This is a genomic window from Microbulbifer echini, from assembly GCF_041447225.1.
GTDB classification, from domain to species: Bacteria; Pseudomonadota; Gammaproteobacteria; order Pseudomonadales; family Cellvibrionaceae; genus Microbulbifer; species Microbulbifer echini.
Map to the genome: position 1 here is coordinate 57,672 of NZ_JBGMEL010000004.1, position 115,343 is coordinate 173,014.

Sequence of the window (115,343 nt, forward strand, 5' to 3'; positions counted from 1 at the left end):
TATTGTGCTCTTAGCGGATTTTTGAATTTCTGGTACCGGTTTTTCTTATGTTATTTCCAAATAATAGGGTTATTACTTGATCGCTGTAGTAAGCACAAAGTGATCGATTGAAATTATCGCCTCGCCAGTCGGATTAAAGAATTTATTTGGCCTCTTGGGATAAATGTCTCATCCTAATTAACTCATTTAGTATTTTCCTCTCGATGGATATCGTAATCACGCACTACTTGAGCTATGCGAATGCGGTAATGCTCAAATAAGCTGTCTCTGCCCAGTTGCTGGGCCTCTCGATGTTGCATCTGATTTTTCCAGGTTTGCACTGCTTGCTCATCTCGCCAGAACGACAGAGAGAGAACGGTGTTGGGTCTGGAGAGACTTTGAAACCTTTCCACCGAAATAAACCCATCAATATACTGAAGCCAGCGCTTTAGCTCTTGGGCCTTGGAAAAGTAGGATTCTCTGCCTGTCTCTTTAGGTGTTACCTCAAAAATAACGGCGATCATCTTTATTTTCCATATCCTTGGTTTATGGCTAGATAAGTACATGGCACCGGCTGAAGGAATGAACGTTTCTCCTTGTTGATAAACTTCTTGTTCATAGCAACGCGGAAATTGGCAGCGCCCAATTCGGAGGTTTTAAGCCGTTTTCTATATTGCTCGTAACTCACCAGACTATCGAAACTGATCAGGCCAAAGGCACGGTTATTTGTGCCTTCATAGGGTAGAAAGTAACCTAAGAGTTCGCCTCCGCATTCAGGGATAATTTTTCCCCAGTTCTCTGCATACTCTCTGAATTCTTCCAATTGATGGGGGTTTATACAATACTCGATAAAGCAGGTAATCGTCATAAGCTTTGCCTCTGTTTGGGATACGTTGCATTCTATGGCTCAATAGTTTTTATGCTTCGATCTACAACGAACTATTTGGTGTGCTTATGGAGCCTGATATATCTCTGGTGGCGGGTCTGATTGGTGATAAGACTCGCTCAAAAATGTTAATGGCACTGATGAGTGGTAAAGCCCTGACGGCAACCGAATTGGCCTGTGAGGCGGATATCAGTGCTCAGACAGCGAGTACGCATTTATCCAAACTTACCGAGGGCAGTTTGCTGGTGGTGCGCAAACAAGGGCGCCATAAATATTTTCAGTTGCGCGATCATGAGGTGGCGGAAATATTGGAGAAGCTGCTCAATATAAGTAGTACGCAGGCGCGCAGAAGTATTGATACTGGCCCGGCAAATCCTGACCTGAGAAAAGCTCGAATTTGTTACGATCATCTGGCTGGGAGTTTCGGAGTTGCTCTATATGACTCTCTAATGGCAGAAGGTATCATCATCGAAGAGTTTCAGAGTGCGGAACTGACTGAAAAAGGGAAGAAATTTTTCTCTAAACTAGGTGTTGATATTGAGGAGTTGAGAAAGACTCGGCGTCCATTGTGCAAGTCTTGTTTAGACTGGAGTGAGAGACGTAATCATCTGGCAGGCAGTCTGGGTCAATGGATATTAGAGGATGCGTTTAGCAAAAAGTGGGCGCAGAGAAGATTGGATTCTCGCGTGATTGACTTCTCAAACTCTGGCCTTAAGAAATTCCTACATAACTATCGGGTATCGATTGAAATTTGAAATTTGGTGGCGGTCGGTAAATGGGTGTATTACCCGCCTATTCAAATAGGAGTTCTATACTGTTTGAATAACTGTTTTTTTAGTTTGTGTTTCATAAATTGTTGGAACCATATTTTTCTTGGTAGTAACTTGTAGCGAACATAAAAGCCCATTTAACCTGTAGGTTATTCCTATGTCTAGAAGAGTTCCCAAAAAGATCGCCTTTATTGGTTCAAGCTCCATCTATGGACGAGGTGATACCGAGCTGGGAGGCTTCGTTCAAAGGTTTCGTTTCCGTTACGAACCTTTGAATCCCAAAAACTTAGTCTATGCATTGGGAATATTTGGTGAAAGTGTTGTATCGCTTACTCAGCGGGTTTCAGCGGAACTCTCTGTGAGAAGGCCCCATTTAATAGGGCTCTACCCTGGTTATAATGATATTTGCCGCATTGGCGGGGAAGCGGCAAAGAATACGATGGCTTTGGATTTTTTTCGCCAGGCGATGTTAGAGCTACTGCAAGCATCCAGTGAGATCGCCCCCAGCTTTGTAATGACCGGCATCCCCTTTGATGAGCGGAGAACGACGCCTTATCGCGATAGCGATAGCTATTTCTTTCGAAAAGATGCACAGCTTTATAGCCAAGTGGTGAGAGAAGTAGCCTTGAGTGAAGGAATCCCAGTGCTGGATTTTGAAAGTTTATGGTGCGCATTGGCGATTATGCCACTGCTTTCTGAAGATGGGCTCCATGCAAACCCCGTTGGGCATCAATTACTTTGTGAACAGACCTGGAATTTTATTTCGAGAAATTATTTTTGATTCTGTTGCGAAAATTTCCTTGCCGTCTAAAAATTTTGATAAAGGGAAGTGTGAGGCGAATAAATGAAAAAGAATAAAATGACCAGTAATTTGAAATCTTTAAAGGCTCTGTCTGAGGCAAGTCGATGTGCTGAGGAATATATATCCAAAATTCGCGAGCGAAGAGTCAGTCCATCACCTTTAGATTTGAGTGAGCTGGAAAGATTAAACTCCTCCCTGCCTCACAAAGGGCAAGAGGCGCAACAGGTGATTGCAGAGCTCCATCATTACGCCTCTCCCGCTACTGTGGCGAGTACCGGTGGTCGCTTCTTCGGTTTGGTGGTCGGGGGCTCTACCCCGGCAGCAATGGGGGCCTCTATTTTAAATGCGGCCTGGGACCAAGTGGCGGTACTGGAATCATCGGCACCCTCGGCAGTTTACTTGGAGCGCATTGCCGCTCAGTGGCTACTGCAATTGCTGGAGTTACCGGAAGAAAGTAGTGTTGGATTTACCACTGGCTCCTCTATGGCGAACATGGTTTGTTTGGCTGCAGCACGCAACCATCAATATGAGAAACTGGGTATTGATCTGGCGAAAAAGGGGCTAGCCGGAGCACCCCCGCTGAGGATTATTGTATCTGAAGAATCCCATGTCACAGTGCATAAAGCTTTGTCGATTCTTGGAATTGGTACAGACCAATTGGTGAAAGCTCCCTGCGACAATCAGGGCCGAGTGCTTGTAGGTTCTTTCCCCGAGTTGGATGAAACCACCATCGTGTGTTTGCAGGCAGGCAATGTAAATTCCGGTCATTTTGATCCTTTTGAAGAAATCATCCCGAGGGCCAAGGCGGCTGGAGCCTGGGTACATGTGGATGGCGCCTTTGGCTTGTGGGCGGCGGCTTCACCTAGGCAGCGATACCTAACTGCGGGAGTGGCGTTAGCGGACTCCTGGACGGTTGATGGGCACAAATGGCTGAATACACCCTACGATTGTGGTGTTGCTATCTGTCGCGAGGCCCGGGCGGTGCACCGTGTTATGACTACACAGGCGCCTTATTTACTGTCTGGAGTCCAGGTGCCACCGAAGGATATGGTTCCTGAGTTTTCCCGCCGCGCCCGGGGCGTTGAGGTTTGGGCGGCGATTCAGGAAATGGGCTGTGAAGGCGTGGCTAATTTGGTGGAGCGGTGCTGCGATTTTGCCCGTCAGTTTGCCGACGGCCTAGCCAATTTAGGCTTTGAGATTCTCAATGAAGTGGTGCTGAATCAAGTGGTCGCGAGCATCAATGACGAATCCGCGTTGCAGCAGATTGTAGGTATTGTGCAGGAGGAAGGCGTGTGCTGGTTCGGTACGACCGTGTGGCGGGATAGAATGGCTTTACGTCTCAGTGTCTCATCTTGGGCTACCACGGCGGAGGATATTACTTTGTCATTGGACTCTATCCGCCGGGCGATGGAACAGGTGCTTGAGTTTAAGGAATAAATTCGGCTTATAACTGGGTAGTTCGTGTGTACAAGGCCTGGCACTGTCGCATTACACGCGGGCAATACTTACTAAGCCTCGCTTAAGCTGCTTATCTGATGGATTTAGAACCCCATTGCTGAATGCAATCTATTCTTCTGGTTGGCCCACAGGTTTTTAAAATGGGCAGAACTGGGTAAATGGATACAGGGAGTAAATGAGCGATTATCCTCGGGCCTTGGAAATTACCTTCGACTCAGTGCGTAATGTTGGCTTGGCGGCAGCCTTGCTGGGGGCAGCCGCGGTGATGATTCAGGTTCCCTCCCTTGCTTTTAATCTCACCTGGCTGGCCTATACCGAAGCGGTGCTGTTGGCGGGCTTATCTGCTGTATTACAGCTGTTAAATCTTGGCGCCTGGTTCCTATCCATGCGTCACCTGGGGTACAACCGGTTTTGGCTAATTCTGGTCGGTGGTCTCTTTATGATTTTATTGATGCACTTTTATGTGGCTGTAGCCTCGACCAGTCTCAAAGGGCTGACATTTCTTCGATAAACTAATAATTTTTGGGTCACGCTGTCTTCTTAAACAACCAGCGCGGGCTAGGGAGGCCCTGTCGTGATTATGGCATTCTGGATTGTCCTTATACTTCTGCTGATTTTTATCTGGTTACTGGGAATCGCGTTTTTCAGCCCTAGTTTGAGCCGCAACGAATTGTCCCGTTTTTCCTACAACCAGTTAGCTTTTGCCGATGGTTTTTCGGTGAACTATCGGGAAGTAGGCAGGGAGGGGCGCCCACTGCTTTTGTGTTTTCATGGTGGTGGGGACTCCTTGGGGGGCTGGGGGGAGTGGGCAAAAGTGTTGGCTAGGGATTACCACTTGATATTGGTGGATCTTCCAGGCCACGGTCTGACAGATCCCTTGCCGGGGGGAACCTATACCCCTAAGCACCTGGCGGATTTTATCGCGCGGTTTATTGAGGCAATGGGGTTGCAGAGGTTTGTTCTTGTTGGTCACTCCTTTGGAGGCAATGCGGTACTGCGCTACTTGATTGAACATCCCGATACTGCTGAGGCCGCAATCTTGATTGCACCGGGCGGTTATCAATGTGACAAGGGGCTGAAAATGCCTGCCTCTATGGCGCGTTTCGCACTCAGTCACTGGGGGCGACGCTTTGTTTCTCATTTGGGTAGCCGTGGGCTGTTTAGAAAACTGTTAAAAGCCCGGTTTTTCTATAATCCAAATGCTGTACCGGAAAAAATGGTGGACCGTATTTACCTACTCTCGCGTTATAAGAAAAGTCGTGGCACGGCTATTAATCTTGTCGCTAATGCTACAGTCAATTTCCAACCGCTTTTAGGGCTTGAGCATATACAAACTCCTGTTTTGTTTCTCTGGGGATCAGAAGATCAAATTATTCCGCTAGAGGTAGGTGAGTATTTTTCTCATGAAATACCGAATAGTAAGTTGATTGCCTACGAAAAAGTCGGGCATATGACCCATGTGGAGCACGCGAAGGGAAGTGTTCGCGATGCAAAGCAATTTCTTAAAAAATTGCAACTGCAATAAAAAAGGCCGCAGAGCGGCCAGGCTTTGGGGGATAAAATTAAGACCGGTTGGCACTAATACTATTTGACCAGATCATAGTCGCCCAGCTCGGGTACGGCTTGATGTAATTGTGTTTCCAGTTGGTCAATGGACTGCAGAGAGGCACAAAGTTGCTCGGCAGTTTGCTCAATCTGTTCTGCGCGATGTTCCAGTAACTGTTCCGCCTGTTCGGTAGCGCGCTCCTCAATACTCTGTCCTCCGGTGAACGCGGCCTTGAGAGCGTGCCAGGCAATAGTACCCGCGGCATCCTTGGCCAGGCGTTCGATACGGGGCTCAAATTCTTTGGAGATTGTCTCGTCAATAAAGTTGCCAATCTCAGTATCACCGAGATAGTAGACTTCCCCTTCGCGATTGAGGCGATCCTCGGTGCGCTGAATTAAATCCACAGAGAATTGTTTCAGCTCCTGATTCTCCGGGTGATCCGGGCCCGCCAGGGCGCTGATAGCGATAGACAATCCGTCCATGGCGATATCTACGGCTTCCAGTGTCACCAAAAGGGTGTCACGGCCGGCGAGGTGCAGTTTTTGGCGATACTCCTGCAACAGTTGTTGTTGTTGGGTATCCAGAGTTACCGGGCTTCCATTTACCTGCAGCTGTGCCGGTGAGTGGAAGTACACCAATTGTTGCTTATCACTATCCTCGTGTACTTCGAAGAAGTCGGGTCCCACTTTCACTGTGTAGTCGAGCGTTGACTCACAGTTGTCGGTATCGATATGAATGGATTCGTGTGCCATGACCTGGCCTGCTCCGCCCAAACCAATCAGTGTTGAAATCGCAAGTGGTTTCCACATAGTTCAATCTCTGTTTTTCTGCCTTTCCCTTTCAGACGAGATTGAAGGTGCAAATGGATGCAGCGTATAAGAAAACTTTTCAGTCTGTTTTTTGTGCAGATTGGGGTTACTCTAAGTGCTACTCTTGGCCACAATCCAGATGTGGTCAGGGCACCGCAGAGTATTGGCTTTTAATAATTAAAAATTGGGGGACGGCAAATGTCATTCAGCAGGCATTTGATGGCGCTGTGCTTGGTGCTGTTAAGCACAGTGGCTCGAGCCGAGAATATCGTCGAGTACACGACGGATATGCGTAAATACAGTGGGTATCACAATTTCTACTGGGACGAGGGCAGCGGCCGAGTACTATTGCAGATCGATATGTTTGAGCGTGAGCTGCTACTCCTCACCGGTCTGGCTCAGGGGTTGGGGTCTAACCCCGTGGGCTTGGACCGCAACCAGGTGGGTGAGAGCCGTTTGGTGAAGTTCCAGCGTGTGGGTAATAAGGTACTGTTGCACCAGGTAAACGCTCACTATCGTGCTGAGTCTGAAAACCTGGCAGAGCGCCGCGCAGTGGAAGAGGCTTTTGCCTCTTCAGTACTCTGGGGATTTGAAGTTTTAGCACAAAATGATGGTTCTACATTGGTGGACTTCACCCCCTTCTTGCTGAGCGATCAGCACGGTATTGGGGCCCGCCTAAAGCAGGCGGAGCAGGGCAGTTATTCTGTGGATAAATCGAAGTCCGCGATCTTTTTGCCGCGCACTAATAGTTTTCCCAAGAACAGCGAGTTTGAGGCTCAGCTGACCTTTTCCGGTAACAAGCCGGGTAAATATTTGCGCGAGGTGGTACCAACCCCGACTCTGGTTTCCCTACGCCAGCATATCTCCTTGATTGAACTTCCTGATCGAGAGTACCAGCCGCGGGTGTTCCACAGTCGCAGTGGCTACTTCCCCTTTATGTATCGCGATTACGCAACCGCAATCGACCAGCCTCTGGATCAGCGCTTTATCTACCGTCACCGGCTCGAGAAAAAATCGGGTAGCAATGAGGTGGTTGAACCTATCGTTTACTATGTGGACTCCGGTGTTCCGGAGCCAGTCCGCAGCGCACTGGTAGAAGGTGCCAGCTGGTGGAGCCAGGCTTTCAGCGCTGCCGGTTATAAAAATGCTTTCCGGGTGGAGATTCTCCCGGAAGATGTGGACCCATTGGATGTGCGCTACAACGTGATCAACTGGGTGCACCGCGCGACCCGCGGTTGGTCTTATGGCTATTCTGTGTTTGATCCGCGTACCGGTGAAATCCTGAAGGGAAACGTCACCCTGGGTTCCCTGCGAGTGCGCCAAGATTTCCTAATCGCCCAGGGACTTTTGCAGCCTTATACGGATGAAGCAGTAGATACCGCGGCCTTGCAGGCTATGGCGCTGGCGCGTATTCGCCAACTGTCCGCCCATGAAGTGGGCCACACCTTGGGGCTGGCCCACAATTTTGCTGCCAGCGCCGAGGAGCGTGCCTCGGTGATGGATTACCCGGCACCATTGGTTTCCCTGCTGGGGTCAGAATTGGATTTGTCCAACGCGTACGCATCCGGAATAGGTGCATGGGATAAGTTGGCAATCCGCTATGGCTACGGTAGTGGCGATGAGGAGCAGTCTTATTTAACGAAGGTCATTGCCGAAGCCGGTGAACAGGGATTGCGTTTTATCTCTGACCCGGATTCCCGCGCAATCAACAACGCCCATGCCACATCCCACTTATGGGATAACGGAGTAGAGCCACTGGCGGAATTTAATCGTTTGATTGAGCTGCGTCGATATGCCCTGGAAAACTTCTCGGGTGCGGCAAATCCCACTTCCGCGCCACGATCAGATCTGGAGGAGACACTGGTACCTGTTTACTACGGGCACCGCTACCAGGCCGAAGCTGTGGGTAAGTTGATTGGTGGTCTGGATTACGATTATCTGTATAACGGCGCTGAGCAAAACAGTTACACCCTGGTACCGGCGGAGCGCCAACAGCAGGCGATAGAGACGTTAGTGGCTACCCTGTCACCAGAGTTCCTGGTGCTGCCGGAACAGGTTCTGCAATTAATTCCGCCCAAATCTTATGGCTATGAACGCACAAGGGAGAGCTTTCCCTCTCATACCGGTGTGGCTTTCGATGCGGTGGCCCTCGCCGAGGCAGCGGTGGGCCACACCTTGTCTATCTTGATGGACCCGCAGCGGGCAGCGCGTATGAATCAACAGAGTGCTCGCAGCAGTGAGATTCCCGCGTTCGATACCCTGTTGGAGCGACTGACCGCGCTATCCCTGAATAGTGCACAGTACAGTGGACTTCAGGCGGCCGTTCATCAGCGCACCAATCATGTCTATATCCAGTATCTGATGTTACTCGCCAGTAACCGCAACGCTGCGGAGTCGGTGCGCGCCAAGGCACAGTTACAACTCGCTAAATTTCAGCTGGCGCTGGGGAAGAGAAAATTATTTGGTGAGGATGCTGAAGGGTATAGCGCGCACTATTATTTCCAGGCTAAGCGTATTGAATCTTTTATGCGTGGAGAGCTGGAAGTAAAAGCCGGGGATATCAAAGCGATGCCGCCGGGTTCGCCGATTTAAGCTGTCTCCAGCAACGGGGCTGCAGGGCCTGAGTTTAGAATAAACGCACCCGGAAATAACACACCGGGTGGATCCTCCCAGGGTCAAATCAACTGCGAATAAACTGGGATTTTTTAATCCAGTGGCGACCGCGATACTTTCGCGTGGGCGTGGAATTGTGTTTCGCCCAGAAAAAGTTGCGATTGAACTGAAATTCCACCTCATAGCCCTCGGTCAGGGCGGCTAGGGGCATTGCTTGCCAGCTGGCTTCGCGGCGCTTGCTGGTGGCTTCCAGCAGATATTCTTGGCCATCCACAATAGCCACCACCCAGGCGTGCCCCTGCCCCCGGTGAGTACCCAGCGCCACCCGCGCATCCACTCCCAGTTCAATCAGCCAGTCGGCTAGTAAAATGGCGTGGTCTTCGCAATCGCCGCGTTTTTGATAATAAGCCTGGCGCGAAGTCTGCCAGATATCGGACAGGCCGGCGTATTGCAGGTGGTCGTACTGATATTCCTTCTGCATGGCCAGTGTGTAGAGTGGCACCCAGAGTTGCCGGGTTTGGAAAGGTTTGAAACCCACCAGATAACTATTGGCAAAATGGTGTTTGTTATCCAGGCCTCGCGCTGAAGCGGTTACCGCCTCGAAACCCTGCCAATTCCAAATTGAAACGTAGGCGCTCTCTTCCAGAGTGCGTTTGGCCACCACCTGCTGGACAGTTTCCTCCGGCAGGGGATTACTGGTACCGACGACTCTCACGATACCGTATTGACGATCCTGAGCCGCTGTGGCGGTTGAATCATAAATTCTATGTGCGGAACTGAGGGATTCCTCTGCAGAGAAGCTTTCCGTCGGCCTGTGTATTGTTTTACGGAGAATTTCCGGCAGCATTAGCAGCGCAGAGAACACTAATAACGGGGCGACCCATCTGCGCACGGCTCTATCCTTTCAGTCCGAAGGAAATAATGATGGCGACAAAGATCAGGATTGTGGAGGCGAAGATGGAAACTGCAATATTGCCATTTTTCAGTTCGCCCTCGATATCGACTGTGCGCAGTAGTTTTTTATCGATAGTGATCAGTGCGATGATTCCAATAAAAAGTGCCAGCATTGTGTAGAGCAGGTTAATGCCGAGATTAAAAAGGGTTGCGGTGACAAATTCCAATTGCATATCTTTATTTCAAACAGTTAATAGGAATATGAGCTTGGGCTCATTTGTTTGGCGTCGATTGTAGCATCTTTCAGCGGATTACTCTTTCTTGTCGTCGTTGAACAATTGCCATATCGTATTTCCTTTCATTGATTGGTGTTTATGATGCGTTTTGTAGTGGTTTTCGGTTTGTTGGCCTCCTTTCTATTACTTTCTGCTTGTGGTGAACGGGTGGAAGTGCCGCCGGCCCATGTGGGCAAAATATTGACCAAGAATGGATATAAGCCCGAAGTGGTACCACCTTCCAAGTTTCGTCTGGATATGTGCATATTCTATTGCGATAAGCTGGTCACGATGACGATTGCGGATTTTGGGCATTTGGAAAAATTTAAAGTCTTTATGCCGAAAGATCAGTTGAATATGAGCTTTGATGTGCGTATGACCGGTGCGATCAGTAACGATGTTATTGATCATGTATTTGATCGTATTCCGCCGGTGAACAATAATATTTCTGTTAATCATGTCTACGGAACTTATGCCCAGCCCGTAATACGGGATGTGGTGCGCCGTGTCGTGGCTAAGTATTCCATAAATGAAATTGCCTCAAGCCGGGAATCCCTGAGTCATGAGTTGTTTGGTGAGGTATCCAAGGCTTTGAAAGGAACCCCCATTGAAATTAAACGCCTGGGCCTGGCGGATATACAATTCCCCAAGGTGATTACACAGGCTAAGGAGCGTGCCGCTGAGCGCCGCGAGTTAATAGAGCAGGAAAAGGCGCAGTTTGAAATTCAAAAAATTCAAATGGAGCGGGATCTGGAGCGGGAAAAGATGAATCGTGCTATTGCCCGTGAGAAAGCGATTGGACAAAAGGAGGTCAATGATCTTCTGGCAAAATCGGTAACCGATAAATACTTAGCCTATCGCACCCTGGAAGTGCTGGATAAAATGGCTGAATCGAATAACAAGGTCTTTCTACCGGTAGAAGCTTTAGGCACCATTGGTATGCAGCATGCCGTTTTGAATGATCAGGTCAAGCAGGTCGCGGGAAAATAAAGAGATGAATAATAGAGCCGAAAGTGATTTTGGCTCTATTGTTTAAGTCTGCGTTTTGAGCGGATATCTATCCGACTATCTGTTGTTTTTTATTTGTAGTTTAAAGGAATAATATTCTGAGCCCTTTTAAGAATACCTCTTAGGGCTTGGAGTGGAAAATCTTACAAGTTGTGATGTTTAGGGTTTGGTAGCATTAATAATATCTGCATGAAACACAAACCAACAGAGTTGCCCTTTTTCTGTTCGTCAATACTTCGGACAGTTTTAAGGGGCGAAATAGGTAGGAGCCACGGCCAGATACTGAGAAAATAAGGTTCTCACATCACATCAAAATAATACCTGCCCATGGAAGATGTAGTAAAAACTGTTTTCGCTCAAATATCCAATATTAAAAGATCGCAAAGAAAACTCATGCTTACACCTTTTCCGCCCTGATGGTATTTTAGGGAAAAGCAGCCTATCTAAACATGGGGCGATACAGTTCTGCCAGTGAGAGACGCTTTTGTCGCTGGTCTCGTAGATATTTTGATTTCGTCCAGTTCAATAAAAACTATTTACACAAGAATTTCCTCACATCCAGGAGCGTGTAGCTGCCATAGATAAAAACTTTGTTAGTAAGTCAGGCTATAAAACAGAAGGGTTAGGGTGGTATTACAACGGCAGTGCCGAAGAATTTCAGCGTGGTCTCGAAATTTCCTTGAACAGTATCACTGATCTGAAATCGAATACTGCCTATACCTTGGATAGTCTGCAGACAATAGATGAAGGGGACCGGTCTCGAATTGAGCTCTATGCCGATCATGCCGTCAAAGTTGCAGTAGCAATTCTTGCGCTTGGTATGAAATATCTAGCTGCAGATGCCTATTATAGCAAGGTGAAGTTTGTTTCAGCCATCATTCCAACGGGGTTGAACATTGTGGGAAGTTTACAGTGGTTGTACGAAGGGGCGTACAAAGGCTCGGGTCGTTCTAAGAAATATGATGGCAAGGTTGATTTTGATATGGACGTACATCGTTTTGACTAGGTTGGTGCTCTAAATAAAAGAACTGAAGTATATACGAAAACTGTTTATGCCAATTTTTAAAACGAACCATTCGTGTTGTGATGTTTCAATTCATAAAGGACGGCAGAGATGTAAAACAGCACACTGGTCTGGCTCATTGTCAGTCAATCCGAAAAGAGGCGATCAACATGCATGTCAATGCATCATTGGCGACTCTGAATTTGCTGAAAATCGAAGATAGAAACGCGAAACAAACGGGTGAGATTGTGGTCATTTCAATTGCTATCTGGAAGCGTCCCAAGTTCAATCAGCACCTTATGGATAGAATTTTTGATGAGTTAGATTTAGACCAAAGTCGTGACAAAGTTGCCCGTATTTACGAGCGGTATGGTGACTACAGGACTATGGCGGCATGAAACTGTCCGAAGTGTTGTAGTTATTCAAGAAATTGTGAATCACATTCTTTCATAAAAATGTACCCTCAAATTCGGACATATATCTAACCACTTTAAGACTTTACGTTCGGTTTTTTTGAAACCACTGTTCTAATTTATGGGACAAAACTCTCTTTATCTAAAAAAGTTTGCTCTATCAAGTGAATCTTGTAGGCTTTTTGAAAATATCAGTACATCAAGGTACGTATTTGATTTTAGGTAGCTTATAAAATCTCAGCTGCGATATGAGCGGTTTGTGGTTTATAAATTAAAGCCAAAATTTATGTTTATAAGCGCTACTATGAATCCTGTTGGGTTTTGTATTAGCTTGGCACTTTATCTGGTATGCGGAGTAAATAGCTAAAGTCAAATAATGAAAAGTATAAAATATGAGGGTTAAAGAGAAATTTATCCTACGTTTAGAGTTTTTACTTCCGGCTGGTGAAGTTAGTAGGATATATATAAATGCCTGCTCGACAGAGTATTTCCTTTCAATATTCTTTCATGCCGATCGTTTCAGTGTTGAAATCCTTGCGGGTTGTTGCGAGTTCAGCAAGTGAGCCCCTTAACCTTAAACTTTTATCAATTATGCATCCCAGGCCTTTAACCTTCTCAAGGCCCTGAAAAGAAATCAAATTTTGGTGTATGAAAGGGATGCTTATTTATGGATCAAGTCGACCGTTATTTTGATTTTATTTTCCGTATTACTTTTTGTTGGAGAAATTTTAGTGCTAAGAATGATGCTAGAGAGAATTCGCATTGTCTGTATGAAAGGTAAAAATTTTATCTGCTCCAGCGCAAAGAGTGAGAAAGTTTTGAAAAACAATACGATGACCTATAAGGAAAACATAGGATGAGATTTAATATCAACGTAGCAATCTTGATATTTAGTGCATCGCTTTCAGGGTGCAATGGATCTTCGAATGGGGGAGATGGTACAGATACTGGCACTGGGCTTAAAGCCGCTATCATTGAGGCCCACTATGAGCAACCCAAAACGCTAACCTTTCGCTGGAGTGATGTTTCTGGGGCAACTTATTATCAGCTATTTGAAAATTCTGATGGTCACTCTGGGTTTGAACCTGTTGGAAATCCTATTACGCCAAAAACAGAATACACTGAATTAGTGGTACCTTTATTCAAAAGGCTTAACGCCCAATACTTATTACAAACTTGTGATGATCAGAGATGTATCGATTCTGAAACAGTAGCGATTGATCAGGAAGTGATAGGTAGTATCGGTTATTTTAAACCTAGTAATACGGATGCTGGTGATCAGTTTGGTTGGGATCTAGCAATTAGCGATGATGGCAATCTGCTTGCAGTAAGTGCCCCTTCCGAAGATAGCGGTGGTGATCAAGAGGATAACCTGACATCTGATTCAGGTGCAGTTTATGTTTTTTCTCGGGAAGATGGTGAATGGGCACAGCAAGCCTATCTTAAGGCTCCTGATCCTCAAGGAGCTGCACAGTTTGGAACCGCGTTGAGCCTTAGCGATGATGGTTATACGCTTGCAATAGGGGCGTTCAAGGAGAACGGGGAAAAGGATAATTTTGCTGCGGGTGCTGTTCATATTTTTTCCCGAAGTAATGAAGGTTGGGCCCACAGCACCCGACTTCAAGCTGACAATCAAGGAAATGATGATCTATTTGGTCATGCCCTTAGCCTAAGTGGAGATGGTTCTACTTTAGCTGTAACCGCACCTAATGAAGACGGTGGTATTGATGGCGAATCTGGCGATGATATTGAAGATTCTGGAGCGGTATATATGTTCCGTAATGAGGAGGGAGTCTGGTCACAGTATGCCTACATTAAGGCTACTGATAGTTCTGCGGGATTAGGTTTTGGTGCTTCGATAAGCCTGGATGATGCTGGGGCTTCACTCGCAGTTGGAGCTTATGCTGATAATGCGGGTGCAGGTTCCGTTTATCTATACCAGTTGGATGGTGATTCCTGGGTGGAAGATAGCAAGATATCGGCTAGTAATGCATTTGCTGGTGATAGATTTGGTTTTTCGCTCAATTTAAGTGGTAATGGAAAAACTCTAGCCGTTGGCGCCCCATTACAAGATGGATCTAATGAAAATCACGATGATCAAAATGGATATGACAATGGCGCTGTATACATTTTTTCGCGAAATGAAAACTCCTGGCAGCAAACTGCCTATTTGAAAGCTGCCAATACTGATGCAAATGATATGTTTGGAGAGGTACTAAAGCTGAGTGATGATGGCAGCCTTATAGCTGTGGGGGCAATGCGGGAGGATAGCTCTAGCCAAGGATTGTTTGGAGATAATACAGACAGATCTTCAATTCGATCAGGAGCAGTTTATACCTATATATTTAATGGTATAGACTGGTCTAGCGAAGCTTATATTAAGGCGAGCAACACAGACTCGGGAGACTATTTTGGTGCATCTATTGCGCTAAGTGGAGATGGCGCTAGTTTAGCAGTAGGGGCGACCGGTGAAGAAGGTGCCGATAGTGGTTTGCTCGCAAGTCCTGAGAGCAATGAGGCGGATTTTGCAGGAGCGGTCTATATGTATTGATTAGACTGGAAGTAACTATTCTTGATTGAGTTCTGAATGCGATTTATTTATATTATGAATTTTATTGTTTGATAATTCATAGAGTTGTAATCCTCAATATAAATTATAGGTAGCTTATATAAATCAAACTATTTTGCTGGAGCAGCAACATATCTAGATTTGTAGCGAAAATTTAGCTGGATAGTGAAAGAAAAGAATGTCTTGAAAATCTATAGCTCTCTTGAAGCCTGACCTTGCAATCAAATTTTGATAATAGGGTATCTACAAGGGAGCTATTTTTCTCAGCCGCTTCACGAAATTTTTAGTTTCTATCGAAGCTTATTTCTGGCTTGACGGCAGAGAAAATGAAAAATAAGAAAAGAAAAACAACGCTTACTAGCATTAGCTTAACAATACTCCGGACTGTTTTAGCCCAGTAATTTCGAGGGCTGCAGATCAAAGGGTAGTTATTGGCAGATCAGGGCTACCTTCGACTTGCGATAAAACAGCCCTCCGGGGCTCAAGCCTTATAGATTCAGGGGCTCAAGCCCCCTAAAACTGTCCGAAGTATTGGTTCGTAAAAGTCGGTAGAAAGTAAATTTTCATTGAGTTTTTTAAAGACTATGGAGACCCATGGGTATCATTGTCTGATTGGTAGATGCCCATTTGGCGGAATAAACTGTAGATTGTTTTTATTTTTTAAAGTGATGGTGATGCGACCCATACGCGTTGGTCATATAGACCTCAGTTTTCACGATGCTAGTGCCAGAGAGGTTGAAAAAATCCTAGAGGATTTTGGACATCGAGTGCAGCGGTATACCGCCTCACATGAAGTGATGTTTTCAATGTTGGGTAGTGACCAAGAGGACATGCTGGTGTCGGCCTGGCTCCCCGCTAGCCATCAAAAGTATCTCACCCCGATGGAGCATGTTGTTCGAAAATTAACCGTGTTGTATAAGCCTTTTTGTATTTGGGGAGTTCCAGAGCATATCCCGGCAGAGGAGGTTCGTGCCGTCGGTGATCTTTTAAAACCAGAAGTGTTAGAGAAAATGAGCCGGCGTATTCAGGGCATCAACCCGGGCGCGGGTATTAGCCGTTTTTCTGTCAAAATGATCGATGCCTACCGACTAGGGGATGCTGGATATTATTTCCGACCAGGGACTGAGACTGAATGCTTTGGGCGTTTCGAGGAGGCGGTTAATTCTGGAGAGTGGATCGTGATCCCCCTTTGGCATCCGCAGTTTTTACATCACCGCTTTCAGATACGGGCGCTTGAGGAGCCCGAGGGCCTGTTGGGCGGTACTGATAAGGCAACTCTGCTGACCCGCAAGAGTTCTGAGATGTTTATTGGGGAAAAGGCATTAAAAGCCTTGAAGCAGCTATATCTGGGCAATGAGCGGGTGAGCGAGCTGGATGATTTGCTGCAGTCAAAGGATTCTTCGTAATCCGTCTTATCCTTACGCCAGATATTTCAATGGTTAGGGCTTTTTACTGTTTTTCAGATTGATAAAGCCGGGTATTCCCGGCTTTTGGTAGAGATCAGGCTTAGTTCTCTATTTCGCTCATTTCATTGAGAGTAAACACATCAACGGCTCCATCGGTTGCGCGCATGTATTCTTTTAGATGGGTGTTGTTCATATGGGTTTGCCAAAGATCGCGGCTCTCCCAATTCTCAAAAAAGAGGAAATGTGCTGGGTTATCATTGTCCTGGTGCAGGTTATAGCTGATGCAACCGTCTTCCGCACGCGTGGTGTCGATCAGTTTAAGAAGTTCTGACTTCACCAGATCGACCTTATCGGCCTTGGCTTTGATATTTGCCACAATAGTCAGTTTGCTCATCCTCGATTCCTCTTATGTCCTGTTGGTTGGGGCTATATGTAGGTTATCCAAACGAGTCGGAGTAAGCCGAACAGCAGCCATCGGGGCATTTCACCTTTGCCTGTCTCTTGGATAGAGTGCAGTCATTTTAGACGTAGATTACCAATTCAAAAACGTTACAATCTTTGATTCTTTATCAAAAAATAATTGATAATATGCAGATCGAAGATCTCAATGTGATCCTTAAAGTAGCCGAATTTCGCAGTATCACCGCCGCTGCGGCTAGTTTGGATATGCGCACTGCGACAGCGAGTGCGGCCATCAAGCGTGTCGAGCGTGCTCTGGGGGCAGACCTATTTATTCGCACGACCCGGCAGTTACGTCTTTCAGCGGCAGGCGAGCGCTTTATTCCAAAATGTGAGGAAGCGTTGCTCACCCTGGTTTTGGCGAAGCAGGATTTGAAGGCGGACACCACAGAGCTCGCCGGAGAGCTGCGTATAGGCTTGTCTTCGGACCTGGGGCGCAACCTTGTGGTTCCCTGGCTGGATGCCTTTCAGGATCTGTATCCGGGAATCTATTTGAAAGTCAATATCAGTGATAGCCAAGTGGATTTTTATCGGGACCCGGTGGATGTGGCCCTGCGCTATGGTCCCCCTGGAGATAGTAATCTCTATGGTTTCAAAATATGTGATATACCGCGATTACTCTGTGCCGCGCCCGATTATCTTGCGCGCCATGGAACTCCCAAGCACCCCGATGATTTGGCAAGGCATAACGGCCTTTTTTATCAGTTACACGATATTGTGCACAATAATTGGGAGTTCACCGCCAGAGAGCAGCTATTTCGAGTTCGTATGCATGGGGATCGCACTTCCAACGATGGGGATCTAGTGCGGCGCTGGTGTGTCGCTGGACGTGGGCTGGCTGTTAAGTCGAGCCTGGATATGGCGACAGATTTACTGAAAAACACCGTTGTGGCGGTGATGGGGGAGTATCAAGCGGAGCGTACGGAGCTCTGGTTAGTCTGTCCCGGCAGGCAGTCGATTACACCCACTGTGCGCCTGATCAGGGATACCCTCCGGGAGAAGTGCGGCGGTGTGCTGGAGCAGCTGGTGAGCAAGAACATTTTGCCGGAAAACAGTTTTTCAGTAGGTTGAGGGGGGACGAGAGAGTTTGCCACGCGTACCGGGCGCAATTGCCCGGTACGCGACGGGTAGTGAGCGCTGGCTCTCTACCCGCGGATGACAGTGCTGTTAAATGGAGCCGGTGCAACCGTTGGCAGCCAGATAGTCAAAAGCTGCTTTGGCTTGAACCAGCCCATGACCATAGGCATTGTCGCGGCCTGTTTCTCCAAGATCTTCTGCCGTAGCCTTTAAGGCTGCGCGGACCTCAGAGTTACTGCAGTTGGGGAAGTGGCTCCATACCAGGGCGGCCGCGCCGGCAACATGGGGTGTCGCCATGGAGGTACCATTAAAGTAGGCATAATCCATCGCCTCTGTCTCAATGGTGGCACTGGCGCCCAGTTGCGACAGTAGGGCATTGCCACCGGTATCGGAGATGCCTACGGAGGGAATATGTGTTGCCACACTTCCGTGAGTACCGAACAGTAGTCCGGGTTCGTTGTTGTAGATAATCGCGCCAATGCCGCCCCCGGCCTCACAGTTCAGCACTTTTTCCGCAAAGCTGATGTTCCCGCGTTGAATTAGGCAGATTTTACCGGCCGCGCTCACGCATGCAGATTCGGCGGTGTCACAGTTCTCCAGCGCTCCACTGATCGCTGCGATGGGAGTACCTGTTATGGCCGCCGCTTCGACCTCAGCGCCGGCTACTTCTAAGGTAGCAGCCTGGCCACTGCCAGTAGGAATGGAGGAGAGTACCTGAACCCCTGGTCCGGCCAGCTCAACTTGATTTGTTTTTTGAGAGAAGCCAGCGACTTTTTTGTCACTGTCGATGGCGGCTACGGAGACAACGGAATTGTAAGAGGCGGGGTAATTATGGCGAGTATTACCATCGTTACCCGCTGCGGCAATTGAGAGAATGCCGCGTTGATTGAGATTGTCGAAGCCGCGTCTCTCGAAGAAGTTGGCCCGATCGCCCCCCAGGCTCATATTGATTACATTGGCGCCATTGGCCGCACACTCTTCCGCAGCGGCGATTAGCGAAGAGGAATAAGCCCAGCCATCAGCGCCAAAGACTTTGACGATATGCAGGTTAATATTACTGCTGGGCATTACCCCTACAACACCTGCGTCGTTATTCATTGCGGCGATGGTGCCGGCCACATGGGTGCCGTGACCATTTTGATCCTCGTACCAGTTACCGGCACCATCGGGATCGCTACTACCGGTAACCGCATTACCGGAGAGGTCCTCGTGGGCCAAATCGTAACCGGAGTCAATAATACATACGGTGCGGTTACCTGCCTGAAGGTCACTGAGTTGGTCTGCTTGTACCATGGGAATACCGTACGGCATTTCCTGGGATAGGGGGTAGCGTTTCAAATCTTCTTCGATAAAAGCAACATTTGGATTCCTGCGCATTGCCATTAGCGCCTTTGCCGGCAGGTGGGCGGCCATGGCATTGTGGTTGCGAATTTCAAGGGCTTTGCGCCCTCCATTTTGTTGCAGCAGAGATCCGACCATCTCCCCCTTGCCTTCCTTAAAGGTGACAATATAGCGTTTGTCTTCGGCAGTGGCCGTGGCTGCAAGGCTAAAAGCCAGGGCGCTGCTGGCAAAGATTGAAAGGACCTTTTTCATACGTTACTCCTTAACAGATGTTATTTTATTTTTTTGAGGAGGATAAAATCCCTTCAGGAAGTAAATCCCGCCCCTCCCCGTTGGGGAAAATAACAATGTTTTAGTTTTAGAGAAATAAAAAACACTGTTTTTATTTAAGAAATTACAGAATTACATCTTTATAAAAAATTGGCGGTTTTTTCATTGAGAGGTTGTGGCGCGCAATCGTTTCTGTATGGCGGGCGTTCAATTTAGAAGGGAAAATATATAAAGTCTTACTTGGGGGTAATCTATTGGGTATTAGACAAACCCCAGACGTTTGGTGAAACGCCTGGGTTTGTTTAATAGTGTTTAATTAATGCTTGTTTTTTCGATGGGCTGCCCAGCGTGGTTGAGTTCAATGATTGGGCCAATATTAAGTGCGCTAATTCCCGCCTCAATTTTTCGTTTGTCGCCCACAATTACCCAGGTAAATTGTTCGGGTTTTATCGTATTTAGGGCCATTTTGTGAATGGTGGGTAGGTCTATATTGTGGATTGTATTTGCATAGCTATCCATGTAGTCCAGAGGGCGGTCGTAAGTAATCATGCCTGAGATTGCGCTGGATACCGCTTTAATCGTTTCGAAACTGCCTGGTAATTCATTAATTCGTTTCTCTTTGATTTTTTGCAGCTCACTTTCCTGCGCAGGTTTGGTACTGATATAGGCGCGTAACTCGGTGTATAGCTCGACCAGGGATTCACTGGTTTTGTCGGTCTGTACTGGGGCATAAATCATCAACGGTTGCTGCCCCTTGGCGCCCGTCATAAAGGAATAGGCGCCATAAGCCCAGTGTTTATCTTCGCGTAGGTTCATATTGAGGCGCGCGGTAAAAGTTCCGCCGAAGATATCATTCATCATATGCAGCGCATCGCGCTCGACGATTTTCTCTGAGGGCGCCAGCAGTCCGCCAATAATGATACTTTGTTCGGCTCCGGGTTTATCGATCAGGTAGATATTGGCTTGCTGGGGGTGGGCTACCTCGGTGAGTTTTTTCTGGAGAAGTGGATGCTCAGGTGCTGCCCAGTCGGCAAAGTGCTTTTCCAGTTTTTGTGTTAACGCTTCCAAGGTGATGTCACCGACGGCAATCAGAGTGGCATTGTCAGGGCGCAGCCAAGTTTGGTGGTAACCCACGAGATCATCGCGGTTGAGGGATTGTATCGAGGCTTCGGTCCCGGACCCGGTGAATGGCACACTGTAAGCGTGGCCCTCACCATAGAGCAGTGGGGGCAAGCTGCGCAGCGCCATTTGCACTGGGCGGGTTTTTTCTTGCTGAATATCTGCGATCCAGCGCGTTCGCTTGCGCTCTATTTCATCCTCAGAAAAGGCTGGGTGCATAACGATGTCGGCGAATAGCGCTACGGAATCGTCGAGATTGTTTTTTAGTGTATTGAGGCTAACCGTAGAGGTATCGATATCCGCACTTGCGCTGATACGCGCTCCCAGCATTTCCTCTCTAGCGCTAATCTCCAGCGCATCCCATTTATTCGTGCCCTCTTTAAGCATGGACATGGCGTAGCTGGAGGTGCCCAGTTTGTTACCCTGGTCGGCCGCATAACCGGCATCAAACTGTAGCTGAATATCCACAATCGGAACCGCGTGGCGTTCCGCCAGCACCACTCTCAGTCCATTGGATAGCTTTGTGGTTTGTAGCTTGGGGAAAGGCACGCTAGGGAAAGTGCCTGTTTCAGGGAGTTTGGAGCGGTCAGCTCCACTTTTCGCGACGCTGTATTCGGGGAAGGGGAGCACCTCGAGGTTGTAATCACCGCTGGATAGCCATTTCCGTGCAGCCGCTCGCACTTGCTCGGCGGTGATTTTTTGCTTATCACCCAAGGCATCCAAATAGGCATTGGGGTTATTCAGGTAGAGCTCACCGCGGGCGAGTAGGACCCCTTTGCCGCTCCAGCCGCCCACCTGCTCAAGGTTGCGCACGAGAGCAGCGTATTCATTCATATTAACGCGGGCTAATTCATCCGCAGAAGGGCCCTCTTTGAGGAAGCGTTGTAATTCCTCTTTAATTGCTGCTTCAACCTCGGCAAGTTTCACTCCCGGCTTGGCGTCGGCAGTAATGGGGAATATGGAGGAGAGTTCGAACTCATGCAGCCCAACGCTGACGTTGGTGGCTATTTGATCCCTATAAACAAGGCGCTCATAGAGGCGTGAATTCTTGCCATCGCCGAGTATTGAGGCAGCCAGAGCAATCGCTTTGGCATCTTTGTGGGCAAGGTTGGGGGTATTCCAGACTTTATAAAGGCGGGGTTGGGCAACACGGTCAAACATCTGTTCGCGGGTGGATTGCTCCCGCTTGGCAATCCAGGCTTTTTTCTTGATTAAGGGTGGCCCGGCGGGGATGTCTCCAAAGTAATGGTTTACCTTATCTTTGGCAGTTTCTACATCGATATCACCAGCCAGTACCAGCACGGTATTGGCGGCGCCATAGTACTGTTTAAACCATTCATGCACGTCCTCAATAGTTGCGGCATTGAGGTCTTCCATAGACCCTATAGTGGTCCAGGAGTAGGGGTGGCCTGCGGGAAATATCGCTTTTTGCATGCGCTCCCAGACCTTGCCGTAGGGCTGATTTTGTCCCTGGCGTTTTTCGTTTTGTACAACGCCGCGTTGCACATCGAGTTTTTCCCGGGTGATAACTCCGAGCAAGTGCCCCATTCGATCGGATTCCATCCACAGGGCCATATCGAGGGCGTTTTTTGGTACGGTTTCGAAATAGTTTGTGCGGTCCAGCCAAGTGGTGCCATTCATTCCGGTTGCACCAGCTCGCTCAAAAGGTTTGAAATATTCGTCGTTGTAATTTTCCGATCCGTTAAACATCAAGTGCTCAAATAAATGGGCAAAGCCGGTGCGCCCTGGCTTTTCATCTTTGGAGCCCACGTGATACCAAACACCGACAGAAACAATCGGGGCCTTGTGATCCTCATGAACGATAACGCGAAGACCATTTGGCAAAGTGAACTTTTCGTAATCAATAGAAAGTGGGGCTTTGGTATTGGCCGTTGAGATTAAAGTGGAATCGGTTTCATTTTGTGAGCGTTTTCGATCTAACGGCGCTTCACCGCAGGCGGATATCGCCAGAGACAGTGCTAGAAGCAAGCTGTACTTTCGTACTGGTTTCATAGGAGGTCCTTGTCAATTAATCCATAGTTCTGGCGTTCGATCAGGCTCTATCCAGAGAGAACCAGCAATGTGAACTGCCCGTTATGAATGTCCGTAAAGACATTCGCCTTTTGCGAGTTGCCATTCCTTTTCGAGCATTACCTGGGACCATAATTCCAAGTTATATCTCATAGGTTTAATTTGGCTGTACTGAAAAGGTTTTATATAGATTGAAGGAGCACATGGCAAACACATGGGTTTGTGCGCGTCAGGCTCCCTCTAATGTTTGGCAGGATGCTCAGTAGGCCTGACGAATGATATCAATGCCGGGGGTAATGGCACGGTTCCAGGCGGCCTCGACTTCCGGGGAAAATTGGCTGTCGTGCTGTCGCAGAGTGGCCATCAGGGCATCCAGCCACAGGCGGTACCACTCCGGTCGGATATTGTAGCCCGTGCGGTCGTGGCTCTTGCCCAGAGCGCGTAGTTTGGTATCGGACATACCGCGGGCGTAAAGCACCAGTTGCATAATGCCATTGCGCAGTAGGTGGCGCTGGGCTTTCATATCCGTATTGGCGAACAGTTCGCGGATATCAGCGGAGCTACCCATAAACCGATCGTAAAAATCCTTAAAAAAATCCTCGCTGTTACAGCAGCGCCCGTAACTTTGAAAAACAATATCGCTATCCGATGGTTCCATACGTAAGAGACCTCCTTAGTCAATCCGTCGGTGCCGTGGCACTTTTCCGGTCTTGTCGAGTTGTGCTTTTGGGGAAGGGGCCGCGATTCTAGCGGTGTGGTATTTATGCGAAAAGAACTTTTGTATCAATGAGTTATACAAGGAGAGGGTGTGGCCGGGCTGTTGCTCACCAAGCAGTCACGCTCGAGGGGGAATAACCAAGTGGCACATAAGTCTCTAAGGCCCGACTGGATAACGATGCTGCACAGCATGCCGTCGGTTTATGCGGGTAGTAGGGGTTGAAGTTGGCATTTGGTGTCCGCGGCCGTACTCGATGAACTACAGCGATCTGAACGCCCAGCTTTCTCAGTTTTTATCGCTGAGTCTGCCAAGTTTTTCCTTGTTTCCTGTCGGCAGCAGTGCAGCGCAGTTGATATACTCCGCGCCCATATTTTCAGTTAATCGAAGTAGAAGAGGATTGGTGAATGGCGGTCAAATTGATGACAGATCTGGAGCTTGCGGGTAAGCGCCTACTAATTCGCGAGGACCTGAATGTACCGGTAAAAGACGGCCGGGTAACCTCTGACGCCCGTATCCGTGCGGCACTTCCCACTATCCAGGCCGCCATTGATGCAGGTGCGAAAGTGCTATTGATGTCCCACCTGGGGCGTCCCACCGAAGGTGAATATGCCGAGGAATTCTCCCTGGCTCCCGTAGCGGCCCACCTGGGGCAACTGCTCGGTCGCGAAGTGGCTCTGATCAGGGAGTGGCGCGATGGGGTAGCGCTTGCGGATGGCGCGGTAGCTCTGCTTGAAAACGTGCGTTTCAATGAGGGCGAGAAGAAAGATAGCGAAGACCTGGCGAAGGCCTATGCGGCACTGTGCGATGTGTTCGTGATGGATGCCTTCGGTACCGCCCACCGGGCCCAGGCCTCTACGCACGGTGTGGCCAAGTTCGCACCGCAGGCTTGCGCCGGCCCCCTGCTTGCCACCGAGCTGGATGCCTTGAAAAAAGCTCTGGCAGAGCCGGCGCGTCCACTGGTTGCGATTGTCGGCGGCTCCAAGGTTTCCACCAAGCTCACCGTTCTTGAGAGCCTGGCAGACAAAGTGGATCAGTTGATCGTGGGCGGCGGTATTGCCAATACTTTCCTCGCCGCCAGCGGCAAACCGGTGGGTAAGTCCCTGTGTGAGCACGATTTGCTCGACACCGCCAAGAGCCTGATGCAGAAGTGCGATATTCCGGTGCCTGTTGATGTGGTGACGGGTAAGGAATTTAGCGAGACCGCTGCAGCCGAAACCAAGTCGGCTGATGCGGTGACCGAAGACGATATGATTTTTGATATCGGCCCTCAATCTTCCGAGAAATTGGCAGAAATTCTGAAAGACGCCAAAACCATTATCTGGAATGGCCCGGTGGGGGTGTTCGAGTTCGACCAGTTTGGTGCGGGCACTGAGCATCTGTCCAAGGCCATCGCCGGCAGCGATGCTTTCTCCATCGCCGGTGGCGGTGACACCCTTGCCGCTGTGGATAAATATGGCATCGCCGATAAGGTGTCCTATATTTCCACTGGCGGCGGCGCCTTCCTGGAATATGTTGAGGGCAAGAAACTACCGGCCGTTGCGATTCTTGAGTCCCGCGCCGACGATTAAATATCGAATAATGCTCTCCGCTAACCGCGGAGAGTGATAAAAGCAAAAAATACAAATACGACGAGTAGACGAGAAAGGAATTTATTATGGCTCTTATCAGCCTGCGCCAATTGCTGGACCACGCCGCCGAGTATGGCTACGGTGTGCCGGCATTTAACGTGAACAACCTGGAGCAGATGCGCGCGATTATGGAGGCGGCCAAAGAGACCGACTCGCCAGTAATCGTGCAGGCTTCCGCCGGTGCGCGTAAATACGCCGGTGCGCCTTTTCTGCGCCACCTGATCCTCGCCGCAATCGAGGAGTTTCCGGAGATTCCGGTGGTGATGCACCAGGACCACGGTACCAGCCCCGCCGTGTGCCAGCGCTCAATCCAGCTGGGTTTCAGTTCGGTAATGATGGACGGTTCCTTGAAAGATGACGGCAAGACGCCGGCTTCCTACGAGTACAACGTTGAGGTTACCCAGCGCGCAGTGGACATGGCCCACGCCTGTGGTGTTTCCGTTGAGGGTGAACTGGGCTGTCTGGGTTCCCTGGAAACCGGTATGGCCGGAGAAGAAGACGGTGTTGGCGCCGAAGGTAAGCTGTCCCATGATCAGCTGCTGACCGATCCGGAAGAAGCTGCGGACTTCGTACAAAAAACCAAAGTGGATGCTCTAGCAATCGCCTGTGGTACCAGCCACGGTGCTTACAAATTCACCCGCCCACCAACCGGTGATATTCTCGCTATTGATCGCATCAAGGAGATTCACGCTCGTATCCCAGGCACCCACCTGGTGATGCACGGGTCCTCCTCTGTACCTCAGGAGTGGTTGGCGGTAATCAATGAGTTCGGTGGTGAAATCCCCGAAACTTACGGTGTACCGGTAGAGCAAATTTGTGAAGGCATCAAATACGGTGTGCGCAAGGTCAATATCGATACCGATCTGCGCCTCGCCTCAACCGGTGCAACCCGTCGCTTCCTGGCCGAGAATCCGTCCGAATTCGATCCGCGCAAGTTTTATAAAGCCGCCCAGATGGCAATGAAGGATATCTGTGTAGCGCGCTATGAAGCCTTTGGTACTGCGGGTCAAGCGAGCAAGATTCGTCCTCTTAGCCTTGACGCTATGAGTCAGCGGTATGCTGCGGGGGAGCTGGAGCCGCAAATTAAGTAAGTGGTTACTGTCTTTTAGCCGTATGAAAGGCGGGCCTGGGGCCCGCCTTTTTGTATTTTAAAGTACCTTTGCCTCACCCTGTCCCTTCCCCCTCGGCAAAAATGCAGTACCATTGGTTCAATGGAAACTTTGCAAGACATTAGCACTTACGAAAACAGCCCGGTGATTCAGCGCCCGGACTACTCGGCCCTGCGCCAGAAATTGCCGCAACTCGACTTTGCCAACGATGCGGCACCGCTGTTGACCGAGATGCAAGATTATCGAAATTTTTACGACTTGCACTTCCCCCTTTCCTATAAAACCGGGGTCGGCACTTTTAATGCAGCGGGCTTTGAGCTGGTATCTCAATATTGGTTAGTGGAAAACCCTCGCGGCACCTTGTTTATTTGTCACGGCTATTTCGATCATACCGGTATTTATGGTCCGGCGATCCGCTTTGGGCTAGAGCGCAATCTCAATGTGGTGATTTTTGACTTCCCCGGCCATGGCCTTTCCAGTGGAGAGCGGGTCGCCATCCAGACTTTCCTGCAATACCGTCAGGTATTTGACCGGCTTTTGTCTGTAGCTGAAGGCAAGTTACCCAAGCCCTGGCACGCCTTGGGACAGAGCACTGGTGGCGCAGCTTTACTGGCGCACCTGCAGTTCAGTCGCCGGCAACCACTGGATAAGGTTTTTCTACTGGCTCCATTGGTGCGCCCGGCCAACTGGCATCTGGTTAAGTGGAAGTATTATCTGGGGCGCCTGTTTATTAGCGAACCCAGTCGCGAATTCACCATCAATACGCACGATGCCGAGTTTTCCCGGCGGCAGGCCCTACGTGATCCTCTGCAGTCCAGGGTGATTTCCATGTGCTGGCTCGGTGCTATGGTGGACTGGATCAAGACCTTTCCCAAGACCGCGCGCAATCCCCGAAAAATATTGGTGGTGCAAGGTACTGGTGATGGTACGGTCGATTGGCGTTACGACATGCGGGCTATCCGCGACCGCTTTCCGCACTGTCATAGAGTTTTGATTCGCGGTGCCCGTCACCAGATGATCAATGAAACCCAGCCCTATCGGCATCAGATACTGGCTGCTTTGGATGACTGGTTGAATAAGTAGGTTGTTAGAGTCTCTTATTTTCCCTCGTTACGCGATACTTCTTATCGTCGATATTCTTATACAATAAAATCAAAAAGTCTTATTTTTTCTCAAAGGTGAGCATGTTTGCCATTGGCAAGTTTCTCTCTTATGGGGGAGCAATGAGTATTATTGGCTCATAGTTCTTTATCAAAAGTTCGCTCAATGATCCGGGCTAAATTGGCGCTCGATAAATGCGCTTGTAGCCCTGATTTCAATCAATTTATTGTGTTTCTATTTAAATGGAAGCTGTCTAGGTGGCCCTATATACAAGATTGCTGCAAACGATCCTGTGATGGTGATTTCGGTGATCAATCAAAGGCTTGCAAATATTGTATTCTTGCTATATCGATGACTACCTTCTTTTATCAAAAGTAAAATGCTAAGAAAGTCAGAGGAATTAGAAATATAGCAAAAGTTAGCAAGGATATAAAAGGTCCGATTAGCATCCTTGGATCAAAGCCCATTGATAGCTGGTTAATCAATGCCCAGACATTCAGTTCGATACGGAAAAACCAAGCAGCACTCATAACCAGCCTAAGGCCCCGGCATTTATCTCGAGAAAAAATTTCCTAAGATGGCACTGCGTAGGGTCAATGCAGGAAATGCCAGAATGAGTTAAGATGCTGAAATAAAATAAATCCCCTGGAAAGATTATTTATGGGGAATCTTTGGCTTAGGTATAAATCTGTGGTTCTCATTAATAGCGCGGATGCCGGATAGATTTGCCCGCTTCAATGATAAATTCATGGAAGGCGTTTGCGAACGTCTGATGAAAATTTTATGTTTGCACAAATTACTCTGGCCCCCACAAACTATAAGTGAGCGAGAGGGGCTAGATTTCGAACAGTGTCGCCTTTGATTGACCCTATAGACAACTGATCCCATCGTGACCAGTTATCTTAAAAAATCGGATGTGGGTGAAGAATTTCTCGCATTATTTTGATCGGGGCTCTTCATGTAAAGATCGTATTTAATGATTGATTAATTTGATTTTATCAATAATTTACTGATTTTGAAATCTATGCGAATGAGGTAAGTCACTCTATAGGGATAGTGATAAAGTGCAAGAAGGTGGTTACGAATGGCGGTATGCGCGGATGAAATACTCTTTGGTCCTAGTAATATTAGGTTCTTTGGTAGAGGCATCTACTAGAGAATGTTGTTGCAGAAGATAATTAAAGCTGTGACTATGTGCTTGGCTGGATTGTCGCCGAGAAACTGACAAAATTGGAGGGTGAAATGTTTAGTCATATTATGGTTGGTACTAATGATATTCAGCGGTCCAAAGCGTTTTACGATGCTGTTTTAGGTGTTCTGGGTTATGAGCCTAGTGTTATGGATGAGAAGGGCCGCTGTTTTTACTTTTCTCAATCCGGTGTTTTTGCTATCTCGAAGCCTATCGATGGTGAATTGGCTACTCACGCCAATGGTGGCACTATTGGTTTTAGTGCGAAGAGTATTGAAGAAGCAGATGCCTGGCACCAAGCGGGCATTGACAATGGAGGTGTGGCCTGTGAAGACCCTCCGGGAATTCGTGAGGGGGTTGCTGGTAGAATGTATATAGCTTATCTGCGCGATCCTGCAGGCAATAAAATCTGTGCCCTCCACAGAGTTAAGTAAGTAATCTGATGGATCTAGTATCCACAGCCAGTCTTGTTGGGCCGGCTGTGGAGTATTTTTATTGTTTATTGTAATTTCTCGTCTGGATTTTTGAATATGGTGGTTGGCTCTCCCTCGGGGCCAGAATAAAAAAGAACAATAATCACCGGGTCCTTGCCGTCATTGCGCCCATAATGCCATTTGTTTGTGACCTCAATAAAAGCCTTTCCCTCTCCCAGGGTGAGTGTTTCTTTTTGTCCTGGGAGTACGATGGTAAGTGTGCCTTTTTCGATGTACACACCGTTTAAAACTGGGTGTTTATGTACTGGCATTTGTTTGCCGGGAGGGATCGTTACCCGAACGATAGTCAACTCCTGCTGGCCGGGCCTCATTTCGGGAAGCTTATGTCCCTCCCAATCCTTACTGGAAGCCACCAGTGTTTCGAATTTTACCGCACCTATATCAGTTTGACTTTCCGCATTGTAAGTGAAGGTTAAAAATAGGGTAAAGAATATAAAATTGTTTGAAATACGCATAATCATCCTTTCCTGTATCTAATCTGATGTTGACCAATTAATAGGGGCTAATTGTCCTCAACTCTTTTTGGACGGTTTTTCTGATCTGTCCTTGCTTTGCATCACAAACCAAGACGCATTAATCACCATTGCCTGGTCTTCAAAATGATCGGAATGTCAGTGGTTAATAAATATTGGATTCACTTGCGCCAAGTTAAGGCCCAGCTGGCCGATGCGTGCTGTCGCACCTTCTCCTGCATCAACAAGGAATAATTTTCCACTACTGCGTATTACTACACAGGCGGGGTGGCGCAGCCATTGATAGGCAGGGTCGGGAGTGCCAGTGCTGCAAAAATAGATATGCAGCTTTCCATCATCTTTCACGTATGGCGGATAGTGCTTGAGAGATTCAGGTTGTTCCGCTCTGATCAGGGTACTAGTCAATAAGGAAAATAGTGTGACAAGGAACCCTTTGGCGAATAATGAGGACATATTTATCGGCCGGCAAGGATAGAACGTCTCTAAAGCCTATGACTGGATTCTGGAAAATTCCACATTAATTTGGATGAATAACGCACCCTCCGCTGTTGATTAAAATCAAAGAAACCCATGACACGTATTGAAAAAATCAGGTTGGTTTAAGAATGGAAAAAAGCAAAATTTAGTGTTTGGGGGGTAAGGGTGTGGAAGGAGTAAAGCCAGGATTTAGACATAAATGGTTGTCTGTAAAGTGGAGCCTGATATTGGGGTTTTCATTTTTAGGAGAGTTACTTGTTAAAATTCTAGAGTGCAAAGGCAGTCTCCATAGGTCGCATGTAAGGATAGGGGAATGGATAGGGCCATCTCGATAACCTAAAGGTCCCAGAGGGACAGGGATTTCGGTAACTTTCTGGGCCAGCGTTTCAACAGACAATAAAATAAGAGCGCCACTTATCCAGCTGAATCTGGGCAGGAGTGTTCAGAGCAGAGTGGCGACCGATACTGTGAATAATTTCTGCCTGTTTGGGAACGGCAAGATAGAGATAGAGTGGGATAAACACTGGTCGATGGCGGTATTTATTCCTTGTTGTAACCGCCATCTTTGCAACGTTGAGAAGAGGAGACTGCTTGCAGATTAACGCATTAGAGTGTGGCCTTGCCCTGCAGGTGCAGTTTGCGTTTTTGTGCCAGGGCATCTATGGAGTAGAGCGCCAAGCCCAACCATACAAACATAAAGGTGGTGAGTTTGCCCTCGCTGAATGGTTCTCCCAATGCCTGGGTGGCCACTACCAGCATGAGTGATGGACCTATGTATTGTAGGAACCCCAAACTGGATAGGTTGAGTCTGCGTGCGGCGATAGTAAACAGCAGCAGCGGGATTAGGGTGATTGGACCGGCCAGAACCAGCAGGCCGTTTAGTTCCCAGCTATTGCTTAACAGGTTGCTGGTAGGACTGTCGCTCCAAACGAGGTAAATCAGGGCCACTGGCAGCATATACAGGATTTCGATGGTGAGGCCGGTCAGGCTATCTACAGGTGCGCGCTTGCGTACCAGCCCATAGAGGGCAAAAGTACCGGCAACGAATAGGGCGATTACGGGCACACGGCCAAATTGCCAAAGCTCGTAGGCGATTCCTATTGATGCCAAAGCGACGGCCAGCCATTGCAGACGCCGCAATTTCTCGCCAAGGAATAGTACGCCTAAGATAATGTTGATCAGTGGATTAATGTAGTAGCCGAGGCTTCCATCTAGCAGGTGGCCATTGTTAATAGCCCAGATAAAGACCAACCAATTGCTTCCAATTAGCGCTGTCGTAAGAGCGAGCATACGCATCTTCTTACCATCTTGCAGAGTAGCGATAAGGTCGGGTAGCTTGCGTATAAAAAGTAGGATGATCAGTGCTAGTCCCAGCGACCAAATACTGCGATGCGCGAGAATCTCCGCTGCGGGCATATCCTGTAACTGGTTAAAGTAGAGAGGCGCCAACCCCCAAATGAGAAAGGCGACGACGCCGGCAAGCAAGCCGGTAGTGGCGGAATCGTTATTACGCAAGGGAGCACCTGCTGAGGAAAACGAAGTATAGGATTGGGCTCGACACACGGGGATTGGGTGCGAGGCCGAGCCAACAGAAGTAGAAGTCGCTATTGTAGAAGTGCCCGCCAGTGGGGATCAATACCCTTGTCGATCAGTCGATCAGTCGATCAGTCGATCAGTCGATCAGTCGATCAGTCGATCAGTCGATCAGTTGAGGATAGGCAGGAGGTACGGGCTCCATGTGGAATTAATACCTCCTGCGCTGTGCCTCCTCCTGTAGCGGAGGAGGCTGAGGCGGTTTAAAAGAGTACGCGGCAGCGCAGAGTGCCGGGGATGTTCTTCAGCTTCTCCAAAGCCAGGTCCGAGTAAGCCGCATCCACATCAATCACCACATAACCCAGTGTCTCATTGGTCTGCAGGTACTGGGCGGAAATATTGATAGTGTTTTCGGAAAACACCTGGTTGATGGCACCCAATACACCGGGTACGTTTTTGTGGATATGCAGGAGACGGTGTGTACCGGCGTGGCCCGGTAGAGCAACTTCGGGGAAGTTGACCGAACTGGTCGTAGTGCCGTTATCGGAATAATGCGCTAGCTTTTCCGCCACCTCGGTGCCGATATTTTCCTGTGCCTCCATGGTGGAGCCCCCAACATGCGGGGTGAGCAGGGCATTGTCGATGCCGCGCAGGGGCGAGACGAATTCGTCGTCATTGCCGCGTGGCTCTGTCGGAAACACATCGATAGCGGCGCCGGCCAAGTGTTTGCGCTTCAGCGCATCTGCCAGGGCATCGATATCCACCACAGTGCCACGGGAGGCGTTCAAAAGGATTGCGCCAGGTTTCATCTGCGCGATCTGCTCGGTGCCGATCATCATCTTCGTGGAGGGCAGCTCGGGCACATGCAGGGAAATCACGTCGCACTTGCGCAGCAATTCCTCCAGAGAGCCTACCTGGCTGGCATTGCCCAGCGGCAACTTGGTGATGACATCATAAAATTTCACCCGCATACCAATGGCTTCCGCCATCACCGATACCTGCGAGCCGATGGCACCATAGCCGATAATACCCAGAGTCTTGCCGCGCGCCTCGAAAGAACCAGCGGCAGATTTTAACCAGCCGCCGCGATGACATACGGTATTTTTCTCGGGGATACCGCGCAGCATAAAAATAGTTTCGGCAATGATCAGCTCGGCCACACTGCGGGTATTGGAATAGGGGGCGTTAAATACAGCTATCCCCAGCTCTGTAGCCGCTTGCAGATCCACCTGATTGGTGCCGATACAGAAGCAGCCAACAGCGATCAGCTTGGAGGCGTTCTCCAGCACCTTACGGGTTAGCTGGGTGCGTGAGCGAATACCAATAAAGTGGGCGTCTGCAATTTTTTCGATCAATTGCTCTTCTGGTAGTGAAGTTTTTAGGTACTCCACATTGGTGTAACCGCGGGATGCCAGCAGATCGATGGCGGATTGATGTACACCTTCCAGTAGCAGGATACGAATCTTGTCTTTATGCAGGGATTTTTTTTGATCGGGATTGTGCGGAGCCATAAACTATCTCTTCACTGAGTGCGAATAACGCGATGTAAAAAGTGCTTTATCACTTCAAGAGGTGCCGAAGCCAGGCGAAGGCGCGATCATAGCACATGCTGGTTATAACACTTTATACGAAATTTCTATCCTAACTATCTTGTTTATTTATGTACCTACACCAATTTACCTGTGGCACCGAAATCCCTTTTCAGCTGGGTAAGATTCTCTGTGTTGGGCGAAACTATGCCGACCATGCGGCAGAGTTGAACAACCCGGTGCCGGAAGAACCTCTGTTATTTATCAAGCCATCTACCGCGGCGGTTGATATGGCCAAGCCTATTCACTTGCCCACAGGGCATGGCAGCTGTCACTTTGAAGGAGAGTTGGCACTGCTTATCGGTGAAAAACTCACTAATGCCAATGCCACTGAAGTAGCTCCTGCAATCGCCGGTTTGGGTCTTTCTTTAGATCTGACCCTGCGCGATTTACAGGCTGAACTTAAAAAAGTGGGACACCCCTGGGAGAAAGCCAAGGGGTTCGACAACTCCTGTCCCCTTTCGCCGTTCGTCAAGCTGGACTGGCTGCCGGACTGGGACAAGCTCAGCTATTCCCTTTGGCTCAACGACGAGTTGCGTCAGCGCGGTAAGACGGAACATATGCTCACCCCAATTCTCGATCTGGTGGCTTATATCAGCAGCTACTTCACCCTCGAGCCCGGTGATGTGGTGCTGACGGGGACCCCCGCCGGTGTTGGTGAGTTGCAGCACGGTGACAAGCTGATGATGCAGTTACAAGGGGATTGGCTGCAGGTGAATACTGAGGTCGCCTAATTCCGGTCGGCAGCAGATCATTTCTTCCGGATAGTTCTGACCTGTACTTGCGAATCCGCCGCCAGAGCTAGCTATCGCCCCCATGCGTATGTAATCCCTTTGATTTGTGATCACATTTTAGATATAACCCAGAGAAACCAACAGTTTCAAATGAGGTGCGCCATGACAGAGAAAAATAATATTCCGCAAACCCTGCAGGAGTGGCAGGCCCTGGCGGCCTCCCTCAAAATTGAAGGCCGCGCCTTTATCAATGGCGATTATGTCGATGCGCTTTCCGGTGAAACCCGCGCTACCTATAGCCCTGCCGATGGGAAAGAACTGGCTCAAATCGCCAGTTGTGGCCCACAGGATGCGGATTTGGCGGTGCGCGTCGCGCGCGAGGCCTTTGAGTCTGGGGCCTGGTCAAAAATGCCGCCAATGAAGCGCAAGCAGATTATGGTGCGTTTTGCCGAGTTGATCGAAGAGCATCGAGTGGAAATTGCCCTGCTGGAAAGCCTCGATGCGGGCAAGCCTATTGGTGACACCATGGCCGTGGATGTTCCCGGCGCCGCGACCACGATTCGCTGGAGCGGTGAAGCTATCGATAAGATCTACGATGAAGTGGCGCCCACCGGGCCCGGTGAGCTAGGCCTGGTCACCCGTATGCCACTGGGTGTGGTCGCGGCGATTGTGCCCTGGAACTTTCCCCTGTCCACCACAGCCTGGAAGTTGGGCCCGGCCTTGGCAACTGGCAACAGCGTAATTCTCAAGCCCGCGTCCAATACTCCGCTTACCGCAATCAAACTGGCGGGCCTGGCTAAGCAAGCGGGTTTACCCGATGGTGTGTTCAATGTACTGCCGGGGCCCGGTAGCAGCCTGGGTAAGGCGCTGGGCCTGCATATGGATATTGACTGCCTCACTTTCACCGGCTCCACCGAGGTGGGCAAGACCCTTACCGAATACTCCGGCCAGTCGAACCTGAAGCGCACGTTCTTAGAGCTGGGTGGCAAGAGCCCCAATATTGTTTTTGCCGATGCGGACCTGGACAAGGCTGCCGATGCCGCAGCGCTGGCTATCTTTTACAACCAGGGGGAGACCTGCACTGCCGGTTCACGCCTGCTGGTTGAGAAGGGTATCACCGATGAGTTTATTCAAAAGGTGCGCAAGGCCGCCGAGCGCTTCCAGCCCGGCCATCCTCAGGACCCGAATACTGCAATGGGCGCGTTGATTGACCGCAGTCAGTTCGACACCGTCGAATTCTATGTCGCCAAGGGTCTGGAGCAAGGCGCTCAGCTGGTCTGTGGTGGCAAGCCCGTGGACGAGGTGACTGGGGGCTATTACTACGAACCCACCATTTTCCGTGGGGTGCGCGGTGATATGACCATCGCCCGTGAGGAAATCTTCGGTCCGGTGTTGTCGGTCATCGAATTTGAGACCGAAGAGGAGGCGCTCGCTATCGCCAACGATTCCATCTATGGCCTGGCTGCGGGTATCTGGACCAATAACTTGGGCCGCGCCCACCGTATGGCACGCGATATTTACGCGGGCTCGGTGTGGGTTAATAACTACTTTGGCGGAGATATCACCGTACCATTCGGTGGTTTCAAGCAGTCCGGAAATGGCCGAGACAAGTCTCTACATGCCCTGGATAAGTACTGTGAGCTGAAGTCTACTTGGATCGATCTGGGCTAAATACCCCTTAGTATAGATTACAAAAAGGGCCGCAATATGAGGCCCTTTCTCCTCCCCTACCGCCCTGTCACATGTGCGCTCAATCTGGCGTGAATTATTTAGTCAGCTATACCTAAGTTATCGCCCTCTACAACCGTTTTCGGCGACAGTGTTCCTGGTTTGGGCCCTGTGCCTAAGACGTAAACCAGTTTGAGGAGAATCAGATTGAAAAGAGTCTGCCTGTGCTTCGTTATCCTAGCTGTGAGCGGAATAACACATTTACGGGCAGCGGAGGCCCCCAGGCTCGGAGAAATTGTCGGATTGGTTGGTGCCGGGCAACTGCATGCGCGGATTGTGCGTGATTCCCCGGCTCGCAACTTGATTGGTAACTGGATGGAAATCTTTGTCAGCCACGGCGATGCCGTTGAAAAAGGGCAGCTTCTGGCGGTTTACAAAAACAGTAAGGGTAGGGCGGTACTCGAATATATCGCCAGCCGCCCTGGTAGAGTGCTTATCAATAGTCGAGCGGCACTTCATTCAGTGGAAAATTTCCTGGAAATTATCACGGTACCCCATGAAGAATATTGTAATCGTGTAGATTGTACGGTTTCCGCAGTGGATTAGCGGATAACGTTTATTGAACGATTGGTGGGTGCTGGATAATCTAGGGATGGAAAGGGACACTGTACACGATGAAATTGATATACACCCATGAAAACCGCTTGTTGGTGGAATTGGCCAAAAGCCGTTTGGAAGTTGCCGGTATCCCGGTGAAGCTAAAAAATGAATTTGCTCAGGGCGCATCCGGAGAGTTGGCCCCTAATCAGGCCTGGCCGGAACTTTGGCTGGAACGAGAGCGGGATTACGAGCGCGCACACCAGTTATTACAAGACACTGAAGCCGAACAGGAGGGCTGGTCCTGTCCAGGCTGCAGCGAAGAGAACGGGGCTGCCTTTGATTACTGCTGGCAGTGTGGCAAGTCGCGTCCGGCAATAAAGGATTCATAGCATCAACTTGTCGAATTAACAATGGCAACGGGCAACGGGCAACGGGCAACGGGCAACGGGCAACGGGCAACGGGCAACGGGCAACGGGCAACGGGCAACGGGCAACGGGCAACGGCGTAGGCCAAAACCCTTAAATACCTGCATAGATGGTTCGCAAGAGCATGTTAGTGATCTTTAATTGCCGGTTGAAAGAGTGTATCCACATGTTAAATAGAAAGTATTAAAACCGGACGTGTTTGTAGGGTGATCTATGAGCGAGCAATCTCATGGTGTTTCCATTGGACTGCAACAGCATGGCAAGCATTTCTTTTTAACCCTGCGCGCTCATGGCAAGCTGACCCATGAGGATTATCAGACCATGGTGCCTATGCTGAATTCCGCCATTGCCGGTATAGAAAATCCGAAAATAGATTGCTTGATGGATGCAAGTGATCTGCAAGGCTGGGAACCTCGCGCCGCTTGGGATGACTTTAAACTGGGAGTGTCCCACGGACGCGAATTCAATCGAATTGCGGTTATATCGGATAAACGTTGGATGAAATGGGCGAGCAAGGTGGGCAGCTGGTTTATCGGTGGCGAATACAAGGTTTTTGATTCTGAGGAAACCGCCATGGCGTGGTTGCGTGAGGGAGAATAGAATAACCGTGCGGTGTGAATTGTTCACACTCCATTGAGAAAACCCCTGCGAAAACGCCGGAGAAAATACAATATTTAGGTGCCTCAGAATAATCAGTGAGATCGCTAAAAGTCCCCTGGGTGGACCTTGACTTCGCCTGAGACAGTACCGACTTTTCTATGGGCTCCCTAATAATAATAACCATTTATAAGGAATTTTTTCATGTTCGAGTGGGTAGCTAACCCGGAAGCCTGGATTGCTCTGGCTACGCTAGCGGCGTTGGAGATAGTACTGGGCATCGATAATATTATTTTTATTTCTATCCTTGTCGGGCGTCTACCGCCCAAACAGCGTGAACCAGCGCGGTTTATTGGCTTGACTCTGGCCATGGTGACTCGCTTGGGGCTACTATTTTCTATTGTCTGGATTATGGGGCTGGTAGATCCGCTATTTAGTGTGTTTGGTATGGAGATATCCGGACGCGATATTATTCTGGTTGGAGGGGGACTTTTTCTGATCGGTAAGGCGACCCATGAAATTCATAATAGCCTGGAAGGCGCCGAGACGGACGCTGCATCTCTGGGAACTGCGGCTTTTGGCATGGTTTTGTTTCAGATTGCTTTGTTGGATATCGTTTTTTCCCTAGATTCAGTAATAACCGCTGTAGGTTTGGTCGATGAAATTTCTATCATGGCGATTGCAATTGTTCTCGCAGTGATTGTTATGTTGATTGCTGCAAAACCTATTGGCGATTTTGTAGACCGTCATCCAACAGTCAAAATACTTGCGCTGGCCTTTTTGATTATGGTTGGGCTCACCTTGGTGGTAGAAGGTTTTGATGTGCATGTGCCCAAAGGCTATATCTATTTTGCTATGGCGTTCTCTATGGCCGTGGAAATTCTTAACTTACGCTTTCGTGGGAAAAAAGCACGCAAGACTGCACCGGTGCAGTTGCACCATGCGTTACGTGAGGAGCGCGAATAAATGATAGACAGAAGATCTAAGCAGGAGGAGCAATAGCCTATTGTTCCTCCCTTTCTCGGTTGGTAGGGTAATACAATATTAATAATTACTTCTCTTAGATTTTAGTATCAGGTAGGTCAATCCTAGTGCCAGAGTTGCTGCAGCAAGTCCTATAATTTCCGTCGCGCTTACTTTATCCAGATCCAAAATAATAAATTTACGCGCAAGTGCTAAGATGGCAATCAATACCACAACGGTGGTTTGAATAATACTTTGTTGTCTGGTGACTACATACTGGAGAGTGTGGCTGAATTCCAAGGCGATCAGTAGCGTAATGATCTCACCAAAGATCGTTTGAAAAACTTTATGATCCAGCGGATCTTTCATGCCTACCAATAACATGGAATACACTGAATAGGCTAGTCGAGTAATGGCCACCACTACGATAATAATAATAATGATAGTCAGCAGAAGGGCGATAAAGCTTTCAAACTTACGGTAATAACTATGAACGGCGCTTGCCGACTTGATCGTTTCTTTTTCCGAATCACTCATCGCTAATTCTCAAAATGAAAGTCTTGGATGTCTCAAGAAAAATATGAACCTAATCTGGCGCCGTATAAAGCTATATGGAATCAGCCATCCCAGTAATGACTTCTTTTTTTGTCAGGGAGATAACCTTACTGCTGATTGGCATCAATCTGTGCAAAATAACAGGCACCTCGTAAGAAATGCCAAGTCCCAGTTGTGCGCTACTGTGTGGCATTATAGTGACATCGTATTTTGTCCAGATGGAGACTGGATTTGTCTGGTCGAGTAGGTGAATTGACTTATTTAGGGCACACAAGAATTCACTGCCAATACGCAATTGCTTGCCCCCCTTGTATGGTAGAAAGTTAGCCCAGTAACTACCGTGGTGGGGAGATGCAATAGAAATAAATTTGTGTACCTTACGTATTCCACTCATCGACTGTAGGTAATAACGCGCTACTATTCCTCCCATGCTGAAGCCCACTAGTGTGCAGGTCTCGCCCGTAATAAGCAGTTTCTCTATTTTTGCCATGAGTTGAGCGGAAAGATGTTCCATGCCATGCCAGCCGGAGTTATATCGTAAATGGATATACTGGGCGTTAAAGCCGGCATTAGAAAGCGCGCGTTGCATTCTTAAAAGACAGGTACCCCGATCAAAAATCCCAGGAATCAATAAAACCGTGTGACTTTTACGATTCATCGTATGACATGTTTTGAATGGTTTAAAATGAGGTTGAGATGATTATCGATATTAGCCCAAGAACCTTGCTAAAGAGTGTAGTCTGGTGAGCCTCTTTCAGGAAAAATCTGTACTTAACGGCGCTCTATCGGCGGGTAATACACGCCGATAGAGATTAAGGAGCACTGGGCGGTTTACTAATCCTCAACATCCCATAATATATACAGGCAAAAGATATTGAGTAACCTTACAGAGCTATATACGACGTATTCCACTTGGAAAAACCGCAACTATTTAGCGTTAAAGGTAGGGTTTAACGTCCCAGGATTGGCGTTACAAATCCGTGGTTAGTTGGATTTTCAAAATGGCGGTATCGCCAGAGCCTGCAATGGCTATTACCTTGGTTCCTGGTTGTGCTTTGGCCTGAATATTGGCATACATTCGGAAGTTTCTGTGCCACCAGCTAGCGGAGGCGTCGGCTCCGGCAAAGGCTTCTCCAGTATTAATATCGTTGTTCATAAGGTATAGATTCATGTTCTTTCGGTCTTCAGTGGGGTCGTTATCCAGCTGAAGCAAAGTTTTTAACGGTAGTGTTTTGTGGCGTTCGCCGGTTTCTTTACTAAAATTCTTTAAAAACTCGTCGTTACTGGCCTTCCTTTCCGGTTCAAATTTTTCCATGTGTGCCATAAGCGCCTCGCCATTCCAATGTACTTCTCTTTCGTCATGGCATAAAACTGCGTTTAGGCCGGCTTTCTTGGCAATACGAAATCCCAATTGTTCTTTTCATTAATTGCCAATTGATGCTTCCCGGCAAGATAAGAGATAAATTTCTTATTGATCTTTCCTTGCTGAGATGGATCGCACTCCAGCATTACATGGGTAGGTGATTGATTGGCAAGTTTACTGGTAAGTTCTTCTAAGTAGTCCTGATTTTCAGGAGATAGCACGTCGATAAATTCTGACTTGACGTAACCCCGTCCAGGATTAGAAAAATGAAAGGTACCAAAAAGCATTATCTGAGCTTTCTGATTAATTTTTTCCTTCTTGAGCAGAGTGACTGTTTGCGGACAAGCTTGTGCTGCTGAGTATTAAGATAAGGGTGTAGGTAGTAAGTATTTTAATACCTTTCGTTATTTTAAAGTATTTTATGTGGGATTTTATTTTCTTGATGCAGGCTCTCTACAGCTGTTGCTAGTTTCGATATCTAGAAAAATCCCTGGATAATAAGGGTCAGAGTTACTACTTGGCCCTTTCCAAATTAAATGATCGGCTGAAAAGCGTCGAAATTAGAAATCGCTAAACTCCCAATATGTTCTTAAGGCGAACTCCATTCCAATACCCTTCCTGGTGGACTCGCTTCTCTGTGGACTTGCAGTTCGGGGCCTTTTAAGCCCCTCTATCTCTGGCGGGACTACATACTACCGCGCATTTGGGAAACAGTAGCATTAGCATTACGCATTCTTGCCGCTTGTGCCACTTCCTTATCTACAACGGTCTTTCCTATCGGAGATAAAGAAATACCGGCAAGCTTCAGGTGTTGAATGCCAAACGGAATGCCAATGATGGTGATAAAACAGGCAATTGCATGGACCAAATGACCAATTGCCAGCCAAATTCCAGCGAATAGGAACCAAATGATATTGCCTATCAAGCCGAATCCACTGGTACCTATGTCCTCATTTAAGGTGAGCTCCTTGCGGGAAATGGCTTCATGTCCAAAGGGAAAGAATGAGAGTTTGCCCATTACAAAACAGGCCCTTCCCCAGGGAATCCCGACAATGCTGATAAAGGCAATAAGAGCAAAAAACCACCAGCAGAGGCCCATAAAGATCCCGCCGAGAATAAACCATAAAAAATTACCAAGTGTGCGCATATTGATCTCCTATTGAGCTGTTATAGGGCACTTATACAGATAGCGTTTGCTTACCAAGACGAACATTGACGTTGGCGGTTTCCCAAAGAACAGTATCAATACCCTTTTGCTAGATCCATACAACTGTGACGTGTTAGGGGGCCTCAATAGATGCATTAGGGCAAATATTTTGTTTGATCGCAACAGGTGAGACTGGCTTGTCGGTTTGATTCTTCAGGCATCTTTGAGGCAATAGGAGGTGCTGCCTTGGCGGGCGTTCAATAAGAGTAGGATCTATCTTTAGAAATTTGAGTGGGTTATGGAATTAATTCGTTCGCAGGCGCATTGATATCGAGCAAGCGTCTACATTGGCCCTTACCAATAATTGGTAATTGGTTATCCAGAAACCCCATCTGCTTAAGCACAGTTGCCTGATCCCAGTAGATATGTTCAGAGCTGATTTTATCGACTTCAAAAGAGATAATCGCAACTTGGGGAATAGATAATTTTCTTCCGGTAGCCTCAATACCGGGAGCGAACCAGTCCATACGCAGAGAGTGTGTCAAATGCAGAATAAACTCATCGATAACTCTGTGTTCGCCAACAGTGCGAGTCAATAATTCCAATTCAACGTCGGGCGGCATCTGTGGAATAAAAATATCCCGATAAAAATGCCGTAGTGGTTCCCTGCCTGTTGCGCCGGTATTGACCGGTACATGGATTAGAACTGGGTTGTTGGTCATGGTCGCGATGGCAGCATCCGCATCTTTTAGCTCAAACTCGGCTGCTTTATGGGTCTCCAAGACATTAACTAGCCGTTCTTCCCATTTTTTCATAGCTATTTCCCGTCTGGATTCTGTATAGAATGGTGACCACTTGCAGAATAATAAGCTTGAGTAGGCGTCCCCATCTCCAGGTTGATAAAAATGTCGGAGTTAGGCGTTATTTGCCGTTTGTATGAATAAGCTCATTAGCAATATAGATTGAAATGGTGGGGATATTGATGTTTCTTGAAGTTTAGTGTGAATTCGATTGAGTAAGAGATCAGGTAGTACGCGCCTAATTAAGGCGTATCTAGCGTTGATACCCTTCGAAATCGGTAGTAATTGGGGCGCTTTACAGAGCGGTAAGCATTTGGGTGACTTAAAACGCTACTGCAAAGCGCATCTATACCCTTTAGCTGCGCCAGTAGTTATTGGCGGCAGCGACAGTCTGAAAGTTGATGGCAACTACCTGGGAAGAGGCGATCAAGCTGTCTGCGTTTTCTTCGTAGGAAGATCTCAGCTTGCCTCTTACCTCATCCGAAGGTTGAGTATACTTTACCCCCATTCTAGATAGTTTCATCGCCAGCTCAAAACCTTGCTGGGCATTTTCGGTGATCAAGCTTTCCAACCACATATGTGACATGAACTTCCCTCTCTTATCTTAAGTATCTATGGCGGGCCAAATATACCTTCCCGCAGCAACAATTGAAAACCAAAAATCCTATGCCAGCACATACTTGCTGATATGTTGGTTAAATTGAATAAGGTCAAAAGATCCCTTAATTTCAAATTTAATCTTGCCCACCTCGCCGAGATAAACCTCGATTTCGCAATCCAAGTCGAAGGTGCCAGCGCTCTCCACAGAAAACGCCTGTATTTTGCTATAGGGTAGTGATGTGTAGTCAACCTTTGAGCCAGTCAGGCCTTGTACATTGGCTGAAATTATTCTTTTGTTTGTAAAAACAACCTGATCCCGTATGGTTTTGAATCCGGCAAAAATAAATTCTTCTTCAATCAAAAATCGATTAAATTCATCTCTGGCCTCTGAAACTTCAATGGGCTTGAGTTTAAATATCGGTGAATTTTTAAAGTCGATCATCTCTCTACCGTGTCAATCATTGATTAAGGTATTATTTTATACATAATCCACGGTTATATCAGGTTATATATCCAGGATAGATTGAATACGTCAAGATTTGATGCCGGCGCTATTGTTTCACTATGATCTAACCGGCTTTCAGCCCTAGGTGAATGCTTCTCTACTCAGCGTTTGATTGCTGCAGTGAATCAGTTGGATTTCTAATGACCAGTCCCGCTAAGAACAGCTTTACTGCGGGGTGTTCGGTTGAGCTTTTTTTAAAAGTGGCAGCATTTTGAATTCGGTAGTGAAAGCGTTCGGCTAACAGCGGGACCAGATCACCGGTCTCTACATATTTCTGCGCAAGATACTCCGGCAGGAATCCAACAAAACAGCCCGATAGGATCATCGCGAGTCTCGCTGCCATGTGGTTGGCCGTGGAGCGATGAGGGAAGAGGCGGTAGAGGTGGGCGGCACCGGAAAGTACGGCGTGACTGGGGGCGGCGAGTTCCTGTTGTGTCAGTAATTCCTCGCTAACCCGATCGGCTTTGGCGCAGGGGTGATCGGCGCCACAATAGAGGATGGAACGGTGTTGGAATAACGGCTGATATTCCAACCCAGGCCGACGGGCGTGCAGCGGGTTGATACCCACATCGGCGCGGTCGGCGAGTATCTCTAATTCCAGCTCCTGAGGCGCGGCCAGTTGAACTTCCAGGTGCAGCTGTGGAGCCTGTTGTCTCAGGCGGGCAATGGACGCTGGCAGGTCTAACTGTGGGATATCGAGTACATCATCGGGCAACACCAGACGCAGGGTGCCGGTAAGGTGGGATTGAATAGCATTCACCTGGCTTTTGAAGGCCTCCAGGTGCCCGTCCAACTCCAGAATGGCCTGATAGACGGCCTCTCCTTCGGGTGTCAGTTTAAAATCGGCACGACCTCGAGAGCGCAGGCACAGTTGCATGCCCAGGCGGGCTTCCAGGTCGGAGATATGCACACTGATGGTAGAGCGCCCAATATTGAGTGTGACTTCCGCCGGGGCCAGTCCCCCGGCGCGCACGACTTCGCGAAAAACCCGCAACAGGCGCAGGTCTATGTCACTGAGGCGCCCGCCCAAGGCGCTTTTTGATTTGCCCATTTGCCGACTTTTCCCGTGTTTTCTCTGGTTTTTTGCCGTAGCTTAATCCCTGCTGGCAAAGGTGGAGTGAAAGTGTTCACACCTCTTTTCACGTAAGTTTGATAAATATAAACTTTAGTTCGAAAAATACTACTATTCTCCCCGGTCTGCGGCGGCCAGAATCGCCGCAATACCACTAATAACCTCTAATTATCAGGAGTTTTCCGGTGAAACTGGCGAATCCAAACCTGTTGAAGTCCCAGAACTATATCGATGGCGAGTGGCGGGATGCTGCGGGCACTGCAGAAGTGCGCGATCCGGCTAATGGTGAAGTATTGGGCTGTGTGGCCGATGGTTCTGCCGCAGATGCAGAGGCGGCTGTGGTCGCGGCCAGTAACGCTTTCCCCGAGTGGAGCCGCCGCACTGCTGGCGAACGCGCGGCGATTCTCAAGCGTTGGTATCAGTTGATTGTGGATAACAGCGACGATTTGGCGCGCATTCTTACCTTGGAGCAGGGCAAACCCTTGGCGGAAGCCAAGGGTGAGATTTTGTATGGCGCCTCTTTTATTGAGTGGTTCGCCGAGGAATGTCGCCGCGCCTATGGCCAAACGATTCCCACCCATAACCCGGCCATGCGCCTCAGCACTATTCGTCAACCGGTAGGAGTTGTGTCCTGTATAACGCCGTGGAACTTCCCCAACGCCATGATCACCCGCAAGGCGGCCCCGGCTCTGGCCGCAGGCTGTACCGTAGTGATCAAACCGGCGCTGGAAACCCCGTTATCCGCGCTGGCGCTGTGCCAGCTGGCGGAAGAGGCGGGCCTGCCTAAAGGTACCATTAATGTGGTGACGGGCAGTGATTCGCCGGGGATAGGCAAGGTATTGACCCAGGATCCGCGTGTAGCCAAATTCACTTTCACCGGCTCTACCGCTGTGGGCAAACTGCTGATGGCGCAGTGCGCCAGCACCGTAAAGAAGATGTCCATGGAGCTAGGGGGTAACGCCCCGTTTATCGTATTTGACGATGCGGATATGGATACCGCGGTACAGGCTTGCGTGGCCACTAAGTTCCGCAATGCCGGCCAGGTCTGTGTGGCCACTAACCGCATCTATGTACACGAGTCGGTACACGATGCATTTGTGCAAAAACTGCGTGCCGAGGTGGCGGCGCTGAAAATCGGCCACGGCACCGAAGACGGCATTACCATGGGCCCGATGATTTATCGCCGTGCGGTGGATCGTGTACAGGGCCTGGTACAGGACGCGGTGGAAGCAGGGGCGAAAATCGAAATCGGTGGTGAACCGCTGCCGAATGGAGAAAACTATTTTGCGCCCACGCTGCTCACCGGCGTCACCGATGCTATGCGAGTCGCTCAGGAAGAAAATTTTGGCCCCATCGCGGCGGTGCAGAAGTTCACCGATGAGGCCGATGTGATTCGCCGGGCCAACGATACACCCTACGGTTTGGCCGCCTATGTGATGAGCGAGAATATTCGCCGCGCACACCGCGTGGTAGAGGCGCTGGAATACGGCATGATTGCCTGTAATACCGGCGTTTTCTCAACCACTGTGGCGCCTTTTGGCGGTAACAAGGAATCCGGCATCGGCCGCGAAGGTGGCGTCGAGGGAATGGCGGAATTCTACGAGACCAAATACTGCTGCCTCGGAGTTTGATCTACGGGTCCGAACGGTAGTGCCACGCGCTTGTCTGAATTTGGACAAGCGCCCGAACAGATGCGCGGGAGCTATTGGCTCCCATGCCTAAATACTTTTAAATTTCAGGGAACTTGCGGAGATACAGTCCATGTCAGAGATGCCAACGAACGCTTTCTGGATGCCCTTTACCCCCAATCGCACTTTTAAATCTGCGCCGCGAATTGTCGAAAGTGCAGAGGGGATTTACCTTACCGAAAAAGGTGGACGCCAGATTATTGATGCTACCGCCGGCCTTTGGTGTAGTAATGCCGGTCACGGTCGCACCGAGATTGCCGAGGCAATTTATCAGCAGGCGAAGACCCTAGACTACAGCTCCATTTTTAATTTTGGCCACGAGCTGGGTTTTGAATATTCCGAACGCTTGGTGAAGCATACTCCAGACGGTCTCGACCATGTATTTTTCGGTAACTCCGGTTCCGAGGCGGTAGAGACGGCACTGAAAATCGCTCTGCAATATCAGCGTGTGCGTGGCAAGGGCACTCGCACTATGTTTATCGGCCGCGAGAAGGGTTACCACGGGGTAAACTTCGGTGGTATTTCCGTGGGTGGCATCGCGCCGAATTACCAGGGCTTTGGCCAGCCGGTGAAAGCCAACCATATGCGTCACACCCTGGATATCGAGCGCAATGCTTTCAGCCGCGGCCTGCCGGAGCACGGTGTCGAGTTGGCGGAAGACCTGGAGCGCTTGGTGGCCTTCCACGGTGCGGACCAGATAGCTGCGGTAATTGTTGAACCGTTTGCCGGAGCCGGTGGCGTGGTACTGCCTCCGAAAGGCTACCTCAAGCGTCTGCGCGAAATCTGTGACAAGCACGATCTGCTGCTGATTTTCGATGAAGTCATCTCCGGCTGGGGCCGTACCGGTTCTGCATTCGGCGCCATCGAATTCGATGTCACTCCAGATATGATTACTTCTGCCAAGGGCATCACCAATGCGGCGGTACCCTTGAGTGCGGTCTTTGTGAAGGATGCAATCCACAACACCATCATGGATGCGGCTGCAGAGGGCATGGTGGAATTTTTCCACGGTTACACTTATTCCGCGCACCCGGTTGCCTGTGCAGCGGGTATGGCGACTCTGGATATTTATGAGCGCGAAGGTCTGCTCACTCGTGCATCGGGTGAAATTGGCCAGCACTGGGAAAATGCTCTGCACAGCCTGGCGGATATGGACAACGTCATCGATGTGCGCAACTACGGCTTGGTCGGCGCGATCGAACTGCGTGCGCCGGAAAATCTGAAGGGTAAATTTGGAGCCAAGGCATCTGGTATGGCTTGGGAGGCTGGAGTGATGGCGCGTGGTATCGGCGATGCCCTGTGTATGTCCCCACCGCTGATTATCGAGAAACACGAGATTGATGCGATTGTGGATAAGCTGCGCGGTGTGATCGGCAGCTTGGCTTGATCCACCCTTCCTGCCGGCAACCCTAGGGCTGCCGGTTTTCCTTGCACAGTTTTATCTCTATTTACCCCCACCAATTCCACCGGGATTTTTCCCCGCTGCATCTCTCCGCATGCCCTTTTGCGCGGCTGCAGAGTGGTGCTCTCAATCTGTCGGTTGTGGCTACACTGGAAATAGCGGCCTGCGGCACGACCGGAGTCATTGCAGAGTCGACTATTTGGTCGCGCTCGTGGGCCGCCTCTTATCGAGCTTGCCAGTTCCGGCTCTACCCTCAGACCTTGCCCCGATAAAACCGGGTGGAATTATCCTCGATACAATTTTGCAGTTAATACGGCAAAAAAAATCCCCGTACGTTCTCTTTTTTGGGGTTTACCGAGGAAAATTCCTGACAAGCTGGAAGTCTGTGCGTTCTGGCGCTTAACTTAATGGAGATAGTTCACTCGGCGACGGCTTATGTCCACAGATACCTCCGCTCTTCCCTCCGGTCCTATATTACGAGTGCTCTCCGCCAATTGGTGGCTGTTGTTGCTGCGAGGCCTTATCGCGGTGATTTTCGGGGTACTCACTTTTATCTGGCCGGGATTATCGCTGCTTACTCTGGTTTTTCTCTTTGGAATCTACGCCCTGCTCGATGGAATATTTTCTCTGGTGGCGGCGGTGATGGGGCGCCACGAGAGCAATCCTTTGTGGTGGTTGATCGTGTCCGGATTAATCAGCTTGGCCGCGGGGATCGTGACCTTTATGTTCCCCCAGGTAACTGCGCTGGTACTGGTGATTTTTATTGGTGCCTGGGCTTTGGTACGGGGAATTTTTGAAATTGTCGGGGCGATTCGACTGCGCAAGGAAATCGACAACGAGTGGCTGCTGATTGCTATCGGTGTGCTTTCGGTTATTTTTGGTGTTGCGATATTAGTGAGTCCCGGAGCCGGTGCCCTGGCATTGGTCTGGGTAATTGGGGCCTATGCGATTATCTTCGGCTTGCCCATGATCTGGCTGGCGTTTCGTCTGCGCAAACATAAAAGCAGCGAGTCGTGAGGGCGAGACAAGTCGGAAGATTGGGGGGGAGTTAAAGGTATTGGCGCCCTCAAAAGTGTCTATTTGTGAGGGCCAGCGAGAAAAATAACCTTGGAGTTTTAGACTGCACGCATGTGAATTTTCGGCTTTTTTGGGGCCGGAGGAGGGCACTCCTCCCCCTGCCCAGACAAATAATTACAGCCTTATTTTTTCGCCAAGTCTACCGACTGCGGTAGAGACTGCATCAGTGATTGTCCCCTTTGTTTTAATGCCATACACAACTGAATACGCTCCTCGGTTTGCGCTAGGCTGCGCCGGTAGCCGGGGGCCAGCTTTCCGTGCTTGGCAAATAGTTGCTGCAGTTCATCCAGACGCTGCTTATCGCAAAACGCATTGGCGAATGCGGGGGTGCGGCGGCGAACTTGTGCGGGAATCTTATCCACCACTTTGCCAAAATTAGTCTGCAGCCAGCGCCAGTGTTGCGCCTGCACCAGGGGCTGGGCCAGAGCGTACTGGATAAGGCCAAAGGATTCGCGCGGGCCCATCTCTTTACTGAGTGCCAATGCCTGGACTGTCTCCACCTGCTCGGGGCTGTTGCTGCTGCCGATAGCACTGGCGCTGGCATTTTCAAAGCGTGGATCATCCAGTTCGCCGCGCACCTGAATGAGGTGCTTGAGGAAATCTCCACTGGCGTCCTGCACTGCCACAGTCAGAGCCGGGCCATACAGGTCGGAGTTCAGTGCCTCTGGATTGCGCTCGGTTTTGAAGCCGGTAAAGGCAAAGGCCTTTGCCATTAGTTGTTTGCGCGTATCCGGGTCTTCCGCGACCAGGGCCATAAAGCCTAGTAGGTCGCTGTGCAGCATCTGTTGGTCGGCATCACTGCCGCCAGCGCTGCGGTTGATCAGCGGTAGGTAGAGATTCTGAGCGAAGTTCAGGAAGGCTAGGCGCTGGCTCTCGTCCAGGTAGCTATCGCGATACTTGCGCAGGTAGCGCAGGGGCATGGCGATCACTTGGCGCTTGTCCGCCCTCGCGGATTGGCGCACCACGTCGAGTAACCGGGGAGCGGATAATGTGCCGGCCTCAAAGGCGGCAAAAGCGCTGTCGATAATAGAGAGCTGCTCGGTTGGGGCAAATAGGGCGAAGCGCTCTGTGAGGGCTTGCCACTGGGGTTCGGGCAGGTTCCAGCGGTAGTAGCCGCTGCCCTGGGCATTGGGCATGACCCAGTTGGGGCAGCTGCCCGAGGCAATCTCCAGAGTTTCCTCCTTTCCGGTGAGGATCTGGCACTGTTGCGCGCCGCCATCTCGACTAAAACAGAAGGGAATGCTCCACGGCTGGCCGGTCTCGGTGATGGGGGAGCCGAGGGGTTGGTAGCGGCTCTGCATGATGTGCAGTTTTGCCTGGGCTGGATCGCTGCAGTTCAGGGACAGTTCAAGCTGCGGTACGCCTTTTTGCTCCACAAAGCTGCGGAAGGTTTCCGTCAGTTCCGGGGTATTGGTCTCCTCGCCAATCACTTTGTAGAAAGAGGGGGAATCGGCTTCGCCACCACGAAAAGCTTCGAGGTAGCGGCCTAGGGCCGGGCGGAAGCGTTCGGCGCCGAAATAGCTATCCACCATATGGATCACGCCGAGACTCTTGGAGTAGGTGATGGCGTCGTAGGCGTTGCGAATATTGTTGTTGTCGCTCACCGGCTCGCGGATGGCGCGGGTGCTGGCGAGGGAGTCGAGCTGCATGGCGCCGATGGCGTAAGTTGCGGCATTCAGGTCGTGGCCCTCATCGGGCTCCATAATGGTCAACGCCAGTGGCTCGCCCCAGGTGGCAAAGCCCTCTTTCAGCCACAGGTCATCCCACCAGGGCGGAGTCACCTGGTTGCCAAACCACATATGGGCGATTTCGTGGGCATGCACTTCCACTAAAGCCAGGCGGGCGCCGGGAGCGGGGTTATCACCTACAAGAATACGCTGCTCGCGATAGGTGATGGCGGCGGACAACTCGGTGGCGCCGCTGGGCCATTGGGGCGCGGCGATAATATCGAGTTTCTTGAAAGGGTAGGGGCGCTGTAATTGGGTCTCGAAGGTCTCCACCATTTTGGGGGTGATATCGAGGATGTAATTCATATCCGCACCGCGGCCCCGGCGCGCGAAACCGCGCAAGGGGATAGGTTCCGCGCGGTATTGGCTCGGTGGTATGGCCGCGCGCTCCACAATATCGAAGGGGCCGACCGACAGGGAGAGCAGGTAGGTGGACATGGGCGGAGTGGTGGCGAAAGTGACTTTCTCCATGCCATCCTGCCTGGGTTCGCGCTTCAGTTCCGGACCATTGCTGATGGCGGCGTAGCCCTCGGGTACGGTGAGGCTGATGGTGAAAGGTGCTTTGAGGCCGGGCTCATCGAAGCCGGGTAGGTATTTGCGCGCTTGGATCGACTCTGATTTGGCCAGGGCATAGGCATCGTCCTGCTCCTCTACCTTGAACAGGCCCGCCAAATTGCGATCGAAATCGGCCGCATAATCGATGTGCAGGGTGAAATTACCCGCCGGTAGCGGCTCGGCGAATTCAATCGCGGCGACCCCGCTATCGAGGACCTCTCGATAGGAGCCTCCCACCTTGCGTCCGTCCGCCAGTAGCGCGCTGGCTTCACCCACCGCCAAATTTTTGCCGTGCAGCCAGATATGCTTGGCGGTCTGGTCGAGCTGGATGTCGATGGCGACACGGCCACTGAAGCCGTCCTTGCGCGGGTCCAGGATCAAGTCCAGGCGGTAGGCTGTGGGTTTTACACCCTCGGGTAACTTGCCTTCGGGGGCCGTACCGTGATCCAGTGGGGCTGTCTGGGCGCTTACTTCCGAATCAATTTCTTGCGGGGCCTTTTCCGCCGGGTTGCACCCGGCCACGGACAGCAGCGCCGCAGTCAGCAGGGCGAACGATATCGTCTTGTTCATAGGGTGAGGGTACTCGGCCAAAAAAAAGCCATTGTAACGCTTTGGTGAAAAATTACGCGCGTCACCCTTTCGGGGTTAACAAGGATGGTGGAGAGGGGGAGCCCGGCAGGTCCTGCCGGGCTTTGAATTGAGCAGAGGGATGGTTTACAGGTGCGGCACGGTCAGGCTGGAGACCTTGCTGCTGCTGTAAGGCACCGTGATGGTGTAGTTGGTGTTGTCTGGTTTCTTGTAGACCGGGCCCTGAGTATCGATGGCCATTACCACGCGGTGGCCGGCGGGCACATCGTAGCTGGTGGTGAACAGCTCAAGTTCGATTTTTTGCTTTTTGCCGGGCTCATCGGTGCGTACAGTGATCGGTGCGTGGGTGATAAGGCGACCAAGGCCGAAGAAGTTAACATCGTAGAGGTGGACATTCAGCTGTACTTCCTTCTCACTGGGCTCTATCCACATTTCCAGTTTGGGCGCTCCTCGGACTTTCAGGGTTTCTGACTGTCTCGGTGACTTGTATTCGATGGCATAGTAGCCGTTGATCGCCATCATGGGTGCGTACACCGGAATACCGAAACCTTCCAGGGCATCGGAGATCAAGGGGATACCAGTACCGGCAAAGGTGTCCCAGCCTCCATGGAATTCATTGCTCCAGCTCCAGCCATCGTATTTGTCACTCTCCATACTACCGCTGTTAAACATGGTGAAACGCGGTTGTAGATACCAGGTGGTGCTCTCTTGGGTTACAGGATAGTCATCATAGTGCTCCAGCTTGTTGCTGATACGCACAGTCATATCTACCTTCGGCTCGCGGTTGATGCCGTTGTCTTCACCCTTCAGGTGGTGATCGAACCAGCGGAAGCTAGTGGACCAGATATGTCCATTGTTTCCAGAGAGGGTTTCGGTAATGGCGTGGGTGCCCGGATTCAGTAGCAGCTTTTTGGGGCCCTCCAGCAGGGAGTAAAAGTCTGTCATGCTGTTAGGTTTAAACAGGTAGTCGGCGAAATTATTCGACACGAGTACCGCGGTGCCGTTTTCGTTCAGTTGATCGATATAGCTGATGGCTGAACGTTTGGCACCGAACTCGATAACCTGTTCCAGGTTTTGGCCGCTGCGTAGATCACTCCAGATCTGCTCTAGCTCGGCTTCTTTATCGAAGGCGGTAGTAACGAGCAAACTTCCCCAAACCAGGTTAACGGTTTCATTGGGATAGAGGGCTTCAACCACATCGGCCCAACCGGAAAGAGCGGTAACCGCATCAATGCGTGGGTCCTGTGCGGCGCTCAACAGGGAGATGCCGCCACCATAGGAAATTCCGGCCATGCCCAACTTACCCACCGAATAATTGGTTTCGAGCCAATCAATCAGTACACCCACATCGGCAATGCTATTTTCTCCGGCTACGTCTACCAGGCCATCTGAGTGTCCGAATCCGCGGGTGGAGTAACTCAATACTAGATAGCCATTCTCCGCGAGCTCCTTGGCCTGAAAATGGTACTGACGCTTCTCAAGGCCCCAGCTATTGGTGAAGATGACTGTCGGATAGCCTTCTGCCGGTGCAGGGGTTTCCGGCACGAATAGGTTGGCATCGAGCACGGTTCCATCAAAAGAGGTGATATCCAGGTTGGAGATATATTCTGGTGCCGACCAGGCATGGGCTGACATCATGGCACTGCCGAGCAGCGCCAGTAGTGGAGCAGTTTTCATTTTTTTTCTCTCATCAAAGCAAATTATTTTTATTGTTTGACCCGGTGTAACACATTGGTCAACTGCGCAATATATAGAAGCCCGCCGTGTATTTGTATGCTGTTTGGTTAAAAAATGAGACGCTTGTCTCGTTGTTTGTCGCTGACCGCTTTAGGTCTTTGGGTCGGGTTTTTGATACAAGTCTGTCCCGCTGGTCACATAAAACCCACCTAAAAAGTTCTTTTCTTATTCATGTTGCTCTTTTTTTGATCAGAAAAAACCGGTAGTGTGTCGCCTCTAGGGTTTGGCTATGGAAGGCTTTGGCAACAATGACTTGGTGGCCTGAACTATGGTTTCTCGCTCAGCTGTTTTTTTAGTATTTTTCTTCGGTTTTTTATTATCGGCCAATGCCGCTCCCCGCTATCTCGGCGAGGAGATCTGGTATGAGGTGGAAAGTAAGAATTTTCGGGTAATTACCGATGGCGATCCCAACGCGGTAAAAACCCTGGTGGCCGATCTGGAGCGTTATCGTGCGGTCGCTATCAAGCTACTGGATGTCGATCCCGATATTCCCAAGCTCACAGTCTATGCAGCGGGTGATCGCGATACCTATGCGGGCCTGGTGGGTGCCGAGTTAGCCGATATGACCAACGGCCTCTTTGATACCTCGGCCGAGGGTAGTTATGCCCTGGTTAATTTAGATGGCCGCAGCGTTGAAAAACAGCTCAAGGCCCGTGAGTTTCTTTTCCACGAGTACACCCACTTCCTCAGTTACAACGGTAACACCACTCACTTCCCCTATTGGTATAGTGAGGGCTTTGCTGAATTTATGGCGACGATGTCCTTTCCAAAAAAAGGCCGCTATGAGCTGGGTGAAATTCCCCAGGAGCGCGCTAGGACGCTGATGTATGCCGGTTTGATGCCCCTGGATCAGTTGCTGCGTGCAACGGTTTACAACACCGACGCCGAAGAGAAGGCCGATGTCTATGCCAGCGGTTGGCTGCTATCCCACTGGTTGATGATGGAGGGCAACAAGGCGGAGGAGTTTAAGCAGTTCGTCGATGACTACAACGATGGTGCCGATCCGGTGAAGTCATTGGAGAAAGCTCTGGGGATGTCAGTGGATGAGCTAGAGCAAGAATATGTAGCTGCTTTCGATTCCGGTGAGTATGAGGTGGTTAGTGGTGAAGTGCCCGCTAATTTCAAGGAGATCACTCCTGAGGTCAAGCGCCTGCGCAAGCGTGAAGCGGTAAATGTGCTGGCGAATTTTATTGCCCAGTCTGGTTACAACCTACAAGCACTGGATGACCTGATCACCTATTCCTATCACACCGGGATCTACAGTACAGAACTGGCGGCGATTAAAGCGAGTGCAGACCTGCGTATAGGGGATTTTCCTCAGGCCAGCCACCTGCTTGCCAGTGTGCCGCGCAAAGACCGTCAGCAACCTTGGTACCTGAGTGCCCACGCCTGGTTGACAGTTAATCAGCAGGCGACAGTACCGAACGATACCCGCGATTTACGCAGCCTGAAAAAAGCCCGCGATGAATTTGATTACTTAGTGAAGAAAGAACCACAGAATGCTTCCCATTGGTTTGGTTTGGCTATGGCAATGGAAATGCTGAACTACCCCCGCGAGGAGTATCTCTCTAATTTGGAGCAGGCCTATATCCGAGCGCCGCGGGAGCTACATATTGCCCAATGGCTAGCGGAAGAGTTGTATCAACAAAAAAATGCGGAATATTTTGCACGGGTTGCAAAGCCGCTGATGTTCGAACTCCCGGATGAGGAGGAGAATAAACAAATAAAAATGAGATTGGCAGAGCTACAGGGCAAACCTAAATCTAGCTAATAACAATAAGAGGCTCGCACAATAACAGAGGGTCTGTCACTTAGTGTAAGAGACAACCTATAGTCGCCATCGTATATTTGCCCGGCAATTTGATTTGCTGGGCTTTTTTATGCCCGGAAGCAAAAGCTGGTACGATTTCCTTATACTGTTGTAATGGTGAGTGTCCCTGGGTAGAGCGCGCACCGGTTAATTCCGGCTTCCTTAACCTGGCAATGTCATTTGTCTATGCATTGTTATCCATGCCGGCACTAGGCTGGTACTAGCATGTACTGGTGCAGCCTTAACCTGCTGACGATGGTGTTTGCCGGGTTAAGAACCATAAAAATTACGCGTAAATTAGGGTGAACTGTGCAAAACACACTACGAGTGGTTATTTTTCTGCTGGTTTTTCTTCTCTTGTTGGTGAGCTGTCAAAAGAAACCCTCTCAGGAGGGGGAATCGATAGATGTAACTGAAGAGAGCGCTATCGATCAGGGTGCAGCGTCACAGAGTGCAGAACCCAAAACTATTTTTGCCAACTATCAGGAGCAGGGCGATTTTTCCGCACTGCAAGAGCGCGGCATATTGCGTTTGCTCGCTCCGAGGGGCCCGGAAGAGGACGCTTTGCCGCGCGCGGGGTTGCCGCAGGGCGAGTGGCGGCAATTGGCAGAAAAATTCGCCTACAGCCGTGACCTGCAGCCACAATGGATCTATGTGGATAACTTTGCCGCATTGATTCCCGCTCTGACTGAAGGGCGCGGTGATGTAATCGCCACTAACTTTTCGCGTACCTTTAAGCGCGGTGCAGAAGTGGCATTCACCCGGCCTCTACAGGCGGTGAATGAATTGCTGATTACCCGAAAAGGGGTGCAACAACCATTGGAAGAGGTTGCTGTGCGCCGCGGCAGTGCCTATGCCGAGACCCTTGCCACGGATACGGAACATACTTATAAGGTAACTCTCCTCGATGGAGCTGTAGCCAACAGCACACTCCTGGCTGCTGTAGTTGCTGGGGAGTATCAGGCCACTGTGATGGATAGCAATTTGGCCGATGCGCTCCTACCCGCTTATCCACAACTCACCGCCAGCGACAGGCTGGAATCCCGAAGGGACATAGCCTGGGCTGTACGACCCAATGCCACCGAATTGCGGCGTGAATTGAATGAATTTCTGACCGCCGAACTGGTGCTGGCTAGGCAAAATCGAGTGAAACCCGTGCGGGATTGGCAGGACATCATTGAGGGAGGGACCTTAAGAGTTCTTACCCGCAATCACCCCGCTTCCTATTTCATCTGGCGTGGGGAGTTAATGGGCTTCGATTATGATCTGCTGAAAAAATTTTCCCGCGATCACAAGTTGCGCTTGAGCATGGTCGTTCCCGATGCGGATATGGATTTGGCCGAAGCCTTGAGGGCGGGTATGGGCGATGTGATCGCGGCATCTTTGACCGTTACTGAATTGCGCCGCAAACAGGGCTTGGTTTTTTCCCGGCCCTATCTTCAGGTCCGAGAGCAACTGATTGCATCAAGCGCCGATATTTCCCTACAAGGTGATGCTCCCCTGGAGCAAATGCTGTCGGGTAAAACTGTCGCCGTAAATCCGCAGACCAGTTACCACGAGAGCCTTGCGGAGATGATCGCATTGCAGCGTGAGCGGGGCATTGCCCCAATCCAAGTTTCTGCACAGCTTGGCGCAACCACAGAGCACCTGATTGATGCCGTTGCCCAGGGGCTTTACCCCTATACTGTGGCCGACTCCCATCTGGTAGCGATTGAAAGCACTTATCGTGATGATTTCAGAGTAGTGGCCGATCTACCGAAAGTGAGAGATATTGCCTGGGCAGTACGTGAGGACCAACCTCAACTGTTAAAGCAATTAAATAATTTCTTGAAAAAACATCATCGCGATCTGTTTTTTAATGTGACATATAATAAATATTTCAAGGAAAAAAAGCATATTCTACGTCACCAGGAAAGCCGCCTGCGTTACAGCGATGCCCTTTCCCCCTATGATCCCCTTGTACATAAATATACCGAACATACCGACCGCGATTGGCGCATGGTGGTTGCACAAATGTATCAGGAGAGCCAGTTTAATCCCCGTGCCCAATCCTTCGCCGGCGCTCAGGGGCTGATGCAAGTACTTCCGCGTACAGCACACCAGATGGGGGTGGCTAACCTCTATGAGCCGGAAAATGGAATACGTGCAGGAGTTTCCTATCTAGACTGGCTGGATCAGCGTTTTCCAGAGGATCTTCCCCTGGAGCAAAAAATCTATTTCACACTGGCTGCCTACAACGCCGGACATGGCCATGTCCGCGATGCCAGGGCTCTCGCCCAACGCCTGGGGCTGGACCCAAATCAATGGTTTGGCCATGTGGAGCAAGCCATGCTGCTCTTATCCAAGCCGGAATATTACCGCCAGAGCCATTTTGGCTATGTACGCGGTCGGGAGCCGGTTAAGTATGTGCGGGAGATTCGTGATAGGTATCTAGGGTACATCTATACGAATCGAAATTTTTGAGGTTGGTAAAAATCATTTGTTTGGGCGTATAAATGGTTTCGTTATTTAAATAGATGGTGCATAACTAATCACAATATAATGATAAGTAAATCTATTTTCTGATGGGGAGTCTTCGGAAGGATTTTTCATACCTGGTTATTCCTATACTCTAAGAGGGTAGAAGAATAATTGAGGTTGAGCTAAGAGATAACTTCTAGTTTTTAATATTTCCAACTTAGCTTTATAGTGGATGCAAGTGTCTTTTGTGGCCCTACTTTTGCAGCTCCTCCGATAATATAGAGGCTGTTATCTATCGTGACCGCGCCGTGACCATGTCGAGCCTCGCTTAATGGGGATTCCTTACTCCATTGATCACTGATGGGGTCATAGGCCCAGACTGTGCTAAATGCTGTCCCGGTTTTCCAATTACCATTGGGGCCAAATGCCTCACCACCCGTAACGACAATCTTTCCATTGAGTGGAGCCGCTGTAAGACCGGCGAGAGCTTGTGGCAATGGTCTTATTTTCTCCCACTGATCCAGGTTGGGGTCATAGGCCTCGGCATAAGCGAGATTTCTGGCTTTAGTGTTTCCATTGCTGGTCTGGCGGCCACCAATAACATAAATTCTATTATTTACTACTGTTCCAGCGGCTGAATTTCGTCTGATGGTGGCAGGTGCTGCTGTTTCCCAATCGGTATTGCCTATCAAAACATAGTGATTTTTTGTGTCGATATTTCTGGAATGATTGTTGGGGGACTTTCCACCGACCACATGGATTGTTTCCGAAATGTTGGTATATATACTCTCGGCTATAGGGGTAGGAAGTTGCGGGGCCGAATCCCACTCATTTCCATTTCTAGTAAGTCTGTAGACTGTAGCCATGGCTTGCCAGGCATCGTCTTTTTTTCCATGGAAGCCGCCTATGCCGTATAGGTAATTGGAATTTGCTGCCATACCCAGATGATGTCTAGCTTCTGGGAGTGAGGGGCCCTTTCTCCATGTTAAAATTTTCGGTGAAAAAATATAGCAACGCTTCGAAGGAGATAAATCGTAAAAGATTGGAGTGGATGATGGAGTAAGTCCCCCGGAAACAAAAATCTCACCGGCAAAAGCTGTGGGGTATATTTCCTGAATTGGAATCGCTAGGTCGGGCAACCTTGAAAAATAAAGCTGTGGTCGTTCCCATATGGTTTCGGCTTTTCCAGAAGTTCCGCCAATAACAAGAGGTGCTAATCCGGTTAACTTTAGAAAATTGCGCCTGGAAAAATACATTTTTTGCAAAATCCCTTTTTTAATTGTTGGAACTTATTATTCAGTTAGATTTTTTTGGAAAGAAATAGGCTATGAGGGTCTTCCCTATAGTTGGCAAAGGGGTTGCAAGGTTTAAAGCCATATTGTCGGTATAGTGTAACTGCAGGAGTAAAAGGTTCACTGCTGCCAGTTTCCAGCTTAACCTCTCTGTAATTCCTGCGTTTTGCTTCTTGCAGTATTTCTTCCAGGACTGCCCTGGCAACGCCTTTGCGAAGAAATAATCGGCTGGTTTTCATGGATTTGATTTCACCCTGGGATGCTGAGATCTCCTTTAGGGCCCCGCAGCCCGCGAGAACACCATTAATTCGAGCGCTCCAGAAAGTGATTGTTGTATCTTTTCGGTCATTAGACTTCAGGGCGTGTACACTTTCTGGAGGGGAGTGTTGATACATTTCCTGTAAGTGGGATTCTAGTAGAGCATTAATAGAGCCATCAGACAGATTGTCTTTTTGTACTATAAACTTCATTCCTTCACGCCTTTACTTTCATCGGGTGTATGTTGCAAAAATGGGGCACGTACTATGAATTTTAATGGCCATCCACGGTAAGTTTGAGCTGAGCGACCTCCATTATGAGAACCAAGCCGCAGAGGAGTATTTCTTAAAGATACAGCTGAACGATAATTTGACTTCTCTGTCGCCAAGCCTGTAAGTACTAGGAATAGGGTCGCTATAACAATTGGTTTTATATCAATTTAAGTATATTTTTACAATTTAAATCGAAAATAATTAAAAAAGGGCCCAGGGGCCCTTAATGGTTTCTTTGTTGGGGGCGTTTGTTGCTGGTATATAGGTATAAAGGCCCTTGGTTAGAACCCTATACGATTAAGGTCAAGATTAACCCTGTTGATGCTTTAGGAGGGTTTGCCCCATTTTGATACAGCGCTCGCTAGTATATCGATGGTTCTTAAATGCCTTGATCAGCATGGGTTTGAGCGGCTTCTCCCCCTCCAAAGTAGCGCTAATTTTCTGAGCGCCCTCCTTCGAACACATAAGGGGAAACATGTATGCGTAGGTGCTGATCAACTCTGAAGAATCTTCATTATTGATCTGCTCCAAAGCAGCGAATATACGCTCTCTATTATGGTTAAAAAGTTCAATTTGCTCCGAGGTGAATAAGGATGAAGTTGCTCTGCGGAGTTCGCTTAACTTGAACTTGTCCCTATTCAAAATTAGGTTATCCAGCCATTTTTTCTTAGTTTCTGGCAGAGGTCTAATCGCCTCAGCGGCTATAGCGTTAAGATTTGATCTGTCAGAACTATCTTTTTCCAGTTCTCGCGTAATCGCTTCCTCATAGTCAGAAAATAGATAGCGATTCTGAAGACTAATCAATTCCCAACGCATATCGGGGTCCAGTGTCAGCCCCTCAATAGCGAGTTCACCCATTAACATCTGCTTGGCATTATTGAGCGCCGCCAATGAATGAGCCACGCTGGTAAAAATACCAAACCAAACTTTCTGCTGGTCACTACCGCCGGATGCCTGTTGAAGTTGTTGCCAGACAAAGTCCTCAATAGCCAGTCGTAGTTCGGTGCGGCGCTCTTTATCGATAGGAATCTGATTTAGGTAACTGTAAACAAAGCTGAGATAACGCGCATTGAGTCGGATAGCATTGATATCTTGTTCTACAGCCCCGTTGTTGATAATAAAGCTGATATATTCATCCAGAGGCAGCTTTGCATCATAAGTACTATCAAACAGGCTCTGCCATAACATCAGACGTGCAAATGGCTGCTCGATAGAGTTAATATGTTGCGCCATATTCTGTACGGTTACTGTATCCAGGTTCACCTTGGCAAATGCCCAATCGCCTTCGTTTGGGTAGAGGATTTGCGGGCAGGGCAGGCCCTTTGCCTCTTTTACCTTTGTGATTGCGCCGCTGTACAGAACCGGCAAAGTGGCGTAACGCTTCATGCTTTCACCATCCATGCGATAAAAACCGAGCTGTGTGCGCTGTTCGCGCAGGGTCGGGTGCGCTTCGGGTGCGCTCTGCTTGAGGGTCAGGCTACTAATCTGCGCATTTTCACACTGGAAGCTGGCTTCAATGGTGTTAAGGCCTGCCTGATAGAGCCATTGCTGTTGCCAGTTATCTAGGTTTATACCGGCAGCTTTGCCCAGGTGCCCTATAAAATCATCGAGTGTTGAATTCTGGTAGGAGAGCTCTTTCAGGTAATTGCTGACACCTTTACGGAATTCCTCTTTTCCCAGGTAATAAGGTAGTTGCTTGAGTACCGAGCCACCTTTACCGTAGGTAATACCATCGAAGTTGGCAAAAGCTTCATCGGTATTTCTTACGGGCAATTGGATGGCGTGTGTAGTGGGGCGTTGGTCGGAATGATAAGCCCACTGCTTGGTACCTAGGTAAAAGTTCTCCCAGGCGTTGGTAAATTCACTGTTTTCGGCCAGGGACAGGTTGGCCATATAGGTGGCGAAACTCTCATTGAGCCAAAGGTCATCCCACCAGTTCATGGTGACGAGATTACCGAACCATTGATGTGCTAATTCATGAGCGATCACATTGGCCAGGCGCATACGTTGTGCCTGGGTCTTTTCTCCGCGGGAGACGTAGGTGTCATTAAAAGTGACCGAGCCCACATTTTCCATGGCGCCGGCATTGAAGTCGGGCACCAGGATCTGGTCATACTTTTGAAAGGGATAGTCTATTTCAAAATAGGGCTGGAAAAACTCAAAGGACTGTTTGGTAAAAGTAAACCAGTCTTCAGTTTTCACGTACTTTGCCAGGCTCTGGCGGGCCATCAGGCGCAGGGGGATGCCCTCAGCGTCGTCCTTCCAAACATGATAGGGGCCGGCATGAAGAGAAAATATATAGGAGGAAAACTTTTGCGTTTGTGGGAAAAACCAATGATTAAGCTCTCCCATTTCCTCAATACGGTTTTCTCGTTCCGCACTGATCACTATCCAATCTTTGGGGGCGGTAACATCCAGGGTGTAGCGGGCTTTTAAGTTTGGTTGATCAAAGTGCGGGAAAAGCCGATTGGCATCATAGGGTTCAAAGTCGGTATACATATAGACTTTGTCATCTATCGGATCTTTGAAGCGGTGTAATCCGGAGCCATTATTGGAGTAGGGATGCCGATAGTTTACCGAAATTTTATGTTGTTGCTTTGGAAGCTGAGCTGGGGCTATACGGATAAAGTGCCCGTTGTAGTCGAAAGGACGCTCCTGTCCATCCACTTTGACAGATTCTACCGTGCCGTCGGAAAAGTCGATGGTGAGAGGTTGTTGAAGAACTCTGTTGAAATCGACTTCAGCAATCATGGTGCCTGAAAAATGGTCATCGACACTGTCCAGATGAACACTCAGTTGGTAGTCCACCTTGGTGATCTGTTGTTTACGCAGTTTGGCGTAATTTTCAGAAAGACCGGCGGTTTCTACTCGTAGTGGCGATCCTGTTACAGGATTTAGCGCATTATCCTGGGGGGCGGATTTCTCGCCACAGGCTGCCAGTATGATGCTGTAGGCTAGGGTTATAGCAAGTTTTGTACCTGCTAATTTGTACTTTTGTATCATGGTGTTCTCACTTATTGATTATTGTTTTGGCCTGATTTGAGTTATACGGAAACGCTTTTATCAATTCACTTTTCGGGAATTGGTCAATAATGCTGTGATATTTCTATATACGCCCCTATGAAGAGGGGGTTTAAGTTCCATCAATTTGCTCAGTCTTGCAGTATAAATGTTATCAGTAGTATGCATAGTATTACGGTTGAGTAGTTGCTAATCCATAAAAACCGAGAATAACAATCTTACCTGATTGGAATTTGGAATAATTTTACTAGACGATGTTATAAATTAATTGAGGCGTATTTTGCGGTGAATTGAATAAATCTCAAAATTTATTGGCCATTGGCCACCTCTAAGATAGACTCGGCCAGAGCGTTAATGAGCCCGTCAATTTCTTCGCTGCGGGAAATAAAAGGCACGCCCAATTGCAGAGTGTTACCGCTATAGCGGATATAAAAACCTTTATCCCACATTTTTAGGGCAATAAGGAACGGTCGCAGTAGCGGCTCGCCAGGAGCGCTTTCAATAGTAAGTGCAGCGGCCAGGCCGCAATTGCGGATATCATAAATTAACGGCAGATTGCGCAGCTGATGTATATAGTCTTCTAAAATATAGGCGAGCTCGGCAGAGCGCTTAAACAGATTATCCCGTTCTAAAATATCTAAAGTCGCCAATGCCGCGGCGCAGGCGACAGGGTGCGCTGAATAGGTATAGCCATGGGGCAGTTCGAGTTGGTAATCCGGTCCGCCCTGTTGCAAAAACGACTCATAAATCTCTTGCTGCACAACAACAGCACCCATGGGAATTACCCCGTTGGTGAGCTGTTTTGCTGTGTTTAGGATATCTGGTACTACACCGAAGATTTCAGCACCGGTGGCGCTACCGAGTCGTCCGAAAGCTGTTATTACTTCATCGAAAATCAAGAGAATCTGGTGCTGTTCACAAATATCGCGCAGTCGCTGTAGATATCCCTCTGGTGGAGGCAGAACGCCGGCAGAGCCGGCCATCGGCTCAATAATAACGGCGGCAATATTACTCGCATCATGTAAGTCGATAATATCGAGTAATGCTTCGGCAAGGTGTGCACCACACTCGGGTTGTCCACGGCTAAAACGATTTTCTGATAATAGAGTATGAGGTAGGTGTGAGGTAGAGAGGGCTGGGCCGAAGATGGCTCGATTGGCTCCGATTCCGCCGACACTGACTCCACCAAAGTTTACTCCGTGATACCCCTTGCTGCGGCCAATCAATTTGGTTTTGCTGGCTAGCCCTTTCTTGCGCCAATAGGCACGGGCAATCTTTAGGGAGGTTTCTACGGCATCTGAGCCGGAGTTGGTGAAGAATACCCGATTGAGCCCTTCCGGCATCAGTTGGGTAATCCGTTCAGCCAATGCGAAGGAACTAGGGTGACCAAACTGGAAGGCGGGAGCGTAGTCGAGTTTTGCCAATTGCTGGCTAATGGCTTTGGCGATGTCTTTTCGATTATGACCTGCTCCACAGGTCCACAGGCCGGAGAGGCCATCAAATATTGGACGACCATCGGCACTGGTGTAATAACAGCCATCGGCGGCAGTAATAATACGCGGGTCCCGTTTGAATTGTCGGTTTCCCGTGTAAGGCATCCAGTGGGCATCGAGTTGTGTTTGGGTCAGTCCTGCGAGCTTGTCGTTCATTTTTATTTTCCGACAATTGGGTCAGTTATTTTACGGCGTCTGTGAAAGCTAGAGATATCAGGGAGTGATTCAGAACTCCTTAATTCTGGACCAACTTTTCCATTTAATACATTGGCCAAAACTAACTTTAGAAGAATAAGTGGGGATTATTAAGAAAGGTTTGGAGTATGGGGCCGCTAGGATTTGAGAATGAGTGACTTGGGGCTGCTATTAACGCTAAATAATAGAATAGCGGTAATAAATGAGGTTCTTTTTAACCCCTGAAGCCGATCCGTGCTTGGGTTAACGTGATACCAGGAAGTGACTGCGTCGGGGCTTTTGAGCTTAACGTATATAAAGGCGGCTAGGGGGAGGACCGGGGGCGGCCTCCCCCGGTTGCAGAGCTGCTTAGACTGCGGTGGCAATCCGGTCAACATAAGGCGCCAATTCAGGCTTGTTTTCCAGGATCTCTTCTCGCGAGAGGCCGTCGATCTCGTGGGGAAACACCAGCCACTCTTCGGTTTTGTGGATGTAGTAATCCGGTTCGCGCTTGGCTTTATTGTTTTTGGGCTTGTAGTAAGGTGTTGCGATACGAATTTCTGGCGTGTTCTTTTTACAGGCGGTACGCAGGTCTAAGACCGTTTGCTCAATACTTAGGCCGGAGTCGTGTACATCGTCTACGATCAGCAGCGAATCATGGGATTCGAGGCGCTTGATCAGGTAGTTCAGGCCATGCACACGTACGTTCTTATCACGTTCGCCAATGCCGAGGTAGGAGGAAGTTCGGATAGCGATATGATCCGCATCCACACCCATCACGTGCAGCAGTTCCTGTACTGCGATACCCACCGGAGCCCCGCCACGCCAAACACCGACGATGTAGTTGGGGCGAAAGCCACTCTGGTAGATCTGTTCCGCAAGCGCGTAGGAATCCGTTAGGAGTTGCTGTGCGCTAATAAAGTGCTTTTTCATCAATGTACCCCTCAGAAAAAGGCGAACTTGGCAACAAAGAGTGCCGCTAACACATAGACACTGATACTGACGTCTTTGCTGCGTCCGCTCAGTGTTTTGATGACTGCATAGGCAATAAAGCCCAGTGCAATACCGTGGGCGATTGAGAAGGACAGCGGCATCATAACCGCCGCAATCACAGCCGGAGCTGCCTCGGTGATGTCATCCCAGTCGATGGAAGACAGCCCGGAAGTCATCAGGACACCAACATACAACAGGGCGCCCGCGGTCGCATAAGCGGGGATCATACCGATGAGTGGTGAGAAGAAAGTTGCCAGGAGAAATAAGCCGGCACAAACCACAGCCGTCAGACCGGTGCGTCCACCAGCGGTAATACCTGCGGTGCTCTCTACATAACAGGTGGTTGTAGAGGAGCCCAGTACGGAACCCACTACGGAAGCGGAGCTGTCTGCCATCAGGGCTTTGCCCATGCCCGGCAACTTACCGTTTTCATCGAGTAGCTTGGCGCGGTCGGAGACACTCAGCAGAGTGCCGGCAGTATCGAACAGGTCTACGAACAGGAAGGCGAAGATCACGCTGATCATGCCCACTTCAAATGCCCCGGCGATATCCAGTTCGAGGTAGGTGGGCGCCAGGCTCGGTGGTGCGGAGACCAGGCCGGTGAACTCTACTTTACCGATGGCCAGTGCAATAACGGTAACCGCGAGGATGCCGATCATTACCGAGCCGAGCATACGGCGATAGGACAAAGCCACAATAATAAAGAAGCCCAGAGCAGCCAGCATGGCTTCAACAGACTTAAGGTCCCCCAGGGTCACCAGGGTGGCCGGGCTGGCAACCACGATTCCAGAGCTCTTCAGGGCGATGATCGCCAGGAACAGACCAATACCGGCTGCCAGGGATTGGCGCAGGGAGGTGGGAATACTGTCGATTATCCACTCGCGCAATTTAAAGATGCTGAGTAATAGGAATATCACCCCTGATATAAACACCGCACCCAGGGCCACTTGCCAGCTGTAACCCATCTCACCCACGACCACATAGGCGAAGAAGGCGTTGAGGCCCATTCCCGGCGCCAGTGCGATGGGATAGTTGGCGTATAGCCCCATAATCAAACAACCGATCGCAGCAGCAAGACAGGTCGCCATAAACACGGCGCCTTTATCCATACCAGCCGCCGCCAGGATGTTGGGGTTTACAAAAATGATGTAAGCCATGGTCAGGAAAGTGGTCACACCGGCAATGACTTCCCGGCGAACATTTGTCTGACGCTCAGACAGCTTGAACAGCTTTTCCAATAAAGAGGCGTCGCCGCCCGCCTGGGGAATACCAGACCCTGGGGTCGCTGATGTTTGGATATCAGAGGGTTTCATATCAGAAGTGGTACTTTACTAGCAGGTTTACGTTGCGCTCATTGGAATCTGTGTTGTAGGTACCGTCCTTGAACCCAAACTTGTCATTCCAATGGACATATTCGATACCGGCATACAGTGCCTTGGAGTCACCCCAATTAGCGCCTACATCCCATTTGAGCTGGGAGGTGAAATTCATGCTGGGGTGTGCGTTTTCTGAGGCACTGGTCCAATCGATAAAACCGTCGTAGACGAAGCTGGCCTCGCCGAGGGTAAACGGCATGGCCCAAACCAGGGTCAGCTGCTCGTTGCTGGCTTTGTCGTCGTTGTCACGATGGTAGGCATTAACCTGTACAAAGGAGAAGCCCGGTACCGCAAGATCAAAGCCGAGCCCTGTCAGAATATTGGTGAAGTGTGGGCCAGTAGCGGTGAGATGATCTGGGTCGTCCATGTTGCCCAGTTCAACAGTGCTGGCGACCAATACGTCGGTTACTGGCCCCCAAGCCAGTTCACGACCGCTGAGCTTCCCCAGGCTCAGGCGCGGCGAAATTTCAGTATAGAGCTCTTTGGAGTCATCTTCTGAAGCCAGGTAGTCGGCGAAAATAAACAGATCGCCCCAGCTGTGACCGCTGGCGTGCTCAAAGGTCACGACGGAGCGCTCGGAATCATCGGTGTTGAGGCCGTAGTTCATTTCATAGTCGCGGCCATACAACAGGCTGAGGCTGTTATCGCTCCAAGTCATTTCTGCTTGTGCAGCTACAGATAACAGGCCGGTGGCCAGCAGTAGCAGGGGCTTAGTTGGTTTCATTGTATTACCTCTGTTACAGCGACAGGCGGAAACCGCACTGGCGGCCGACACTCTAGTCGGCAGTTGGTTAAAAAATAGGCGCGGAATGTACCAGAATTTGTGCCCTATTTTCCAGTGTTTTTTATTAATGCTTGAAGGCATACCAGGCAGGAAAAAGTAAATTAACTTTTAAATACGTTAAAAGTTGATGCTTTGTTTGGCCTTAAGTGTCTTTTATAGGAAATTGATCTAGAGAGAGCCTGAGGTGGGTTTTCCGAAGATTTTGGTGTGCAAGGGGGAGGGCGAAGCTCTTCAGCTAGCCGTAACCGGATTTTATTGTCTTTGGTGTCTTGGGTTCATACGCCTTACCGTAAATGAACGTACTTGGCGATGTGCTTTTTGTCGGGAAAACAGGGGGGGAGCTGGACGAGGGTTGATAGCCTCAACCTGCCTCCCCCCATGAAGAATCAGGCTACCTGTTGCTCTGCATTTGACTGGTGCGCCAGATACTCTTCGTAGGTACCCTGGAAGTCGATCAGCGCCTGATCCTTGATTTCTACAACTCGGGTTGCCAAGGATGAGACAAACTGGCGATCGTGGCTCACGAAAATCAGGGTGCCCTCGTATTTCTCCAGTGCTTTGTTCAAAGCCTCAATAGCCTCCATGTCCAAGTGGTTGGTTGGCTCGTCCATGATTAGCACATTGGTGTCCATCATCATGAGCTTGCCGAACAGCAGGCGATTCTTCTCGCCGCCGGAGCACACCTGGGCCTTCTTGTTGGAATCATCTGCAGTAAATAACAGCCGGCCCAGAATACCTCGCACAGCCAGGTCATCGTGCTTGGGCGTGCGCCACTGGGACATCCACTCAAATATCGTTAGGTCACCGTCGAAATCGGCACTGCTGTCTTGTGGGCAATAGCCGATAGCGGCATTTTCCGACCATTTGATATCACCACTGTTGGCTTGGATCTCATTGACCAGACAGCGCAGGAAGGTTGTTTTGCCAACGCCATTCTCTCCGATAATTGCCAAGCGAGCACCGGCCTCGAGTAGCATTTCCCCATCTTTAAATAGCACTTCACTTTCAAAACCGTGAGATAGTCCCTCCAGGGTCAGTGCTTGGCGGTGCAATTTTTTACACTGGTTAAATGTAATATAAGGACTCACTCGACTGGAGGGCTTGATTTCGTCCAGTTTGATTTTTTCCATCTTCTTCGCGCGGGAGCTGGCTTGCTTGGCCTTAGAGGCATTGGCTGAAAAGCGGTTTACAAAGCTCTGAAGCTCGTCCAGCTCGGCACTTTTCTTGGCATTCTCCGCGTGCAGCTGATCCTGTATCAACGTCGAGGCCGCAACAAAGTCCTCATAGTTACCGGGGAAAATTCGCAATTCGCCGTAATCTATATCCGCCATATGCGTGCAGACAGAATTCAGGAAATGGCGATCGTGAGAAATGATGATCATGGTGCTTTTGCGCTGATTGAGTACATCAGCTAGCCATTTGATCGTATGGATATCCAAGTTATTGGTCGGTTCGTCCAATAGCAAGATATCGGGATCGGCAAAGAGCGCCTGGGCGAGCAATACCCGCAGCTTCCAACCGGGAGCTACCTGGCTCATAAGCCCAAAATGTAGGGACTCGTCGATGCCGGCCTCCAACAGAATTTCGCCAGCACGACTCTCTGCACTATAGCCATCCAACTCAGCAAATTGGACTTCCAATTCGGCTACGCGCATACCGTCTTCTTCGCTCATTTCCGGCAGCGAGTATATGCGGTCACGCTCCTGCTTTATTTCCCACAGGCGGACATCTCCCATAATGACCGCATCGACCACAGTGTACTCTTCAAAGGCAAACTGGTCCTGGCTCAAGGTGCCCAGGGTACATCCAGGCGCAATGGATACATTACCAGCTGAGGGTGCCAGGGCCCCGCTCAGAATCTTCATAAAGGTCGACTTACCACATCCATTGGCCCCAATAAGGCCATAGCGGTTGCCATTGCCGAACTTTGCCGAGATGTTTTCAAACAGTGGCTGGGCACCAAACTGCATGGTGATATTTGCGGTGGTGATCAAGGGCGTATTCCTGGAGCTTGCAAGTGGGCACTGGTAAACCAGCTTCGCCAAAATTGGAGGCGTACTGCGGGGGGCGCACTATAAGGATTTAGAGCGGGGGTGTCGAGGAATATGTTCAATAATTGAGCAGGCCCAGTGGTATAGAGGTTGACCCAGTAGCCTAGAGCTTAAAGTGGAATCCGTCGGGGGGGAAATGGTGGGTAAGCTCTAAGCGAGTACTAACTTCTCAGTGGCTACCGCGAAGAGATACGCTGTCTTACATCTGGTCATAACCTTGACCACATTATTATTTATTGAAATACCTGTGTTAAAGTGTGTCGTCTGGCTAGGAGGATATTCCACTCTTGGGTGGGATACGATGATATACATTTGTATACTATTCAAATCCAGATTCTGTAGTTAAGGTCAAAGTAGCTTTATGACCGTCTGGTGATGGGAATCCCCCGGCAAAAGGTCGCCAAACAATAAAGCGACCAATTTAATTTAAATAATGAACGGATCAATTGATCTTATTTGTATCCTTTGGGGAGTTTGGGTGGCAAGGCTAATATTGCTGCTCTCAGGGAATTGAGGGTTGGAGTACTAATGAGGTATAAGTGCCAGACTATCAATTTTTTGATTTCTCTCAGGAGCAGGCAAAGTCTGGAGGTTTTATGAAATCTAATTGTCTACACCTTGCCATCCCTGCTGGGGATTTGGCGACCACGAAAATTTTTTATTGCGATGTACTCGGCTGTAAAACCGGAAACGGTGAAGAAGGGCGCTGGGTTGATATCGATTTCTGGGGCAATGAACTGACTCTGCATCAAAGTGAAGAAAAGCTGCCAAATGTGCGCCACAAAGTGGATATGGGAGCGGTTGCGGTTCCTCATTTTGGCATTCACTTACCGGAAGATGAGTTCCAGGCACTCAAAGGTCGTATCGAAGAGGCTGGCCTGGAATACCTGGATAAGCCTTACCGTCGCTTTGTGGGTAGTGAGTATGAGCAGGAAACCTTCTTTATTGAAGATCCAAACGGTAATGTTTTGGAAATGAAGACAATGCTGAATCCAGAGTTGATGTTTAAATAAAGCTCACCGGGAATCAGATATTAATTTGCCGCCTTCCAAGTACTCTTTGTCGCCTGGAAGGTTAGGTTAAATAAAGTTTCGTAAATAGTTCTAAAATAGTTTTATTTACATTCCTATCCCCGGCACCTAGGGCGAGTGACTCTTAAAAACCACTTAATTTTTTAGCCTATGCTGAAAGATTTTTGGGGTTAATTTGATAGTCTTATCTTTAGAGTTCGTAAAAGGTAAAGATTGGCTATATCTTTAAAGCTCACAGTCAGGTTTTCTGGGCGGGGGTGAAGCAAGATTTTAAATGTTTTTAGTGTTTGAATTTAAAAAAGTAATGCTAATCAATCTGTAAAGACTTTATAAACCGATCGGCGTGATTTTGAATGTCTTTTTTTTCACTGAAGGTGAGTTTATTTAAGAGGCTTAGCATCATAGCCATCCTCGGATTTTTGTTGAAATGACTGCGCTTTTTTAGGAGAAAATTCCAGTAGAGGCTGTTAAAGGGACATGCATCATTGCCAATCCTTTCTTTTACATTATACCGGCATTCACTACAGTAATTACTCATTTTATTGATGTAAGCACCACTACTAATGTAAGGTTTAGTGGCAACTAGGCCGCCATCAGCATACTGGCTCATACCTCTCGTATTAGGCATTTCTACCCACTCTATGGCGTCTATATAGATTCCTAGGTACCAAGCTTCAACTTGGTCCGGATTAGTCTGGGTTAGCAGGGCGAAGTTGCCGGTAATCATCAGACGTTGGATATGGTGAGCATAGGCGTGCTGCAGGCTATTTTTGATGGTTTGGTGCAGGCAATTCATATCCGTATCTGCATCCCAGTAGAAAGCGGGAAGCGGTTTAGAGTTCTGTAATTTATTCTGCTTTCTATAATGTGGCATTTCTCTCCAATAGATACCACGCATATATTCACGCCAGCCGAGTATCTGACGAATAAACCCTTCAACCTGATTGATGTGAATAACCTCTTTATTACATTCCCATTGGCCAATGACCGCTTCTATAACTTCTAAGGGATTAAGCATCTTACTATTGAGGGAGAAACTTAAGCGGCTATGGAAAAGGTAAACTTCCTTTGGGTCCATGGCATCCTGATAGTCACCAAAATGTGGCAATAAATACTTACAAAAATGGTGAAGCATTTTTAAGCTATCTTTGCGGTTAATTGGCCATGGGAAGTGTTCCGGATCAATTTTCCCCAGAGTTTTTATGCCAGATTTAACAATACGATTGAATGTTGCAGATACTGATTTGCGGAATTGATATTGATGCGGAATTTTGATGTTTTTCTTCCATTTTTTCCGATTGGTTTGGTCGTAGTTCCACTTTCCTCCTTCTGGGGTTTCGTCACCAATTATCAAGATCTTGTGCTTCTTGCGCATATGACGGTAGAAGCTTTCCATTAAAAGACTTTTTTTGCCTTTGAAGAATTCTGTCAAGTCCTCTCTTTTGGTAAGAAAGTGTTCGGTATCATAGGTTTCAAAGTCTATTTTAAGCTTTGTGCATAATGTTTTTAGCTGATGATCCAGTCGATATTCGTCGGGTAATTGATATTCAAATTTCTCGAATCCGTAGTTTTCTATTAGATTTTTAATATTTTTTGATAGGTCTTGCTGGTTCTGTTTGTCTTGGAGCTGGTAGTATATAATTTGTTTCTTGCGAGATTTTAGCCATGCCGAAAATTCCCGCATGGCTTCAAAGAAGGCCGTTACTTTTTGAATATGGTGAACAACGTAATCTGTTTCTTGGCGCATCTCAGCGATGAAGTAATATATGCTCTGATCGTCATTACGATACCAGGAGTGCTTGTAGTTGAGTTGGTCTCCAAGAATCAGCCGAAGAGTTTTCACAGGTACGACCTCTCTTTGGTAGCCATATAGTTGGTCATTTTACTATTCAAGTTTATATTGGCCGTTGACGCCTATCGCTTCAATAAAAATAGGATCATGCGAAACCAATAGAAAAGTTCCGGGGAACCCTACAAGTGCCTTCTCAAGAAGTCTGCGGGAATCCAGGTCCAGGTAATTATCCGGTTCGTCCAGTAGTAGCAGATCTGTAGTGGGGTTGCCACGTGTGGCTGCAAGCAGTGCCACTTTTAACTGTTCTCCGCCACTTAAGTCTTTTAGAGGACGCAACGCCAAATCACCCCTTAGGCGCATAGTCGCTAACATTGTGCGCCAGTGTCCCTCACTACGGCCAGGATATAGGTGATTAAGGTTACTCAAAGCAGATAAACTCTTGTTGAGAAAGCTAAGGTCCTGATCCAGATAACAATAATTGCCATAATGCTGGCAAACTCCCTTTTTAGCCTTGAGTTGACCCGCGATAATCTTAAGAAGGGTTGATTTTCCACTTCCGTTGCTTCCTGTGACCTGCCAGCGATCTCCACTTTGAAGGGTCAGGGAAATTGGATCTTTATGGCTACCACGGGGAAGGCATATATTCTCCAGGTGCAGTCGTCTTCCCCCGCGTAAATCATCGGTTTTGATATCAAGTTTCTGTGGCTTTAATCTATAGGTTTCTTTCCTGGATCTAGCTTGTAATGCATCTTGCCTTATCTCCAAATTTAATTGACGTTGCTCAAGTCGACGCTTTACTTTCCCAAAACCTCGACCCGCACGATTCTTCTGTGCATCAAGTAAACTTTTACTTTGGGAGTTTCGCTTACTTTCACCTTGCCGCTGTCTTTCTGCGAATTTTTGTATAGAGAGTTGCTTTATCCTGTTTATCTGCCGAAGCTCTTTATGATTATCTTGGGCCTTTTGTAACAAAGCTGCCTGCTCAATATTGCGTCTGTGCTGATAAGAGCTATACCCACCGCCGTAAAGTCTAAGACCTTGTTGGTGTAGTTCGAATATCTGGTTTACATATTCCAATAGTTCTCGATCATGACTGGCTACCAAAGCTCCTCCTGGGTGTTGCATTAAGCTATTGCGTAACCATTCCCTGCCTTCCCGGTCAAGATGATTACTGGGCTCATCCAATAGAAGGTAGTGATTTTTTTTGGAGAATGCATGGGAGAGAAATAATCTCGTTCTTTGCCCGCCGTTAAGGTGTTCGATTGGGGTATCCAGCGGTGCTGTAATTTCTACTGATTCCAGCTGCCGCTGCCAGGTTAAGGGTATATGCCAGTAATCTGCAACGGCTGCGAAGTCTTCTTCAGTAGCAAGACCTTGTTCAATACGCGTAAATAATTTCCAAAGTTGTCCCTTCTCCAGGAAATCAACAATCTTGAAACTGGATAGGTTATAAAACTGCCGCACCAGATGGTTTGGTTTTTTCCATGTAAAATGACCGCTATCAATAGGGATTTGGGAAGAGAGTACCTTTAGAAGTGTGGATTTCCCCCCGCCATTGGGTGCCACTAGACCGGTTATGCCGGCAGGTAACTCTGAATTTATTTTTAGGAATAAAGGTGTACCTCCAAATGCCAATGAGAGATTCTCAAGAGTACAAATAGCCGTCATATGGCCCTCCGACGATCGGAATGGGTGGCGCAATATATTTATTGGGTTTTAGAATTGCCTGTTAAAATTACGCCACCTGCACAGGATAAAATAGTTCCGCAATAGAAAACGGGTTCATTTCCAGTGTTGTGCAGGGCTTAGTTCATTGGCGTAATAGGCTCTAGAATGGGATGTTGAAAAAGTACTTGGGCTTGTAAAGAGTTCTTGAAGATACATAGAATAGTAAACTATCTAGGAAGATGCAAGAAGCCTTCATTATGGTGTCCAGATCCAAGTATTTTGGGATGATGGCCCTTGGATAAACTGTCTATGGTCTAAGTGAAGACCTATTTAAAAACCTGTAGTACTAAATTTCTAATTACCTTTACTTACATATTTTGAATATATGGAATGAAATGGTGTAATTTAGGGGCTTACAGCATCTTAAGCTGATGCTGTATGTGGTCAGCCATAGATGTAAGCATGGAGTTTGATAGGGCAGGGTTATGCAATCATCTATTAATTACTGCGGAAGTATATTCAGTTAGCTCTTTTAATGTGTGTCGATGAGAATTTACCGATAACCAATAATATAAAGGGGGCTATAAAAACAGCCTAATAAATTTCTGTGCGATAAATAGTATTGCTTTTTCAAAAGCGCACTACCTTCATTATCTGATATAGATAATGATCCAAGAATCGAAGATGGCCTCAGGTAGAGTCGGAATTGGTAATGGGTGTCTAAATCTTGAATTCATCCTAAACTCTAAGGAATGTGTATGATCTAGGTTAATGTCCTTTAGGTTGTCTGATTAGTCATTGGTGAGGTGTTGTATGAATAGAATACCGTTGGCTTCGGTGCAAGATTTTGATGGTAAGACCCAAGAGCTTTTGAGTGGGCTTCCGCCGGTAAATATTGCTGTTATGCTTGCCAGAACTGGAATTGCCCCTGAAATATATTCCGTAGTTTCAGCACTGTTTAGTGATGATTACCTGCCTGATGACGATCGGGAAGTTATGCTTTATAGAGTTTGTAAAGACAACAACTCACAGTATTAAATTAATTTTCACAAAAAGACGGCATCGCTGCCACAGGAAATTGTAGATATAGTCCTCTCTGAGGATGTCAGCCCATTGGAAACTTGGTATCAGATACTTTGCAAAGCCTGTGATGAAATTACAAATGATGCAAAAATGACAGAGGATTCAGTGCGAGCCTTTGTGGAGCATTATGGATCTTATGATAGGGCTTGCCGGGCAATATTTCTTTTAAGCTGGTTCAATATGCTGACCAGATATTCCAATTCTACTGGTGTTCCATTTGAAAGTGACCAAGTCTTAGAGTCTATCGCCTCCCCGGTAAAAATGGGAAGACACTGATTTAATGGTTAGTTTTGGCTTGAAAAGGGGGGCAAGATCCGGATTTAGGGAAATCTATCAATTTTTATAGTCCGCAAATGATTTTTTATAAATCTGGACAATTACCTGGCCGTTAAAGCAAACGGGTTTGATATAAACGTGTAGCTGTAAATTTACTCAATTCGAATGTAATACTTTCAACCCTGTGGTCTTGCCCATTTTAATGATTCGAGCCTATTTACTACGAGTCGAACTATCCAGGAGTACTCGTAATCTGTTAAGCGAGATAAGCTCTGCTTAAAAAATTTATCGATCGCATCAACCTAGCCAAAACAACTGAAAATTTTTATCAAAATTGTTGATTGTATGGTAATACCCTTAATCCTCATCTGTAGTTCTCAATATTACATTGGTATTTTCAGATATTTGCTTCGCCAATTAATTTATGTTTGTTCTCTATAGTTTCCCGTTTCCCCCTTTAAAAAGCTATTTTGCGTTAGCCTATTGGCGGTAGGTAATAGCTTGTTAGATAGGCTAGGCTTCCTATGAAAGCAGGATCCGCTAAGGGGGCTGTCATTATACTCAATATGGAAATATTGCTTCAGGTAGCTATGTCTTGAGAAGAAATTTGCTCAATCTCGTCTGATTCGTATCCGAGAGCCTGTAAAATAGTCTGATTGTGTTCACCTAGGGGGCCTCCGGCTATATGTTGGTGGTTTTTTTTGCCATTAAAATTAAAGGGGGTATTTATTTGCCGGATGGTATTTCCGTGAGATGTAGTTGCTAAGCATAGCATTTTCCGATCTTGAATCAATTTGCTTTCGGCGGCCTCGCTGAATTTGAGTACGGGCTCCACACAGACATCACTACCGTCAAAAATATCTGTCCATTCTCTAAGATTACGTTTAACTATTGTGTCGGTGATGTCCTGTTTTAATTGTTCCTGTTGATCGGCTTCCAGTACACGACTAATCCATTCTGGATGACCTATTCCAGAAAAAAAAGCCTTGGCGAACTGTGGTTCCAGGCTGCCTACAGCCAGGTAGCGATTATCTGCTGTGCGATAGTAATCGTAAAAGCTGCCACCATTGAGCAGTTCCATTTCCAATTGTGGGTCACAACTGCCAGCCAGAGCATTAGCGCCACTTATGGCGTTCAGGGCGAAGGCGCAGTCAGTCATGCTGATATCGATATATACACCACAATTGGTTCGTGTGCGCTTATATACTGCGGCGAGAATTGCCATAACTGCGTGATGGGAGCCTCCGGCTATATCGGCTATTTGCATACCGCTGAGGCTGGGGCCAGTTTTATTTCGACCGGAGTAGCTGGCCAGGCCTGAACGAGCCAAGTAATTGATATCGTGGCCGGCCTGCTGCTTTAGGGGGCCGTTTTGCCCATAGCCGGTGATTGAGCAGTAGATAATATCTGGACGGATTGCTCGGAGTATTTCGTATCCGAGTCCTAATTTTTCCATTACGCCGGGACGGAATTGCTCGACAACAATATCGTATTTCTCTAGGAGGCGGCGAATTATTTCCTTTGCTTCAGGGGTTTTTAGGTCCAGCGCCAGGGATTTTTTATTGCGATTAATTGTGGCGTGTGCAGCGGATACTGGATTTTCAGTATCCAGTATCGGGGGTAGGCCGCGCAACATGTCAGGGCGTGTTGGGGATTCAATTCGCAGAATCTCTGCGCCCATATCGGCCAATAACATAGTTGCGTAAGGACCTGGTAGAAGGGTTGTAAAGTCCAAGATGTTAAGCCCCTGAAGAGGGGTTTTATTGTCGTCCATAAATTATTTGTCTGTATTGATTAGAGTGCTATGGCGCAATAGAACTGCCCTAATAAAGTTCCACACCCAAAATATGCGAAAATAAATTGTGGTGTATTGCGCAGTCGGAAGTTACCGGCAAGCAGACTACTTGCCGGTAATCAGTCAGGAGTTAGATTTCTCGCAAGATTTCGCGGGAAATAATAAGTTTCATAATTTCATTGGTACCCGCATAGATACGCTGGACTCTGGCATCAGCCCAAGAGCGGGCAATGGGGTACTCCCACATATATCCAAAGCCACCGTGTAGCTGTACACACTCATCTAACAATTTGCACTGAAAGTCAGTGGTGAGCAATTTGGCTTTAGCAGCAGTGGCAATATCCAATTTTTTTTCGTAGTGCAGTTCCAGGCAGCGATCTACAAAGACTCTAAGAGCGGTGAGTTCACTATCCATTTCTGCTAACTTGAATTGAGTGTTTTGAAAAGCGGCAATTGGCTTGCCAAACGCCTTGCGTTCACGTACGTAGTCAATTGTCCACTGTAAAGCCGCTTCGGAATTGGATACAGCAAATATTGAAACGCTCAGTCTTTCTTGAGGTAATTCCTGCATTAAATAAATAAAGCCCTGCCCCTCTGCACCCAAGAGGTTTTCTACCGGTACTTCGACATCATCAAAGAAAAGCTCCGAAGTATCCTGGGCTTTCATCCCAATTTTTTCTAGATTACTTCCTTTTTGAAACCCTGCAGATTGGGCATCGACCAATAGCAGGCTAACACCAGAAGCCCCTTCGGAGGGGTCCGTTTTTGCAACGACAATAACGAGGTCGGCGTGTTGTCCATTGGTGATAAAGGTTTTAGAGCCATTAAGTAGATAATGATCGCCCTTTTTGATTGCGGTTGTCTTTACGCCTTGTAAGTCGGAGCCGGCACCGGGTTCCGTCATAGCAATGGCCGTGACAATTTCGCCGCTGATACACTTAGGAAGGTATTTCTTTTTTTGTTCTTCTGTGCCGTAGTTAATAATATAAGGTACAGCAATATTGGAATGTAGGCCCCAGCCAATGCCCGAAAGCCCTGCTCGGGCGATTTCTTCATCGATAATAGAATTGTAGCCGTAGTCGAGCTCCAGGCCGCCGTAAGCTTCCGATATCTGAGGGCATAAAAAGCCCATTTCTCCAGCTTTATTCCACAGGGCACGATCTACCTGTCCATCTTTCTCCCATTGACCGTGGAAGGGGATGGCCTCTTTCTCGAGAAATTTCCGTACGGTATCGCGAAATTGTTCGTGATCCTCGTTGTAAACAGTCCTCGGTATCATCCTTTACTCCATCATTATTTTTTATTATCTGGAATTGTAGACCTGCACGTAACACCTAGGGGTTTGGAGCTGCTATGCAATTTCAAACCCGCTGTAACTGGGCTATTGCGGTGTGTGTTGTCTAACTTTGACAATCCGGTCATTTGCCACAGTGATCAGCGGTTCTTGGTGTTTTATGTCGCTTGGTACATTATTTGATATCGTTCAAGTCCTGTTTGGATTCGGCAAGTGTCATCAAAATTTCTGGCGGTGAAAATCTTTCGCCATAGGCTTCAGTGAGCCTTTGCGCACGCTGTATAAAGGCTTCAATACCATATTGGTTAATGTACTGCAGCGCCCCACCAGTCCAGGGGGGGAAGCCAATACCAAAAATAGAACCTATATTGGCTTCCCGTACACTGCGCAATACCTTTTCTTCGTAGCAACGCAATGTCTCGATCGCCATAATAAACAGCAGTCTTTCTTGGATATCCTCGACTGGGGGTTGCTTGGCCGGTGGAAACTCCTGTTGTAGTCCCTGCCACAGATGTTTTTTCCCCTCTTCGGGATATGAATAAAAACCTCCACCGGCGGCCTTGCCGGAACGGCCGAGCTCCAGCATATGATCAATAACGGCCTCCGCTGAGTGCGTGGGGATGCTTTTACCCTCTTTTTGTAGGTCTTTTATTGTCTGTTGGCGAATTCTTCCCATCAAGGTAAGTGATACTTCGTCGCTTACAGCCAGTGGCCCTACCGGGAACCCAACCAGGGATGCAGCATTTTCAATAGTTGCTGGATTAATCCCTTCACTTAGCATGCCTATTCCTTCATTGGTATAGCAGCCAAATACTCTTGAGGTGAAGAAACCGCGACTGTCGTTGACAACAATGGGAGTTTTACCGATTTGCAAAACAAAGGCGAAGGCTTGTGCCAGCGTTTCATCGCTGGTTGCTTCACCGCAGATAATTTCAACCAGTGGCATTTTGTCTGCCGGGGAGAAAAAATGCATGCCGATATAATTATTTGGTCGCTCGGAAGCTTCGGCCAGGCCGGTGATCGGTAGGGTCGAAGTATTGGATGCAAAGATCGCGCTGCTATTTAGCTGAGTTTCAGCTTCGCGAGTTACTTGGGCCTTTAGCCCCCGGTCCTCAAATACAGCTTCAATGACCAGTTCGCACCCGCTTAGGTCACTAGCATTGTCAGTAGGGAATATGCGGGACAAAATGGCCTGCATGCGTGCTTCGTCAGTGCGACCGCGGGCCAAGCGCTTTTGCAGGGCGTTTTCGGCATAGCCTTTGCCATTCTGTGCCGCTTCTTTGGAAATATCCTTCAGGACCACCTCAATACCTTTACTGGCACAGGCATAGGCAATTGCCGAGCCCATCATTCCAGCTCCGAGGATGCCGATTTTTCGAATGGGAGTTGTTTCCGATTGGCGCGCGGATTGGGGTAGAGAGGCTCCATCTTTTAATTCGTTGAGGGCAAACCAGAAGGTACCAATCATATTTTTTGCTACTTGACCGCAAGCAAGGTCGACAAAATAACGGGACTCAATACGAGTCGCGGTATCAAAATCTACTTGGGAACCCTCGACCACGGTCGCCAAAATTGCCTCGGGGGCGGGTAGGCAACCGCGAGTTTTTTTCTCTAGCATGGCCGGTGCGACCATCAAAAGCTGGGCATTTTTCGGGTTTTTGGCATCCCCGCCGGGTATACGGTAGCCGGGTTTATCCCAGGGTTGCTGTAGTGACTCGTGGCTGTTTTCTTGGATAAAGGTGCGGGCCTTATTCAATAGGTCCTCTGTATCGGTGGCTGTCTGTTGAATTAGGCCACTTTCTTGGGCTTGCTTAGCGCGCACCTGCTTGCCCTCCAAGAGGAAAGGCAGCGCATTTTGAATGCCCAGCAGGCGGGGCATCCGTATACAGCCGCCGCCTCCGGGCAACAGGCCGAGGGTGACTTCCGGTAATCCAATTTTTACTGAGTGATCTTCTAAGGCAATGCGGTGGTGACAGCTAAGGGCAATTTCCCAACCGCCGCCGAGTGCGGCGCCATTGATCGCTGCCACGACGGGTTTGCCCTGGGTTTCCAGCCAACGCAAGTTAGCTTTGAGTGCCTCACAGGAAGCAAAAAATGCTTTGGCTTCAGTCTTTTTGGCGGCGTAGAGGGATTTGAGATCACCACCAGCAAAGAAAGTTTTTTTGGCCGAACGCACGATGATGCCGGAGAAATCTTTTTGCTTCAGTTGCTCAATTGCGGACTGGAGGGAGTCGCTGAAATCCCGGTCCATTACATTCGCCGAGGCATTGGGATTGTCCATAATCAGATGGACGATGTTGTCACTGTCTGTTTCCAGGCGGATAGATTTCATGTTTGCTCCCCTACACCCTTTCGATAATGGTTGCCACGCCCATGCCGCCACCCACACACAGGGTCACCAGGCCGTAACGTAATTGTCGTTGTTCCAATTCATCGAGTACCGTCCCGATGAGCATGGCACCCGTAGCCCCGAGAGGGTGACCCATAGCAATGGCGCCACCGTTCACATTGATTTTTTGCGGATCGATATCCAGTTCATGCTGGAAGCGCAGTACCACCGCGGCGAAGGCCTCATTGACTTCGTACAGGTCGATATCCTGGGCGCTCAGACCAGCCGCCTTGAGGGCTTTTTGTGCGGAGGGGGCAGGGCCTGTCAGCATGATGGTGGGATCGGTCCCGACTACGGCAGCGGAGATGATTCGTGCACGTGGTGTCAGGCCTAGGTCCCGCCCGGCCTGTTCATTGCCAACAAGAATGGCAGCAGCACCGTCGACTATGCCTGAGGAGTTACCGGCGGTGTGCACATGGTCGATGGATTCCACCTGGGGATAACGGGAAATTGCCACGCTATCAAAACAGAGGTCGCCCATTGCGGCAAAAGAGGGGTTGAGGTTGGCCAGCCCATCCATGGAGGTATCCGGGCGCACCAGTTGATCGTGGTCGAGCAGCATCAGACCGTTCTGATCCCGCACCGGGATAATGGATTTGGCGAAAGCCTTTCTCTGCCATGCCGCTGCTGCCTTGCGTTGGGAGTGCAGGGCGAAGTTATCCACATCTTCTCGTGAGAAGCTTCCCAGGGTGGCGATTAGGTCTGCCCCGATACCCTGGGGAGCAAAACCGGTTTCGATGGCCGTTTGCGGGTCCATAGCCCAGGCACCGCCGTCACTACCCATAGGAACACGCGACATGGATTCCACACCACCGGCCACGACCAGTTGTTCCCACCCGGAACGAACCTTGGCGGCGGCTAAATTCACGGCCTCGGCGCCAGAGGCACAAAAACGGTTGAGAGTGACGCCACCGATATCCCAATCCCAGCCGGCACTAAGAGCGGCCACTTTGGCGATATCGGCGCCCTGCTCACCGATGGGGGTCACACATCCCATCACGACATCATCGACCTGAGCGGTATCCAACTGGCTGCGTTGCTGTAGTTCGCGCAATAGGCCGGAGAGTAGGGTGATAGGTTTGACTTCATGCAGCGCGCCGCTGGGTTTTCCTTTGCCGCGGGGCGTGCGGATTGCATCGTAGATATAGGCTTCTTTGGGCACGGTTATGGCCTCTTTATTATTGCTTGTGGGTACAACCATAGTTGTGTGAGGCGTTGGCGCAATGATGAAAGACGCCAGGGACGGTGACGCGGGTGTCAGCAGCAATTAATAACTCGGTTAAGTTTTTAACTTTATTTATTTCAAATCAAACTAACTCGATGATTGGACTGCCGTACACTCAAATAAGGCGCTTTATTTTTTATTTTCGGCCAAGAAAAAGGGCTGATTGGTGCGTATTAAGATCGCAATAGCCTTTTTGGTCCAGGTTTGAAACAGGCTAAAGCCCTCAATGAAAACTTTTTACCTGTGTTGAGTTTTCACTGGCGTTACCTTGGGGCGGCTTGCGTTTAATAAGCAGTGAGGGTTGACTATGGCGGAGAATCTACTGGAACTGGCGGCGAGTCAGCTGGGTGCCTCGGGTATTGGTACCCTGGCTTCGGAACTCGACCTTCCGGCAGACAAAGGTCAATCAGCACTGGATACGGGTGTCGCATTTGTCCTGGCGGGCATGTTGAACAAGGCCAGTAGTAAGACTGGTATGGCTTACTTGTTTAATTTAATCACTGGAAGTGAAGCGGCGGACCTCACAGATATTACAAATAAGTTTTCGAATAGGGAAAAACTTGCATCTACACTGCCGGTTGGCACTGAGATGCTGCAAAAGGTGTTTGGTACACGGGTGGAGGAGGTCACAAAAGTCGCCACCACAGAGGTGCCCGGTAATGGAGGCGGGAGACTCCTAAAACTAGTACTTCCCCTAGTCGCAGCGCTGTTAGGCGCACAGGTAAAATCGCAGAAAATGGATGTTTCCGATCTGGCCTCATTTTTAATTGGCCAGCGAGAGTTTTTGCGCAATAAAATTCCCGATGCGCTTTTGGATGCCCTGGATGTACAGGGCTTCGATGAATTGGGAGCCTCTCTGGTCACCCATGGCCACGCCAAGCCTCAAGAGCCGCGGGAGCAGGCGCTACATGGAAGTGGAGAAAAAAAGAAACCCGTCAGTTTCAGCAGCTGGTTTTTTCCGCTGTTATTGGTGTTGGTAGCCCTCTACGCCTTAAATATGTGTATGGATAAGGGCAGGCAGGAGAGGCCTGCAGATCAGCCCCTCGAAACCCCTCAGGAGCAGGCTTTTATGGAATCGCCTTCGCAACCGGGGGACGATACTACTCTCACGGATCGTAATGCCCAGGCGCAGCTGGGGCCGGATAAGTTCACCAGTAACCTCAGCGACTATCTGAAGAGTTTCGATCGTGATCCCAACCAGGAATTTCCCCTGGAGGTGAAGTTTGAGGCGCGCACTGCAAAAATCCTAAATCCCAATGCGGCTGATATCCGTGCACTGGCCAAAATAATGCAGGAAAACCCCAAGCTCACCGTCGCAATTGAGGGGCATGTGCAGGGCGAGGGTAATGAAATCCGGGAGCAGGAAATTTCCCAGGAGCGAGCAGACGTAGTACGGGAAATACTATTACAAAAAGGGATTGCGGCCAATCGTATTACAGCCACTGGAATGGGATCGGCGAAGCCGCTCGCAGGAGATGAACCTGGGCAAAATACGCAGAAAAAAGCTCAGAATGAGCGAATTAGTGTACGGGTGGTAACTACTCAGTAGGTCAATCTTTTCATTCCCGAGGAAATCAAAAAAGCCCTGCTTTTTGGCAGGGCTTTTTAATGAGGAAAAGAGTTTTTCGGATTCATTAATCGGCAAAAAACAGGGCTATTTAGCAGCTGCGAAATTTTTCTCGGTAGGCACCGGGGGCGAGGCCGGTCCACTTCTTAAAGGCGCGATTGAAGGCACTAGGCTCAGAAAAGCCGAGTCGTTCGGCAATTTCCGCTACTGCGGTTTCCTGTTGCTTTAGCTGGAAAACCGCCATATCGCGGCGCACTGAATCCTTGATATCCTGCCAACTGTTTCCTTCATCTTTAAGGCGCCTGCGCAGTGTTTGTGGCGAGGTGTAAAGGCGAGCGGCCACATCGTCGAGGGAGAGATTTTCTATGCTGTTTTGCTGCTGCAGCATACGGCGGATGCGGCCGGTAAAACTATGATCGGATTTGTACTGGGTGAGCAGACACTCTGGCGCTCTGGAAAGGAAGTCCGCCAGCTGCTGCTCGTCTCGCACTAAAGGCATTTGTAGATAGCGGGTATTAAACACTAAACAGGTTTCGGCCTGATTGAAGTAGTGCCGACAGGGGAACATATCGCTGTAATCTTCGTTGTAATCTGGCGGTGGGAAGGCCAGTAAAACACGCTCGAGCAGGATGGTACGATCGATCAGCCAGCTGAAAAAACGCAACCAGATAACCGCGATAGACTCCACAAAGATCTGGTTGGGCAGTTGTTTATCGTTGCTATGGTGGATAATCAGTCTGGCTTCCTCGCCGTCTTCCACCAGCTTGATGTGCAGGTCGTCACTGACCATGCTGATAAAGCGCGCGGAGCGGAGCAGGGCGCGGCGCAGGTTTGGGCAGCTGATGCAGGCATGGCCCATCATTGCGAAGGTGCCGGGCAGCCAGGGACGAGCCAGGAAGCCTCCGGACTCATCATTCAGTAAATCCCACTCCAGACGCAGCAGGCTAGCCATCTGCTCGCGCCCGACTCGGCTGTCGGAGTCTTCAAGCTGGGCGGGATCTATCCCGCTATCCCTAAGCAGCTGTTGGCAGTCCAGCCCTGCTGCCTGGGCGCCCACCAGTTGGGCGCGCACTACCGCGGCGAGGATACCTGGGTCCGCTTCGCGGAGTTTGGGAGTCTCGCTTTCCACTGTCTCAGCCCTCAACATGATTGTGTTTGCTGTATGTAATTATTAAATCTGAGCAGGGATTATGCGCAAAGCTAGCGTGAAAGTCAGGTTTATCCCCGGTAGATGTAAGAAAGAGTGGATTGCGACAGGCTACAAGGACAATTACAGGGGGTTGGAGCTGAACGACTTCGTGTTATTTCTCAGAAATTCGCCGCCCTTAGCCTTATAAACCAGCCTGCTAGTGAATTTATATGATTTAAGAGGGGCACAGGCTCAGTGAAACACCTCCGCTTGTTCTATCGGCACCAGCTTTATACGGGCGAAAAGCTATTGAAATGGGGTTATTGATTTATTGCCAGTATATTTATACGCCTAGCTAACTATGTTTTTCTCAGGTCGCAGGGGGTATAAATGGATTTAAAAGCCATACAGTGGCCTTAAGAGTGAACGCTTATTTATGGGTTCAGAGTCCAGGGGTACCCACCTATTTGGACTGAATGGTCACTTACGCTAAGAATAAATCAGAATCTGCAATAAAGGAGTGGCCTGATGCCATCAACGCCCGTCGAAAGCCCATTGAATCCGACAATCTGCCGACGCATGTTGATTGCTTATTTGATTGAGCAGATTCCCCGCCCCAATAACCCTGCACTTGAGGAAGCGACCGGCTGGCCACGACGTACTGTTCAGGACATCATCGCCAAAGGGTTACCTGGTCACGGCACTCAGGTGGAATTTGTCCAGGAGGGTGTGCGCCACAATGACGGCTATTACCTACTGCGGGATTGGGGCTCTTTTGATCGCAGCTGGGTAAAAAAGAATTTGCCCACAATATGTCAGGTGCTGGGGATCACACTGAGTTAGACGGCCCATTATTCACAGAAAAGCTATATGAATAACCCCTTTCAAGAGCTTTTCGCCCGTATAAAGCTGGTGCCGATAGAACAAACTGAGGTATTTCAACGCAGGCAGCGGCACATCTCTGTGCCGCATTCACCCGGTAAACAGGCCGACTAAGAATTTAGTGAGGTCGCCCTGTCAGGATTATTGCGGTTTTGGACTGTGGCTTTGCTGCAGTATTTTATTGACCTTTTCCAGCAGAGCGGGGTTTGATTTAATACTGCTGGCGATTTCCTGGTATTTACTTTTTGACAATCCAGCCTTTTCAATAGCTGCGACCATTTTGCCTTGTGCCTCCTTATTTAGGGCCTCAGCCTCCTTGATATCGGCGGCCGCTTTAAGCTTGGGTGCATATTCTCGGCTCAACATAACAATTGAGCGGTAGGCATTGGCAAACTGCTTGAGCTGGGGCTCACTGATGGATATTTTGGGGGCCTCTGCCTGTGGGGATGGAGACTGCGCGACAGCAAAGGGCACAGTGAGTAATAGGGCGAAGAGGGCGAGATACTTCAAAGGGGATTTCATTGGGCACTCCTGAAAGTTGGGGGCGCTTTTGCTTCTCTAGGGAACGCCCAGCCACACTGCAGTGCCGGGGCGTTGGTACGGTATCCATTGGCCGCTGACAGCTCTGGTGCGATCAACGCTGAGACATTAGTTTCAGGGTAGCCAGTTTCAGAGAGATCGTGGCGCGATTCCCCGCCACTGCGACAATTTTTATCCGCAGTGGCCAGCGGTTAAAAAAGACCGAGGAACTTCCTGCGTTTTGGCAGCGAATGTTCACAGCTGTTCAGCTGTTGCTGGTAGCGCTGTGCCCGCGTTGAGACTTTGTGAGAAACCCTTTTAAGCCAAGCCTTGTTTTTAAAACTACGCCGGTTAAAACCGCCGTGCCCCTCGTGGTAGGCCAAATAGAGGTGGTAGCTATCATTGGAGCGAATTTGGCACCGGCGCGCGCTGGTGTTGTTGTACCAGCCAACAAAATCGATAGCGTCGCTAAAATCATCTCGATCCGCGCCGTAGTTGAAGCTGGAACGTTGATATCCGCGCCAAGTGCTGCGCAGCGCCTGGGCGTAGCCGTAGGCATCCGAAGGGCGTGGACCTGGGATAAAACCGAGTATTTTGGTTCGAGGTGGGCGCGCATCGTGCACAAAACGTGATTCCTGGTGCAGGATTGCCATCATAGTGGCTATGGGTGACCCCCACCTGTCCTCCGAGGCTTTGGCCTGCCTATACCAGCTCTTCTTCTCACGGAAAATAGAACAGATATTGTCGAGATTACTGGGCGGGCTGGTGGCACAGCCCGCACTGAGGGTGATGGCACCAAGCAGTGCCAGCAACAATTTTTTATTATTTTTTCCCATAATATCTCTGAACCATCAAGCGGTGATGGTTTTCACTCCGGTGCTGGTACCGAGCAGCAATACATCTGCCGGGCGCTTGGCGAAGATCCCGTTGGTGACGACACCGGTGATATTGTTGATGGCGTCTTCAAGGGCTGTGGGCCGCTCAATCTTCAGGTTATAGACATCCAGAATGGCGTTGCCATTATCGGTAATCACACCTTGGCGGTAGACCGGGTCCCCTCCAAGTTTGACCAGCTCGCGCGCGACTAGCGAGCGCGCCATGGGAATTACCTCAACCGGCAGGGGAAAACTCCCCAGCGTATCCACCCACTTGCTGTCATCGGCAATACAGATGAACTCTTCGGCACAGGCAGCGACAATTTTTTCACGAGTCAGGGCTGCCCCCCCGCCTTTAATCAGCTCTAGTGCGGGGTTGGTTTCATCGGCACCGTCCACATAAAACTGGATGCCATCGACGCTGTTGAGCTCATACACGGGAATGCCGTGGGCCTTGAGCCTCTCTGCGGAAGCTTCGGAGCTGGCAACAGTGCCGTCAAACTGGCCTTTCACCTCTGCCAGGTAGTCGATAAAGAAATTGGCGGTGGAGCCAGTGCCGACGCCGACGATGGAATCGGCCTCCAGGCGCGGGGAGATATAGTCAATGGCGGCGCGAGCGGTGGCCTGCTTCAGTTCATCCTGGGTCATACGCTGGATAGTTTCCTGTGCAATTATTTTTGCTTTATCTCTATCTTTCGATAAAAAAAAGCGCAATGTATCTAAAAAAATAGAAATCGTGCTAGGCAGGGATTAGACTGGCCTGCCGGTGTTGCGCGCGGCGGCTACTTGACCGTCCACTCCTGCTACTACGCTTGCCTGAGTCGCGCACAGAAATTAACCGCAACGGCAGCTGATACACGCCATGCCTAGATCCTATATCAAGCGCATTTTAGACGCGCGCATTTACGATGTCGCCACCGAGACGCCTTTGGAGCCTATGCGCCAGTTGTCGCACCGGCTCGGCAATCGGGTTTTACTCAAGCGGGAAGACCTGCAACCGGTATTTTCCTTCAAAATTCGCGGTGCCTATAACAAGCTGCTGCAATTGCCGGCGGAGCAGCGCGCGCGGGGGGTGATTGCCGCCTCTGCGGGGAACCATGCCCAGGGCCTCGCCATGGGCGCGGCGCAATTGGGGGTGCGTGCCACCATTGTCATGCCCAAGACCACCCCCCTGATCAAAGTCAATGCCGTGCGTATGCGTGGCGCCGAAGTGGTTCTTCACGGGGATACCTTTGATGAAGCAACTTTTCGGGCCAGGCAGTTGATGCAGGAGCGCGATCTGGTGTTTGTGCATCCCTATGACGACCCGGATGTCATAGCCGGGCAGGGCACTGTGGCGATGGAGTTGCTGCGTCAGTACTCCGGCAACCTTGAGGCGGTTTTTATCCCTGTCGGTGGAGGCGGGCTCGCTGCAGGTATGGCCGCTTATATCAAATATGTGCGTCCGGAGACTCGGGTCTATGCCGTAGAGCCGGAGGAAGCGGCCTGTCTTAAGGCCGCTCTGGAAAGTGATGCGCGTGTCCGCTTGGCTCAAGTGGGGTTGTTTGCCGATGGCGTCGCGGTGGCGCAAATTGGTGAAGAGACCTTCCGCATCTTGCGTGAAACTGTAGATGGTGTGATCACCGTGAGCACCGATGAAATCTGTGCGGCGATCAAGGATATTTTTGAGGACACTCGCTCCATTGCCGAGCCGGCCGGGGCCGTAGGTCTGGCGGGATTGAAAAAGTACGCTGAGCAGAGCGGCAGTCGCAACGAAGCCCTCGCCACTGTTTGTAGCGGTGCCAATATTAATTTCGATCGGCTGCGTTATATCAGCGAACGCACCGAAATTGGCGAAAAACGCGAGGCAGTATTGGCGGTGCGCATTGAGGAACGCCCGGGCAGCTATCTGCGTTTTTGTCGAGATCTGGGGGATCGGGCCATTACCGAATTTAACTATCGTTACGCCGGGGAGGGGGAGGCACATATTTTTGTTGGTGTGCAGGTATCCGCCGACAGCGACCGGAGTCAGTTGGTTGAGAGGCTTGAAGGGAATGGTTATAGCGTCACCGACCTCACCGATAACGAAATGGCAAAACTACATATCCGCCATTTAGTGGGAGGGCGGGTTCCAGGGTTGCGCGATGAGGTGGTCTATCGCTTTGAGTTTCCCGAGCGCCCTGGCGCATTGCGGAAATTTCTTGAGCACTTGGCGGGGCGCTGGAATATCACACTATTCCACTACCGCAACCACGGTGCCGCCTATGGGCGGGTCTTGGTGGGCCTGCAGGTGGCGCCTTCAGCGCGTGCGGAATTACTGGATTTACTCGAGAGACTGCAATTTCCCTATTGGGATGAAACTAAAAATCCGGCTTATCGATTTTTCCTGGCCAACTAAACCTTAAGAGGAAAAGGTTAGAGTAATTTATCTCAATAAATTTTTGCTACATAGACCACAATTTTGATTATGTCGAACCACCCTGCGCAATAATGCGACAAAAAACGCAGAAAATATTCAACAAACAGTTACTATTCCCTCGATTGTTAAGTATCTTCTTTGGTCGTGGAACTTTTACTATGGCACCGGTCATATGCGGAGTGAAACGCACATAACAAAAAAATAGATCGTACAGGATGGTCCCAATGAAAGCCGATGCGCTGACAATCGCTGTGGTTGTCTTTGTCGCGGGCGTTCTGCTGAGCACTAGTGGTTTGACCGAGGTGTTTGCCTCGGAACAGGAGCCGCCGGCTGCTTTGCAACAGGGAGTGGTTACCCGTTAGGCCATGGCCGGGGGGCGCTCTGCCCAAGCACAAACAAAAAAGGCCGGATACCCTAGGGTGTCCGGCCTTTTTTGTTGAGCGGCTCACGGTGAAACCCGTTGCTTAAGTCGAATTAGCGGCAGCGATAGATACGCTGCTCGGTCACCACTGTATCGAGAGGAATATCCCAGTTATCCGTGGGCAGGTGCTGGACACATTGCAACTGATGGGCGACGCCAATTAATTGCGGGCCGCTCCCCGGCAACAGCTGCTTGTGTTCAAAAGTGCGATCGTAGAAGCCCGCTCCCATGCCGAGGCGGGCCCCCGTAGGGTCGAAGGCGACCAGGGGAACCAGGACCAAGTCCAATAAGCCCGCTGCGCGACTGGGGCTTCGCACTGGCTCTGGAATATGAAAGCGGTTGCGAAAAGGTAGGGGAGCGCCATTCCAGTATTTAAAGCCCAGATGGGGATGTGGCTCCTCCGGTAATACCGGCAAATAGAATTGTTTCTCGGGAAAGCGCCGCAAAAGGGAGCGAACATCCAGTTCGCCATCCATAGGCCAGTAAATCCCAATATGACCGGCGCGCTTCATTTGTGGAATTCGGCCTAACAGCGTAATGGCCGCGCGGCCGTGTAAACGCTGTTGATAGGCGCTGAGTGCCCGCCGCTCCGCGCGCAAGCGCCGGCGCAGCTGGGTTTTATCTTCGTTCATGGGTAGGGAAATACTGGAATAGAATTGGAAACCCCGAGAGTGCGGCTGTAGACGGAGCCTTGAACCGTAAGGTTCAAGGTGGCGGTCTCCGGAGTACATAAGGCTTTCCGCTGCATGGCGGACCTGCACACCAGCACCCGCTGGAAACCACCGGGGTAAGATTATCGGCTCAAGGACATAGTCTGCTGGCCAACACCCCAGGGTATGTACCAATTATAACTTGTCAAAAGGGGGGCTGTTAACTGGAAATTCAGATGTTTTGGTCGCGCCGCCCACATTGAGTTATGACTGAGGTTCACTCTCCGGGTCTGTTTCCCCCAATACATTGTGAACCTTGTCTTGCAGGCGATCTAAAATTTCCTTTTGCAGCGGGATACTGCTTAATTCTGCTTTTGCCTGAATGAGCTCATGGGCAATATTTAGGGCGGCCATGACGGCGACGCGCTCTGCGCCAATGACAGTCCCCGCGGTGCGGATTCTAGACATGCGCTCATTTAATAGTTGCGCGGAAGCGAGGAGTCCGGCGCGCTCGCTGTCTGCACAGGCAACGCGGTACTCTTTGCCGAGAATGGAAACAGTGACGGTTTCAGAAGTTAATGCAGAGTCAGCCATCAGGATTCTTGCGTTAGCCCTTTGAGACGATTGATCATGGCTTCAACCCGCGAGCGGGCGGCCTCATTATTTTTTATTAAGCGCTGGCGTTCACGCAGCCAGTCGGCTTCCTGCCGGCGCAATTCACGATTGTCATCGGCCAGCTGTTGGCAGCGGGCAATCAGTGAATCTACGGTGCTTTCTAACGCTTGCAGCTTATCCATATTTCCTGCGTTTGAGTCTACGTCTGGGTTCGCAACACGACAGACTGCGAGGGATTCCGCTACTATATTGCCGGCGAAATGGTGGGTCAATCGCTCCACCTGCGCGGGCAATCACAAAATTGCCTTGAGGACCCCCAGTTCTCACACTTATCGCTGTCACAGCGGCGCTTGAATATATCCCGATCTAGAAAACTGTGCGGTAAACATGACTTCAGAAAACAACCGATTTGAGCAACTTGCCAATGCCATTCTCTCCGCGGGTGGCCAGGTGGACCCCAGCGAGTTACACGGCTTTACCTGTGGAATTTTGGCCGCCGGAGCCGAGCCGGATAAAAAACGCTGGCAGAGTGAGTTGGCGGCCCTGCTCGATGTGGAGGCTGTGCCTGCCGATTTGGACCGGGATTTGTTGCAGTTAGCGGAGGAGAGCCGCAAGCAATTGGGAGGCTCAGATTTTTCTTTTCAGTTAGTGCTCTGTGACGATGAAGACATCGTTTCGCGCACACTGGCTCTCGGGCATTGGTGTGCGGGTTTTCTACATGGATTCGGCATCGGTGGCGCTAAAGTGAAGCTGCTACCCACCAGTGAGGAGGCGCTAAAAGATATTGGCGCAATCGCTCAGGTGGATGCCGACCACGTTGATGCTAGCGAAGAAGCGGAGCAGCAACTGATTGAGCTACAAGAGTATGTGCGGGTTGCGGTGCTCAATATTTTTACCGAGGTGCGTGGAAATAAAGCTAGCGGCGGCCCAACCGTCCACTGATGTCCTCTGGCGAAAAATATACGGGGGTTGGTATGGTGGAGTACGCACGTCGTCGCACCCAATTACTGGCAGAACTGGCCCCTAATAGCATCGCGATTATTGCTTCGGGCACTGAGCAGTTGCCCTCCCTTGATACCTACTTTCCTTGTCGCCAGGATAGTGACTTTCTCTATTTGACCGGTTTTCCCGAGCCTGAGGCCCTACTGGTCTTATTGCTCGGTCGCAGCCAGGGTGAGACTCTGCTGTTTTGTCGTGAGCGAGAAAGAGAAAAAGAGTGTTGGGAGGGGCCACGTCTGGGTCCCGAGCGAGCCCTGAGCCAGTTTGGCCTGTCCGATGCGTTCCCTATCAGTGACCTCGACGATAATCTGCCCGGATTATTGGGAGGGCGTGAGCGCGTTTATTTTCCTATGGGGCGTTATGCACATCTGGATTGGCGCCTGCGGGCTCATCGGCAAGCCATAGAGGAAGCTCCTGGCAATAAGAGGTCCCCGGAAATGGTGGACCTGGATTACCAACTATGGGAATTGCGCCAAAGGCACTTTATGAAGTTGACCTGGCGGCGCAGCGAGCGGCGATAGAGCGGGTGCGCGTGGGCAATCACTGAAACGATCCGCATACTGCCAGCGTGGAAGTGATCACCCGCGGGTTATTGGATCTGGGACTGTTGCGCGATAATCTGCGCAACTTGTTGGACTGCGGTGCCTACCAGCCCTTTTATAGGCATCGGGTTGGCCATTGGCGGGGGACGGATGTTCACGATGTGGGCGATTATCGGGTCCAGGGTGCCTGGCGCCAACTGGAACCGGGGATGGTGATGACCGTCGAGCCCGGCATCTATATACCCGCGAACGATGAGCAAATACCCATAGAGTTTCGCGGTATGGGAATTCGCATAGAGGGCGATGTTGCCCTGACCGAGCAAGGGGCATCCGTTCTGTCCGATGGCGCACCGAAACCCGTGCGCGATATCGAGTACACCATGCGTCACGGCCGGGATTTTCTGACCCACTAGTTTAATTTGAGATTTAGTAGCCCCGCTCCCGGACTCTTTCCGGTCGCTGGGCCGGGGGAGACTGCAATGAGTGAGCCGCAACAGCGGGTGGATGTGGCTATTGTCGGTGGCGGTATGGCGGGCGCCAGTCTGGCACTGATGCTGGCGCATTTTTGTCCACACCTCAGAGTTCGGCTACTGGAGCAGAGGGCTTTGCCCGATGCCGCTGCCAGTGTTGAGCTGCCCAGCTTCGATACCCGTGCCACCGCAATTGCCGCCGGCAGCCTACAGCTGTTCAGACAGCTGGGGCTGTGGCCCGCCCTGCGTGAGTACTGCGCGCCAATCAAGCGCGTTCAGGTCAGTGATCGGGGCCACGCTTTCGGCGCAGCACTATCTGCCAGTGAACAGGAACAGGCCAGTTTTGAGGGGATGCTGGGGGCAGTTATCGAAAATGCGGCACTGGGGCCCATTCTGCATAAGGCGCTGGCAGAGACGCCGGTCGAGCTTTTGGCGCCGGCTCGGGTGACAGGGGTGCATATGGATAATTGCGGCGCGAATTTGCACTGGAACGCCGCTGAAGGTGGCCCTGAGAACGTACTGGATTGCACGTTGTTGGTGGTCGCCGATGGCGTTGATTCCCCGCTGTGCAGGCAGTTGGGAATGGAAATTGACACGGTAAAGTACCAACAGAGGGCGCTGGTCACTACTGTTGCTCTACAACGGGACCACGAAGGCGTCGCCTTTGAGCGTTTTACCCCTTCCGGTCCTATGGCATTGCTGCCATTGCCAAGGCGCGAGGGTATTCACCGCGCGGCTCTGGTTTGGGCCTGCGCGGAGAAGGAGGCTGAGGGTATCTGTGTGCTTTCGGAAGATGCGCGTTTGCAGCGCTTACAAAAGCAATTTGGTTGGCGCGCCGGCCGGTTTATCAAAGCGGGTGCCCTGCAGGGTTATCCGCTCAGCCTGTCTTTGGCTCGGGAACAGTGGCGGCGCAACGTGGTGTTACTCGGTAATTGTGCGCATTTTCTGCATCCAGTGGCCGGGCAGGGATTTAATCTGACCGTGCGGGATTGCTATGCCCTGGCACAGGCGCTGGCACAGCCGCGGTTGCAGCAGGGCGCTGTGGGACAGCTCGAATGCCTCGCCGCCTATGGCGAAAACCGCCGGCGCGATCAGCGATTAACCGTGGGTTTCAGCGACCGTATTCCGGCGCTGTTCTCCTCGGGGAATCCTTTTCAACAAGTGGTGCGCCAAATGGGGTTGCTTGGTCTTACACTGATACCTCCGCTGCGACAGCAGTTTATTGGCCAGGCGGCGGGATTTGGGCTCTAACGGTGCTCTGCACAGCACGGCACAATACTCGGCACATCATTCGGTAAAACAGTGGAATTGGCTAGATATGAATAGACACCGTTTGGACTTTGCCATCGTCGGTGCGGGGATGGTGGGTATGGCCCAGGCCGCGCTGCTCGCTGTGCGTCACCCGGGGATGCGCCTGGCCCTGCTGGAGGCCTCTACTGAGACCGCACCGCAACAATCTGAGGACTACGAGCCGCGGGTTGTAGCCCTTACTCATGCCTCCCGCGCGCTGCTCGATGAGATCGGGGTCTGGGAGGAAATTTCCACGCAGCGTGCCTGCCCTTATGTGGAAATGCGTGTATGGGATGCGGATGGCACCGGTTCTGTACGTTTTAACAGCCGCGATGTGCAGCTGCCCAATCTGGGGCATATTGTTGAGAACAGTATTATTGTCGCCGCCCTGCGTGCGAGACTCGAGGCTCTGCCCAATGTGGAGTTGGTGAATGGCTTCCGTCTGGAGAGCTGGTGGCGCGACTGCGGCCTCTGGCACCTGCAGCCGCGGGGCGAACAGTCCGATGGGGTCGAGGGATTGCGGGAGCAGGCCGAAATAGTACGTACACGCCTGCTAATCGGTGCAGATGGCGCCCGCTCTAAGGTGCGTGACCTGCTGCGCATCCGCTGCCAGGATACGGATTACCATCAGACAGCGCTGGTCTGTGTCGCGCGCTCTGAGAGGCCCCACCGGCACACCGCATGGCAGCGTTTTCTGCAGAGTGGCCCTCTGGCCTTTCTACCTCTGGCCGGACTGGGCGATGACAACCACTGTGCGGTGGTGTGGTCGGCAGATGATCCGCTTGCGCGCGAATTGATGATGTTGGATGACCAGGCTTTTGCCCTGAATCTTGAGAAGGCATTCGAGAGCCGGCTGGGCAAGCTGGAATCTGTCAGTGAACGCTTCTCCTTCCCCCTGCGCGCGCGCCACGCGGAGCGCTACCACGGCCCCGGTGCGGTTTTGGTCGGGGATGCCGCCCACAGTATTCACCCACTGGCGGGACAGGGTGTGAACTTGGGCTTTCAGGATGTTCGTGTGCTCGCGGATGAAATAGATCGCGCCCTGTCTCGCGGCCTGGAGCCGGCGCACGCCTCGGTATTGGCGCGCTATGAGCGTCGTCGCCGTGGCGATAATGCCACTACACTCAAGGCAATGAGCGCTTTCAAGTCCCTGTTTGGAGCCGGCGACCTCCACTGGCGCTGGCTGCGCAATACCGGCTTGAGTATGGTAGATGCCAGCCCCATGTTAAAGAAACGGATCATTATGCGGGCTATGGCGGTTTAGTGCGGGCTTGCTATTCAATCTGTATTTTCTCCCAACGGCTAACTTAAAAGCTTCAAGTTGGCCGCTGGGTATAGAAATAAAATCTGCTGGAATATGATGTTCGTTGGCAGGTCGGCAAAAAAGGTTTTCTGAATTGAGCCAGTGGATTACCGTTTATTCTTTCCCCTCCTCTAAAGATCTCAGTGCGCTGGCGCGATTTATTCATCGCTACCAATTGCCCCTGCGTATTACCGAGGAAAAAAACCAGCAATTATTGCTCAGTCCTGATGCAGGCTTAGCCGATATGCTGAAGCCGCTGCTACAGCGTTGGGATTCAGGTGAGCTAGATCTCGATCGCGTACAAATGCAGCGTGTGGAGAATGGTGAGCCCATAAGTGAAGGGCCGCAAACCACAAACGCAACGATTGAAACCCAGCGGGGGCCTGAGGGCGCTATGTCGGATGGGCAGCCCAAAGCTTCAGCCTTTGTGCTGCCGACTTTTCCCCTGCAAAAAACACCGATCAGCCTTTTGTTGATCGCCCTGTGTTTTTTAGGGTGGTTTTTGCAAATAAATAATTTAAGCAGTGGCCTGCTGATTTATCCCGACCGGAGCAGCGGTGCGCTTTTTTCTCAAACGCCGTTTTCGCAGTCCTCTTTGGCTTGGCATATACAACAGGGGCAGTGGTGGCGATTATTTACCCCGGCCATTGTGCACTTCTCCCTGCCTCACGCCTTGTTTAATGCTCTGGGTATCTGGATTCTCGGCAGGCCCATTGAGGCCCGTGGGGGTAGTTTTCTTTTTGTAGTGCTGGTGTTGTTCGGTGCTGTTGCCTCTAATCTGGCCCAGTATTTTTGGGAGCCCCGGGTGCTTTTTGGCGGTATGTCCGGTGTTGTTTATGCCCTGGTAGGATTCGCCCTGGTTGTGCAGCGTTTTCAGCCCCAGTGGCGCGATATACCCACAGGTATCCTCACAGTGGCCCTGGTATGGTTGCTACTGTGCGCCCTGGGCATTATGACTTTATTGACTGGGGTGGGTGTTGCCAATGCCGCCCATATCGGTGGCCTTCTCAGCGGCCTGTTCATTGCCCTGGTGTACTGTGCATTGAGTGGGGCACGCAGGTTTGTTCCGTCGTAGACAATCCAAGCTGTGCAAGGGTAGCAAGCAATAGCCAATGACAAACCTGGGCATTATTAGAATTCCGGTACTCCCCATGGGGGGGAACGCGCACCTGATTTTTAGCTCAAAGGGAAAACAATTGGTGAACTTTGGATTGCCCGGTACAGAGAAAAAATTTGGAAATTTCTCGCCCGAAGGGACTTACTTTTAAAGCACTAGATCTGATCGTTATTACCCATGCCCACTCGGACCATGCGGGTAGCGCCGGCAAGCTGCAAAAAATACTGTGCGGCACCGGTCGTAGCCCACAGTGGCGATTTGGCCTAATTTTAACAGGAAAGCCCATGACCTATTGCCCTACAGGTTGGTTTGGGTGGCTGTTTTTTTAAAAGTCTGGGATACCAAAACGCTCTGCGGTGCATTTACCCCAGGTACTTAGCGGAAGGATCAGGAGATTTTTGGCCTTTCCGGCGATGGGATTAATGGTGCTGTCTTCTTTACACCGGGACACACTCGGGGCTCCTTACCCTCACAGGAAGTGAGGCGCTATGCAGAGCAAATATTGCAAAAGACATCGTGAATTAAAGTTCAAAGCAGATTTACTATTTGGTGAAACGTGGTTTTGACGGACTTTCGCCTTGAATCGAGCTATCTAGTCTGGATTTCTTTTTTAGTATTATGAGCGTCACGGAATGAGGCGCCCAGATTCTCAGGCTTTAAAATTTCGTTAAGCTTGGCTGGCAGATTCCTTGCTGGATCCAGGGGGCAGAGAGTTATGACGTGTCTCCGGAGGAATCACACCTGGCCATTGTGGCCGATTCCCAAAACAGTGATATCCGCCCAGATTTCGATGTATTCCTAGGAGTCCGGCGCATTAAGCCTCCCAATTTATCCACGGCCAACGAGGTGTTAGGTTTCAGCCCCAAGCTTTCACCGAATGGCCGCCTGATGCGCGGGGTCTTTATATTGCAGTATCGGCCGACCGTATGCGGACACGATTGTGAGAGCCGAGTGATTGAAATCGTAGAGCTGGATCGAAAAAGATCAACGGGTGGCAGCTGTAGGCCGTTACGTTGGATATTTGGCGTGTATTCTTCTGGGTCGTGAGCACCCGTTGAACGCCTTGGTAATTCACGCGCTTGCCGACAACTTATACCCCCAAAGGGTCTACAGTGTTCGTTTCGGCGAAGATTGGGAGAGCCTGGAGATTTACCACTCAAATCTGGAGACCGCGAGTACTGACTGGATAACTCGAGACAGATTCGATCTGGTTTTTCAGCTGGGAGGCTCCCAGAGTATTGCTAGCCCAAACGAGAATGGCACTGGGCGGATGCCTCTCCTTGTATCTTTACGGGGAAGGCGTCGACCCGTTGCAAGCTGTATTGTTGGGGCTTTACTGCTCTCTAGGCTTGTTGTGTCGCGGACAGTGCGCAAGAATTGGAGCCTAATTCTGCTGTAACCAGGCACATATGTTTCTCTTAATCACTTATATTTTTATCGCTCTCGGTTTTTCCTTTTTGTGCTCAATTGCCGAGTCGGTCATTCTCAGTGTTACCACGCCCTATGTGCGATTGCTTGAACGACAGGGGCACAAAGCGGGTCCCCTGTTGCGCAAGCTCAAGGGCGATATCAACGCGCCGCTGGCTGCGATTCTCACCTTGAACACTGTTGCCCATACCGCCGGTGCCGCCGGGGCTGGCGCCCAGGCCGCGGCGGTTTTTGGCAACCAGTACCTGGGTATTGCCTCTGCAATTCTCACTCTGTTGATTCTGGTTTTCTCAGAAATTATCCCGAAAACGCTAGGGGCCGTTTATTGGCGCCAGCTGGCACCGATTATCGCCTATGCGCTGCGCGGGTTGGTTTGGCTGCTCTATCCGTTTGTGAAAATGTCCGAGTGGTTGACGCGGGGCTTATCCCACGGGCCTACTCTTACAGGATTCAGCCGCGATGAATTTGCGATTATGGCGGAGATAGGAGAGGCGGAGGGCCAGCTTGAGGAGCGTGAGTCGAGTATTCTGCGCAATCTGTTTTTTACCCTGCGCGATCACTCTGTTCGCGAGGTGATGACGCCGCGTACGGTGGTTTTTTCCCTGCCGGAGGACGCCACTCTCGCCGAGGCCTATGAGGAGGTGGAAAGGGGGCGCTTTTCCCGCATTCCGGTATATGAAAACCGCGATCAGGACTGTGTGGTGGGCTTTGTACTCAAACAAGAGTTACTGCTCGCCCATGCGAAGGGGGAGGGGGAGCGCAAGCTGGCGGAGTTTCGCCGTGAAATGTTGATGCTGCCGGAGACCGCCACCATCTATCAAGCCTTCCAGAAAATGTTGTCGCGGCGGATGCAGATCAGTGCGGTGTTGGATGAGTACGGTGGCCTGGAGGGAGTGGTTACTTTGGAGGATCTCCTCGAGACGCTGCTTGGCGAGGAAATTGTCGATGAGGCGGATAAGACACCGGATCGCCAGGAGTTGGCTAAGCGCCTGTGGCGTTGGCGCTCGAAGAGACACGGCCTCAAGGTGGATACGTCGGCCCAGCGCGAACAGGATACTGAGGAGGCCGGTAAAGGCCGTGACGACTGAATTCCGCTCGCCGCTTGTCTCATTTTGGGGTTGCAGATCGTCTCGGCGGAATCTTTGACGGCCACTGGCAACCTGTACAGGTTTTGATCCCGGTGGCTGCTAGGCTAGCTGAGCAGAAATGTCGCAGCGCATAGCCAGCTGGCAAGGCCAGTACCCAAGCCGCTAGAATACGCCGCTTCGGAACCTGACGGACTGAGAATTTACAATGGGAAACAGAACGCCTCTGTATGACACGCATGTCGCTATGGGCGGCAAAATGGTGGACTTCGGTGGATGGGATATGCCGCTGCACTACGGCTCGCAGCTGGATGAGCACAACCAGGTGCGCACCGATGCGGGGATGTTTGATGTCTCCCACATGACGGTGGTCGACATCGATGGTGCCGATGCCCGCGATTACCTGCGCTACCTGCTGGCCAATGATGTGGCCAAGCTCGATGGCAATCCAGGCAAGGCCCTGTACACCGGCATGTTGAATGAAAAGGCCGGCGTGATCGATGATCTGATCGTGTACCTGCGAGACCCCGGCTATCGCGTGGTTGTAAACTGCGCCACCCGTGAGAAAGATCTAGCCTGGATGAACAAGCAGGCGGAATCTTTTGATATCACCCTTACCGAGCGCCCACAATTGGCGATGATCGCTATTCAGGGCCCCAATGCGATCAGCAAGACCAAAGAGGTGTTGGGTATCGATTGGACCGCTGCGATCGATGCGCTGAAAGTCTTCCAGAGTGTGGCACGCGGCGAATGGTTTGTGGCGCGTACCGGTTACACCGGCGAGGATGGCCTGGAAATTATGCTGCCCGGCGAAGACGCCAGCGGTTTTTGGCGCGCCCTGGCGGATGCCGGAGTCGCACCCAGTGGCCTGGGTGCACGGGATACCCTTCGCCTCGAAGCGGGTATGAACCTCTACGGCCACGAAATGGACGAGGAAACATCCCCTCTCATCGCCAATATGGCCTGGACCGTCGCTTGGGCGCCGGAAAGCCGCAACTTTATAGGTCGCGCTGAGCTGGAAGAGGAAAAGGCGAAGGGCGTTGAACACAAGCTGGTCGGCCTGGTATTGGAAGAGCGCGGGGTCCTGCGCGCGGGCCAGTATGTGATGGTGGAAGGTAGCGAAGAGCGCGGTATCATCACCAGCGGAACCTTCTCGCCAACCCTGGGTTACTCTGTTGCTCTGGCGCGAGTACCGGTCAGTGTCGGTGATACCGCCGAAGTAGAAATCCGCAAAAAAATGCAGCCGGTCAAGGTGGTTAAGCCCTGTTTCGTGCGCAACGGTAAATCGGTTATTTAAGCGCCGCACTGTAGGTGTACGCGCAGCAAGACATTCTATTGAGATGCTTAATCAAGGGATCACAGCATGAGCGAAATCCGCAATGAATTGAAATACCTCTCCAGCCACGAGTGGGCTCGACTGGAAGAGGATGGCACTGTCACTATCGGCATCAGCGACCACGCTCAGGATGCATTGGGCGACGTGGTGTATGTTGAGACGCCGGAAGTCGGCAGCAACCTGGCCGCTGGCGATGAGGCCGGTGTGGTTGAGTCTGTTAAAGCCGCCAGCGATATCTACTCCCCGGTATCCGGTGAGGTGGTCGAGGTGAATGAATCTCTGGAAGAATCCCCGGAAACCGTTAATTCCTCCCCTTACGATGATGGCTGGTTCTTCCGTATCAAGCCCAGCGATGTAAGTGAGTTGGATAATATGTTGGATGCCGACGCATATCGTTCGGAGTCTGAGGACTGAGTTCCAGTCTATTCCGATAAAAGAAAAGACCACTATTTTTAGTGGTCTTTTCAATAGTTAATAATAAAATCTGTACAAATGACTGCTGATCACTTGGCAAAGCTTCTGTGCTTTCTAGTCAAAAGACATAGCTTTGCGTACTTCCTCATCATTTACTATTTGGTCTAGCTGAGCCTTATAAGCCAGTAGCACATTATTTTGGGGAGATTGGCTAGCCTTCTCTTCAATAACGTCACGCTCTTTGATATTTTTTGTTAGAAGCTGGCCCTCTTCCAAATCATAAACCAGTACATTGGTATCAGTATCAAAGTTAAAGGCGGATACCCAATTAAGATTGACGCTAAAGTACCACTCATTAAGTACCAAGCTAATCATTTTGCCCGCATTGTTTTCTTTCATCAGTCGCCTGATAGTTTCCTCTTCAGGGCTCTCATCCAGATCAACTTCAATGGCATTCCAACCAGAAGTATTTAAGCCATGTACAAGTCGGCTTTGTAAAAATTGCCCCAAGTTTTTCTCTTTATCACCCGGTTCTGTAGCAAGCACTTGTTTCACGTGCCAATCGACTGGAATCCCAAAAGATACATGAGCTTTACCAACAAAAGTTTTCTTTTTTCCCTGAAGGACTCGTTGACGTTGGTCGATAACTGAAATCAAAACTGATTCTTTAGTCTGGTAGTTTGGGGCTACAGATTGCTCCTCGAGAGAGGTAGGAGAAACACAGGCAGTAACCGTGATAACCAGAGTAAGAAGCGCTATTTTTTTTAGCACGAAAATATTTCCTAACAATAAAGTTTTTTGAGTAAATTATTTAGCAAAGGCACGCTCAAGTGAGTTAGAGCTACGTGGATTCTATCATTGAATGTTAGTTTGTACTTACTTGGGAAGGGATTGCTTCAGCTAAATTCGAAATAGCATGGAATATTTCTCAAAGGCTAGGCGCCTCTGAGTTATTCGAAAGTGATTTGGATATTTTGATTGAAAGTATCAAGGCTGGATAAATGTATTTATGGCTGTAAGGTCACCTTTAAGCCAGCTTTTTTGAGGTAACTTTTAACTATTTTTTCAATCTCTACTGGGCAGCTCATTTTGAGAGCCTGCTGCAAGAGTAACTTGCTATCCGCCTGACGCACTGCGCGCAGGGTGGCTTTTACCCGGGGTAGATTAGTGGCGTTCATTGACAGCATGTCGTACCCCATTGCCACCAGCAACAGAGCGCCACCGGGCTCCCCAGCCAGTTCCCCACAAATGCCGACCTTGGTGCCCTCCGCGTGGGCAGTATTGACAATCTCCTGCAGCGCGCGCAATACCGCGGGGTGTAAGGCATGATAGATATTGGCGACGCGGCTGTTGTTGCGATCTACGGCCAACAGGTACTGGGTCAGGTCGTTGCTACCCACCGAGATAAAGTCCGCGCGTTCGGCTAGTTCGCGAATCAGGTAGATGGCGGAGGGGACTTCCACCATAACCCCAAGTGGCGGCATTTCTATTTCATAGCCCTCCTCGAGGAGTTCCCGATAGGCTCGCTCAATCAGTTTGCGTGCGGCTTCGAGTTCATTGAGCCCGCTGATCATGGGGAGCATGATACGCAGGTTACTGAATCCCAGGCTGGCCTTCATCATGGCACGCACTTGCGCCAGGAAAATTTCCGGGTGGTCCAGGGTGACGCGGATGCCGCGCCATCCGAGGAAGGGATTGGTCTCTTCGATTGGGAAGTAGGCCAGTGCCTTGTCGCCGCCCACATCGAGGGTGCGCATAGTGACCGGTAGGGGGGCGAAGGCCTCCAGCTGTTCCCGGTAAATCTCCCGCTGTTCCTCTTCGGAGGGAAAGCGGTCGCGCAACAGAAAGGGTACTTCGGTGCGGAACAGGCCGACACCCTCGGCACCGCGCTCCAGGGAGCGTGCAACATCGGCCATGAGCCCGGTATTAACCAGCAAGCGCACCCGGTGTCCATCGGCGGTTTCCGCCGGGAGGTCGGCCAGGTGGTCGAAGCTGTGGGCGAGTTGTTGCTCCTCTTCCACTATTTCGTCATAGCGCCGCTTGAGTTCTGCGCCGGGATGGATATGAAGATCGCCGCGGTAGCCATCGACCACCATATCCACGCCGTGGATGGTTTCGTAGGGCAGGTCCTGCACACCCATGATCGCTGGTAGTCCCATGGCACGGGCAATAATGGCCATATGGCTGTTGGAGGAACCTTTTACTGAGACGGCGCCGATAAGCTTTTCGCGTGGGACTTCGGCTAAAACAGCTGCGGTGAGTTCTTCCCCCACAAGAATGGTGTTCTCGGAGTAGTCGCGCTCGCTCTGCTGTTGCTGGTGTAGGTGTGTGAGGACCCGCGCGCCCAAATCGCGCACATCGGCAGCCCGGTCGCGGAAGTAGGAGTCGGACATGGCCTCAAAGCGACGCACATGTTCGAGCATGACTTCGGCCCAGGCTCTGGGGGCACTCAGCTGTTGCTCAATACGATCGCAGACCTCCACGGCGAGAGAATTGTCGTCGAGCATGCTGATGTAGGCGTCGAAGAGTGCGCGCTCTTCGCGGTTGAGCTCGCACTTGAGTCGCTCGCCTACCTCGCGAATTTCCTCTCTGGCGGAGGTGAGCGCCTGTCGGAATAAGACTAATTCCGCTTCTATATCCAGACACAGGGAATAGGGCACAGTGGCCAGGTTGGCCCTTGGGGTGACAATATGGGCGCGACCTATGGCAATGCCGGGTGAGGCGGCGATGCCAGAGAAATGGGTTTCCTGTCGTTGTCGGCGGATGGTGGCCAGTGTACCAGTGGCTTCGGCATGGGCGATTACCCCGGCGAGTTGTGCGGAGAGGGTGACCAGAAACGCCTCTTCTCCCTCATCGAAACGGCGCTGTTCCTCCTGCTGGACTACCAAGACCCCGAGTACGATGCGGTGGTGGATAATCGGCGTGCCGAGAAATGCACTAAAACGCTCTTCCCCGGTGGAGGGGAAATATTGGAAGGCGGGGTGGGCTTCGGCTTTTTCCAGGTTGATGGGTTCTTCGCGGGTGACCACGTTGCCCACCAGCCCCTCACCCGGCGCCAAGTGAACCTGGCCCACGGCACTGGGGCGCAGGCCGTCTGTGGCCATCAGAACATAATTGCCGGATTCTTTATCGCGCAGGTATACAGAGCAGACCCGTGTGTGCATGACTTCGCGCACACGCCGCACAATAATCTCCAGCACCGCGGGCAGGTCCCTGGCGGAGTTAACTTCCTGAACGATACTTCGCAGAGATCCGAGCAATGGCCTTTCCTCGCCAGTCAACAAAGAAGATTACGGGCCCAGGGCAGTCCGGAGCCCAATGGTGCCGGAACGCACCGGGCGCGGGTGGGTTACTCGCCCCGTTCGCGTAACCAACGTCTCTCCAGCTGAATCTGTTGTGGGGCCAGTTCGGCCAGCGCGCGCCGGTAAACCTCGCGCTTGAAGGTGACCACTTTGCTTAACGGATGCCAATAGCTGACCCAGCGCCAGTGATCAAATTCCGGTTTATAGCCGTTGTCGAAGCCGATACAGGATTCTTCGGCCTCCAGTTTCAGTAAAAACCACTTTTGTTTTTGCCCGATGCACAGGGGTTCTGAGCGCCGGCGGATCAGGCGCTGTGGCAGCCGATAGCGTAGCCAACCGCGGGTGCAGGCGATTAGACTGACCTGGTCACGAGTGAGTCCGACTTCTTCGTACAGTTCCCTGTATAGCGCCTGTTCAGGCGTTTCGCCCGGATTTATACCGCCCTGGGGAAATTGCCAGGCGTCCTTGCCACCAACCCGCCTAGCCCACAGTGCTTGACCGCGGGCATTCAGCACAATGATACCGACATTGGGGCGGAAACCCTCTGCGTCTATATTGCTGCTGTTGTCGCCACCCTGGCCCCGGTTACGGTTATTGCCGCTGGGGTTATCGGTGCGATTTGACTGCTTGGCAGGCCTACGGCGGTTTCTTCGTCCGGCTTGTGCCGGTTTGCCGTCGCCCAAAATACCGTCCTCAATACTGTTGTGTGCGGCCGTGCGCCGCGCTTACTTGTCCCGCATTGTTCCACAGAGGTGGGTTTACAGCAATTCAGTGACGCAGTCCGTGTGATCGGGGCGAGTGCGCGGTAAAATCGTCCGCCACGGTAGTGGAGGTTGCTTTACCCTGGCGGCGAAATAGCCTTTGCGAATCTATAGTTTATGGGGGAACCGGCGATGCACCTGGCAATTTTTGATCTCGACAACACGCTAATCGGCGGCGATAGCGATCACGCCTGGGGTGAGTTCCTGGTGGAGCGCGAGCATGTGGATGGTGAGCACTACCGCTTAAGTAATGACCGTTTTTATCAGGACTATCAGCGAGGCGAGTTGGATATTTTCGCCTATCTGGAGTTTGCCTTGGAGCCGCTCGCACAAATCTCGCGCGGTCAGCTAGAGAATCTGCAAAGCGAGTTTATGCAGGAGGTGATCAGTGAACTTTGGTTGCCGGCGGCACAAGAGCTGATTGGTGAGCACCGTCGCAAAGGCCATCACATCATGATTATTACCGCCACCAATCGTTTTGTGGTGGAGCCGATCGCCGCGCGCCTGGGGGTGGATACCCTGTTGGCGACCGAACCCGAAGAGCACGAGGGCCGTTTTACCGGCCGGGTGGCGGGGGACCCCTGTTACCAGGCTGGCAAAGTCTTGCGTTTGCACCAGTGGCTGGCGCAAAACCCCGAATACGCGAGCAGAGAAAAATGGTTCTACAGCGATTCTATTAACGACCTACCCCTGCTCACTGAAGTTGAACACCCGGTGGCGGTGGATCCCGATGCCCGTTTGCGCGCGGAGGCGCAGTCTCGGGGTTGGCCGATCATCAGCCTGCGCGACTAGGGCTAGATAACCGTTGTTAGCAAATGAAAAGTTGCGGCCTTTAAACCAATACAAAACGAGGAATGGAGTGAACGGATATACCCTTCGGTACATGGTTGCCGCCCTGCTGATGGGCAGCCTGCTCATCTTAATCGGTTGCGAGCAGAGAAGCGCCGAGCCGGCGAAAGTCGAGCGCCCCACAGCAAGCCAGCAGGTCGATGTAGAGGCCGCGGCCGATCTATCCCTGGCTATCTGGCAGGCGGGACAGGCCCAGGTACTCCACGCCCATGCCTCGGTGGAAACCCTACAGCGGGCGGTTCAGGCTCTGCTGGCGCAGCCCAGCGAGGAGCAACTGGAGGAGACCAGGCTCGCCTGGTTGGATGCGCATCGCGAGTTCGCGGCGACTCTACCTTATATTCAATTGGCCTTCTCACCCTCGGATCTGCGCGGTCAGGGGCGCAAGTTGCTGCTTGCGCTGGACAGTTGGCCCGCCCAGCCGGGCTACCTGGATACGGTGCCGGGTTACTCGGACAGCGGTATCGTCAACGACACCGCCATAGAGCTGACCTTGGTGAATCTGCGCAAGCAGCACCGCCTCACCGCGCACGAGGAGGCGAGCACCGGTTTTCATGCCCTTGAGGTGATGCTTTGGGGCCCAACCAGCGAGCGTATGTCTGAGGATTTTGTCGCCGATAGCAATGGCGAGAAGCCGGAGGCCCTGGCGGCCAACCGCCGCCGCGAGCTAACCCGCCTGATTGTAAAGGGTATCGAAGAGGATATGGCTGGGTTGGCGCGCCGCTGGCCCACCTCGGCCAACAATCTCTCTCGTGCGTACCTGTCTCTCGGGCCAGTGGCCCGTTTGCAGCAGATCCGCGCCGCCCACACCCAGGTTATTGATGAGCAGCTAATGCGCCGGCTACCCGAGGGCTCTGAGAGCGATGTGGAAAGTGGCCGCGCCGCGGATTCGAAGCAGGCTCTGCTGGCGATTATGGCGACCTTACAGTCGAACTGGATACCCACAGGCGGTGGCGGTATGGCGGAGGTATTGCTCGATCGCCACCAGGTCAGAGCGCTGGAACAGACTTTTTCCGACTTTGAGGCCCTGCTGTTAAAGATGGAGGATCCGTTTGAGCTGGCGGAATTGGGGCAGTTGGGCAGGGCGCGTAAGTTACTGGAGCAGATGGCGGGCCTGATGACGGGTACTGTGCATGTGCCGGTCTCAGAAAAGGATGTGATGCCAGTCTCGCTACCGGCTGTGGAAGACTGAGTCGACCCGCTTAACCAAACAGCAAAAACCCCGGTCTTCGCCGGGGTTTTTGCTGTTTGGGGATCTGACATTGCTTACCAGCGACGTACAGGGCCTGTGTCCACGTGTACGAAGTTACTCTTCGGGTAGTAACCGACACCGCCCGCCTTTAGGTTCAGTGCGGCTTGTCTCAGCTTTGACAGAGACACGCCGGGCATCCGGATATCCAGAGCCATGCCGCGCGTGTGGTAACTGCGCTTGGCAACACCGCGGCCGGCAGCGCGCAACTTAGCGTTGGTCTTGGGCGAGCGGTATCCAGAGATAATCTCGATGGTCCCTTTATAATTGAACTTCTCCTTCAGCTTATACACGATATCGAATAGCTTCGGGTCCATGCGGGTCACTTCGTTGGCCCTGTGGTCACGCAATAGTTTGTTGAACTGTTTCAAGCCGCCGTTGCTGTAGCTACCGTTTGTCCAGTAGGCGGTCTCCAGCTTCTCCCCAGTGTGCAGATTGCGCATCTTCAGGGTGCGGGAGCTGCCGACTTTCGCGAAAGTCGGTCCGGCGCTGACCGCCGCCGCAGTTGCGCAGGTCACTGCCAGGAATCGACGTCTGGATGGGTTCTTCATAATTCCGCCTCGTCGTTAACTCTCTTCGGTGCGCCCTTGGGTGGGGGCAACCGGGTACGGCGGAAAATGTACAAAAAATAACCATTCGTTACAAATTACGACCTGCTAATTAGGAAATATTCAAAGGGTCCGACGGGTAAATTTTTGCTGGCGTACTAGCGGTTTTCGTGTCTCCGTGCCTGGATGCTGACAATGTGGACAAAAACCAGAGACAGCGTTGTCATCTACAGACAAAACGTAAAAATTCGTTTTTTTTGCGACTGCCAAGTTTTATGCGAGTGCAGAAAGGCCATTTGGCGAGGGTGGCTAGTGCTGAGAGGCTATTTATCCTGGTGATAGATATCGCGGCGGAATTGGGGGCGACCCTCCGTGTCTATCCAGGCTGTCATATAAACGATGTAGAGCCTGGGCGCGGGCTTGATCGAAACCTTGAGGGGCTCATCGCCAATGGCAGCCTGGGCTATGCGGGTTCTGTCCCACCCCTGGGATTGCAGCAGGGTATAGGCGAGCTCCTCGGGTTGCTGCAGGCGAACACATCCGTGGCTAAAAGCCCTTTGGTGCTCTGTAAAGAGACTCTGAGCCTGGGTGTCGTGGAGAAATATGGCCTGCTTGTTGGGGATAACAAACTTCACCTTACCTAGGGTGTTACCCGGGCCACTCACTTGGCGCAGGGTGGCGTGACCGCCGGCGGCTCGGTCCAGGCTTTCACTGGTGATTGGAGAGGTTTTGCCGCCGCGGTACTGGATAATGCGATAACCGCGCCGGTGCATAGCGGCGGGGTTGTGTCTTGCCTTGGGCAACAATTCTGTGATCAGGATGCTGCGTGGCACAGTCCAGGTAGGGTTGAACACCACACTGGTGATATGGGTGTGTAAATTTGGGGTGCGGCTACTGTTTTTACCTACCACAGTTTTCATGTCCAGTTTGATGCGGCCTTCCTCTACCAATTGCAGGCGATAGTCAGGCACGTTCACCAGTACATAGCGGCTCTCAGTAAGAGGGGGGAGCTTGTCCCAGCGCTGCGCATTCCTCGTCATTTGCGCGGCTCTTTCCATGGGTGAAACCGACAGGGCTGCGAGGGTCTCCCCTTCGGCGACGCCGCTGGGTGTCAGGCCGTGACGACGCTGAAAACGTCTTAACGCAGATTGCAGTGCGCTATCAAAACGCATAGGGTCCTTCTGTGGGGCGGATACAGGGCCGGGCTGACCGTGGTAGTCCCCATAGAGCTCCAGCAGTTTGCGAAGCTGTAATACCCGCTCACCCCTATCTCCCGCCCGCAGAGGGCCGTTTTGAGGAATTGGACGCCAGTATTTGGCCAGCGCGCGGTAACGGCTGGCTTCGCTGCGCAACTGGTCGCCCATGCTGGCCGTATCCAGGGCCGCAGCCTCCCTGGTGGCGAGGGCACCGTTGATTGGGGCAGCGGAGGCGATGGCCACTGCCAGTAGGGCAACTAGCCAAAGGTGGCGGGGATACCAAGCCATAGTGAACTCCCGCTGGAGTGATTAAATTCAGCCACGGTTTGCCCCTTTGCCGGGTTTGTCGCGCTGGTAGATATCCGGGCGAAACTGCAGTTGGCCTTTTTCATCCACCCAGGCGGTCCAGTAGGCGATATAAACCGGCAGGGTTTTCTTTAATGCGACGCCGTGGGTGCGACCGCTCATTAATGCGCGCTCGATACGCGCGCTGTTCCAGCGGTTTTGTTCCGCGAGCATCATGCGGGCAAACTTCAGGGGTTTTTCCAGGCGTATACAGCCGTGACTGAAGGCGCGTTGGGACTTCTTGAAAAGGTGTTTGCTGGTGGTGTCGTGTAGGAAGATGGCGTGGCGATTGGGGATCACAAATTTGACGCGTCCGAGAGCGTTTCCTGGTCCGCCCTTCTGCTGCAGGGAGACTTGACCCCGGCGCACTGCGGCGACATTACCGCGGGTGAAGGGAACGGCTCTGCCGCGGTGATTGATCAATCGGTAACCCTTCGCGCTCAGCGCCGAGCTGCCCTTGGGCAGTAGCTCGCGCAGCGCGATGCTGGGTGGAACCCGCCACACCGGGTTGAATTCGAGGCGGGTCATGCGCGTGGTCAACTGCGGAGTCTTGTGTTTAGGTTTACCCACGACGACCTTCATGCGGAATTGCTCCCGCTCGCCGTCGATCAGGCGCAAGTTAAATTCGGGTACATTGACGATGATGTATCTGGGCCCCAGATCTTTGGGAAGTTCCTCCCAGCGGGCGATATTGGCGGCGAGAATACGGGCGAGTTTTTCCGGGTTCGTATTGAGTCGGCTGCGGGTGCGCTCGTCCACCAGGCTATCGGCTTTCAGGCCGTGACGGCGCTGAAAGCGACGGACAGCCGCCTGCAGCGGTTTATCGTAGACGTCACCGTGGAGTGCTTCTTCTGCCTCTTTGTCACTGAAATCGGCGGGGCGGAAATCCCCGTAGAGCATCAGCAGGCTGCGCAACTGGGCCACTCGGGGGCCACGGCTGCCAGGCGTTATCGGTTGCCCGGCATCCAGAGGGCGCCATTGATTCCCCTGGGCCAATCCCCTATAGCGGGCCAGTTCCTCGCTGAGCAGACTGTATTGTCTGCCGTAAGGTGAAAAGGGGTCTCTCCCTGCCACGGGCAATTCCAGTTTTTCGCCGCTGCTCGCCAAGACCGGGGCAGTATCAATGCCCAGAGCAATGGTTAGCACGAGGGCCATTGCACCACGGTGATTTGGCGTTCTGTGAAAGGAAGAATGGTTATCAGCACCCATAAATCACCCCTGTAAGCGATAAGCGACCAAAAAGATCGATCGCACCGCTCACATTGATAACTTGTGACTCACGGGCCCTTCATATTATTGAGGAATGACCTATAGGTGTTTCTCAGAAAAAAAGAATACAGGGTGTGGAGGTGGGAGGCTAAGGGCGGTCCATCGGACCGCCCCGAAGTGCTCAGAACTGGTTGTCGGTTAACCCGTCCTTACCATAGATATCCGGGCGGAAATTCAGTTTGCCCTGTCCATCCACCCAGGCGGTCCAATAGGTGATATAGACCTTCACCAATCGGTTTAAATCGACATCGGTTGTCTTCTCTCCGACAGTGAGTTGGTCGATACGCCACTGGTCCCAGTCCCCCTGGGGACGCAAAAGGGCCTCGGCCAGGTGGCGTGGTTTTTCCAGGCGAATACAGCCATGGCTATAGTCCCGGTCCGTGAGGGAGAACAGGGTGCGCGCGCGGGTGTCGTGCAGGTAGATATCGTGCTTGTTGGGAATTTCGAACTTAACCCGCCCAAGGATATTTTCCTCACCGCCCATTTGGCGCATCAAATAAGAGCCTGCACCGGCGGCAGACAAGTTATTGCTGGTGAGAGGCAGGTGTTCGCCGCTGCCACTCACCACCCGATAACCCATGTTCTCCATACCCGCAGGGTTTTTACGTGCCTTGGGCAGGATCTCATTGACCAGGATACTGCGCGGTACTGTCCAGGTAGGGTTAAAGATCACCTTGCTGACCCTGGTGGTAATTTCTGGAGTGGCGTGTTTTTTCTTGCCTACCACAACATTCATCGCCAGCTTCACCCGGTCATCCTCCACGTATTGCAGGCGGTAGGCCGGGATGTTCACCTGGATGAAGCGCTTGCCAAGAGTGGCGGGCAATTCCTCGCGACGCTGGATGTTCATCTCCACAATCCTGGCGCGCGCGGTGGGTGAGAGATTCAGGCGTTTGCGGGTAGCGCGCCCGACAATGCCGTCCGGTTTGAGCCCGTGGCGCTTCTGGAAGCGCAGTAGCGCCTCGTGCAGGCCCCGGTCGAAGCGATTGCGGTCAACTCCGCCATAGCTGTAGCGGCCCTGGTAGTCTCCATAGAGCGTGAGGATATCTCTCAGGCGGCCCACGTGGGGGTGACGGGCCCCCATGGTCATGGCCGGTCCGGGAGGTATCGGGCGCCAGCGACCACTGCTGGAGATTTTGCGCAGCCGTTCAAGAGCGCTTCTGAGTGCGTAGACATCGCTACCGTAAGGCGTACTCTCCTCGAAGTAAGGTCCCTCGCTGTTTTCTGAACGTGATGGAGAAGCCCGGCGGGGCTCATTACTATTGCGGCCCTGATTGTAGTAAACCCGGCTGCCGCCCCTGCGGGCACCGGCGTTGCTACCAGCGTTTTCACTGTGGGAGTTGTAGCGGGTACGCTGCTCATTGCGGGTTCTAGTGGACCCGGAGAGCTTGCGTTCGCGGTCGGTATTGTACTCGCGGGAGTAATAGCGGCTGCGCGGTTTACTACCAATATTGCGCGCCCGGTCATAGCCGCGGAAGTATTTGCGCCCACTGGGCTCATTGCTCGTCTGTTGTGGGGCCCTGCCGTAGGCCACCATGCGAAAGCCCTGGTGTTCGCGCAGAACAGGTGTTACGCCCCGGCGCGGGCGGCTCTTTGGATGGATTCTGTCGAGCTGGGTATCTTGGGCATAGGACACAAAAGCGTCGGTCAACAAGATATCCAGCACCGCGGCCATCTGCAGGCGCTGGGGTGTGTCCCGCAAGGTGCGGTCGAAATAACCGAGGTGATAGCGATAGTCCACCATACTGCTGGGGTTGCCGGAGCTGGCCGCGGTCAGCTGTTTTAGTAGGTCGTTGGCGCTGTCGCTCAGGTTGTAGTTATCGAACCAAAGCAGGCGATAGTTGGTGCGCTGGTAAATTCTGCGCACTGCAGCGGGGTTGAAGATAGGATCCTGGGCAGGCCATGCGTCGGGGTTCTCTTCCAGCCAATGCACCAAGTGCGGGCGAACCGCGTTCTCCGGCAACACCGGCACCGTTTTCTGGTTGGCGGAAAAGGCGTAATAAAGGATAGAGACGCAGAGACTGCCGAGAATCAGCACGGGCAGAATGGATTTGTGATTGCGCTGCTCTGGGTTGAAATAAGACATGGTACCTCGGCGATACAGCAGGGGCCCGGTGTTGTCCTGTGGATAATGCCGGGCGCCAGATCGTTCATACCTTCCGAACCTGAAGCGAACCCATCCTGAGACTGTTTGGTGTCTAGCGATGGCTCGCACTTGTCATGCGTCCCGCGCGACGTCCTCTTATTGAGACAGTAATTGGCGTCACACTTGCGCGAAACTCAACCAATTCCAGTCTGTGAATCTAAGTATGGCAATAAATGCAGAATTTGCTTGGCGTTTCTTTCTTCTGAGAATAGGTGCTGCGGCTACTGCTGTCGGAGCGCCGAAAAAATCGTAAATTGCTCAATGGCGTTCTGGTATTGGTGGAAATTTATCAACCAGTCACTCTGTGCTTGGACGAATAGATACGGCCAACTTTTCGGTCAGCCCTCAAAAACCTTACTAATTTCAGGGGCTTGCCGGGGACTGTTAGGGGATGGAAAAGTGGCGTAGCGGTCCGGAACGTGTCCCCTGGGTAAAGCTCTGTTCCCACAGCTGGGTCAGGCCGCTGCGGTGAACCGCAATAATCGTGCTGGCGCGAGTTCCATAACCTTGCGCGGTGTCGCCATCGGCAACATCGTTTGGCAGGAGATTCTCTCTCTGCACTATCCGCACAAAAATTGGCGACAGGGCACGTTCCAAAGGCAGGCCCACGCCGGTATTGGGTAGTGCCGCGTCCGCTGCTGGGGAGGTATCGTGGAGGAGGCTCAGAGCGGGACCAATAAAGTTCGTTTGGTTGATTGGGCCATCGACGCACCTGATCATTTCCGCCAGCGCGGCTTTGCCCTTTTCAACCTTGGGCCAGGGGGCATCGGGCGCACCGTTGGAGATACCGTGCACACCGGAAGAAAAGGCAAAAGGGCGGTGGCGGTTGCCGGCACAGACCAGGGGTTGGTTGGCATCCTGGGCGAATAACAGCGCATTAAATCCGCGATATCGCACGCCCTCAAGGCCCTGTGCGAACTGTTCGGGGGAGCTGTAAGTCGTCAGAAATTTCTGTGGGATTTCTCCGCGAGACAAAACATCGCCGGGTTCCGCCCGGTCGGGCTCGCGGATGTTGGTGACGGCAGCCACCCGCCCCCGAGCGATACCCGCCCAAGTACCCCCCGCCCGCAGGTCCCGCCCCGCGATCATTTGGCCGCCCCTCCAGGGCCCCGCTGGGTCAGTTTCTCTGGCGTAAAATTCATCTCGATTGGCAATCAGCAGAAGCGGGTAGTCCGGGTGGCAGTGGTAGGCAAACAGCAATAGGCACATGACGTATTCCTGGGAGGCGGCTGATGGCGCGCCTCTTTCGCTGGGGGGCGCTTTGCGACCATAATACGCGCTTCGCCAACAATCTCGATTCTCCCATGCTGACTTATCCAGAAATCGATCCAGTGGCCATTGCTATTGGCCCTTTAAAAGTGCACTGGTACGGCCTTATGTACCTGTTCGGCTTTATTGTCGCCTGGTGGCTGGCATTGCGACGCAGCACCAGGCCCTGGTCCCCGGTGATCAAGTCGGAGGTGGAGGATCTGATTCTCTACTGCGCGATCGGCGTGGTTGTGGGTGGCCGGCTCGGCTACATGTTCTTCTACAACTTCCCGCAGCTGATGGAAAATCCGCTTTCCCTGCTCAAAGTGTGGGAAGGTGGCATGAGTTTCCATGGAGGGCTGGTCGGTGTGATGTTAGCCACAGTGCTCTATGCCCGTAAAATTGGCACAACCTTCCCGGCGCTAATCGACTTTGTCGCCCCGCTGGTGCCCATCGGTCTCGGGTTGGGGCGGCTCGGTAATTTTATCGGTCAGGAACTTTGGGGCCGCCCAACGGAAGGCCCTTGGGGCATGGTATTTCCCAAGGATCCGGAGTTACTGGCCAGGCATCCATCACAGCTGTATCAGGCTTTTCTCGAAGGGCTGGTGCTCTTTGCGTTGCTCTGGTGGTTCTCCAGCAAGCCGCGCCCACGCCTCGCCGTTGGCGGTATGTTTGTACTTTTTTACGGCATTTTCCGCTTCCTGGTGGAGTTTGTAAGAGAGCCGGACGGCCATATAGGCTTTGATCTGTTCGGCTGGATGACCCGCGGTCAGCTTTTGAGTCTGCCGATGATTGTTGCCGGTATCGCCCTGCTGGTGTGGAGCTACCGCACTCAGCCGCTGCCCCAGGGGCGCGGAAAGGCGAGTAATAAAGAAACACGTTCCCAGGTAAATGGCGGAGCCTAGATAGAAATGAAGCAGTACCTCGATCTAATGCGCCATGTGCGTGAAAATGGCACAGTGAAAAGTGACCGTACCGGCACCGGCACCCTGAGCGTGTTTGGCTATCAAATGCGCTTTGATCTGGCCGAAGGTTTTCCTCTAATTACTACGAAAAAGTGTCATTTGCGCTCGATTGTTCATGAACTTCTGTGGTTTTTAAAGGGCGATACCAATATTCGCTACCTGCAGGAAAACAAAGTGCGGATCTGGGATGAATGGGCCACCCAGGATGGCGACTTAGGGCCAGTTTATGGCCACCAATGGCGCTCATGGCCCACTCCAGATGGGCGCAGGATTGACCAGATTGAACAGCTGCTGCAGCAGCTGAAAACCCGCCCGGACTCCCGCCGTTTGATGGTTAGCGCCTGGAATCCGGCCGACCTTCCCGATGAGGGCGTTTCTCCTGCGGACAATGCCCGCGAGGGACGTATGGCGTTGGCTCCCTGTCACGCCCTATTTCAGTTCTACGTCGCGGATGGCAGGTTGTCCTGCCAGCTCTATCAGCGCAGCGCCGATATCTTTCTCGGGGTGCCTTTCAATATCGCTTCCTATAGCCTTTTGACCTTGATGCTGGCGCAGGTGTGTGATTTGCAGCCGGGTGAATTTATCCACACCTTTGGCGATGCGCATCTTTACTCCAACCATCTGGAGCAGGTGGAGTTGCAGTTGCAGCGGGAGCCTTTACCTCTGCCCAAAATGCTCCTCAACCCCGAAGTTAAAGACCTCTTTGCTTTCCGCTTTGAGGATTTCGAGTTGCAGGACTATCGGGCGCACCCGCATATCCCGGCACCAGTAGCGGTTTAGGAGGTGGAATCGGTGGATACACCTATTGCCCTGATTGCGGCTGTGGCGCGCAATGGCGCTATCGGTAGGGAAAATCAGCTGCCCTGGCGCATTTCCGGCGACCTGCAGTTCTTTAAGCGCACCACGATGGGTAAACCTATCGTGATGGGGCGCAAGACTTATGAGTCTATAGGCCGCCCGCTACCTGGCCGCGCCAATATCGTGATTACCCGCAACCCCAACTGGCAGGCTGAGGGGGTTGAGGTTGTGGATTCTTTGGCGTCTGCTC

Annotated in this window: 102 protein-coding genes and 1 other RNA gene (1 of these 103 only partly in view); 48 read left to right on the top strand and 55 right to left on the bottom strand. The window is 50.8% G+C overall.

Going from position 1 to position 115,343, the window contains the following annotated elements:
* Positions 1-182 precede the first annotated feature (182 nt).
* Together ACCI51_RS05355 and ACCI51_RS05360 are read right to left on the bottom strand one after the other, a co-directional pair.
* Positions 183-503, bottom strand: coding sequence for an antibiotic biosynthesis monooxygenase family protein (locus ACCI51_RS05355; protein WP_371842863.1), 321 nt, complete (start codon positions 501-503; stop codon positions 183-185).
* A gap of 2 nt (positions 504-505) precedes the next feature.
* The gene (locus ACCI51_RS05360; RefSeq protein ID WP_371842864.1) at positions 506-847 is read right to left on the bottom strand and encodes an NIPSNAP family protein; all 342 of its coding nucleotides are present in this window, start codon (positions 845-847) and stop codon (positions 506-508) included.
* A 5-nt stretch (positions 848-852) separates the two neighbouring features.
* Here ACCI51_RS05360 and ACCI51_RS05365 point away from each other — a divergent pair, with 5 nt between their 5' ends.
* The 5 genes from ACCI51_RS05365 to ACCI51_RS05385 all read left to right on the top strand — a co-directional run bounded on the left by ACCI51_RS05365 (position 853) and on the right by ACCI51_RS05385 (position 5,420).
* Entirely contained in the window at positions 853-1,620 is a 768-nt protein-coding gene (locus ACCI51_RS05365) for an ArsR/SmtB family transcription factor (RefSeq protein WP_371842865.1), read from the top strand.
* Positions 1,621-1,792: 172 nt separating this feature from the next.
* Complete coding sequence (locus ACCI51_RS05370) at positions 1,793-2,416, top strand: GDSL-type esterase/lipase family protein (RefSeq protein ID WP_299585500.1); 624 nt, start codon at positions 1,793-1,795, stop codon at positions 2,414-2,416.
* A gap of 63 nt (positions 2,417-2,479) precedes the next feature.
* On the top strand, positions 2,480-3,874 hold the full coding sequence (locus ACCI51_RS05375; protein ID WP_371842866.1) for a pyridoxal phosphate-dependent decarboxylase family protein: 1,395 nt from the start codon (positions 2,480-2,482) through the stop codon (positions 3,872-3,874).
* Between the two features lie 196 nt (positions 3,875-4,070).
* Entirely contained in the window at positions 4,071-4,406 is a 336-nt protein-coding gene (locus ACCI51_RS05380) for a hypothetical protein (protein WP_371842867.1), read from the top strand.
* A gap of 69 nt (positions 4,407-4,475) precedes the next feature.
* On the top strand, positions 4,476-5,420 hold the full coding sequence (locus tag ACCI51_RS05385) for an alpha/beta fold hydrolase (RefSeq protein WP_299585613.1): 945 nt from the start codon (positions 4,476-4,478) through the stop codon (positions 5,418-5,420).
* 59 nt (positions 5,421-5,479) lie between these two features.
* Here the strand turns inward: ACCI51_RS05385 and ACCI51_RS05390 are convergent, their stop codons facing one another.
* Positions 5,480-6,250 (bottom strand): DUF2884 family protein, encoded by a 771-nt coding sequence (locus ACCI51_RS05390; RefSeq protein WP_371842868.1) that lies wholly within the window; start codon positions 6,248-6,250, stop codon positions 5,480-5,482.
* Between the two features lie 198 nt (positions 6,251-6,448).
* On the opposite strand from ACCI51_RS05390, the gene ACCI51_RS05395 reads away from it, so the two are divergent.
* Positions 6,449-8,842 (top strand): zinc-dependent metalloprotease, encoded by a 2,394-nt coding sequence (locus ACCI51_RS05395; protein WP_371842869.1) that lies wholly within the window; start codon positions 6,449-6,451, stop codon positions 8,840-8,842.
* 88 nt (positions 8,843-8,930) lie between these two features.
* On the opposite strand, the gene ACCI51_RS05400 is transcribed toward ACCI51_RS05395, so the two are convergent.
* Together ACCI51_RS05400 and ACCI51_RS05405 are read right to left on the bottom strand one after the other, a co-directional pair.
* The gene (locus ACCI51_RS05400; protein ID WP_371842870.1) at positions 8,931-9,755 is read right to left on the bottom strand and encodes a transglutaminase domain-containing protein; all 825 of its coding nucleotides are present in this window, start codon (positions 9,753-9,755) and stop codon (positions 8,931-8,933) included.
* 4 nt (positions 9,756-9,759) lie between these two features.
* Complete coding sequence (locus ACCI51_RS05405; protein WP_299585488.1) at positions 9,760-9,990, bottom strand: DUF350 domain-containing protein; 231 nt, start codon at positions 9,988-9,990, stop codon at positions 9,760-9,762.
* A gap of 141 nt (positions 9,991-10,131) precedes the next feature.
* Here ACCI51_RS05405 and ACCI51_RS05410 point away from each other — a divergent pair, with 141 nt between their 5' ends.
* From ACCI51_RS05410 to ACCI51_RS05430, 5 genes are all read left to right on the top strand, one after another.
* A complete protein-coding gene (locus ACCI51_RS05410) occupies positions 10,132-11,022 on the top strand; it encodes an SPFH domain-containing protein (protein ID WP_371842871.1) in 891 nt (296 codons plus the stop codon).
* A 697-nt stretch (positions 11,023-11,719) separates the two neighbouring features.
* Positions 11,720-12,046: a hypothetical protein gene (locus ACCI51_RS05415; RefSeq protein WP_371842872.1), complete on the top strand. Its 327-nt coding sequence runs from the start codon at positions 11,720-11,722 to the stop codon at positions 12,044-12,046.
* 167 nt (positions 12,047-12,213) lie between these two features.
* Entirely contained in the window at positions 12,214-12,441 is a 228-nt protein-coding gene (locus tag ACCI51_RS05420; protein ID WP_371842873.1) for a hypothetical protein, read from the top strand.
* 871 nt (positions 12,442-13,312) lie between these two features.
* Entirely contained in the window at positions 13,313-15,007 is a 1,695-nt protein-coding gene (locus ACCI51_RS05425) for a hypothetical protein (RefSeq protein WP_371842874.1), read from the top strand.
* 665 nt (positions 15,008-15,672) lie between these two features.
* A complete protein-coding gene (locus ACCI51_RS05430; RefSeq protein ID WP_371842875.1) occupies positions 15,673-16,431 on the top strand; it encodes a glycine betaine ABC transporter substrate-binding protein in 759 nt (252 codons plus the stop codon).
* Between the two features lie 100 nt (positions 16,432-16,531).
* Here the strand turns inward: ACCI51_RS05430 and ACCI51_RS05435 are convergent, their stop codons facing one another.
* A complete protein-coding gene (locus tag ACCI51_RS05435; protein WP_299585478.1) occupies positions 16,532-16,825 on the bottom strand; it encodes a putative quinol monooxygenase in 294 nt (97 codons plus the stop codon).
* A gap of 194 nt (positions 16,826-17,019) precedes the next feature.
* On the opposite strand from ACCI51_RS05435, the gene ACCI51_RS05440 reads away from it, so the two are divergent.
* Positions 17,020-17,961, top strand: a complete 942-nt coding sequence (locus tag ACCI51_RS05440; RefSeq protein WP_371842876.1) for a LysR family transcriptional regulator — start codon at positions 17,020-17,022, stop codon at positions 17,959-17,961.
* Positions 17,962-18,057: 96 nt separating this feature from the next.
* On the opposite strand, the gene ACCI51_RS05445 is transcribed toward ACCI51_RS05440, so the two are convergent.
* The 3 genes from ACCI51_RS05445 to ACCI51_RS05455 form a co-directional block, all read right to left on the bottom strand.
* The gene (locus tag ACCI51_RS05445) at positions 18,058-19,560 is read right to left on the bottom strand and encodes a S8 family serine peptidase (protein WP_371842877.1); all 1,503 of its coding nucleotides are present in this window, start codon (positions 19,558-19,560) and stop codon (positions 18,058-18,060) included.
* 330 nt (positions 19,561-19,890) lie between these two features.
* On the bottom strand, positions 19,891-22,710 hold the full coding sequence (locus ACCI51_RS05450) for a M16 family metallopeptidase (protein WP_371842878.1): 2,820 nt from the start codon (positions 22,708-22,710) through the stop codon (positions 19,891-19,893).
* A gap of 277 nt (positions 22,711-22,987) precedes the next feature.
* Complete coding sequence (locus tag ACCI51_RS05455; RefSeq protein WP_299585470.1) at positions 22,988-23,386, bottom strand: globin; 399 nt, start codon at positions 23,384-23,386, stop codon at positions 22,988-22,990.
* A gap of 464 nt (positions 23,387-23,850) precedes the next feature.
* On the opposite strand from ACCI51_RS05455, the gene ACCI51_RS05460 reads away from it, so the two are divergent.
* The 4 genes from ACCI51_RS05460 (at position 23,851) to ACCI51_RS05475 (ending at position 28,907) form a co-directional block, all read left to right on the top strand.
* Entirely contained in the window at positions 23,851-25,014 is a 1,164-nt protein-coding gene (locus tag ACCI51_RS05460) for a phosphoglycerate kinase (protein WP_371842879.1), read from the top strand.
* 86 nt (positions 25,015-25,100) lie between these two features.
* Positions 25,101-26,165 carry a class II fructose-bisphosphate aldolase gene (gene fba / locus ACCI51_RS05465; protein WP_299585466.1) on the top strand — a complete coding sequence of 355 codons (1,065 nt, stop codon included), beginning with the start codon at positions 25,101-25,103 and terminating at the stop codon, positions 26,163-26,165.
* Positions 26,166-26,285: 120 nt separating this feature from the next.
* Positions 26,286-27,266: an alpha/beta hydrolase gene (locus tag ACCI51_RS05470; RefSeq protein WP_371842880.1), complete on the top strand. Its 981-nt coding sequence runs from the start codon at positions 26,286-26,288 to the stop codon at positions 27,264-27,266.
* 1,260 nt (positions 27,267-28,526) lie between these two features.
* Positions 28,527-28,907, top strand: a complete 381-nt coding sequence (locus ACCI51_RS05475) for a VOC family protein (RefSeq protein WP_299581247.1) — start codon at positions 28,527-28,529, stop codon at positions 28,905-28,907.
* A 65-nt stretch (positions 28,908-28,972) separates the two neighbouring features.
* On the opposite strand, the gene ACCI51_RS05480 is transcribed toward ACCI51_RS05475, so the two are convergent.
* The 4 genes from ACCI51_RS05480 to serA all read right to left on the bottom strand — a co-directional run bounded on the left by ACCI51_RS05480 (position 28,973) and on the right by serA (position 32,961).
* Complete coding sequence (locus ACCI51_RS05480; RefSeq protein WP_299581250.1) at positions 28,973-29,428, bottom strand: cupin domain-containing protein; 456 nt, start codon at positions 29,426-29,428, stop codon at positions 28,973-28,975.
* 150 nt (positions 29,429-29,578) lie between these two features.
* Entirely contained in the window at positions 29,579-29,893 is a 315-nt protein-coding gene (locus tag ACCI51_RS05485; RefSeq protein ID WP_371842881.1) for an MBL fold metallo-hydrolase, read from the bottom strand.
* A 630-nt stretch (positions 29,894-30,523) separates the two neighbouring features.
* Positions 30,524-31,432: an EamA family transporter RarD gene (gene rarD / locus ACCI51_RS05490; RefSeq protein ID WP_371842882.1), complete on the bottom strand. Its 909-nt coding sequence runs from the start codon at positions 31,430-31,432 to the stop codon at positions 30,524-30,526.
* 281 nt (positions 31,433-31,713) lie between these two features.
* Entirely contained in the window at positions 31,714-32,961 is a 1,248-nt protein-coding gene (gene serA / locus ACCI51_RS05495; protein ID WP_299581259.1) for a phosphoglycerate dehydrogenase, read from the bottom strand.
* Positions 32,962-33,110: 149 nt separating this feature from the next.
* On the opposite strand from serA, the gene ACCI51_RS05500 reads away from it, so the two are divergent.
* From ACCI51_RS05500 to ACCI51_RS05525, 6 genes are all read left to right on the top strand, one after another.
* The gene (locus ACCI51_RS05500) at positions 33,111-33,773 is read left to right on the top strand and encodes a fumarylacetoacetate hydrolase family protein (RefSeq protein ID WP_371842883.1); all 663 of its coding nucleotides are present in this window, start codon (positions 33,111-33,113) and stop codon (positions 33,771-33,773) included.
* Positions 33,774-33,935: 162 nt separating this feature from the next.
* Positions 33,936-35,444, top strand: coding sequence for an aldehyde dehydrogenase (locus tag ACCI51_RS05505; RefSeq protein WP_371842884.1), 1,509 nt, complete (start codon positions 33,936-33,938; stop codon positions 35,442-35,444).
* A gap of 204 nt (positions 35,445-35,648) precedes the next feature.
* A complete protein-coding gene (locus tag ACCI51_RS05510; RefSeq protein ID WP_371842885.1) occupies positions 35,649-36,047 on the top strand; it encodes a hypothetical protein in 399 nt (132 codons plus the stop codon).
* Between the two features lie 68 nt (positions 36,048-36,115).
* Entirely contained in the window at positions 36,116-36,430 is a 315-nt protein-coding gene (locus ACCI51_RS05515; RefSeq protein WP_371842886.1) for a putative signal transducing protein, read from the top strand.
* Positions 36,431-36,680: 250 nt separating this feature from the next.
* Positions 36,681-37,067 carry a SpoIIAA family protein gene (locus ACCI51_RS05520; RefSeq protein ID WP_299581272.1) on the top strand — a complete coding sequence of 129 codons (387 nt, stop codon included), beginning with the start codon at positions 36,681-36,683 and terminating at the stop codon, positions 37,065-37,067.
* 201 nt (positions 37,068-37,268) lie between these two features.
* Positions 37,269-38,030: a TerC family protein gene (locus ACCI51_RS05525; protein WP_371842887.1), complete on the top strand. Its 762-nt coding sequence runs from the start codon at positions 37,269-37,271 to the stop codon at positions 38,028-38,030.
* 78 nt (positions 38,031-38,108) lie between these two features.
* Here the strand turns inward: ACCI51_RS05525 and ACCI51_RS05530 are convergent, their stop codons facing one another.
* From ACCI51_RS05530 to ACCI51_RS05570, 9 genes are all read right to left on the bottom strand, one after another.
* The gene (locus ACCI51_RS05530) at positions 38,109-38,564 is read right to left on the bottom strand and encodes a phosphate-starvation-inducible PsiE family protein (RefSeq protein ID WP_299581276.1); all 456 of its coding nucleotides are present in this window, start codon (positions 38,562-38,564) and stop codon (positions 38,109-38,111) included.
* Between the two features lie 70 nt (positions 38,565-38,634).
* A complete protein-coding gene (locus ACCI51_RS05535) occupies positions 38,635-39,240 on the bottom strand; it encodes a lipase family alpha/beta hydrolase (protein ID WP_371842888.1) in 606 nt (201 codons plus the stop codon).
* A gap of 312 nt (positions 39,241-39,552) precedes the next feature.
* On the bottom strand, positions 39,553-39,993 hold the full coding sequence (locus ACCI51_RS05540; protein ID WP_371842889.1) for a DUF5694 domain-containing protein: 441 nt from the start codon (positions 39,991-39,993) through the stop codon (positions 39,553-39,555).
* Positions 39,960-40,232, bottom strand: coding sequence for a hypothetical protein (locus tag ACCI51_RS05545; RefSeq protein ID WP_371842890.1), 273 nt, complete (start codon positions 40,230-40,232; stop codon positions 39,960-39,962). Before ACCI51_RS05545 ends, ACCI51_RS05540 begins: the two co-directional genes overlap by 34 nt.
* A gap of 398 nt (positions 40,233-40,630) precedes the next feature.
* A complete protein-coding gene (locus tag ACCI51_RS05550; protein WP_299581284.1) occupies positions 40,631-41,092 on the bottom strand; it encodes a YccF domain-containing protein in 462 nt (153 codons plus the stop codon).
* A gap of 296 nt (positions 41,093-41,388) precedes the next feature.
* Complete coding sequence (locus tag ACCI51_RS05555; RefSeq protein ID WP_371842891.1) at positions 41,389-41,907, bottom strand: nuclear transport factor 2 family protein; 519 nt, start codon at positions 41,905-41,907, stop codon at positions 41,389-41,391.
* Between the two features lie 340 nt (positions 41,908-42,247).
* Positions 42,248-42,478, bottom strand: coding sequence for a hexameric tyrosine-coordinated heme protein (locus ACCI51_RS05560; RefSeq protein WP_143730228.1), 231 nt, complete (start codon positions 42,476-42,478; stop codon positions 42,248-42,250).
* A gap of 78 nt (positions 42,479-42,556) precedes the next feature.
* Entirely contained in the window at positions 42,557-42,934 is a 378-nt protein-coding gene (locus ACCI51_RS05565; RefSeq protein WP_299581288.1) for a PH domain-containing protein, read from the bottom strand.
* 160 nt (positions 42,935-43,094) lie between these two features.
* Positions 43,095-44,048: a LysR family transcriptional regulator gene (locus ACCI51_RS05570; protein WP_371842892.1), complete on the bottom strand. Its 954-nt coding sequence runs from the start codon at positions 44,046-44,048 to the stop codon at positions 43,095-43,097.
* A 206-nt stretch (positions 44,049-44,254) separates the two neighbouring features.
* Here ACCI51_RS05570 and ACCI51_RS05575 point away from each other — a divergent pair, with 206 nt between their 5' ends.
* From ACCI51_RS05575 to ACCI51_RS05585, 3 genes are all read left to right on the top strand, one after another.
* Positions 44,255-45,700 carry an NAD-dependent succinate-semialdehyde dehydrogenase gene (locus ACCI51_RS05575; RefSeq protein ID WP_371842893.1) on the top strand — a complete coding sequence of 482 codons (1,446 nt, stop codon included), beginning with the start codon at positions 44,255-44,257 and terminating at the stop codon, positions 45,698-45,700.
* A 130-nt stretch (positions 45,701-45,830) separates the two neighbouring features.
* The gene (locus tag ACCI51_RS05580; protein WP_299581294.1) at positions 45,831-47,144 is read left to right on the top strand and encodes an aminotransferase class III-fold pyridoxal phosphate-dependent enzyme; all 1,314 of its coding nucleotides are present in this window, start codon (positions 45,831-45,833) and stop codon (positions 47,142-47,144) included.
* A 450-nt stretch (positions 47,145-47,594) separates the two neighbouring features.
* Positions 47,595-48,176 (top strand): HdeD family acid-resistance protein, encoded by a 582-nt coding sequence (locus ACCI51_RS05585; RefSeq protein WP_299581296.1) that lies wholly within the window; start codon positions 47,595-47,597, stop codon positions 48,174-48,176.
* A gap of 182 nt (positions 48,177-48,358) precedes the next feature.
* On the opposite strand, the gene ACCI51_RS05590 is transcribed toward ACCI51_RS05585, so the two are convergent.
* Positions 48,359-51,088, bottom strand: a complete 2,730-nt coding sequence (locus ACCI51_RS05590; RefSeq protein WP_371842894.1) for a M1 family metallopeptidase — start codon at positions 51,086-51,088, stop codon at positions 48,359-48,361.
* Positions 51,089-51,232: 144 nt separating this feature from the next.
* Positions 51,233-52,783 (bottom strand): CocE/NonD family hydrolase, encoded by a 1,551-nt coding sequence (locus ACCI51_RS05595; protein ID WP_371842895.1) that lies wholly within the window; start codon positions 52,781-52,783, stop codon positions 51,233-51,235.
* 328 nt (positions 52,784-53,111) lie between these two features.
* On the opposite strand from ACCI51_RS05595, the gene ACCI51_RS05600 reads away from it, so the two are divergent.
* On the top strand, positions 53,112-54,614 hold the full coding sequence (locus ACCI51_RS05600; protein ID WP_371842896.1) for a hypothetical protein: 1,503 nt from the start codon (positions 53,112-53,114) through the stop codon (positions 54,612-54,614).
* Positions 54,615-54,962: 348 nt separating this feature from the next.
* Complete coding sequence (locus tag ACCI51_RS05605; protein ID WP_371842897.1) at positions 54,963-57,116, top strand: transporter substrate-binding domain-containing protein; 2,154 nt, start codon at positions 54,963-54,965, stop codon at positions 57,114-57,116.
* A 200-nt stretch (positions 57,117-57,316) separates the two neighbouring features.
* Here the strand turns inward: ACCI51_RS05605 and ACCI51_RS05610 are convergent, their stop codons facing one another.
* The 8 genes from ACCI51_RS05610 to ACCI51_RS05645 all read right to left on the bottom strand — a co-directional run bounded on the left by ACCI51_RS05610 (position 57,317) and on the right by ACCI51_RS05645 (position 68,770).
* Positions 57,317-58,369, bottom strand: coding sequence for a Kelch repeat-containing protein (locus ACCI51_RS05610; protein ID WP_371842898.1), 1,053 nt, complete (start codon positions 58,367-58,369; stop codon positions 57,317-57,319).
* Positions 58,370-58,413: 44 nt separating this feature from the next.
* On the bottom strand, positions 58,414-58,875 hold the full coding sequence (locus tag ACCI51_RS05615) for a GNAT family N-acetyltransferase (protein WP_371842900.1): 462 nt from the start codon (positions 58,873-58,875) through the stop codon (positions 58,414-58,416).
* 369 nt (positions 58,876-59,244) lie between these two features.
* Positions 59,245-61,938, bottom strand: a complete 2,694-nt coding sequence (gene pepN, locus ACCI51_RS05620) for an aminopeptidase N (RefSeq protein ID WP_371842901.1) — start codon at positions 61,936-61,938, stop codon at positions 59,245-59,247.
* 326 nt (positions 61,939-62,264) lie between these two features.
* A complete protein-coding gene (locus ACCI51_RS05625; RefSeq protein ID WP_371842902.1) occupies positions 62,265-63,605 on the bottom strand; it encodes an aspartate aminotransferase family protein in 1,341 nt (446 codons plus the stop codon).
* 387 nt (positions 63,606-63,992) lie between these two features.
* Positions 63,993-64,556, bottom strand: coding sequence for a phosphoribosyltransferase (locus ACCI51_RS05630; protein WP_371842903.1), 564 nt, complete (start codon positions 64,554-64,556; stop codon positions 63,993-63,995).
* Positions 64,557-64,567: 11 nt separating this feature from the next.
* Complete coding sequence (locus tag ACCI51_RS05635; RefSeq protein ID WP_371842904.1) at positions 64,568-65,929, bottom strand: NCS2 family permease; 1,362 nt, start codon at positions 65,927-65,929, stop codon at positions 64,568-64,570.
* Between the two features lies 1 nt (position 65,930).
* Positions 65,931-66,716 carry an outer membrane protein OmpK gene (locus ACCI51_RS05640; RefSeq protein ID WP_299581323.1) on the bottom strand — a complete coding sequence of 262 codons (786 nt, stop codon included), beginning with the start codon at positions 66,714-66,716 and terminating at the stop codon, positions 65,931-65,933.
* A gap of 446 nt (positions 66,717-67,162) precedes the next feature.
* On the bottom strand, positions 67,163-68,770 hold the full coding sequence (locus ACCI51_RS05645) for an ABC-F family ATPase (protein WP_299581326.1): 1,608 nt from the start codon (positions 68,768-68,770) through the stop codon (positions 67,163-67,165).
* 653 nt (positions 68,771-69,423) lie between these two features.
* Here ACCI51_RS05645 and ACCI51_RS05650 point away from each other — a divergent pair.
* Positions 69,424-69,840: a VOC family protein gene (locus ACCI51_RS05650; protein ID WP_371842905.1), complete on the top strand. Its 417-nt coding sequence runs from the start codon at positions 69,424-69,426 to the stop codon at positions 69,838-69,840.
* Between the two features lie 325 nt (positions 69,841-70,165).
* Here the strand turns inward: ACCI51_RS05650 and ACCI51_RS05655 are convergent, their stop codons facing one another.
* Both ACCI51_RS05655 and ACCI51_RS05660 read right to left on the bottom strand, forming a co-directional pair.
* Positions 70,166-71,701: a cryptochrome/photolyase family protein gene (locus ACCI51_RS05655; RefSeq protein WP_299581331.1), complete on the bottom strand. Its 1,536-nt coding sequence runs from the start codon at positions 71,699-71,701 to the stop codon at positions 70,166-70,168.
* A gap of 42 nt (positions 71,702-71,743) precedes the next feature.
* The gene (locus ACCI51_RS05660; RefSeq protein WP_371842906.1) at positions 71,744-73,318 is read right to left on the bottom strand and encodes an ATP-binding cassette domain-containing protein; all 1,575 of its coding nucleotides are present in this window, start codon (positions 73,316-73,318) and stop codon (positions 71,744-71,746) included.
* Between the two features lie 813 nt (positions 73,319-74,131).
* Between ACCI51_RS05660 and ACCI51_RS05665 the strand changes: the two genes are divergently transcribed.
* On the top strand, positions 74,132-74,356 hold the full coding sequence (locus tag ACCI51_RS05665; RefSeq protein ID WP_371842907.1) for a hypothetical protein: 225 nt from the start codon (positions 74,132-74,134) through the stop codon (positions 74,354-74,356).
* A gap of 901 nt (positions 74,357-75,257) precedes the next feature.
* Here ACCI51_RS05665 and ACCI51_RS05670 read toward each other — a convergent pair.
* The 4 genes from ACCI51_RS05670 to ACCI51_RS05685 all read right to left on the bottom strand — a co-directional run bounded on the left by ACCI51_RS05670 (position 75,258) and on the right by ACCI51_RS05685 (position 81,317).
* The gene (locus ACCI51_RS05670; protein WP_371842908.1) at positions 75,258-76,451 is read right to left on the bottom strand and encodes a CaiB/BaiF CoA transferase family protein; all 1,194 of its coding nucleotides are present in this window, start codon (positions 76,449-76,451) and stop codon (positions 75,258-75,260) included.
* 151 nt (positions 76,452-76,602) lie between these two features.
* Positions 76,603-77,751 (bottom strand): acyl-CoA dehydrogenase family protein, encoded by a 1,149-nt coding sequence (locus ACCI51_RS05675; protein WP_299581343.1) that lies wholly within the window; start codon positions 77,749-77,751, stop codon positions 76,603-76,605.
* A gap of 190 nt (positions 77,752-77,941) precedes the next feature.
* Positions 77,942-80,098 carry a 3-hydroxyacyl-CoA dehydrogenase NAD-binding domain-containing protein gene (locus tag ACCI51_RS05680; protein WP_371842909.1) on the bottom strand — a complete coding sequence of 719 codons (2,157 nt, stop codon included), beginning with the start codon at positions 80,096-80,098 and terminating at the stop codon, positions 77,942-77,944.
* 10 nt (positions 80,099-80,108) lie between these two features.
* Entirely contained in the window at positions 80,109-81,317 is a 1,209-nt protein-coding gene (locus ACCI51_RS05685) for an acetyl-CoA C-acetyltransferase (RefSeq protein WP_371842910.1), read from the bottom strand.
* Positions 81,318-81,687: 370 nt separating this feature from the next.
* Here ACCI51_RS05685 and ACCI51_RS05690 point away from each other — a divergent pair, with 370 nt between their 5' ends.
* Positions 81,688-82,929, top strand: coding sequence for an OmpA family protein (locus ACCI51_RS05690; RefSeq protein WP_371842911.1), 1,242 nt, complete (start codon positions 81,688-81,690; stop codon positions 82,927-82,929).
* Between the two features lie 109 nt (positions 82,930-83,038).
* Here ACCI51_RS05690 and ACCI51_RS05695 read toward each other — a convergent pair whose 3' ends face one another.
* Positions 83,039-84,076 carry an AraC family transcriptional regulator gene (locus ACCI51_RS05695; RefSeq protein ID WP_299581355.1) on the bottom strand — a complete coding sequence of 346 codons (1,038 nt, stop codon included), beginning with the start codon at positions 84,074-84,076 and terminating at the stop codon, positions 83,039-83,041.
* Positions 84,077-84,604: 528 nt separating this feature from the next.
* Here ACCI51_RS05695 and ACCI51_RS05700 point away from each other — a divergent pair.
* Entirely contained in the window at positions 84,605-84,919 is a 315-nt protein-coding gene (locus tag ACCI51_RS05700; RefSeq protein ID WP_299581358.1) for a helix-turn-helix domain-containing protein, read from the top strand.
* A gap of 180 nt (positions 84,920-85,099) precedes the next feature.
* Here ACCI51_RS05700 and ACCI51_RS05705 read toward each other — a convergent pair whose 3' ends face one another.
* The 3 genes from ACCI51_RS05705 to rpiA form a co-directional block, all read right to left on the bottom strand.
* Positions 85,100-85,480, bottom strand: coding sequence for a DUF4168 domain-containing protein (locus tag ACCI51_RS05705; RefSeq protein WP_299581360.1), 381 nt, complete (start codon positions 85,478-85,480; stop codon positions 85,100-85,102).
* Between the two features lie 209 nt (positions 85,481-85,689).
* Entirely contained in the window at positions 85,690-86,313 is a 624-nt protein-coding gene (locus ACCI51_RS05710) for a transglycosylase SLT domain-containing protein (protein WP_371842912.1), read from the bottom strand.
* 15 nt (positions 86,314-86,328) lie between these two features.
* Positions 86,329-87,000, bottom strand: a complete 672-nt coding sequence (rpiA, locus tag ACCI51_RS05715) for a ribose-5-phosphate isomerase RpiA (protein WP_299581364.1) — start codon at positions 86,998-87,000, stop codon at positions 86,329-86,331.
* Between the two features lie 214 nt (positions 87,001-87,214).
* On the opposite strand from rpiA, the gene ilvA reads away from it, so the two are divergent.
* Positions 87,215-88,729 carry a threonine ammonia-lyase, biosynthetic gene (gene ilvA, locus ACCI51_RS05720; RefSeq protein WP_371842913.1) on the top strand — a complete coding sequence of 505 codons (1,515 nt, stop codon included), beginning with the start codon at positions 87,215-87,217 and terminating at the stop codon, positions 88,727-88,729.
* 236 nt (positions 88,730-88,965) lie between these two features.
* On the top strand, positions 88,966-89,112 hold the full coding sequence (locus ACCI51_RS05725) for a hypothetical protein (RefSeq protein WP_371842914.1): 147 nt from the start codon (positions 88,966-88,968) through the stop codon (positions 89,110-89,112).
* Positions 89,113-89,224: 112 nt separating this feature from the next.
* Here the strand turns inward: ACCI51_RS05725 and ACCI51_RS05730 are convergent, their stop codons facing one another.
* From ACCI51_RS05730 to ACCI51_RS05745, 4 genes are all read right to left on the bottom strand, one after another.
* On the bottom strand, positions 89,225-89,803 hold the full coding sequence (locus ACCI51_RS05730) for a 5-formyltetrahydrofolate cyclo-ligase (protein WP_371842915.1): 579 nt from the start codon (positions 89,801-89,803) through the stop codon (positions 89,225-89,227).
* Positions 89,804-89,829: 26 nt separating this feature from the next.
* Positions 89,830-90,010, bottom strand: a non-coding RNA gene (ssrS, locus tag ACCI51_RS05735) — 6S RNA.
* A gap of 75 nt (positions 90,011-90,085) precedes the next feature.
* Positions 90,086-90,415 (bottom strand): cell division protein ZapA, encoded by a 330-nt coding sequence (locus ACCI51_RS05740; RefSeq protein WP_299581373.1) that lies wholly within the window; start codon positions 90,413-90,415, stop codon positions 90,086-90,088.
* Positions 90,415-90,708 carry a TIGR02449 family protein gene (locus ACCI51_RS05745; protein WP_299581375.1) on the bottom strand — a complete coding sequence of 98 codons (294 nt, stop codon included), beginning with the start codon at positions 90,706-90,708 and terminating at the stop codon, positions 90,415-90,417. Before ACCI51_RS05745 ends, ACCI51_RS05740 begins: the two co-directional genes overlap by 1 nt.
* A 115-nt stretch (positions 90,709-90,823) precedes the next feature.
* On the opposite strand from ACCI51_RS05745, the gene ACCI51_RS05750 reads away from it, so the two are divergent.
* The 7 genes from ACCI51_RS05750 to ACCI51_RS05780 all read left to right on the top strand — a co-directional run bounded on the left by ACCI51_RS05750 (position 90,824) and on the right by ACCI51_RS05780 (position 96,486).
* The gene (locus tag ACCI51_RS05750) at positions 90,824-91,378 is read left to right on the top strand and encodes a UPF0149 family protein (protein WP_371842916.1); all 555 of its coding nucleotides are present in this window, start codon (positions 90,824-90,826) and stop codon (positions 91,376-91,378) included.
* 32 nt (positions 91,379-91,410) lie between these two features.
* Positions 91,411-91,956: an aminopeptidase P N-terminal domain-containing protein gene (locus ACCI51_RS05755; protein ID WP_371842917.1), complete on the top strand. Its 546-nt coding sequence runs from the start codon at positions 91,411-91,413 to the stop codon at positions 91,954-91,956.
* A 47-nt stretch (positions 91,957-92,003) separates the two neighbouring features.
* Complete coding sequence (locus ACCI51_RS05760; protein ID WP_371842918.1) at positions 92,004-92,390, top strand: M24 family metallopeptidase; 387 nt, start codon at positions 92,004-92,006, stop codon at positions 92,388-92,390.
* 66 nt (positions 92,391-92,456) lie between these two features.
* Positions 92,457-93,698, top strand: a complete 1,242-nt coding sequence (ubiH, locus tag ACCI51_RS05765) for a 2-octaprenyl-6-methoxyphenyl hydroxylase (RefSeq protein ID WP_371842919.1) — start codon at positions 92,457-92,459, stop codon at positions 93,696-93,698.
* 67 nt (positions 93,699-93,765) lie between these two features.
* Positions 93,766-95,001 (top strand): UbiH/UbiF/VisC/COQ6 family ubiquinone biosynthesis hydroxylase, encoded by a 1,236-nt coding sequence (locus ACCI51_RS05770; protein ID WP_371842920.1) that lies wholly within the window; start codon positions 93,766-93,768, stop codon positions 94,999-95,001.
* A gap of 133 nt (positions 95,002-95,134) precedes the next feature.
* On the top strand, positions 95,135-96,115 hold the full coding sequence (locus ACCI51_RS05775; RefSeq protein WP_371842921.1) for a rhomboid family intramembrane serine protease: 981 nt from the start codon (positions 95,135-95,137) through the stop codon (positions 96,113-96,115).
* A gap of 158 nt (positions 96,116-96,273) precedes the next feature.
* Positions 96,274-96,486, top strand: coding sequence for an MBL fold metallo-hydrolase (locus ACCI51_RS05780; RefSeq protein ID WP_371842922.1), 213 nt, complete (start codon positions 96,274-96,276; stop codon positions 96,484-96,486).
* On the opposite strand, the gene ACCI51_RS05785 is transcribed toward ACCI51_RS05780, so the two are convergent.
* Positions 96,483-96,608: a hypothetical protein gene (locus ACCI51_RS05785; protein WP_371842923.1), complete on the bottom strand. Its 126-nt coding sequence runs from the start codon at positions 96,606-96,608 to the stop codon at positions 96,483-96,485. The two genes, ACCI51_RS05780 and ACCI51_RS05785, sit on opposite strands and share 4 nt — an antisense overlap.
* A gap of 958 nt (positions 96,609-97,566) precedes the next feature.
* Between ACCI51_RS05785 and ACCI51_RS05790 the strand changes: the two genes are divergently transcribed.
* From ACCI51_RS05790 to gcvH, 3 genes are all read left to right on the top strand, one after another.
* Positions 97,567-98,673 carry a CNNM domain-containing protein gene (locus tag ACCI51_RS05790; RefSeq protein ID WP_299581392.1) on the top strand — a complete coding sequence of 369 codons (1,107 nt, stop codon included), beginning with the start codon at positions 97,567-97,569 and terminating at the stop codon, positions 98,671-98,673.
* Positions 98,674-98,878: 205 nt separating this feature from the next.
* Positions 98,879-99,967 carry a glycine cleavage system aminomethyltransferase GcvT gene (gcvT, locus tag ACCI51_RS05795; RefSeq protein ID WP_371842924.1) on the top strand — a complete coding sequence of 363 codons (1,089 nt, stop codon included), beginning with the start codon at positions 98,879-98,881 and terminating at the stop codon, positions 99,965-99,967.
* 66 nt (positions 99,968-100,033) lie between these two features.
* Positions 100,034-100,420 (top strand): glycine cleavage system protein GcvH, encoded by a 387-nt coding sequence (gene gcvH / locus ACCI51_RS05800; RefSeq protein WP_299581398.1) that lies wholly within the window; start codon positions 100,034-100,036, stop codon positions 100,418-100,420.
* Between the two features lie 114 nt (positions 100,421-100,534).
* Here the strand turns inward: gcvH and ACCI51_RS05805 are convergent, their stop codons facing one another.
* The 3 genes from ACCI51_RS05805 to ACCI51_RS05815 form a co-directional block, all read right to left on the bottom strand.
* Positions 100,535-101,191 carry a hypothetical protein gene (locus ACCI51_RS05805; RefSeq protein ID WP_371842925.1) on the bottom strand — a complete coding sequence of 219 codons (657 nt, stop codon included), beginning with the start codon at positions 101,189-101,191 and terminating at the stop codon, positions 100,535-100,537.
* A gap of 236 nt (positions 101,192-101,427) precedes the next feature.
* A complete protein-coding gene (ptsP, locus tag ACCI51_RS05810) occupies positions 101,428-103,680 on the bottom strand; it encodes a phosphoenolpyruvate--protein phosphotransferase (RefSeq protein WP_371842926.1) in 2,253 nt (750 codons plus the stop codon).
* Positions 103,681-103,769: 89 nt separating this feature from the next.
* Positions 103,770-104,276 carry an RNA pyrophosphohydrolase gene (locus tag ACCI51_RS05815; RefSeq protein WP_299581553.1) on the bottom strand — a complete coding sequence of 169 codons (507 nt, stop codon included), beginning with the start codon at positions 104,274-104,276 and terminating at the stop codon, positions 103,770-103,772.
* A 339-nt stretch (positions 104,277-104,615) separates the two neighbouring features.
* On the opposite strand from ACCI51_RS05815, the gene ACCI51_RS05820 reads away from it, so the two are divergent.
* Entirely contained in the window at positions 104,616-105,275 is a 660-nt protein-coding gene (locus tag ACCI51_RS05820; protein ID WP_299581406.1) for a histidinol-phosphatase, read from the top strand.
* Positions 105,276-105,342: 67 nt separating this feature from the next.
* The gene (locus ACCI51_RS05825) at positions 105,343-106,521 is read left to right on the top strand and encodes an imelysin family protein (protein WP_299581408.1); all 1,179 of its coding nucleotides are present in this window, start codon (positions 105,343-105,345) and stop codon (positions 106,519-106,521) included.
* Between the two features lie 74 nt (positions 106,522-106,595).
* On the opposite strand, the gene ACCI51_RS05830 is transcribed toward ACCI51_RS05825, so the two are convergent.
* From ACCI51_RS05830 to ACCI51_RS05850, 5 genes are all read right to left on the bottom strand, one after another.
* Positions 106,596-107,129: a DUF882 domain-containing protein gene (locus ACCI51_RS05830; protein ID WP_299581410.1), complete on the bottom strand. Its 534-nt coding sequence runs from the start codon at positions 107,127-107,129 to the stop codon at positions 106,596-106,598.
* A gap of 320 nt (positions 107,130-107,449) precedes the next feature.
* Complete coding sequence (locus ACCI51_RS05835; protein WP_299581412.1) at positions 107,450-108,610, bottom strand: L,D-transpeptidase family protein; 1,161 nt, start codon at positions 108,608-108,610, stop codon at positions 107,450-107,452.
* Positions 108,611-108,637: 27 nt separating this feature from the next.
* A complete protein-coding gene (locus ACCI51_RS05840; RefSeq protein ID WP_371842927.1) occupies positions 108,638-109,876 on the bottom strand; it encodes a L,D-transpeptidase family protein in 1,239 nt (412 codons plus the stop codon).
* 181 nt (positions 109,877-110,057) lie between these two features.
* Positions 110,058-112,022 (bottom strand): L,D-transpeptidase family protein, encoded by a 1,965-nt coding sequence (locus tag ACCI51_RS05845; protein ID WP_371842928.1) that lies wholly within the window; start codon positions 112,020-112,022, stop codon positions 110,058-110,060.
* Between the two features lie 444 nt (positions 112,023-112,466).
* Complete coding sequence (locus ACCI51_RS05850; RefSeq protein WP_371842929.1) at positions 112,467-113,291, bottom strand: NRDE family protein; 825 nt, start codon at positions 113,289-113,291, stop codon at positions 112,467-112,469.
* Positions 113,292-113,386: 95 nt separating this feature from the next.
* Here ACCI51_RS05850 and lgt point away from each other — a divergent pair, with 95 nt between their 5' ends.
* The 3 genes in view from lgt to ACCI51_RS05865 are tightly spaced (at most 12 nt apart) and all read left to right on the top strand, a layout consistent with a single transcriptional unit that may run on beyond the window.
* Positions 113,387-114,235: a prolipoprotein diacylglyceryl transferase gene (lgt, locus tag ACCI51_RS05855; protein ID WP_299581555.1), complete on the top strand. Its 849-nt coding sequence runs from the start codon at positions 113,387-113,389 to the stop codon at positions 114,233-114,235.
* Between the two features lie 6 nt (positions 114,236-114,241).
* Positions 114,242-115,075 carry a thymidylate synthase gene (locus ACCI51_RS05860; RefSeq protein ID WP_371842930.1) on the top strand — a complete coding sequence of 278 codons (834 nt, stop codon included), beginning with the start codon at positions 114,242-114,244 and terminating at the stop codon, positions 115,073-115,075.
* 12 nt (positions 115,076-115,087) lie between these two features.
* Positions 115,088-115,343 carry the 5' portion of a dihydrofolate reductase gene (locus ACCI51_RS05865; protein ID WP_371842931.1) on the top strand. It continues 254 nt past the right edge of the window, so only the first 256 of its 510 coding nucleotides appear in the window; its start codon is at positions 115,088-115,090; its stop codon lies off the right edge, out of view.

Bases quoted from the DNA above. Each gene is read 5' to 3' on its own strand.
- ilvA (WP_371842913.1), top strand. From the start codon at position 87,215: ATGCCTAGATCCTATATCAAGCGCATTTTAGACGCGCGCATTTACGAT.
- ACCI51_RS05610 (WP_371842898.1), bottom strand. From the start codon at position 58,369: ATGTATTTTTCCAGGCGCAATTTTCTAAAGTTAACCGGATTAGCACCT.
- ACCI51_RS05845 (WP_371842928.1), bottom strand. From the start codon at position 112,022: ATGTCTTATTTCAACCCAGAGCAGCGCAATCACAAATCCATTCTGCCC.
- ACCI51_RS05690 (WP_371842911.1), top strand. From the start codon at position 81,688: ATGGCGGAGAATCTACTGGAACTGGCGGCGAGTCAGCTGGGTGCCTCG.
- ACCI51_RS05470 (WP_371842880.1), top strand. From the start codon at position 26,286: ATGGAAACTTTGCAAGACATTAGCACTTACGAAAACAGCCCGGTGATT.
- ACCI51_RS05835 (WP_299581412.1), bottom strand. From the start codon at position 108,610: ATGGCTTGGTATCCCCGCCACCTTTGGCTAGTTGCCCTACTGGCAGTG.
- fba (WP_299585466.1), top strand. From the start codon at position 25,101: ATGGCTCTTATCAGCCTGCGCCAATTGCTGGACCACGCCGCCGAGTAT.
- ACCI51_RS05405 (WP_299585488.1), bottom strand. From the start codon at position 9,990: ATGCAATTGGAATTTGTCACCGCAACCCTTTTTAATCTCGGCATTAAC.
- ACCI51_RS05790 (WP_299581392.1), top strand. From the start codon at position 97,567: ATGTTTCTCTTAATCACTTATATTTTTATCGCTCTCGGTTTTTCCTTT.
- ACCI51_RS05500 (WP_371842883.1), top strand. From the start codon at position 33,111: ATGTACCTACACCAATTTACCTGTGGCACCGAAATCCCTTTTCAGCTG.
- ACCI51_RS05840 (WP_371842927.1), bottom strand. From the start codon at position 109,876: ATGGGTGCTGATAACCATTCTTCCTTTCACAGAACGCCAAATCACCGT.
- gcvT (WP_371842924.1), top strand. From the start codon at position 98,879: ATGGGAAACAGAACGCCTCTGTATGACACGCATGTCGCTATGGGCGGC.
- ACCI51_RS05460 (WP_371842879.1), top strand. From the start codon at position 23,851: ATGGCGGTCAAATTGATGACAGATCTGGAGCTTGCGGGTAAGCGCCTA.
- ACCI51_RS05565 (WP_299581288.1), bottom strand. From the start codon at position 42,934: ATGATCGACTTTAAAAATTCACCGATATTTAAACTCAAGCCCATTGAA.
- ACCI51_RS05425 (WP_371842874.1), top strand. From the start codon at position 13,313: ATGAGATTTAATATCAACGTAGCAATCTTGATATTTAGTGCATCGCTT.
- lgt (WP_299581555.1), top strand. From the start codon at position 113,387: ATGCTGACTTATCCAGAAATCGATCCAGTGGCCATTGCTATTGGCCCT.
- ACCI51_RS05370 (WP_299585500.1), top strand. From the start codon at position 1,793: ATGTCTAGAAGAGTTCCCAAAAAGATCGCCTTTATTGGTTCAAGCTCC.
- ACCI51_RS05515 (WP_371842886.1), top strand. From the start codon at position 36,116: ATGAAATTGATATACACCCATGAAAACCGCTTGTTGGTGGAATTGGCC.
- ACCI51_RS05710 (WP_371842912.1), bottom strand. From the start codon at position 86,313: ATGGGAAAAAATAATAAAAAATTGTTGCTGGCACTGCTTGGTGCCATC.
- ACCI51_RS05725 (WP_371842914.1), top strand. From the start codon at position 88,966: ATGGTCCCAATGAAAGCCGATGCGCTGACAATCGCTGTGGTTGTCTTT.
- ACCI51_RS05730 (WP_371842915.1), bottom strand. From the start codon at position 89,803: ATGAACGAAGATAAAACCCAGCTGCGCCGGCGCTTGCGCGCGGAGCGG.
- rpiA (WP_299581364.1), bottom strand. From the start codon at position 87,000: ATGACCCAGGATGAACTGAAGCAGGCCACCGCTCGCGCCGCCATTGAC.
- ACCI51_RS05435 (WP_299585478.1), bottom strand. From the start codon at position 16,825: ATGAGCAAACTGACTATTGTGGCAAATATCAAAGCCAAGGCCGATAAG.
- ACCI51_RS05375 (WP_371842866.1), top strand. From the start codon at position 2,480: ATGAAAAAGAATAAAATGACCAGTAATTTGAAATCTTTAAAGGCTCTG.
- ACCI51_RS05420 (WP_371842873.1), top strand. From the start codon at position 12,214: ATGCATGTCAATGCATCATTGGCGACTCTGAATTTGCTGAAAATCGAA.
- ACCI51_RS05590 (WP_371842894.1), bottom strand. From the start codon at position 51,088: ATGAACAAGACGATATCGTTCGCCCTGCTGACTGCGGCGCTGCTGTCC.
- ACCI51_RS05560 (WP_143730228.1), bottom strand. From the start codon at position 42,478: ATGTCACATATGTGGTTGGAAAGCTTGATCACCGAAAATGCCCAGCAA.
- ACCI51_RS05525 (WP_371842887.1), top strand. From the start codon at position 37,269: ATGTTCGAGTGGGTAGCTAACCCGGAAGCCTGGATTGCTCTGGCTACG.
- ACCI51_RS05485 (WP_371842881.1), bottom strand. From the start codon at position 29,893: ATGTCCTCATTATTCGCCAAAGGGTTCCTTGTCACACTATTTTCCTTA.
- ACCI51_RS05680 (WP_371842909.1), bottom strand. From the start codon at position 80,098: ATGAAATCTATCCGCCTGGAAACAGACAGTGACAACATCGTCCATCTG.
- ACCI51_RS05395 (WP_371842869.1), top strand. From the start codon at position 6,449: ATGTCATTCAGCAGGCATTTGATGGCGCTGTGCTTGGTGCTGTTAAGC.
- ACCI51_RS05640 (WP_299581323.1), bottom strand. From the start codon at position 66,716: ATGAAACCAACTAAGCCCCTGCTACTGCTGGCCACCGGCCTGTTATCT.
- ACCI51_RS05750 (WP_371842916.1), top strand. From the start codon at position 90,824: ATGACTTCAGAAAACAACCGATTTGAGCAACTTGCCAATGCCATTCTC.
- ACCI51_RS05740 (WP_299581373.1), bottom strand. From the start codon at position 90,415: ATGGCTGACTCTGCATTAACTTCTGAAACCGTCACTGTTTCCATTCTC.
- serA (WP_299581259.1), bottom strand. From the start codon at position 32,961: ATGGCTCCGCACAATCCCGATCAAAAAAAATCCCTGCATAAAGACAAG.
- ACCI51_RS05445 (WP_371842877.1), bottom strand. From the start codon at position 19,560: ATGAAAAAGGTCCTTTCAATCTTTGCCAGCAGCGCCCTGGCTTTTAGC.
- ACCI51_RS05635 (WP_371842904.1), bottom strand. From the start codon at position 65,929: ATGAAACCCTCTGATATCCAAACATCAGCGACCCCAGGGTCTGGTATT.
- ACCI51_RS05450 (WP_371842878.1), bottom strand. From the start codon at position 22,710: ATGAAACCAGTACGAAAGTACAGCTTGCTTCTAGCACTGTCTCTGGCG.
- ACCI51_RS05770 (WP_371842920.1), top strand. From the start codon at position 93,766: ATGAATAGACACCGTTTGGACTTTGCCATCGTCGGTGCGGGGATGGTG.
- ACCI51_RS05705 (WP_299581360.1), bottom strand. From the start codon at position 85,480: ATGAAATCCCCTTTGAAGTATCTCGCCCTCTTCGCCCTATTACTCACT.
- ACCI51_RS05455 (WP_299585470.1), bottom strand. From the start codon at position 23,386: ATGGAACCATCGGATAGCGATATTGTTTTTCAAAGTTACGGGCGCTGC.
- ACCI51_RS05505 (WP_371842884.1), top strand. From the start codon at position 33,936: ATGACAGAGAAAAATAATATTCCGCAAACCCTGCAGGAGTGGCAGGCC.
- ACCI51_RS05475 (WP_299581247.1), top strand. From the start codon at position 28,527: ATGTTTAGTCATATTATGGTTGGTACTAATGATATTCAGCGGTCCAAA.
- ACCI51_RS05440 (WP_371842876.1), top strand. From the start codon at position 17,020: ATGCAGATCGAAGATCTCAATGTGATCCTTAAAGTAGCCGAATTTCGC.
- ACCI51_RS05820 (WP_299581406.1), top strand. From the start codon at position 104,616: ATGCACCTGGCAATTTTTGATCTCGACAACACGCTAATCGGCGGCGAT.
- ACCI51_RS05520 (WP_299581272.1), top strand. From the start codon at position 36,681: ATGAGCGAGCAATCTCATGGTGTTTCCATTGGACTGCAACAGCATGGC.
- ACCI51_RS05390 (WP_371842868.1), bottom strand. From the start codon at position 6,250: ATGTGGAAACCACTTGCGATTTCAACACTGATTGGTTTGGGCGGAGCA.
- ACCI51_RS05360 (WP_371842864.1), bottom strand. From the start codon at position 847: ATGACGATTACCTGCTTTATCGAGTATTGTATAAACCCCCATCAATTG.
- ACCI51_RS05380 (WP_371842867.1), top strand. From the start codon at position 4,071: ATGAGCGATTATCCTCGGGCCTTGGAAATTACCTTCGACTCAGTGCGT.
- ACCI51_RS05385 (WP_299585613.1), top strand. From the start codon at position 4,476: ATGGCATTCTGGATTGTCCTTATACTTCTGCTGATTTTTATCTGGTTA.
- ACCI51_RS05675 (WP_299581343.1), bottom strand. From the start codon at position 77,751: ATGATACCGAGGACTGTTTACAACGAGGATCACGAACAATTTCGCGAT.
- gcvH (WP_299581398.1), top strand. From the start codon at position 100,034: ATGAGCGAAATCCGCAATGAATTGAAATACCTCTCCAGCCACGAGTGG.
- ACCI51_RS05850 (WP_371842929.1), bottom strand. From the start codon at position 113,291: ATGTGCCTATTGCTGTTTGCCTACCACTGCCACCCGGACTACCCGCTT.
- ACCI51_RS05615 (WP_371842900.1), bottom strand. From the start codon at position 58,875: ATGAAGTTTATAGTACAAAAAGACAATCTGTCTGATGGCTCTATTAAT.
- ACCI51_RS05545 (WP_371842890.1), bottom strand. From the start codon at position 40,232: ATGCTTTTTGGTACCTTTCATTTTTCTAATCCTGGACGGGGTTACGTC.
- ACCI51_RS05355 (WP_371842863.1), bottom strand. From the start codon at position 503: ATGATCGCCGTTATTTTTGAGGTAACACCTAAAGAGACAGGCAGAGAA.
- ACCI51_RS05860 (WP_371842930.1), top strand. From the start codon at position 114,242: ATGAAGCAGTACCTCGATCTAATGCGCCATGTGCGTGAAAATGGCACA.
- ubiH (WP_371842919.1), top strand. From the start codon at position 92,457: ATGAGTGAGCCGCAACAGCGGGTGGATGTGGCTATTGTCGGTGGCGGT.
- ACCI51_RS05580 (WP_299581294.1), top strand. From the start codon at position 45,831: ATGTCAGAGATGCCAACGAACGCTTTCTGGATGCCCTTTACCCCCAAT.
- ACCI51_RS05830 (WP_299581410.1), bottom strand. From the start codon at position 107,129: ATGAAGAACCCATCCAGACGTCGATTCCTGGCAGTGACCTGCGCAACT.
- ACCI51_RS05530 (WP_299581276.1), bottom strand. From the start codon at position 38,564: ATGAGTGATTCGGAAAAAGAAACGATCAAGTCGGCAAGCGCCGTTCAT.
- ACCI51_RS05630 (WP_371842903.1), bottom strand. From the start codon at position 64,556: ATGAAAAAGCACTTTATTAGCGCACAGCAACTCCTAACGGATTCCTAC.
- ACCI51_RS05480 (WP_299581250.1), bottom strand. From the start codon at position 29,428: ATGATTATGCGTATTTCAAACAATTTTATATTCTTTACCCTATTTTTA.
- ACCI51_RS05550 (WP_299581284.1), bottom strand. From the start codon at position 41,092: ATGCGCACACTTGGTAATTTTTTATGGTTTATTCTCGGCGGGATCTTT.
- ACCI51_RS05660 (WP_371842906.1), bottom strand. From the start codon at position 73,318: ATGACGGCTATTTGTACTCTTGAGAATCTCTCATTGGCATTTGGAGGT.
- ACCI51_RS05700 (WP_299581358.1), top strand. From the start codon at position 84,605: ATGCCATCAACGCCCGTCGAAAGCCCATTGAATCCGACAATCTGCCGA.
- ACCI51_RS05555 (WP_371842891.1), bottom strand. From the start codon at position 41,907: ATGAAAAAATGGGAAGAACGGCTAGTTAATGTCTTGGAGACCCATAAA.
- ACCI51_RS05585 (WP_299581296.1), top strand. From the start codon at position 47,595: ATGTCCACAGATACCTCCGCTCTTCCCTCCGGTCCTATATTACGAGTG.
- ACCI51_RS05755 (WP_371842917.1), top strand. From the start codon at position 91,411: ATGGTGGAGTACGCACGTCGTCGCACCCAATTACTGGCAGAACTGGCC.
- ACCI51_RS05670 (WP_371842908.1), bottom strand. From the start codon at position 76,451: ATGGACGACAATAAAACCCCTCTTCAGGGGCTTAACATCTTGGACTTT.
- ACCI51_RS05535 (WP_371842888.1), bottom strand. From the start codon at position 39,240: ATGAATCGTAAAAGTCACACGGTTTTATTGATTCCTGGGATTTTTGAT.
- ACCI51_RS05570 (WP_371842892.1), bottom strand. From the start codon at position 44,048: ATGGGCAAATCAAAAAGCGCCTTGGGCGGGCGCCTCAGTGACATAGAC.
- ACCI51_RS05625 (WP_371842902.1), bottom strand. From the start codon at position 63,605: ATGAACGACAAGCTCGCAGGACTGACCCAAACACAACTCGATGCCCAC.
- ACCI51_RS05600 (WP_371842896.1), top strand. From the start codon at position 53,112: ATGGTTTCTCGCTCAGCTGTTTTTTTAGTATTTTTCTTCGGTTTTTTA.
- ACCI51_RS05410 (WP_371842871.1), top strand. From the start codon at position 10,132: ATGATGCGTTTTGTAGTGGTTTTCGGTTTGTTGGCCTCCTTTCTATTA.
- pepN (WP_371842901.1), bottom strand. From the start codon at position 61,938: ATGATACAAAAGTACAAATTAGCAGGTACAAAACTTGCTATAACCCTA.
- ACCI51_RS05650 (WP_371842905.1), top strand. From the start codon at position 69,424: ATGAAATCTAATTGTCTACACCTTGCCATCCCTGCTGGGGATTTGGCG.
- ACCI51_RS05595 (WP_371842895.1), bottom strand. From the start codon at position 52,783: ATGAAAACTGCTCCACTACTGGCGCTGCTCGGCAGTGCCATGATGTCA.
- ACCI51_RS05665 (WP_371842907.1), top strand. From the start codon at position 74,132: ATGAATAGAATACCGTTGGCTTCGGTGCAAGATTTTGATGGTAAGACC.